At 57.8% G+C, this 82,683-nt stretch carries 84 protein-coding genes; 38 read left to right on the forward strand and 46 right to left on the reverse strand.

Annotation, left to right across the window (positions count from 1 at the left end):
- Nucleotides 1-100: 100 nt before the first annotated feature.
- The 5 genes from ACR0JG_RS17475 to ACR0JG_RS17495 form a co-directional block, all read right to left on the reverse strand.
- Nucleotides 101-289 (reverse strand): hypothetical protein, encoded by a 189-nt coding sequence (locus ACR0JG_RS17475; protein ID WP_170395750.1) that lies wholly within the window; start codon nt 287-289, stop codon nt 101-103.
- 90 nt (nt 290-379) lie between these two features.
- Nucleotides 380-1,351, reverse strand: a complete 972-nt coding sequence (locus ACR0JG_RS17480) for a sterol desaturase family protein (protein WP_170566270.1) — start codon at nt 1,349-1,351, stop codon at nt 380-382.
- On the reverse strand, nt 1,348-1,734 hold the full coding sequence (locus ACR0JG_RS17485) for a hypothetical protein (RefSeq protein WP_480571480.1): 387 nt from the start codon (nt 1,732-1,734) through the stop codon (nt 1,348-1,350). The genes ACR0JG_RS17480 and ACR0JG_RS17485 overlap by 4 nt, the downstream gene beginning before the upstream one ends.
- Nucleotides 1,735-1,793: 59 nt before the next feature.
- The gene (locus ACR0JG_RS17490) at nt 1,794-2,123 is read right to left on the reverse strand and encodes a hypothetical protein (RefSeq protein ID WP_170395756.1); all 330 of its coding nucleotides are present in this window, start codon (nt 2,121-2,123) and stop codon (nt 1,794-1,796) included.
- A 93-nt stretch (nt 2,124-2,216) separates the two neighbouring features.
- Nucleotides 2,217-2,783, reverse strand: a complete 567-nt coding sequence (locus ACR0JG_RS17495) for a TlpA disulfide reductase family protein (RefSeq protein WP_170395758.1) — start codon at nt 2,781-2,783, stop codon at nt 2,217-2,219.
- 21 nt (nt 2,784-2,804) lie between these two features.
- Between ACR0JG_RS17495 and argH the strand changes: the two genes are divergently transcribed.
- The 4 genes from argH to ACR0JG_RS17515 all read left to right on the forward strand — a co-directional run bounded on the left by argH (nt 2,805) and on the right by ACR0JG_RS17515 (nt 8,518).
- A complete protein-coding gene (gene argH / locus ACR0JG_RS17500) occupies nt 2,805-4,193 on the forward strand; it encodes an argininosuccinate lyase (protein ID WP_480571483.1) in 1,389 nt (462 codons plus the stop codon).
- The gene (locus ACR0JG_RS17505) at nt 4,193-4,375 is read left to right on the forward strand and encodes an argininosuccinate lyase (RefSeq protein WP_480571486.1); all 183 of its coding nucleotides are present in this window, start codon (nt 4,193-4,195) and stop codon (nt 4,373-4,375) included. The genes argH and ACR0JG_RS17505 overlap by 1 nt, the downstream gene beginning before the upstream one ends.
- Nucleotides 4,376-4,669: 294 nt before the next feature.
- A complete protein-coding gene (gene lysA, locus ACR0JG_RS17510) occupies nt 4,670-5,935 on the forward strand; it encodes a diaminopimelate decarboxylase (protein ID WP_480571489.1) in 1,266 nt (421 codons plus the stop codon).
- Between the two features lie 96 nt (nt 5,936-6,031).
- Nucleotides 6,032-8,518: a TIGR02302 family protein gene (locus tag ACR0JG_RS17515; RefSeq protein ID WP_480571589.1), complete on the forward strand. Its 2,487-nt coding sequence runs from the start codon at nt 6,032-6,034 to the stop codon at nt 8,516-8,518.
- Here the strand turns inward: ACR0JG_RS17515 and ACR0JG_RS17520 are convergent.
- Nucleotides 8,515-9,282, reverse strand: coding sequence for a zinc-ribbon domain-containing protein (locus tag ACR0JG_RS17520; RefSeq protein ID WP_480571492.1), 768 nt, complete (start codon nt 9,280-9,282; stop codon nt 8,515-8,517). The genes ACR0JG_RS17515 and ACR0JG_RS17520 overlap by 4 nt on opposite strands.
- Before the next feature lie 182 nt (nt 9,283-9,464).
- Between ACR0JG_RS17520 and ACR0JG_RS17525 the strand changes: the two genes are divergently transcribed.
- From ACR0JG_RS17525 to ACR0JG_RS17540, 4 genes are read left to right on the forward strand one after another with little or no spacing between them, the layout of a single operon-like run.
- Nucleotides 9,465-10,142 (forward strand): cell division ATP-binding protein FtsE, encoded by a 678-nt coding sequence (locus ACR0JG_RS17525; protein WP_170423929.1) that lies wholly within the window; start codon nt 9,465-9,467, stop codon nt 10,140-10,142.
- Nucleotides 10,139-11,038, forward strand: a complete 900-nt coding sequence (locus tag ACR0JG_RS17530; protein WP_480571495.1) for a cell division protein FtsX — start codon at nt 10,139-10,141, stop codon at nt 11,036-11,038. The genes ACR0JG_RS17525 and ACR0JG_RS17530 overlap by 4 nt, the downstream gene beginning before the upstream one ends.
- A complete protein-coding gene (locus ACR0JG_RS17535; protein ID WP_480571499.1) occupies nt 11,038-11,778 on the forward strand; it encodes a lysophospholipid acyltransferase family protein in 741 nt (246 codons plus the stop codon). Before ACR0JG_RS17530 ends, ACR0JG_RS17535 begins: the two co-directional genes overlap by 1 nt.
- Nucleotides 11,765-12,370 (forward strand): pyridoxamine 5'-phosphate oxidase family protein, encoded by a 606-nt coding sequence (locus ACR0JG_RS17540; protein WP_480571502.1) that lies wholly within the window; start codon nt 11,765-11,767, stop codon nt 12,368-12,370. Before ACR0JG_RS17535 ends, ACR0JG_RS17540 begins: the two co-directional genes overlap by 14 nt.
- A gap of 17 nt (nt 12,371-12,387) precedes the next feature.
- On the opposite strand, the gene ACR0JG_RS17545 is transcribed toward ACR0JG_RS17540, so the two are convergent.
- The 9 genes from ACR0JG_RS17545 to mdh all read right to left on the reverse strand — a co-directional run bounded on the left by ACR0JG_RS17545 (nt 12,388) and on the right by mdh (nt 23,025).
- Entirely contained in the window at nt 12,388-12,696 is a 309-nt protein-coding gene (locus ACR0JG_RS17545) for an EthD family reductase (RefSeq protein ID WP_170513910.1), read from the reverse strand.
- Nucleotides 12,697-12,817: 121 nt separating this feature from the next.
- On the reverse strand, nt 12,818-14,206 hold the full coding sequence (gene lpdA, locus ACR0JG_RS17550; RefSeq protein WP_170513084.1) for a dihydrolipoyl dehydrogenase: 1,389 nt from the start codon (nt 14,204-14,206) through the stop codon (nt 12,818-12,820).
- A gap of 71 nt (nt 14,207-14,277) precedes the next feature.
- Nucleotides 14,278-14,547, reverse strand: coding sequence for a hypothetical protein (locus ACR0JG_RS17555; RefSeq protein WP_170395780.1), 270 nt, complete (start codon nt 14,545-14,547; stop codon nt 14,278-14,280).
- 1 nt (nt 14,548) lies between these two features.
- Nucleotides 14,549-16,063 carry a 2-oxoglutarate dehydrogenase complex dihydrolipoyllysine-residue succinyltransferase gene (odhB, locus tag ACR0JG_RS17560; RefSeq protein ID WP_480571505.1) on the reverse strand — a complete coding sequence of 505 codons (1,515 nt, stop codon included), beginning with the start codon at nt 16,061-16,063 and terminating at the stop codon, nt 14,549-14,551.
- 3 nt (nt 16,064-16,066) lie between these two features.
- On the reverse strand, nt 16,067-19,024 hold the full coding sequence (locus tag ACR0JG_RS17565) for a 2-oxoglutarate dehydrogenase E1 component (protein ID WP_480571508.1): 2,958 nt from the start codon (nt 19,022-19,024) through the stop codon (nt 16,067-16,069).
- Nucleotides 19,021-19,560 carry a DUF805 domain-containing protein gene (locus ACR0JG_RS17570; RefSeq protein WP_480571511.1) on the reverse strand — a complete coding sequence of 180 codons (540 nt, stop codon included), beginning with the start codon at nt 19,558-19,560 and terminating at the stop codon, nt 19,021-19,023. The genes ACR0JG_RS17565 and ACR0JG_RS17570 overlap by 4 nt, the downstream gene beginning before the upstream one ends.
- 34 nt (nt 19,561-19,594) lie before the next feature.
- Nucleotides 19,595-20,476, reverse strand: a complete 882-nt coding sequence (gene sucD / locus ACR0JG_RS17575) for a succinate--CoA ligase subunit alpha (protein ID WP_170522246.1) — start codon at nt 20,474-20,476, stop codon at nt 19,595-19,597.
- A gap of 83 nt (nt 20,477-20,559) precedes the next feature.
- Nucleotides 20,560-21,753 (reverse strand): ADP-forming succinate--CoA ligase subunit beta, encoded by a 1,194-nt coding sequence (gene sucC / locus ACR0JG_RS17580; protein WP_170395786.1) that lies wholly within the window; start codon nt 21,751-21,753, stop codon nt 20,560-20,562.
- 309 nt (nt 21,754-22,062) lie between these two features.
- The gene (gene mdh, locus ACR0JG_RS17585; protein ID WP_170408340.1) at nt 22,063-23,025 is read right to left on the reverse strand and encodes a malate dehydrogenase; all 963 of its coding nucleotides are present in this window, start codon (nt 23,023-23,025) and stop codon (nt 22,063-22,065) included.
- A 161-nt stretch (nt 23,026-23,186) separates the two neighbouring features.
- On the opposite strand from mdh, the gene ACR0JG_RS17590 reads away from it, so the two are divergent.
- Nucleotides 23,187-23,942: a sulfite exporter TauE/SafE family protein gene (locus tag ACR0JG_RS17590; protein ID WP_170395788.1), complete on the forward strand. Its 756-nt coding sequence runs from the start codon at nt 23,187-23,189 to the stop codon at nt 23,940-23,942.
- On the opposite strand, the gene ACR0JG_RS17595 is transcribed toward ACR0JG_RS17590, so the two are convergent.
- Nucleotides 23,939-24,238: a hypothetical protein gene (locus ACR0JG_RS17595; protein ID WP_170408338.1), complete on the reverse strand. Its 300-nt coding sequence runs from the start codon at nt 24,236-24,238 to the stop codon at nt 23,939-23,941. The two genes, ACR0JG_RS17590 and ACR0JG_RS17595, sit on opposite strands and share 4 nt — an antisense overlap.
- A 175-nt stretch (nt 24,239-24,413) precedes the next feature.
- Between ACR0JG_RS17595 and ACR0JG_RS17600 the strand changes: the two genes are divergently transcribed.
- The 11 genes from ACR0JG_RS17600 to ACR0JG_RS17650 all read left to right on the forward strand — a co-directional run bounded on the left by ACR0JG_RS17600 (nt 24,414) and on the right by ACR0JG_RS17650 (nt 32,846).
- The gene (locus tag ACR0JG_RS17600) at nt 24,414-25,271 is read left to right on the forward strand and encodes an HpcH/HpaI aldolase/citrate lyase family protein (protein ID WP_480571514.1); all 858 of its coding nucleotides are present in this window, start codon (nt 24,414-24,416) and stop codon (nt 25,269-25,271) included.
- A 6-nt stretch (nt 25,272-25,277) separates the two neighbouring features.
- The gene (locus ACR0JG_RS17605) at nt 25,278-25,832 is read left to right on the forward strand and encodes an NnrU family protein (protein WP_170395794.1); all 555 of its coding nucleotides are present in this window, start codon (nt 25,278-25,280) and stop codon (nt 25,830-25,832) included.
- Nucleotides 25,833-25,844: 12 nt separating this feature from the next.
- Nucleotides 25,845-26,051: a DUF1737 domain-containing protein gene (locus ACR0JG_RS17610; RefSeq protein WP_170408336.1), complete on the forward strand. Its 207-nt coding sequence runs from the start codon at nt 25,845-25,847 to the stop codon at nt 26,049-26,051.
- Complete coding sequence (locus ACR0JG_RS17615) at nt 26,051-27,079, forward strand: MaoC family dehydratase (RefSeq protein ID WP_480571516.1); 1,029 nt, start codon at nt 26,051-26,053, stop codon at nt 27,077-27,079. Before ACR0JG_RS17610 ends, ACR0JG_RS17615 begins: the two co-directional genes overlap by 1 nt.
- A 66-nt stretch (nt 27,080-27,145) precedes the next feature.
- Nucleotides 27,146-27,817, forward strand: coding sequence for a DUF1194 domain-containing protein (locus tag ACR0JG_RS17620; protein WP_480571519.1), 672 nt, complete (start codon nt 27,146-27,148; stop codon nt 27,815-27,817).
- Between the two features lie 207 nt (nt 27,818-28,024).
- Nucleotides 28,025-28,408 carry a succinate dehydrogenase, cytochrome b556 subunit gene (sdhC, locus tag ACR0JG_RS17625; protein ID WP_170395798.1) on the forward strand — a complete coding sequence of 128 codons (384 nt, stop codon included), beginning with the start codon at nt 28,025-28,027 and terminating at the stop codon, nt 28,406-28,408.
- 13 nt (nt 28,409-28,421) lie between these two features.
- Nucleotides 28,422-28,805, forward strand: a complete 384-nt coding sequence (locus tag ACR0JG_RS17630) for a succinate dehydrogenase, hydrophobic membrane anchor protein (protein WP_223117545.1) — start codon at nt 28,422-28,424, stop codon at nt 28,803-28,805.
- A gap of 12 nt (nt 28,806-28,817) precedes the next feature.
- Nucleotides 28,818-30,626: a succinate dehydrogenase flavoprotein subunit gene (gene sdhA / locus ACR0JG_RS17635; RefSeq protein ID WP_170395802.1), complete on the forward strand. Its 1,809-nt coding sequence runs from the start codon at nt 28,818-28,820 to the stop codon at nt 30,624-30,626.
- Between the two features lie 12 nt (nt 30,627-30,638).
- Nucleotides 30,639-31,418 (forward strand): succinate dehydrogenase iron-sulfur subunit, encoded by a 780-nt coding sequence (locus ACR0JG_RS17640; RefSeq protein ID WP_170408332.1) that lies wholly within the window; start codon nt 30,639-30,641, stop codon nt 31,416-31,418.
- Between the two features lie 137 nt (nt 31,419-31,555).
- Complete coding sequence (locus ACR0JG_RS17645; RefSeq protein WP_170395806.1) at nt 31,556-31,696, forward strand: hypothetical protein; 141 nt, start codon at nt 31,556-31,558, stop codon at nt 31,694-31,696.
- 286 nt (nt 31,697-31,982) lie between these two features.
- Complete coding sequence (locus tag ACR0JG_RS17650) at nt 31,983-32,846, forward strand: urea carboxylase-associated family protein (RefSeq protein WP_480571522.1); 864 nt, start codon at nt 31,983-31,985, stop codon at nt 32,844-32,846.
- Between the two features lie 12 nt (nt 32,847-32,858).
- On the opposite strand, the gene deoD is transcribed toward ACR0JG_RS17650, so the two are convergent.
- The 3 genes from deoD to ACR0JG_RS17665 form a co-directional block, all read right to left on the reverse strand.
- Complete coding sequence (deoD, locus tag ACR0JG_RS17655; RefSeq protein WP_170395810.1) at nt 32,859-33,569, reverse strand: purine-nucleoside phosphorylase; 711 nt, start codon at nt 33,567-33,569, stop codon at nt 32,859-32,861.
- Nucleotides 33,570-33,587: 18 nt separating this feature from the next.
- Nucleotides 33,588-33,899 (reverse strand): H-NS histone family protein, encoded by a 312-nt coding sequence (locus ACR0JG_RS17660; protein ID WP_480571525.1) that lies wholly within the window; start codon nt 33,897-33,899, stop codon nt 33,588-33,590.
- 115 nt (nt 33,900-34,014) lie between these two features.
- Nucleotides 34,015-35,982 (reverse strand): protein meaA, encoded by a 1,968-nt coding sequence (locus ACR0JG_RS17665; RefSeq protein WP_170626168.1) that lies wholly within the window; start codon nt 35,980-35,982, stop codon nt 34,015-34,017.
- 145 nt (nt 35,983-36,127) lie between these two features.
- Between ACR0JG_RS17665 and ACR0JG_RS17670 the strand changes: the two genes are divergently transcribed.
- The 6 genes from ACR0JG_RS17670 (at nt 36,128) to ACR0JG_RS17695 (ending at nt 43,035) form a co-directional block, all read left to right on the forward strand.
- Nucleotides 36,128-37,510, forward strand: a complete 1,383-nt coding sequence (locus ACR0JG_RS17670; protein ID WP_170395815.1) for a 1-acyl-sn-glycerol-3-phosphate acyltransferase — start codon at nt 36,128-36,130, stop codon at nt 37,508-37,510.
- A gap of 111 nt (nt 37,511-37,621) precedes the next feature.
- Nucleotides 37,622-38,908 (forward strand): crotonyl-CoA carboxylase/reductase, encoded by a 1,287-nt coding sequence (gene ccrA, locus ACR0JG_RS17675; RefSeq protein WP_170395824.1) that lies wholly within the window; start codon nt 37,622-37,624, stop codon nt 38,906-38,908.
- A gap of 367 nt (nt 38,909-39,275) precedes the next feature.
- Nucleotides 39,276-39,995, forward strand: coding sequence for a helix-turn-helix transcriptional regulator (locus ACR0JG_RS17680; protein ID WP_170395826.1), 720 nt, complete (start codon nt 39,276-39,278; stop codon nt 39,993-39,995).
- A gap of 83 nt (nt 39,996-40,078) precedes the next feature.
- Nucleotides 40,079-40,717 (forward strand): acyl-homoserine-lactone synthase, encoded by a 639-nt coding sequence (locus tag ACR0JG_RS17685; protein WP_170423735.1) that lies wholly within the window; start codon nt 40,079-40,081, stop codon nt 40,715-40,717.
- 60 nt (nt 40,718-40,777) lie between these two features.
- Nucleotides 40,778-42,310: an AAA family ATPase gene (locus tag ACR0JG_RS17690; protein ID WP_170513040.1), complete on the forward strand. Its 1,533-nt coding sequence runs from the start codon at nt 40,778-40,780 to the stop codon at nt 42,308-42,310.
- Nucleotides 42,307-43,035: an SDR family oxidoreductase gene (locus tag ACR0JG_RS17695; protein ID WP_170566304.1), complete on the forward strand. Its 729-nt coding sequence runs from the start codon at nt 42,307-42,309 to the stop codon at nt 43,033-43,035. Before ACR0JG_RS17690 ends, ACR0JG_RS17695 begins: the two co-directional genes overlap by 4 nt.
- A 3-nt stretch (nt 43,036-43,038) precedes the next feature.
- On the opposite strand, the gene ACR0JG_RS17700 is transcribed toward ACR0JG_RS17695, so the two are convergent.
- From ACR0JG_RS17700 to ACR0JG_RS17760, 13 genes are all read right to left on the reverse strand, one after another.
- The gene (locus ACR0JG_RS17700) at nt 43,039-43,803 is read right to left on the reverse strand and encodes a TIGR02186 family protein (RefSeq protein WP_170395832.1); all 765 of its coding nucleotides are present in this window, start codon (nt 43,801-43,803) and stop codon (nt 43,039-43,041) included.
- A 1-nt stretch (nt 43,804) separates the two neighbouring features.
- The gene (locus ACR0JG_RS17705; RefSeq protein ID WP_170395834.1) at nt 43,805-44,725 is read right to left on the reverse strand and encodes a sulfite exporter TauE/SafE family protein; all 921 of its coding nucleotides are present in this window, start codon (nt 44,723-44,725) and stop codon (nt 43,805-43,807) included.
- Nucleotides 44,726-44,985: 260 nt separating this feature from the next.
- On the reverse strand, nt 44,986-45,996 hold the full coding sequence (locus tag ACR0JG_RS17710; RefSeq protein WP_170408321.1) for an ABC transporter permease: 1,011 nt from the start codon (nt 45,994-45,996) through the stop codon (nt 44,986-44,988).
- Nucleotides 45,996-47,090 carry an ABC transporter permease gene (locus ACR0JG_RS17715; protein ID WP_170636865.1) on the reverse strand — a complete coding sequence of 365 codons (1,095 nt, stop codon included), beginning with the start codon at nt 47,088-47,090 and terminating at the stop codon, nt 45,996-45,998. Before ACR0JG_RS17715 ends, ACR0JG_RS17710 begins: the two co-directional genes overlap by 1 nt.
- A 3-nt stretch (nt 47,091-47,093) precedes the next feature.
- Complete coding sequence (locus tag ACR0JG_RS17720) at nt 47,094-48,623, reverse strand: ABC transporter ATP-binding protein (RefSeq protein ID WP_480571529.1); 1,530 nt, start codon at nt 48,621-48,623, stop codon at nt 47,094-47,096.
- A gap of 81 nt (nt 48,624-48,704) precedes the next feature.
- Nucleotides 48,705-49,703: a BMP family lipoprotein gene (locus ACR0JG_RS17725; RefSeq protein WP_170395841.1), complete on the reverse strand. Its 999-nt coding sequence runs from the start codon at nt 49,701-49,703 to the stop codon at nt 48,705-48,707.
- Between the two features lie 135 nt (nt 49,704-49,838).
- A complete protein-coding gene (locus tag ACR0JG_RS17730; protein WP_480571532.1) occupies nt 49,839-50,255 on the reverse strand; it encodes a GNAT family N-acetyltransferase in 417 nt (138 codons plus the stop codon).
- Between the two features lie 11 nt (nt 50,256-50,266).
- A complete protein-coding gene (tsaB, locus tag ACR0JG_RS17735; protein WP_480571535.1) occupies nt 50,267-50,857 on the reverse strand; it encodes a tRNA (adenosine(37)-N6)-threonylcarbamoyltransferase complex dimerization subunit type 1 TsaB in 591 nt (196 codons plus the stop codon).
- A complete protein-coding gene (locus ACR0JG_RS17740) occupies nt 50,847-51,410 on the reverse strand; it encodes a NifU family protein (protein WP_170395847.1) in 564 nt (187 codons plus the stop codon). Before ACR0JG_RS17740 ends, tsaB begins: the two co-directional genes overlap by 11 nt.
- A gap of 69 nt (nt 51,411-51,479) precedes the next feature.
- Nucleotides 51,480-52,073, reverse strand: coding sequence for a 2-hydroxychromene-2-carboxylate isomerase (locus ACR0JG_RS17745; RefSeq protein WP_170423747.1), 594 nt, complete (start codon nt 52,071-52,073; stop codon nt 51,480-51,482).
- Between the two features lie 9 nt (nt 52,074-52,082).
- Complete coding sequence (locus ACR0JG_RS17750) at nt 52,083-52,538, reverse strand: universal stress protein (RefSeq protein ID WP_074736907.1); 456 nt, start codon at nt 52,536-52,538, stop codon at nt 52,083-52,085.
- 73 nt (nt 52,539-52,611) lie between these two features.
- On the reverse strand, nt 52,612-53,475 hold the full coding sequence (locus ACR0JG_RS17755) for a branched-chain amino acid aminotransferase (protein WP_480571538.1): 864 nt from the start codon (nt 53,473-53,475) through the stop codon (nt 52,612-52,614).
- A 59-nt stretch (nt 53,476-53,534) separates the two neighbouring features.
- On the reverse strand, nt 53,535-53,996 hold the full coding sequence (locus ACR0JG_RS17760) for an Lrp/AsnC family transcriptional regulator (RefSeq protein WP_170395853.1): 462 nt from the start codon (nt 53,994-53,996) through the stop codon (nt 53,535-53,537).
- A gap of 129 nt (nt 53,997-54,125) precedes the next feature.
- Here ACR0JG_RS17760 and ACR0JG_RS17765 point away from each other — a divergent pair, with 129 nt between their 5' ends.
- Complete coding sequence (locus ACR0JG_RS17765; protein ID WP_480571540.1) at nt 54,126-55,175, forward strand: Glu/Leu/Phe/Val family dehydrogenase; 1,050 nt, start codon at nt 54,126-54,128, stop codon at nt 55,173-55,175.
- Nucleotides 55,176-55,241: 66 nt separating this feature from the next.
- Here the strand turns inward: ACR0JG_RS17765 and trpS are convergent, their stop codons facing one another.
- The gene (trpS, locus tag ACR0JG_RS17770; RefSeq protein ID WP_170423755.1) at nt 55,242-56,270 is read right to left on the reverse strand and encodes a tryptophan--tRNA ligase; all 1,029 of its coding nucleotides are present in this window, start codon (nt 56,268-56,270) and stop codon (nt 55,242-55,244) included.
- An 86-nt stretch (nt 56,271-56,356) separates the two neighbouring features.
- Here trpS and ACR0JG_RS17775 point away from each other — a divergent pair, with 86 nt between their 5' ends.
- Complete coding sequence (locus ACR0JG_RS17775; RefSeq protein ID WP_170423757.1) at nt 56,357-57,043, forward strand: rhomboid family intramembrane serine protease; 687 nt, start codon at nt 56,357-56,359, stop codon at nt 57,041-57,043.
- Nucleotides 57,044-57,049: 6 nt separating this feature from the next.
- Here ACR0JG_RS17775 and murJ read toward each other — a convergent pair whose 3' ends face one another.
- The 3 genes from murJ to ACR0JG_RS17790 are packed head-to-tail and all read right to left on the reverse strand — an operon-like array spanning nt 57,050 to nt 62,539.
- Nucleotides 57,050-58,591: a murein biosynthesis integral membrane protein MurJ gene (gene murJ / locus ACR0JG_RS17780; RefSeq protein ID WP_480571543.1), complete on the reverse strand. Its 1,542-nt coding sequence runs from the start codon at nt 58,589-58,591 to the stop codon at nt 57,050-57,052.
- Entirely contained in the window at nt 58,588-61,407 is a 2,820-nt protein-coding gene (locus ACR0JG_RS17785) for a [protein-PII] uridylyltransferase (RefSeq protein ID WP_480571546.1), read from the reverse strand. Before ACR0JG_RS17785 ends, murJ begins: the two co-directional genes overlap by 4 nt.
- Nucleotides 61,367-62,539 (reverse strand): penicillin-binding protein activator, encoded by a 1,173-nt coding sequence (locus ACR0JG_RS17790; RefSeq protein ID WP_170395865.1) that lies wholly within the window; start codon nt 62,537-62,539, stop codon nt 61,367-61,369. The genes ACR0JG_RS17785 and ACR0JG_RS17790 overlap by 41 nt, the downstream gene beginning before the upstream one ends.
- Before the next feature lie 87 nt (nt 62,540-62,626).
- Here ACR0JG_RS17790 and rsmI point away from each other — a divergent pair, with 87 nt between their 5' ends.
- The 3 genes from rsmI (at nt 62,627) to gshB (ending at nt 64,851) form a co-directional block, all read left to right on the forward strand.
- Complete coding sequence (rsmI, locus tag ACR0JG_RS17795) at nt 62,627-63,484, forward strand: 16S rRNA (cytidine(1402)-2'-O)-methyltransferase (protein WP_480571549.1); 858 nt, start codon at nt 62,627-62,629, stop codon at nt 63,482-63,484.
- 1 nt (nt 63,485) lies between these two features.
- Nucleotides 63,486-63,857, forward strand: coding sequence for a YraN family protein (locus ACR0JG_RS17800; RefSeq protein ID WP_480571551.1), 372 nt, complete (start codon nt 63,486-63,488; stop codon nt 63,855-63,857).
- Nucleotides 63,858-63,918: 61 nt separating this feature from the next.
- Nucleotides 63,919-64,851 (forward strand): glutathione synthase, encoded by a 933-nt coding sequence (gene gshB, locus ACR0JG_RS17805; protein WP_480571554.1) that lies wholly within the window; start codon nt 63,919-63,921, stop codon nt 64,849-64,851.
- On the opposite strand, the gene ACR0JG_RS17810 is transcribed toward gshB, so the two are convergent.
- Genes ACR0JG_RS17810 through cobU form a run of 4 tightly spaced genes read right to left on the reverse strand, consistent with a single transcriptional unit; the run spans nt 64,848 to nt 68,449 of the window.
- Nucleotides 64,848-66,362, reverse strand: a complete 1,515-nt coding sequence (locus ACR0JG_RS17810) for a YifB family Mg chelatase-like AAA ATPase (protein WP_480571557.1) — start codon at nt 66,360-66,362, stop codon at nt 64,848-64,850. The genes gshB and ACR0JG_RS17810 overlap by 4 nt on opposite strands.
- 47 nt (nt 66,363-66,409) lie before the next feature.
- Nucleotides 66,410-67,294, reverse strand: coding sequence for a glutathione S-transferase N-terminal domain-containing protein (locus ACR0JG_RS17815; RefSeq protein WP_480571560.1), 885 nt, complete (start codon nt 67,292-67,294; stop codon nt 66,410-66,412).
- Between the two features lie 58 nt (nt 67,295-67,352).
- Entirely contained in the window at nt 67,353-67,931 is a 579-nt protein-coding gene (locus ACR0JG_RS17820) for a histidine phosphatase family protein (RefSeq protein WP_480571563.1), read from the reverse strand.
- Nucleotides 67,928-68,449 carry a bifunctional adenosylcobinamide kinase/adenosylcobinamide-phosphate guanylyltransferase gene (cobU, locus tag ACR0JG_RS17825; protein ID WP_170514161.1) on the reverse strand — a complete coding sequence of 174 codons (522 nt, stop codon included), beginning with the start codon at nt 68,447-68,449 and terminating at the stop codon, nt 67,928-67,930. Before cobU ends, ACR0JG_RS17820 begins: the two co-directional genes overlap by 4 nt.
- A gap of 103 nt (nt 68,450-68,552) precedes the next feature.
- On the opposite strand from cobU, the gene ACR0JG_RS17830 reads away from it, so the two are divergent.
- From ACR0JG_RS17830 to ACR0JG_RS17855, 6 genes are all read left to right on the forward strand, one after another.
- Nucleotides 68,553-69,431, forward strand: a complete 879-nt coding sequence (locus tag ACR0JG_RS17830) for an RNA polymerase factor sigma-32 (RefSeq protein WP_170566354.1) — start codon at nt 68,553-68,555, stop codon at nt 69,429-69,431.
- A complete protein-coding gene (locus tag ACR0JG_RS17835) occupies nt 69,428-70,249 on the forward strand; it encodes a ChaN family lipoprotein (RefSeq protein ID WP_170395880.1) in 822 nt (273 codons plus the stop codon). Before ACR0JG_RS17830 ends, ACR0JG_RS17835 begins: the two co-directional genes overlap by 4 nt.
- Nucleotides 70,250-70,312: 63 nt before the next feature.
- Nucleotides 70,313-71,509 (forward strand): bifunctional phosphopantothenoylcysteine decarboxylase/phosphopantothenate--cysteine ligase CoaBC, encoded by a 1,197-nt coding sequence (gene coaBC / locus ACR0JG_RS17840; protein ID WP_170395882.1) that lies wholly within the window; start codon nt 70,313-70,315, stop codon nt 71,507-71,509.
- Nucleotides 71,510-71,535: 26 nt separating this feature from the next.
- Nucleotides 71,536-71,991: a dUTP diphosphatase gene (dut, locus tag ACR0JG_RS17845; protein ID WP_170566362.1), complete on the forward strand. Its 456-nt coding sequence runs from the start codon at nt 71,536-71,538 to the stop codon at nt 71,989-71,991.
- Entirely contained in the window at nt 71,991-73,037 is a 1,047-nt protein-coding gene (locus ACR0JG_RS17850) for a HesA/MoeB/ThiF family protein (RefSeq protein WP_480571566.1), read from the forward strand. Before dut ends, ACR0JG_RS17850 begins: the two co-directional genes overlap by 1 nt.
- Before the next feature lie 75 nt (nt 73,038-73,112).
- Nucleotides 73,113-75,128 (forward strand): M3 family metallopeptidase, encoded by a 2,016-nt coding sequence (locus ACR0JG_RS17855; RefSeq protein ID WP_480571569.1) that lies wholly within the window; start codon nt 73,113-73,115, stop codon nt 75,126-75,128.
- Here ACR0JG_RS17855 and ACR0JG_RS17860 read toward each other — a convergent pair.
- The 6 genes from ACR0JG_RS17860 to ACR0JG_RS17885 are packed head-to-tail and all read right to left on the reverse strand — an operon-like array spanning nt 75,125 to nt 81,684.
- The gene (locus tag ACR0JG_RS17860) at nt 75,125-76,057 is read right to left on the reverse strand and encodes a 2-hydroxyacid dehydrogenase (RefSeq protein WP_480571572.1); all 933 of its coding nucleotides are present in this window, start codon (nt 76,055-76,057) and stop codon (nt 75,125-75,127) included. The genes ACR0JG_RS17855 and ACR0JG_RS17860 overlap by 4 nt on opposite strands.
- A 10-nt stretch (nt 76,058-76,067) precedes the next feature.
- Nucleotides 76,068-77,207, reverse strand: coding sequence for a rod shape-determining protein RodA (gene rodA / locus ACR0JG_RS17865; protein ID WP_170395892.1), 1,140 nt, complete (start codon nt 77,205-77,207; stop codon nt 76,068-76,070).
- On the reverse strand, nt 77,204-79,153 hold the full coding sequence (gene mrdA, locus ACR0JG_RS17870; protein WP_480571575.1) for a penicillin-binding protein 2: 1,950 nt from the start codon (nt 79,151-79,153) through the stop codon (nt 77,204-77,206). Before mrdA ends, rodA begins: the two co-directional genes overlap by 4 nt.
- Entirely contained in the window at nt 79,150-79,686 is a 537-nt protein-coding gene (locus ACR0JG_RS17875) for a rod shape-determining protein MreD (protein ID WP_480571578.1), read from the reverse strand. The genes mrdA and ACR0JG_RS17875 overlap by 4 nt, the downstream gene beginning before the upstream one ends.
- A complete protein-coding gene (gene mreC, locus ACR0JG_RS17880) occupies nt 79,679-80,581 on the reverse strand; it encodes a rod shape-determining protein MreC (RefSeq protein WP_170408296.1) in 903 nt (300 codons plus the stop codon). The genes ACR0JG_RS17875 and mreC overlap by 8 nt, the downstream gene beginning before the upstream one ends.
- A gap of 56 nt (nt 80,582-80,637) precedes the next feature.
- A complete protein-coding gene (locus ACR0JG_RS17885) occupies nt 80,638-81,684 on the reverse strand; it encodes a rod shape-determining protein (protein ID WP_039523195.1) in 1,047 nt (348 codons plus the stop codon).
- 154 nt (nt 81,685-81,838) lie between these two features.
- Here ACR0JG_RS17885 and ACR0JG_RS17890 point away from each other — a divergent pair, with 154 nt between their 5' ends.
- On the forward strand, nt 81,839-82,624 hold the full coding sequence (locus tag ACR0JG_RS17890; protein ID WP_480571581.1) for a 23S rRNA (adenine(2030)-N(6))-methyltransferase RlmJ: 786 nt from the start codon (nt 81,839-81,841) through the stop codon (nt 82,622-82,624).
- Nucleotides 82,625-82,683: the final 59 nt, after the last annotated feature.

The following is an 82,683-nucleotide window of genomic DNA, read 5'->3' on the forward strand; positions in this document are numbered from 1 at the left end:
TCCCCTGATCCCGATGATTTTGGCCGGGGCCAGTTTCAGGGAAGACAGGTAAAACCGGGGTTAACGCTCAAAATTTTATCGCAGGTGGTGGGGCGGAAGATCAGTGTGTTGATTGCCATGCATGACGCAGCGAAGCAGCTGCACCGATAAGCGCTCCTAAAAGTCCCAGCGCGGCCATGACAAATCCCAGCCCCAATAGCGCGGGCATTGCTCCGTTGAGTGCGGCTGTCATTGTGATGACGAGGCCCAGCAAACCTGTGATCGTAGAAATTCTCATCAGCTTTGACATGCGGACCTCCGGAAATGCACTCTTAAAACATCTCAGGGGATATGGAGCGCTTGTGCCAAATTTCAAGCAAAGAAAAGGTCTTTTTGAGACCTAGGCCCGCTTGGCTGTGGAAGCAGGTGATTTGGTGCCGAACTGCTCGAATCCCGGTGTGCCATGATCTTGCGGATGGCGGACAAGGTGCTTGGCCTTGATCTGTTGGGAATTGTCGCGGCTTCCATCGTGGCTATAGCCCGGAGGGGCAAAACAATAAGCCAGACGTTGGCGCAAGGACAGGCCCGGTTGGGTGGCGTCCCGCCAGATTCCAACCCATTCATGAAACGCCACGCGCAGCGGATTGAACGTGCCGATATTGTGGACAAGCCCATAGTCGACCTTGTCATCTTCTTGCTCGGGGACAAATGTGCCGAACATCTTGTCCCAGATGATAAAGACACCCGCATAGTTGCAATCAAGATATCGCGCATTTCGCCCATGATGGGCGCGGTGGTGACTGGGCGTATTCATGACGGCTTCGAACCAGCGCGGCATTTTGCCGATCGCTTCGGTATGGATCCAGAATTGGTAGATCAGGTTCAGACCTCCGACGAACAGCACCATCGCCGGGTGAAAGCCCAGCAGGATCAGCGGCGCACGTACCACCATCATGAAGGTGAATGTATAGGTCCAGGTCTGCCGCAGCGCCGTTGTCAGGTTGTAATGCTGTGAGCTGTGGTGGTTCACATGACTGGCCCAGACCCAGCGAATGCGGTGCCCAAAGCGGTGCACCCAGTAATACCGCAGATCGTCCAGTACAAAGCACAAGATGATGACCGGGATCGAGGTCCCTAGGTTGAGCGGTGTTATCTGCCACAGCCACATGAAAAACGCATATGCGATGAAGCCCAGCAAAAAGCCCGAGGCGATATTGCCTGCCCCCATGATCAGCGAGGTCAAGGCATCGCGGGTTTCGTACCTACCGCCCCGGCCTTTGATCGCGATCCAAAGGAATTCGGCCAGAATGGCCGCGATGAAGAAGGGCACGGCCCATTGCACCGCGTCGGGAAAGCTCACGTGATCGGTCATGCGGGATCCATCAGATTTTGCCAGTGCTGGCGTTCGGTCTCATCAAGGTGGACGATGACCCGAGGAGTGCTGAAATCGTGGAACAGGACTTCAAAGCCTTCGGGATGATCCAGCCAATCGAAATCCCGTAAATGGCGGGCCACGGTATCGGCACCAAAGGACCACAGCAGACCGGCTCCGGTTTCGGTTCGGATAAGGGCGGCGTGACCATCATGGGCAACGGTTACGTCAATGATGGAATCATCTGGAAAGTGACGCAGCCACTGTTCGTGCGCTGTCTCGGGCGTCAGCGCTTGCAAGCGTGACTTGCCCGTCAGATGCAGCAGCAATGCGACCCCGGCAATGCCGCCGACGACGAGGATCAATAGTATTTCCAGCGGCATTCCATCCTCCTGCAGATAACCTGCAAGCGGGCGATTTGTCTGTCAAAGGTGGCGTGGCGTCAGCCGCTTTCCAGGCTTTCCAGAATCTCATGCTGGACGATGCGCGCGACAAACGGCATTAACCCGTCAGGGCCAGAGGCCCGATCTTTGAGATGGATGCAGATATCGGGCCTTCGCGCGGCGATGATGCCAACCATTTCTCCGCGTATCTTGTCATCAAGACCCGCGCCCATGATCGCACAGGCGATGCGCGGTTCCGCGTCCAGCTGCCGCCGCACCTCATCCTGATCATGCGCGCCCAGCCACTGAATCGGCAGGTGATCCAGTTGTTGTGCCACGTTGCCGATTACATTCGGCAACCGCCCAATCAACAGAACTACCGGTTTCATCGGAGTCTCCCTATCTTCCGGCCGCAAACGAAAACCGGCCCGTTGGGGCCGGTCTCATTCTAACACAGATTTTCTGCAAGAGCGCGCGGGACCTCAGCTATTGCCTTCGACAAGCGCTGAAATTATCGCCTTGGCACTGTCCGAGTTCCATTCTGCATCACCGATCAGGCGTGCGATCTCATTGCCATCGGGGTCGATGATCACAGTGATCGGCAGGCCAATCACTCCCATTTCGCGTGCAACCGCCTGTTTCGGATCCTGATGACGCGGCAAGTTGTCGATGCCGTTTTCGTCAAAGAACTTCTTGATCCCGGCAGGTGTGTTGCGACCGGTCGCCAGGGTCAGAACCTCGAATTTGTCACCGCCAAACTCCTGTTGCAGTTCAGCGATCTGAGGCATTTCTTTGCGGCACGGCGCACACCATGTGGCCCAGAAGTTCAGTAGCACATACTTGCCTTTGTAGTCGGCCAGCGATCCGGTGCCGCCATCATCTTCTAGTTCAAAATCGACCACTTTGACCGGCTTGGGCTCACTATGCAGGATCAGCCGCTTCAGGCTGCCCTCACGCAATGGGCCAAGCGTTGCCGCATCTGTTGCCAAAGCGGCGTTTGCACCCAGCGCTAGGGCCATATAAAGGGGGATCAGACGTAACAGGCGCATATCAACTCCGGGTTTTCTTTCATGACCGATCAATCTTCGAACCAGATGTGGGGCGGCCGCTTTGCCGCTGGTCCAGACGCGATCATGGAGGCGATAAATGCCTCGATCGGGTTCGATCAGCGGATGGCAGCCCAGGACATCGCAGGCTCGCGCGCCCATGCCGCCATGCTGGCTGCCACAGGCGTTATTACTGATAGTGATGCGCACGCCATTCGGGAAGGCCTGCTCACCGTTTTGTCAGAAATTCAGAACGGAGAATTTCAGTTCTCGACTGCGCTGGAAGACATTCACATGAATGTCGAGGCGCGACTGAAAGAGGTGATCGGAGAACCCGCAGGCCGTCTGCACACGGGCCGGTCGCGAAACGACCAGGTGGCGACCGATTTCAAACTCTGGGTTCGCGACCAGCTAGATGCCGCAGAATCCGGTCTTCTGGCCCTGATCCGCGCGCTTTTGGCGCAGGCCGAGGCCGGGGCAGACTGGGTCATGCCCGGTTTCACCCACCTGCAAACCGCGCAGCCGGTAACCTGGGGTCACCACATGATGGCCTATGTCGAGATGTTTGGCCGCGATCTGTCCCGCGTGCGCGACGCCCGTGCCCGGATGAACGAATCCCCCTTGGGCGCAGCCGCGTTGGCGGGGACCTCTTTCCCAATCGACCGCCAGATGACAGCTGAGGCGCTGGGCTTCGACCGCCCCGCAGCCAATTCACTGGACGCTGTCAGCGACCGCGACTTCGCATTGGAGTTCCTGTCGACCGCCTCGATTTGCGCCATGCACTTGTCGCGCTTTGCCGAGGAACTGGTAATCTGGTCCTCGGCCCAATTCCGGTTTGTATCACTGTCTGATCGCTTCTCGACTGGTTCATCAATCATGCCGCAAAAGAAGAACCCCGATGCAGCTGAGCTCATCCGTGCCAAGGTTGGCCGCATATTTGGTGCGAATACTGGCCTGATGATGGTGATGAAGGGGCTGCCGCTGACCTATTCCAAGGACATGCAGGAAGACAAAGAACAGGTATTTGATGCGGCAGATAACTGGATGCTGGCACTTGCCGCGATGGAAGGCATGGTCAAGGACATGACCGCCAATCGCGAAAGCCTGGCTGCCGCTGCCGGGTCTGGCTTTTCAACTGCGACCGACCTGGCCGACTGGTTGGTCCGCGTGCTGGGACTGCCCTTCCGCGACGCGCACCATGTCACTGGATCGCTGGTGGCCATGGCTGAAAGCAAGGGCTGCGACCTGCCGGATCTGACGCTGGAGGAAATGCAATCGGTCCACGCGGACATCACCGATGACGTCTATTCTGTTCTTACCGTCGAAAATTCGGTAAACTCTCGCCAATCCTATGGCGGCACCGCACCGGATCAGGTGCGGACCCAGATCAAGCGATGGAAGGCGCTGGTGTAATGCATATACGACGGGTGGTGCTATTGATTGCGGTCGCAGCGGCCTTGGCCGGGTGTGGTGCCGATGGCGAACCCATACAGCCCACCATGAGCGCAAGCGTCGGCGTAGGCAGCAGCGGCACCTATGGCGGTGTTGGCGTTGGTCTCAGACGCGGTGGGCTGGGCGTTTATCTGGGGCTCTGAACTCCAAAATTGCAATTTACTGATCGCACACCCATCTGCATCTGACACGTCCTGAATGACAAAGAGAAAATGCATGAGACCTGTCGGCCTGATCCTCTGCCTCGCCGTACTTGCAGCTTGCGACCCGACAGGCGCACCCCGAACGGAACCAACGGCCGCACCCAGCGGGTCCGGGGTCTCGGTTTCAGGATATGCGAGGGTTGGCGCGTCAAAGACGTTCTGAACCGCGACGGTGACCACAACCCTACCGGAATCATTTGATCCACATACCTCTTTTGGTCTAAGCGCGCAGGCATGGATCATTTTCTCTACCGCGACGGCGCGCTTTTCGCCGAGGATGTGCCAATCTCCGAAATCGCAGCCGCGGTCGGAACCCCGTTCTATGTCTATTCGACGGCGACGCTGCAGCGGCATTTCAAGCTGTTCGATGACGCGCTTGAGGGCACTGATCACCTGGTCTGCTATGCGATGAAAGCGGCCAGCAATCAGGCGATCCTGAAGACGCTGGCGCAGGCAGGTGCGGGAATGGATGTGGTTTCGGGCGGGGAATATCTGCGCGCCAAAGCCGCGGGCGTGCCCGGAGACAAGATTGTCTTTTCGGGCGTCGGCAAGACAGCGGATGAGATTCGTACCGCTCTGACCGGTGGAATTCGTCAGTTCAACGTCGAATCCGAGCCCGAAATGCAGGTGATCAATGCGGTTGCACTGGAATTGGGCAAGGTTGCGCCGATCACTGTTCGGGTGAATCCGGACGTGGATGCAAAAACCCACGCCAAGATCGCCACCGGCAAGTCCGAGAACAAGTTCGGCATCCCAATCTCGCGTGCGTCCGAGGTTTATGCACTGGCCGCAAGCCTTCCGGGACTGGAGGTGATTGGGATCGACGTTCATATCGGCTCACAACTGACCGAGTTGGAACCGTTTGAGCTGGCTTATAACAAGGTTGCGGAACTGACAGAGCGCCTACGCGCAGAGGGGCATAACATCCGCCGCCTCGATCTGGGCGGTGGTTTGGGTATTCCTTATGCCCGTTCCAACGACGCGCCGCCGCTGCCGGTTGAATATGGTGCGATGGTCAAGAAAACACTGGGCCATCTGGGCTGCGAGATCGAGATTGAGCCCGGTCGGCTGATCGCTGGCAATGCGGGTCTGATGGTGTCCAAGGTCATCTATGTTAAATCCGGCGAAGACCGCGATTTCCTGATCCTCGATGGCGCAATGAACGACCTGATCCGCCCCGCGATGTATGAGGCGTATCATGATATAGTGGCGGTCGAAGAACCTGCCGCAGGGGTCGAACAGCGCCCTTATGACATCGTCGGCCCGGTCTGCGAATCTGGTGATACATTTGCCAAACGGCGCAACATGCCCCCTCTGAAATCGGGCGATCTTATCGCATTCCGCAGTGCAGGTGCCTATGGTGCAGTCATGTCTAGCGAATACAATACGCGGCCCCTGATCCCTGAGGTTCTGGTGAACGGGGATCAATTTGCCGTAATTCGTGAACGCCCAAGCTTTGACGAAATCATAAACCGCGATACCATACCTGAGTGGCTTTGACGCGATAGGCGCGTCGGGCCGATCAGGAGGCCCGCCTTGCGCGACAACCAGACCTTGCCAATTCCAAGACTGTCCCTGTGGCTGACGCACGGGGGTATGCTGGCTGAGCAGGTGATGCGCGCCTTCTGGCCGTTCTTTTCTATTCTTATGGCGCTGCTGGCCGCCCTGATGCTGGGTCTGCACGATCTTGTGCGCATTGAAGCCGTTTGGAATTCTGCAGCGGTCGGATTGATTGCTTTAATTGCGACAGCGGTTTTGGGAATCAGACGGTTCCACCTGCCAACCCGGGCCGAGGCGCTGGTTCGGCTGGATGAAACCCTGCCCGGACGCCCGATACAAGCACTGATGGACGATCAGGCAATCGGTGCGATGGATGCGGATTCGGTGGCACTGTGGCATGCGCACCAGACGCGCATGGCAGATCGTGCATCAAAGGCCGATCCGGTGAAACCCGACTTGCGGCTGGCGTCTCGCGATCCCTATGCGCTTCGCTATGCTGCCTTATTGGCACTCGTCGTTGCGGCTCTGTTCGGCTCGTTCTGGCGGATAGGCTCGGTCGCTGACATGACGCCGGGGACCGCTCAGGCGGGGCAGGGCCCGACTTGGGAGGGTTGGGTTGAACCGCCGCGCTACACCGGGCTGCCAACGCTCTACCTTGCCGATCAGACCGATCCGACGTTGACGGTGCCTAAAGGCAGCCGCATCACGCTACGATTCTATGGCGAGGTCGGCGCACACAGCCTGACAGAATCTTCGACACCTCTGGGCACCGAAGCCGCGACAGAACCGGAACAGGAATTTGTTGCCGAACGCTCGGGTCAGATGCGGATCGATGGCCCGGCCGGGCGCGATTGGGCGCTTGAGATCCTTCCAGACACTGCGCCCAGGATCGCGACGGCAGGAGTGGCGCAATCAGAGACTGGCGGACAGATGAAGCTGCCTTTCGCTGCTGCGGATGACTATGGAATCGTCTCCGGCACCGCCCGGATCGAATTGGACCTGCCTGCGGTCAACCGTCAATTCGGTCTTGCGACCGAGCCAGAACCGCGCGAGATCATTACGGTCGAGTTGCCAATGCCGATTACAGGCGATCGGACCGATTTCACCGAAGACTTGATCGAGGATTTCTCGCAGCACCCTTGGGCACATTTGCCAGTGAAAATAACCCTCATGGCTATCGACGCGGCAGATCAAGAGACGGTGGCGGAACCTTATCTGACAGAACTGCCGGCCCGTAGGTTCTTTGACCCATTGGCTGCTGCGGTGATCGAACAGCGGCGCGATCTGCTCTGGTCGCGCGAAAACGCGCTGCGTGTATCGCAATTGCTGCGCGCGGTTTCGCACCTACCCGAGGACCTGTTCCGCTCAGATACAGCGTATCTGCGTCTGCGTGTGATCCTGCGGCGGCTGGAGACCTTCGACAAATACGGCGCACTGAACGTCAAACAGCAGGAAGAAATTTCGCAAGCACTGTGGGATCTGGCGGTTCTGATCGAGGATGGCACGCTGGCCGACGCATTGGAACGGATGCGTCGTGCGCAGGAGCGTCTGACCGAAGCGATGCAGAACGGTGCCAGCGACGAAGAGATTGCCGAACTGATGCAGGAGCTGCGCGAAGCGACACAGGATTACATGCGGCAACTCCAGCGTCTGGCGCAGGAAAACGGTGAGACGCAGCAAGGACAGCAGGGCCAGAACGGCGAAACCCTGCAGATGTCGCAGGATGACCTGCAGCGAATGATGGACCGCATTCAGGAGCTCATGGAACAAGGCCGCATGGCCGAGGCGCAGCAGGCATTGGAAGAGTTCCAGCAAATGATGGAAAACATGCGCGTCACACAAGGGCAGGGCCAAGGTGGCCAGTCCGAAGGACAGCAGGCCATGGAAGGGCTGGCAGAAACCCTGCGCGAACAACAGGGCCTCAGCGATCAGGCATTCCGCGACCTGCAGGAACAGTTCAACCCCGGTGCGCAAGCGGGCGAAAGTCAGGGCAATGAGGGTCGCAACGGTGGTCTGGGACGCGGCCAGAGCCATGAAGGCCAGGGCGGCCAGGGCCAGGGGCAGGATGAGGCTGGTGAAGGCCAGCAAGGTCAGGGGTCACTGGCGGATCGGCAGCAGGCGCTGCGGGATGAGTTGAGTCGGCAACAACAAGGTCTGCCCGGCGGTGGTACACCCGAAGGCGACGCTGCGCGCGAAGCATTGGGCCGTGCGGGCCGGGCCATGGACGACGCCGAAGACGCCTTGCGCAGCGATGATCTGGCCGAGGCGATTGACCGTCAATCCGAGGCGATGGAAGCCTTGCGCGAAGGCATGCGTTCACTGGGCGAAGCCCTGGCGCAGAACCAGCAGAACCAGCCGGGTCAAGGGACCGAGGCCGGCGACATGCAGGCCAATAACCGCGATCCATTGGGTCGTACGCCAGGTTCCGCGGGATCAATCTCGACCGACGACAACCTGCTGCAAGGCGAAGATGTATATCGCCGTGCGCGCGAGTTGCTGGATGAAATCCGCCGTAGGACCGGTGAACAGGATCGGCCTCAGATCGAGTTGGAATACCTCAAGCGATTGCTCGAAAGGTTCTAGTTCTGCCCTGCGCCCCCGGTCTGTGTCTCAAGCCAAAGGCGCGCTTGATCGACCAGTGAGACATATGATTTCAGCATCGGATCAGCCTGAGGAACCGCCTCGCTGATCTGATTGGCGTTTCCATATATCAGAAACAGAATAACGCCGATGATAATGATCAAGGCAAAGCCACGCAGAAACCCACCGGATTTGCGGGCCGGAGCAACGGCTTCAGCTTCGTCCGATGTCAAGTCGCTGCGCAGACCCGAGTTGATCGCCTCAACATCCGGCAGTTCATCTTTCTGACCTGCGTCAGCGGCGGTTTCAGTGGCCGAGGGCCGTTTCGGTTTGACTTTGGGCTCCTCAGGCGGATCCAATGCCAGATCAGGTTGGCTTTCCAGATTGCTGCCTTCACGCTCGCGCAGCTCTGCCTCGCGTGCAGCCTCTTCCTTGAGGATGCTGGATACCGCTGGGTCTACGTTTCCAACACTCAATTCCTCGGGCGCATCGGGTTCTGGTATGTCTTCTGCCTTAACCTTTTCTGGCTCGGCCTTGGCCGTATCGGGTTCTGGCGCATCTTCTGACTTAACATCTTCCGGTTCGGCAAAGGCTGCCTGGATTGCAGTCGCAGATTTCGCTTCCGGCTCTGCTTTGCTGGCGACTGGATACTTTTCCTGAAACCAGGTCTCTTCGCAGGCCGAGCATTGAACTTCGCGCCCGTCCTCGGGGATCACTTCGTCCGGGACTTCGTACTGGGCGCTGCAATTCGGACACGTTAAACGCATTCTGCCTCCTGGCCTTCAAGGCTGGCCTGATAATAGTTTTTTCAGGGATGATATTCCGTTAAGACCCAACAGCAAAGCGTGTTTTCGGTTTCGCGGGCCAAGTGTCGCCAATTGGCCCCGCCCGAGGCATTGAATCCACCGCTGCGCTCGGGCAAGAGGTGAGCAGAACAAAGGGGGCAGGCGTGATCGAGCTGGAGAATATCAGCTATACCTACGGCGGTGGTGAGTTGCTGAGCGATGTTTCGCTGCAATTGCAGCCCGGATCGTTCCACTTTCTGACCGGGCCTTCGGGTGCGGGCAAGACCACATTGCTGAAACTCTGTTATGGCGCGTTGTTGCCAACCTCGGGCAGGTTGATGGCCTTTGGCGAGGATATCGCCCGCATGGACCGTGATCAGATGGCGCTGCTGCGCCGCCGAATTGGCGTGGTGCATCAGGATTGCCGATTTTTGGATCACATGACGCTGGCCGAGAATGTCGCGTTGCCGCTGATGGTCTCGGGGCGCTCTGAAAATGGGCAGCAGGACGATCTGACCGAACTGCTGGGCTGGGTCGGGCTTGGCAGCAGGCTTGAGGCGCACCCGCCTGAACTATCGGGGGGCGAACGCCAGCGTGCCGCATTGGCCCGCGCAGTCATCCTATCACCCGATGTGGTGCTTGCGGATGAGCCCACCGGCAATGTGGACTGGGAGATGTCGCAACGACTTCTGCGCCTGCTGGTTGAATTGAACAGGATGGGAAAAACCGTGCTGATCGCCACCCATGACCTAAGCCTGATCCGCGCCGCCAAAAGCCAGGTTCAGGCTCGCGTTCTACGCATCGCGCAGCGCCGGGTGCAGCTTGCGGGGGCGGATCTATGAGCAAGGGCACGATCCGCAACCTGCTGCGCCGCGACACCCGTGCCGACCGGGTGGTGCCACCCACGGGCTTTACCGCGCAATTGACCCTGTTCGTGTCTGGTGCGATGGCCTTTCTGGCGGTTTTTGCGCTGGCTCTTTCGTTAGCCTCGGGCCGTGTGGCGGATCGTTGGGCTTCCGAGTTGGCGGGGGCAGCGACCTTGCGGATCAATGCCCCTGCAGATCAACGTGCGGCGCAAACCGAGGCTGCTTTGAATGTCCTCCAGCAAACGCCGGGTGTGGCTTCGGCTCGCGCGTTGACGAGCGAAGAGCAGGCCATACTGCTGTCACCCTGGTTCGGACCGGACTTGCCTCTGGACACTTTACCAATCCCGCAGCTGATAGAGATTATCGAAGGTGAGCCGGGTCTTGATGCGGCTGGCCTGCGGCTGCGGCTAGGGGCTGAGGTGCCGGGCGCAGTGCTGGATGATCACACTCGCTGGCGCGAGCCATTGGTTGATGCGGCCAATTCACTGCGGCGTCTGGGCTGGATTTCGATCCTGCTGATCGGTGGCGCCACTGCCGCCATGATCACGCTTGCCGCCAACGCCTCGCTTGCCGCCAACGCGCAGATAATCGAGGTTCTGCGTCAGGTCGGCGCGCGGGACCGGTTCATCGCCGGAGCGTTCGTGCGCCGCTTTACGTTCCGGGCGCTGTTTGGGGCAGCGGTTGGCACTTTGCTGGGTATGACGGGTGTATTGTTGCTCCCCGAAGCCTCGGATGCGGGTGGTTTTCTCACTGGCCTTGGGTTTCAGGGTATCGGTTGGATCCTGCCCGTGCTGATCCCGGTATTGGGCGCGGCCGTTGCGTTTCTGGCCACATGGTCAGCCGCGCAGCGCAAGTTGAAGGAGCTTTCGTGATGTTCATGGCTATTCAATGGGTCCGGTCGCTGATCTTTATGATCACCATCTATGCCTGGATGCTGGTGCTGGGGCTTGTCTTTGCCCCCTATGCGCTGTTCGCCAAGCGTGGCGCATTGCGAGCATGCAAAACCTATGCGCGCACAACCAAGTGGTTGGCCCGCTGGATGGTCGGTATTCGCTGCGAAGTGCGCGGGGAAGTCCCACATGGCGAGGTTGTGATCGGCGCCAAGCACCAGTCGTTTCTGGACATCATTATAATCTTCGACGCCATCCCACACGGCAAATTCATCATGAAGCGAGAGCTTCTGTGGACGCCGGTCATTGGCATGTATGCGCGCCGTCTGGGATGTATCCCGGTCAATCGCGGAAAACGAGGGGCGGCGGTTGCCAAAATGGTCAAGGATGTTGCGCGCGAGTTCAGCGAACCCGGTCAGTTGGTGATCTACCCGCAAGGTACGCGCGTCGCGCCAGGGGTACACAAGCCTTACAAGGTTGGAACGGCGGTTCTGTATGAAGGGCTCGGGTTCCCGTGCGTACCCGTTGCCACAAATGCGGGCGTCTTCTGGCCCAGAACCGGTGTCATGCGCAAGCCCGGCACGGCGATTGTCGATTTCCTAAATCCAATCGAACCCGGCGTTGCGCGGAATGCCTTTCTGGAACGGCTGGAAAACGTGATTGAGACACGCTCGAACGAATTGATGAGAGAAGTGGGGTTTGATCCGGATGGAATTCGTTAAGGATATCACTGCCCTTGAGGCTCTGTATGGCACGCCCGGCGCAGCCTCCATACGCAAAGTGGCGCGGCGGCTAACACCGCTCTACCGCAAATGGATTATGGCCTCACGCTTGTGTATCCTCAGCACCGTCGGCTCCGAAGGTGTCGATGGCAGCCCGCGTGGAGATGAAGAGCCAGTTGTGTTGGAACTGGACCAAGGCACCCTGGCACTGCCGGATTGGCGGGGAAACAACCGCTTGGATTCCCTGCGAAATATCGTACTCGATCCACGCGTCTCATTGTTGTTCATGGTGCCCGGTTCGAACAATGTGGTTCGGGTAAATGGGAACGCTCAACTGACTGCTGATGAAGCCCTGCGCGCCCGGTTCGAAAAACACGGAAAACGCCCCGCAACCGTCATCGTAATCGAGATATCCGAGATTTACACACAATGCGCGCGCGCCCTGATCCGGGCCAGAACCTGGAGTGGCCACGATGAAAGCGAGGGCCTGCCGACGGCTGGCGAGATATTGTCGGAAATGACGTCAGGAGAGGAAGGCGGCGCGCAATATGATCAGGAATGGGGTGCCCGCGCCGCTAAAACCATGTGGTAGGCAAGGATGGCTCTGATTCAGCCGATCACCTCACCGATCAGCATCTGCGGTTTGACATTGGTGAAGTTTGGCAGATCGGCCAGGACAGGGCCTGCCTTTGACATAGCGTCGTTCATGGCGTCCTGATCTTCAAACATGATCGTTGCGATCGCGTAATGACCTGCTGGCGCTTCAGGGCCTCCCGCAATGCCTTTGGTTACGACCGTACGTTCGATATGTGACCCCATGTGCTCGCCGACAAGCGGAAGATGTGTGTCGACATAATAGTCGAAATCGAAATGTGTTTCTGTACCTATGGGATAGATCACCTGTAAACTGACGCTCATCTGACTTCCTTTCCAAAAGCAATGGAGTCAGTAAACCGCGTCTGATCACCTGCCGCAAATGGTTTTGAGCGACACGGGGTGCCGCTCAAGGAGACTAGGTAGAGGACCTGCTCAGGTTTGGTCAGCTATGAATTGGCCCGTCACCACAGGCGAGCGCCGCCTCGCGCACTGCTTCGGAATAGGTCGGGTGAGCGTGACAGGTCAGGGCCAGATCTTCGGCTGATGCGCCGAATTCCATGGCGACGCAAACCTCGTGGATCAGGTCTCCGGCCGCGGGGCCGATGATATGCGCGCCCAGAATGCGATCGGTTTCTTTGTCTGCCAGAATCTTGACGAACCCGTCGGCTGCGAAATTCGCCTTGGCCCGGCCATTGCCCATGAACATGAACTTGCCGACCTTGTAGGCGCGGCCCTGTTCTTTGAGTGTCGCTTCGGTCTCACCCACATTGGCCACCTCGGGCCAAGTGTAGATGACCCCAGGAATAACACCATAGTTCACATGACCATGCTTGCCTGCAACCTGCTCGGCTGCGGCCATGCCCTCGTCTTCAGCCTTGTGGGCCAGCATCGGGCCTTCGGTCACGTCGCCGATGGCGTAGATGCCCGGCACGTTGGTCTGCCAATCACTGCCGACCTTGATCTGGCCGCGCGGGGTCATCTCGACGCCTAAAGCATCCAGCCCCAGACCCTCCGAATAGGGCTTGCGCCCGGTGGCCACCAGCACGGTATCAGCATCGATGACGTGCTCGCTGTCATCCTTGAGCAGCTTGTACGTTACCTTGGCTTTGGTCTTGGTGGCTTCGGTCTTTTGCACCGCAGCGCCCATGACGAACTTCAAACCCTGTTTCTTCAGGATGCGCTGGAAAGTCTTCTGAACCTCGGGGTCCATACCCGGCGTGATTTCCTTGAGGAATTCGATCACCGTCACCTCTGCGCCCAAACGGCTGTAGACCGAGCCCAATTCAAGCCCGATCACACCGGCACCGATCACAATCATTTTCTTGGGAACTTTGCCCAGAGACAACGCGCCAGTCGAAGTCACCACGACCTTTTCGTCAACCTCGACGCCAGGCAGTGCCGATGGCTCAGAGCCCGAAGCGATAATGATGTTCTTGGTCTCATGGACCTCATCACCAACCTTGACCTTGCCCGCAGCAGGGATTGAGCCCCAGCCTTTCAGCCAATCGATCTTGTTCTTCTTGAACAGAAACTCGATGCCCTTGGTGTTGCCATCGATGACCTCGTCCTTGTAGGCCTGCATCTGCTTCCAATCGACCGAAGGTGACTTCCCCTTCAGTCCCATCTTTGCAAAGTTGTGTTCGGCCTCGTGCAACTGATGGCTGGCATGTAACAATGCTTTCGAGGGGATACAGCCCACGTTCAGGCAAGTCCCACCCAGCGTCTCGCGCCCCTCGACAACTGCGGTTTTAAGGCCCAGTTGGGCGCAACGGATGGCGCAGACATAGCCGCCTGGTCCGGCGCCGATTACGATGACGTCATAATTTGCCATTACATTCTCCTAAATCGACCGGCTGATCCGGCAGCGTCCCGATCCGGTATGGCGGGTCGGGTACCTATATTTCAAACGGGTTCCAGCAGCTTGATTGATATATGCGCAATGCCGCCGCGTTCATGGTGCATCGCCAGTTCTTCGGACCCAAAAAAGGCTTTGGCCTTATCCAGATTCATAACCTCGAACATCGCTATCGCATGATCCCGCTGATCTGGATCGCGCCAGACATGCAGGTCGCGGATACCCGCGGCCTTGCGCATCGGTTGATCCTCGCGGAACACTTTCAGCCAGGCATCGAAATCGGCCACATCGGCTTGCCACAGTACATGAGTCGCCATCTTACAGATCCATCAGCAGACGGCGCGGGTCTTCCAGCGCCTCTTTTACGCGGACAAGGAATGTCACAGCACCCTTGCCGTCCACAATACGGTGATCATAAGACAGCGCCAGATACATCATCGGGCGGATTTTGATCTCACCATTGATGACCATGGGACGATCCTGGATCTTGTGCATGCCCAGAATGCCCGATTGCGGCGGGTTCAGGATCGGTGAAGACATCAGCGAGCCGTAGACGCCTCCGTTCGAGATCGTGAACGTGCCGCCCTGCATTTCCGCCATCGAGAGTTTACCATCACGGGCGCGCTTGCCCTTTTCGGCGATGGCTTTCTCGATCGCTGCGAAAGACATGGAGTCCGCATCCCGGATGACTGGAACCACCAGCCCTTGCGGCGTACCTGCGGCCACACCCATATGCACGAAGTTCTTGTAGACGATGTCATTGCCGTCGATCTCGGCATTCACTTCGGGCACTTCTTTCAGCGCATGACAGCAGGCCTTGGTGAAAAAGGACATAAAGCCCAGACGTACGCCATGCTTCTTCTCGAACTGGTCCTTGTACTGGTTGCGCAAAGCCATCACCTCAGTCATGTCCACCTCGTTATAGGTGGTCAGGATCGCGGCGGTGTTCTGCGCGTCCTTCAGGCGCTTGGCGATGGTCTGGCGCAGACGGGTCATGCGCACGCGCTCTTCGCGGCTCGCATCCTCGGCAGCCACAGGCGCGCGCGGAGCTTGGGCAGCGGGGGCGGGCACAGCCGCCGCAGGCGCTGGGGCCGTAGCTACTGCAACTGCCTTTGCCACGTCTTCTTTCATGATACGACCATCGCGTCCGGTGCCAGTGACCTGATCCGCAGACAGACCGGCTTCGGCCATCGCTTTCTCAGCCGATGGAGCGTTGGACACGTCTTTACCTGTGCTGGCTGCAACCGGAGCGGCGACGGCTGCCACCGGAGCCGCTGCCGCACCTGCGGCTGCGCCCGAGATCACCGCCAATTTGGCAGAAGCATCGACCGTGCTGCCTTCAGGCGCAACGATTTCAGCCAGAACGCCTGCCGCCGGGGCAGGGACCTCGACCGAGACCTTGTCGGTTTCCAGTTCGCACAGCATTTCATCCTGTGCAACGCTGTCGCCGACTTGTTTGAACCATGTCGAGACTGTAGCCTCGGTGACGGATTCACCCAATGTCGGCACCATCACATCCACACTGCCGCCTGATGCTGCGGGTGCCGCTGCCGCCGGGGCCGGGGCCGCCGCTGCCGGAGCAGGCGCAGCTCCTTCGCCCGCCGCAATCGTGGCAAGCAGGGCATCGACGCCCACGGTCTCACCTTCGGCTGCAACGATCTCACCCATCACGCCAGCAGCGGGTGAGGGCACCTCGACCGTGACCTTGTCGGTCTCAAGTTCACATAGCATCTCATCTACGGCGACTGCATCGCCGGGTTTTTTGAACCAAGTCGCAACGGTGGCTTCGGTGACAGACTCGCCCAGCGTGGGAACACGAACTTCAATCGTCATCGTTTACTTTCCTTCAATGCTCAGCGCTTCGTTCACCAGCGCTTCTTGTTGGGCTTTGTGTTGGCTGGCCAGACCCGTCGCGGGCGAGGCCGAAGTTGCGCGACCGGCATAGACCGGACGAGTGTGTTTTGCGCCAATGCGGGTCAGAACCCATTCGATATTGGGCTCAATAAAGGTCCAAGCCCCCTGGTTCTTGGGTTCTTCCTGACACCAGACCATCTCGGCCCCCTTGAAGCGCTCAAGCTCGTTGATCAGCGAATGCGCAGGGAAAGGATAGTATTGCTCGATCCGCATTAAGTAGATGTCGTCGATGCCGCGCGCATCACGTTCCTCAAGCAGATCAAAATAGACCTTGCCCGAGCACATGACGACCCGCTTGATCTTGTCATCTGCCACCAGTTTAGTGTCCGAGTTGCCCTGTTGAGCATCATCCCACAGCACCCTATGGAAGCTCGAGCCTGTGGTGAATTCCTCGGCCTTGCTGACCGCCAGCTTATGGCGCAGCAGCGACTTCGGCGTCACCAGGATAAGCGGCTTGCGGAAGGTCCGGTGCAATTGACGGCGCAGGATGTGGAAATAGTTCGCAGGCGTTGTGCAGTTCGCCACGATCCAGTTGTCCTGACCGCACATCTGCAGGAACCGCTCAAGCCGTGCAGATGAGTGTTCTGGGCCTTGCCCTTCGAACCCATGCGGCAGCAGCGTGACCAGACCAGACATCCGCAGCCACTTCGATTCACCCGAACTGATGAACTGATCGAACATGATCTGTGCCCCGTTCGCGAAATCGCCAAACTGTGCCTCCCAGAGAACAAGCGCGTTGGGCTCGGCCAGTGAATAGCCATACTCGAACCCAAGCACCGCGTATTCGGACAGCATCGAGTCAATCACGTCGTAATGTGATTGGCCCTTGCGGATATTGTTCAGCGGGTAATACCGTTCCTCGGTTTCCTGATGGACAAATCCAGAATGGCGTTGGCTGAATGTGCCACGCGTCGCGTCCTGTCCGGCCAAACGTACAGGGTAGCCTTCGGTCAGCAGAGAGCCAAACGCCAGAGCCTCGCCCGTTGCCCAGTCAAAGCCGGTTCCGTTTTCGAACATCTGTTTTTTGTGGTCCAGCAACCGGCCCACGGTTTTGTGCATCGCAAAACCTTCAGGGGTGCTGGTCAGAGCGGTGCCGATCTCGGCCAGCGTCTCTGGTGTAATTGCGGTTTCACCGCGCATGTATTCGTCTTTATGCTTGTCCAGATGCGACCAGCGCCCATCCAGCCAGTCGGCTTTGTTTGGCTTGTAGTCTTTCCCAGCATCGAACTCTTCATTCAGATGTGCCTGAAAGGCCGCCTTCATGTCTTCAATCTCGCCTTCGGGGATAAGCCCGTCCCTGACAAGGCGCTCGGTATACAACGACAACGTGGTTTTATGCGTCTTGATCTTCTTGTACATGATCGGGTTGGTGAACATGGGTTCGTCACCCTCGTTATGACCAAACCGGCGGTAGCAGAAGATATCCAGCACCACGTCCTTGTGGAACTTCTGGCGGAACTCGGTCGCCACCTTGGCGGCATGCACCACCGCCTCGGGGTCGTCGCCATTCACGTGGAAGATCGGAGCCTCAACCATCAGCGCGATATCCGTGGGATAAGGGCTGGAACGGCTGAAATGCGGCGCGGTGGTAAAGCCGATCTGGTTGTTTACCACGATATGCATGGTGCCGCCGGTCTTGTGCCCCTTCAGGCCCGACAGGCCAAAGCCTTCGGCGACAACGCCCTGACCGGCAAAGGCCGCATCACCGTGCAGGAGGATGCCCATGACCTTGGTACGGTCCTCGTCGTTCAACTGGTCCTGCTTGGCGCGGACCTTGCCCAGAACGACAGGGTTTACCGCCTCAAGGTGTGAGGGGTTCGCCGTCAGCGACAGGTGCACGCTGTTGCCATCAAACTCGCGGTCGCTGGAGGCGCCGAGGTGATATTTCACGTCGCCTGACCCATCTACGTCCTCAGGCTTGAAGCTTCCGCCCTGAAACTCGTTAAAGATCGCGCGATAGGGCTTGCCCATTACGTTGGCCAGAATGTTCAACCGGCCCCGGTGGGGCATGCCGATCACGATATCGCTGAGGCCCAAGGCGCCGCCGCGCTTGATGATCTGTTCCATCGCAGGGATCAGCGCCTCGCCACCATCCAGACCAAACCGCTTGGTGCCCATGTATTTCACATGCAGGAATTTCTCGAACCCCTCGGCCTCGACCATCTTGTTTAAGATCGCCTTGCGGCCTTCCTTGGTGAAGGCGATTTCCTTACCGAACCCCTCGATGCGTTCTTTCAGCCACGCGGCCTCTTCCGGGTTCGAGATATGCATGTATTGCAGCGCGAAGGTGCCGCAATAGGTCCTCTTCACGATCTCGACGATTTGGCGCATGCTGGCCATCTGCAGGCCCAGCACGTTGTCAATAAAGATCGGTCGATCCATGTCAGCATCGGTGAACCCGTAAGTCTTCGGGTCCAGCTCGGGATGCGTACTGGCGGCGCGCATGCCCAGCGGGTCCAGATCAGCTGCCAGATGGCCCCGGATACGATAGGCCCTGATCAGCATCAGCGCCCGCAGGCTGTCCAGCACCGCGCGCTTGATCTGGTCATCGCTGACCTCGACCCCCTTGGCTTCGGCCTTGCCCTTGATCTTCTTGCCTGCCGCCTTGGCGTCGATCTCGGCCCACTCGCCAGTCAACGCACCGGTCAGATCATCCGCAGGCATCGGAGGCCAATCGCTGCGTGCCCACGAAGGCCCCTCGGCCTCGCGCTGCACATCCGGCGCGTCATCGCCCATGGCCTTGAAGAACTCGACCCAGGCTGCGTCGACCGCACCGGGGTTCTTGGTGTACTGGGCATAAAGCTGCTCCAGATATTCGGCATTATGCCCCTGCATGAAGCTTGAGGCATGAAAGGCGGTGTTGGGCGAGTGTTCGGTCATTGGGCTACCTCATATGGGTTGGGACCGTATTGGTTGGTGCCTGGTTCGCTGGGGCGGGTCAGCCACCACAGAACCAGGAGGGGCGACACAAACAGGACAAGAAGTGTCGGAATGACAATAAGAAGAGTTGCGCGGGTGAACAGGATATCCAACGTGCCGCCATGGAACTGGCTGGCAAGGCCGATGCCAAAGATCAGAACCGCCAGCGCACCGAGGATCAGCAGGATTGGCAGCAGAGCATAAAGCCCGCTGCGCCCCGTATCATGCATCCGCCGCCACGCGACGGCCAGATGCGGGAAAAAGACGATCAGGCTGACGATGCTTTGGACCGGGCCTGTTGAGGTGGCCGTGACGGATTTGGATGTTTCGGTTTCAGTCACTGCGACCTGAGTGAAGAACTGCAAGTCGATGATCCCGGCAATGATGCTCCAGATCACGATGAACAGGAAAAAAAACCAGTATTCGGGCCGCGAGGCACGGCCCGAAAAGGTGAAAAACTTGGAGAAACAGGTTTTAATGGCTTCGCCGAAAGTCATGTTTACCGCTCCTCCCAAAGCAGTCAAATTCTGGTCAACCGATGGCTTCCAGCACAGCCTCACCCAGCTGCGCCGGGCTTTCGGCCACGACGATACCGGCCGAGCGCATGGCTTCGATCTTGTCCTCGGCGCCGCCTTTGCCACCGGCGACAATTGCGCCCGCGTGGCCCATGCGGCGGCCCGGAGGGGCTGTGCGGCCCGCGATAAACCCTGCCGTGGGCTTCTTGCGGCCTTTCTTGGCCTCATCCGCCAGGAACTGTGCAGCTTCTTCCTCGGCCGAGCCACCGATTTCACCGATCATGATGATCGACTCGGTTTCGTCATCCGCCAGGAACCATTCCAGCACGTCGATATGCTCGGTCCCTTTGATCGGGTCGCCGCCGATGCCGACGCAGGTGGACTGGCCCAGACCTACATCGGTGGTCTGCTTGACGGCCTCATAGGTCAGGGTGCCCGAACGCGACACAACGCCGACCGAGCCGCGCTTGTGGATGTGGCCTGGCATGATGCCGATCTTGCAGGCGTCGGGCGTGATGACACCGGGGCAGTTCGGGCCGATCAGGCGCGAGTTCGACCCTTCCAGCGCACGCTTCACCTTCATCATGTCCAGAACGGGGATGCCTTCAGTGATGCAGACGATCACTTCCATCTCGGCATCAATCGCCTCGAGGATCGAATCCGCTGCAAACGGCGGCGGCACGTAGATCACGCTGGCATTGGCTTCGGTCACATGCTTGGCCTCGTGGACCGAGTTGAACACTGGTAGACCCAAGTGCTCCATCCCGCCTTTGCCGGGTGTCACGCCGCCGACCATCTTGGTGCCATAAGCGATGGCCTGTTCGCTGTGGAATGTGCCCTGCGAGCCGGTAAAGCCCTGACAGATCACTTTGGTATTTTCGTCGATGAGGACTGCCATCTGGCGTTCTCCTTTATACGGCAGGCTTCTGCCCGCCAAAATCTTGGGAAAGGCGGGCTGACGCCCAGCCTACGGGATGACATTCAGCCTTTGACGGCCTTCACGATCTTCTCGGCACCGTCTTTCAGGTTGTCCGCCGCGATCACATCGAGGCCCGAGGTGTTGATGATCTCTTTGCCTTTCTCGACATTCGTGCCTTCCAGACGCACGACCAGCGGGACCTGCAGGCCCACCTCTTTCACCGCGGCAACGACGCCCTCGGCAATCACATCACAGCGCATGATGCCGCCGAAGATGTTGACCAGAATGCCTTTGACGTTCGGATCCGAGGTGATGATCTTGAACGCCTCGGTCACTTTCTCTTTGGTCGCGCCACCGCCCACATCCAGGAAGTTGGCAGGCTCGGCACCGTAAAGCTTGATGATGTCCATCGTGGCCATCGCCAGACCGGCACCGTTGACCATGCAGCCGATCTCACCGTCCAGCGCGATGTAGTTCAGGTCGTATTTGGACGCTTCCAGTTCCTTGGGGTCTTCCTCGGTCGTGTCGCGCAACTCGGCAATATCCGGGTGGCGGTATACCGCGTTACCATCAAAGCCGACTTTTGCGTCCAGTACTTTCAGGTCGCCCTTGTCCGAGACGATCAGCGGGTTGATCTCCAGCATCTCCATGTCCTTCTCGACGAAGGCATTGTAGAGCTGGTTCATCAGCTTGACGCATTGTTTGACCTGCGCGCCTTCCAGTCCCAACGAGAACGCGATGCGGCGGCCGTGATAGGGCTGATAACCAGTGGCGGGATCAACCGAGAAGGACAGGATTTTCTCAGGCGTCGCAGCGGCCACCTCTTCGATGTCCATGCCGCCTTCGGTCGAGCATACGAATGAGATACGGCTGGTCTGGCGGTCCACCAGCAGGGCCAGGTAAAGTTCACGTTCGATGCCCGAACCGGCTTCGATGTAGATGCGGTTCACCTGCTTGCCTGCGGGGCCGGTCTGATGGGTGACCAGCGTGCGGCCCAGCATCTTCTTGGCTTCTTCGGCGGCTTCTTCCACCGATTTGGTCAGACGGACACCGCCTTTTTCACCGGCGTCGGCCTCTTTAAAGGAACCCTTGCCGCGACCACCCGCGTGGATTTGCGCCTTGACGACCCAAAGCGGCCCGTCCAATTCACCGGCTGCGGTTTTGGCTTCCTCGGCGCGCAGAACTGCGCGACCATCGGAGACCGGAGCGCCATAGCTGCGAAGAAGCGCTTTGGCTTGATATTCGTGAATGTTCATCGAAATTGTCCCGTCTGACTACGATTACACCGTTATAGGGGTGTCTAAGCGCCAAAATTAAAGAGTTTTTTGACCGGTCACGGGAAATTGTCGAAGATTTTCAGTATTTGTGATCACAGGTTTTTGGGGTGTGATCACAAAAATTGCGGGGCGTGGGAATTGATTCGATGATCCGGGATCATGCCCACAAAACACATTCATAGATGAGTTTTGCGACGTTTGCGCGAACATCTTTTAGCCAGCTTGGCACCGTGTAAAAGAAAACCGGCCCGTGAAGAGGGCCGGTTCATTGGTTCTAGGGTTCGTGACTTAGGCCAGCGAGCTGTCGATACCCTTGCATGCTTCGATCAGGCCCTTAACGGCATTGACCGAATTGTCGAAACCGGCCTGTTCTTCTTCGTTCAGCTTGATGTCGACGACGCGCTCGATACCACCTGCACCGATTACGGTAGGCACGCCGACATACATGCCGTCGACACCCAGTTCGCCGTTGCAATAGGCAGCACAGGGCAGAACGCGTTTCTGGTCTTTCAGGTAGGCTTCGGCCATTTCGATCGCCGAAGTCGCCGGTGCATAGAAAGCCGAGCCGGTCTTCAGCAGACCAACGATTTCTGCGCCGCCGTCACGGGTGCGCTGAACGATGGCGTCCAGTTTTTCCCGCGTGGTCCAGCCCATCTCAACCAGATCGGGCAACGGGATACCGGCAACGGTCGAGTAGCGTACCGAAGGCACCATCGTGTCGCCATGGCCGCCCAGAACAAAGGCGGTGACGTCGCGCATGGACACATTGAACTCTTCCGACAAGAAGTGTGCGAAACGGCCCGAGTCCAGAACGCCCGCCATGCCGCAGACTTTGTTGTGCGGCAGGCCCGAGAATTCACGCAGCGCCCAAACCATCGCGTCCAGCGGGTTGGTGATGCAGATGACGAACGCATCCGGAGCGTTTGCGGCGATGCCTTCACCGACCGATTTCATGACCTTCAGGTTGATGCCCAGCAAGTCGTCGCGGCTCATGCCCGGCTTGCGCGGCACGCCAGCGGTGACGATGCAGACGTCGGCACCGGCGATGTCCTCATAGGACTGGGTGCCCTTCAGTTTGGCGTCGAAGCCTTCCGAGGGGCCGGATTCGGCGATGTCCAGCGCCTTTCCTTCCGGGGTGCCTTCGGCGATGTCGAACAGCACGACGTCACCAAGTTCTTTCATTGCAGCGAGGTGGGCGAGCGTGCCGCCGATCTGACCTGCGCCGATCAGCGCGATCTTGGGTCTGGCCATTTGGAATATCTCCGGTCGGTTTTGAAATCGCGGTTGTGCTAGTCGCAAAAGCGGCGTCACGCAAGCCTTCTGCGGCGCGGCATGCCACCGCATACCGTTTGCACACACCTCGCCGATTGCGCTAAACCGCCTGTGAATCATGCATATTTCCGGGGTGCCTGATGTTCGAGATGAACCTGATGTTTTTTGCAGTGGCGATCCCGGCGGTGATCTTCGCGGGCATCTCGAAAGGTGGGTTCGGCTCGGGAGTGGCGTTTGCATCTTCGTCGATTCTGGCTCTGATACTGACGCCAGGACAGGCGCTAGCGCTAATGCTGCCGATACTGATGGTGATCGATCTGGCGACGTTAAAGCCGTATTGGAAACGCTGGAGCTGGCCGGATTCGCGCCTTCTGATGTTGGGCGCAGTACCCGGTATCGCGCTGGGCGCGTGGCTTTATCGTGCGACGGATGACGATCTGCTACGTCTGTTGATTGGCGGAATATCGGTCGGTTTCGTGATCTGGCACGTTGCCCAGACCAGAGGCTGGGTGCGGGGCTTTGCCAACCGGTTGCCTCCATCGGCGGGCCTGTTTGCCGGGCTGATCGCTGGATTCACCAGCTTTGTCAGCCATGCGGGCGGCCCACCCGCCGCCGTGTACCTGCTGTCACAACGCCTGACGAAAACCGAATTTCAAGCCTCGACCGTGCTGGTCTTCTGGGTGATCAACGCCGTCAAATTCGTGCCCTTCGCCTATCTGGGCCTCTTCACCTGGCACACAGCCTTGGCAGACCTCTTGCTGACCCCGTTTGCGATCCTCGGGGCCTGGCTGGGCGTCCGGGCGCATTTCATGCTCTCCGAACGATTGTTTTTCAACATTGCCTACGTCTTGCTGACCCTGACGGGAAGCAAACTTATTTGGGATGCGCTGGTTTAGGCGTTGGGCGGCAATGCTTCGGCCAGTGTTTCATAAGACTGGCCTGAGGCGATCAGGCAGGTCACACCTTCCGGCAAGGTCACAACAATGGTCCAGCTGCCGGTTTGGTCCGAGGCAAAAACCTCCATCACCGCTCCCCGACGCGCAATACCGATGCCTCGTCGGGTTTCGCCATATGACTTTGTCAATCGCTTGATCACGTCTTCGCGTGGCGCACAATTCTGTGCGCTGACTTGTTGCGCTGCCAGTACCATGATGCCCAAGCCAATCGTCATTTTCAGCATAATCGTTTTCATTGGTCACCCCTTTCAAGCTCTTCCTCAAAGCAGCGTGCCGTAGGCAAAAGGACATCGCGTTAAGGCAACGCACGTTGCGCAGCGCAGGAAATGCTGCGCTGCGGCGATTTTGTTCTTGAACTTTCCGTCAAAAAATGCCCCATTCCGCGCAACATTATTTCAATGGGAGAGTCCAGTGGACCCGCGCCAACGCCCCTATCGCTCGGTACTATACATCCCCGGCTCGCGTGAACGCGCGCTTGATAAGGCCCGCACATTGCCGGTGGACGCCATCATCTTTGACCTTGAAGACGCGGTTGCGGCTGATGAGAAAGAGAACGCGCGCGAGACCCTCAAGGCGGCTTTGGCCGCCGGAGGCTATGGTGCTCGGGTCAAGATTGTGCGGATCAACGGGCTTGATACCGAATGGGGGCGCGCGGATGCCGAAGCCGTGCGCGAGATGGATGTAGATGCCGTTCTGTTGCCAAAGGTGAGTTCTGCTGCGGATGTGGATGCGCTGACCTCAATCACCGGAGACCTGCCGATCTGGGCGATGATGGAGACGCCGCGCGGGATGCTGAACGCAGCCGAAATTGCCGCACATCCGCTGATGGCAGGCTTTGTCATGGGGACCAACGATCTTGCGAAAGAGCTGCAGACGCGCTTCCGCCCCGACCGTTTGCCGATGATGACCTCGCTTGGCCTGTGCCTGCTGGCGGCCAAGGCCGAGGGGCTGATCATCGTCGATGGCGTCTACAATGCTTTCAAGGACACCGACGGTCTGGCCGCCGAGTGTGCCCAGGGCCGCGACATGGGCTTTGATGGCAAAACCCTGATCCACCCGGCCCAGGTCGACATCGCAAACTCCGCCTTTGCCCCTTCCGAAGTTGAGATTGATCTGGCTCGCCGTCAGATTGCCGCTTTCGAGGAAACCGAGTCTCAGGGGCAGGGGGTCGCCGTTGTCGATGGCAAGATTGTTGAAAACCTACACGTTGTAACTGCCCGCGAAACTCTGGCAAAAGCAGAGGCGATAGTAGCTTTGCAAGCGGGGTAAGCCAGTATGGGCTTTGTTCTTCTGATCCTTGGTGTGGCACTTTGGTGGGCCGCACATCTTTTTAAGCGCGCGATGCCGGAACGACGTGCCGCCATGGGCGACGCGGGCAAGGGCGTCGTGGCGCTCGCCTTGGTGGCCTCGGTATTGTTGATGATCTTCGGTTATCGCATGACCGATTTCATTTATGTCTGGGCGCCGCCAACCTTTCTGATTCACGTCAACAACCTGCTGGTGTTGATCGCGTTCTATCTGGCCAGCCCTGCGGGAACCAAAGGTCGCCTGTTGAACAAGGTCCGTCACCCCATGCTGGGTGGCTTTAAACTCTGGGCATTTGCGCACCTGTTGGTGAACGGTGATCTGGCCTCGATCATCCTGTTTGGTGGCTTGCTGGCCTGGGCAATTGTCGAAGTGATCGTGATCAACAAATCCGAACCAGACTGGGCACCGGGCGAACCCGGCACATACGGCAAAGATGCCATGTTCTTTGTGGGCTCCATCGTGCTGCTGGGCGTTGTGGGCTATATTCACGGGCTGGTTGGTCCGTCTCCGTTTGGTGGATAAGGGGCCTAATCAATGGCGAAACTTTATCGTTTGTTGACCGAGGAAGACACATCAGCCTTCTGCCACAAGGTCTCGGACGCGTTGGCAAAGGGATGGGAGCTTTATGGCGACCCGTCTTATGCCTTTGACGCCGCAAATAACGTGATGCGTTGCGCGCAGGCTGTGACCAAAGAGGTCGCCGCTGATTACACCCCCGACATGAAACTGGGACAGCAATAATGGCAAAAACCAATCCGGGTAACTTTTTCGAGGATTATTCAGTCGGGCAGATCCTGCATCACGCCGTGCCGCGCACGGTGACAGATGGCGAGCGCGCGCTTTATCACGCGCTCTATCCCGCGCGACACGCACTCTATTCCTCGGATGAGTTCGCCCGGAATTGTGGCCTGCCGCAAAGTCCGATTGACGATCTGGCGGCCTTCCATGTGGTGTTCGGTAAAACGGTTCCCGATATCTCGCTGAATGCGGTGGCTAATCTGGGTTATGCCGAAGGGCGCTGGCTGCAACCGGTCTACCCCGGTGATACGCTGCGCGCTGAATCTGAGGTGATCGGCCTCAAGCAGAACTCGAACGGCAAAACCGGTGTCGTCTGGGTCCGCACCCGCGGGCTGAACCAACGCGACGAAGTGGTGATCGAGTATGTTCGCTGGGTCATGGTGCGCAAATCAAACCTCGATGCGCCTGCATCAGAGACGGTGGTGCCCAATCTGAAAAAGGCGCTTGATGTCAGCGATCTGGTGGTACCACAGGGGCTCGATTTCTCGAAATACAATTTTGTACAATCCGGCGAAAACCACCGCTGGGATGCGTACAACACGGAAGAAACGATTGATCACGTCGATGGCGTGACCGTCGAAGAGGCCGAGCACATGCTGGCCACCCGCCTGTGGCAGAACACCGCCAAAGTGCATTTCGACCTCACCTTCCGACCAGAGGGGCGGTTGATCTATGGCGGCCACGTTATCTCGATGGCGCGTGCCTTGTCGTTTAATGGCCTGGCGAATGCGCAGATGATCGTTGGCCTGAACGGCGGTGCCCACGCCAACCCTTGTTTCTCGGGCGATACGATCAAAGCCTGGTCCGAAGTTTTGGACAAGGCCGAGACCGGAACTCCCGGAATCGGTGCCATCCGCTTGCGCTTGGTTGCGACCAAAGGTGGCGAGCCTTTCACTTTGCGCAATGATGAGGGTAAGTACCTGTCTAACGTTCTGTTAGATTTGGATTATTGGGCTCTTATGCCAATGTAGCCAATGCCTTCTGGCGGCTGACATTCATGTGATCACGGTCCGCGAAATCCATGCTACGCTTGGCGCATGATGATGTTTCGTGCGCTCGCCGCCAGCCTGTATCTGGCATCTCAGGCCTATGCTTGTGATTTGGCTCTGGCCTTGGCCGTAGACGTTTCAGGCTCGGTTGATTCCGAGGAATATCGTATCCAAATGGACGGTCTTGCCGCAGGTCTGCGGGACCCTATCGTATCCGAGGCCTTGGTGCGCGGACAGGCTCGGCTGATGCTTGTGCAATGGACAGGCAGTTCTCGCCAGAGGATCACGATCCCCTGGACCCGGATCGATAGTTTTAGCACCCTGGACAGTTTTGCTGATCTGGTCGCAGCTGACCCTCGTGTCTGGCGTAACTTCTCAACTGCGATAGGTGAGGCGCTCGATATGACCGTTGCCAGCTTTGACGACGTGCCCGAATGCGAAAGGCATCTTATTGATCTTTCGGGCGACGGAATTTCGAATGAAGGAATCGAGCCATCGACAATCCACGCCAAACTGCGGGATCGCGGCATCACCGTGAACGCGATCGCGATTGAAGAAAGTGAACCCGATCTGACAGCCTATTTCTTCGAGAACGTCATCGTTGGCGAGGGGGCCTTTGTCGTCTCTGCAGCAGGCTTCGCGGATTATCCCGAACGTATTCGCAAGAAGCTTTTACGCGAAGTGACACAGCAGACTGCAGGGCTGACGCCGCTCCAATAATAGATTCGTGATCACTTTGCTTTTTCATTGAAAACGCTAACATTGGCGGTATCGAATGTGATTTGTGATCACGAGAATATTTTGTGTGATCACAAACACGGCTTATCAGCGATTTTGCGTTAAATTTACTGGAATTTGCACCTGCAGCGCGTGACAGAGTCGTAAAAAACAGTAAAACGTTCGGTAGCCAACCGAAAAGGAGCCAACATGGCCGATGTAAATCGAGGCAACCGCCCGCTTTCTCCACATTTGACGATCTATCGTCCACAGATGACGTCCATATCTTCGATTATGGTGCGCATCACGGGTCTTGCGTCTTTTGGCTTGGCTTTGTTGGTCGTCTGGTGGTTACTTGCTGCGGCCACATCGGAAAGCGCCTTTGAGCTGATCAATGGATTGATGACCAGTTTCCTGGGTGATCTGATCATGTTCGGCGCGGCTTGGGCCATTTTCTATCACATGCTGGGCCGTTTGCGGCACGTCATCTGGGATCTGGGATATTGCGTGAATGTTGAAGTGTCCGAGAAGATGGGCATTGGCATGTTCGTGCTGGCAACTGTTCTGGCTCTGATCACAGCCGTAGCGCTTTAAGGGGAGGTTCGCGATGCAGTTTCTCACAGACCGTAAACGCGCGCAGGGCATGGGGGCCGGACGTGCAGGTACACATCACCACTGGCAAATGATGCTCAGTTCGGCGGCATTGGTCATCCTTGTTCCGCTGTTTGTATTTACTTTCGGGCACGCCCTAGGCGGAACCTACGAAGAGGCTCTGACCTATTACAGCCGCCCGTTCCCGGCGATTATCATGGGTCTGACACTGGTTGTTGTCGTCCCGCATTTGTTGCGCGAAGCCCAGGAAGCGATTGAGGACTACGTGCATGGCGTCGCGGAAAAGCTGGCGCTGATGGCAGCGCAGGCCTTTGCATACACACTGATTGCTGCGGGTCTCTTTGCGCTCGCGCGTCTGGCTCTCGGATATGCGCAGTAAGGAACAAGAACAATGACAGCAGCATATGAATACGAAACCCACGAATATGACGTGGTGGTTGTCGGTGCCGGTGGCGCGGGTCTGCGTGCAACATTGGGCATGGCCGAGCAGGGTTTGCGCACCGCTTGCGTGACGAAGGTATTCCCGACCCGTTCACACACAGTGGCCGCCCAAGGCGGCATTGCGGCGTCCTTGTCGAATATGGGGCCAGACCATTGGCAGTGGCACATGTATGACACCGTAAAGGGCTCGGACTGGCTGGGTGACACCGATGCGATGGAATACCTCGCGCGTGAAGCACCCAAAGCCGTATATGAGCTAGAACACTACGGAGTGCCATTCAGCCGGACCGAAGAAGGCAAGATCTATCAGCGCCCATTTGGTGGCCACACCACCGAATTTGGCGAAGGCCCCGCTGTGCAGCGGACCTGTGCCGCCGCCGACCGGACCGGTCATGCGATCCTGCACACACTGTATGGTCAGTCGCTGAAGAACAACGCCGAGTTCTACATCGAGTATTTCGCCATTGATCTGATAATGTCTGAGGACGGACAGTGTCAGGGTGTCGTGTGCTGGAAGTTGGACGACGGCACAATGCACGTCTTTAACGCCAAGATGGTTGTTCTGGCGACCGGCGGCTATGGCCGCGCCTATTTCAGTGCAACCTCGGCACATACCTGCACCGGCGACGGTGGCGGTATGGTGGCCCGCGCGGGTCTTGCGCTGCAGGATATGGAATTTGTTCAGTTCCACCCAACCGGCATCTACGGATCGGGCTGCCTGATCACCGAAGGTGCACGTGGTGAAGGCGGATACCTGACCAACTCGGAGGGCGAGCGGTTCATGGAGCGCTACGCGCCTCAGTACAAAGACCTCGCGCCGCGCGACTACGTTAGCCGTTCAATGACCATGGAAATTCGCGAAGGGCGCGGACATGGTGACAACGGCGACCACATCCACCTGAACCTCAGCCATTTGCCAGCCGAAGCTTTGGCGGAACGCCTACCGGGCATTTCAGAATCTGCGCGCGTTTTTGCAGGGGTTGATGTTACCAAAGAACCGATCCCGGTTCTGCCGACCGTGCACTATAACATGGGCGGTATCCCGACGAACTATTGGGGTGAAGTTCTGAACCCGACAGCCGACAACCCGACCGCCGTGGTCCCTGGCCTGATGGCTGTGGGCGAGGCCGGGTGTGCCTCGGTTCACGGGGCAAACCGTCTTGGTTCAAACTCGCTGATCGACCTCGTGGTGTTTGGCCGCGCAGCGGCGATCCGGGCGGGCAAAGTTGTGGATGCCGACGCATCGAACCCGGTTCTGAACCAGGCCTCTGTCGATAAGGCGTTTGACAGATTCGATGCGGCGCGCAACGCCAGCGGCGCAATTCCAACCGCAGATCTGCGGCTTGAGATGCAGCGCACCATGCAAGAGGACGCGGCGGTTTTCCGCACCTCGAAGACCATGGCTGAGGGCGTCGAGAAGATGACCGCGATCGCTGCCAAGATGGATGATCTGAAGGTTTCTGACAGATCGTTGGTCTGGAACAGCGATCTGATGGAGACGCTCGAGCTTACCAACCTGATGCCAAGCGCGCTCGCCACCATCGTTGGTGCCGAAGCGCGTAAGGAATCCCGCGGTGCACACGCCCATGAAGATTTCACCGAGCGTGACGATGAGAACTGGCGCGTCCACACGGTCAGCCGTGTCGATGGCAACAAAGTAGAGCTTAGCTACCGTCCGGTTATCGTTGATCCGCTGACGACCGAAGACGAGGGAGGCATCAGCATGAAAAGAATCGCGCCCAAGGCGCGGACGTTCTAAGGAGAGGAACCCATGGTACAACTGACCCTCCCCAAGAATTCCCGGATTACCACCGGTAAAACCTGGCCCAAGCCCGACGGCGCGACCAATGTGCGCAAATTCCAGATCTATCGCTGGAACCCGGATGATGGCCAGAACCCGCGCGTCGATACTTATTTCGTCGATATGGATACTTGCGGCCCGATGGTTCTGGACGCTCTGATCAAGATCAAGAATGAGATCGATCCGACTCTGACCTTCCGCCGTTCGTGCCGCGAAGGCATCTGCGGGTCCTGCGCGATGAACATCGACGGGATTAACACGCTGGCCTGTATCTATGGGATGGATGAGATCAAGGGCGACGTGAAGATCTACCCGCTGCCCCATATGCCGGTGGTCAAGGACCTGATCCCTGATCTGACTCATTTCTACGCCCAACACGCCTCGATCATGCCGTGGTTGGAGACTAAGACCAATCGACCGGCAAAAGAGTGGAAGCAATCCATCGAAGACCGCAAGAAATTGGATGGTCTCTATGAATGTGTGATGTGTGCCAGTTGCTCGACCTCGTGCCCCAGCTACTGGTGGAACGGCGACCGTTATCTCGGCCCTGCCGCGCTGCTACATGCTTACCGCTGGATCATCGACAGTCGGGATGAGGCCACCGGTGAGCGCTTGGACGAGCTGGAAGATCCGTTCAAGCTGTATCGCTGCCACACCATCATGAACTGCGCCAAGACCTGTCCCAAGGGTCTGAATCCTGCCAAAGCGATTGCAGAAATCAAGAAGATGATGGTGGACCGCGCGGTCTGATCACGCACCAAAACAAAGCACTTGCCGGGTTGCGGCAAGTGCATGCCGCCTCTGCAAAACTATGCGATGCGCTTGTGCGAGCGCGGATTTAAAGTCCGCGCAGGGAGGAGTGATGAGTTCGAAAAAAGGTCACTCCGATGAACATGCAAAACCAAAAACACGACGCGGCCAAAGCGTTGGAATTTCTGGAGCAAGCTTGGGCCTATTATACGCCCGAGCCCAAAGTTCCGGCCAAAGACGAAACACCAGAATTGTTTGAATATGCGAACGCGGCTTAACCGTGTCGCGCGGGCTTGAAAATTACGACACAATAGGCAATGCAGAGCTATGCCCGTTCTATTGCTTCTGCTCGCCGCTGGCGTTTTTGCCTATTTTTTCTGGCGGTCCCGCACGTCGTCTCTGACGCGCGACTGCAGGTGGCGGCAACATCGAAGCGAGGGCCAGTGGCGCTGTGCTTACTGTGGCGCGGTGTCAAAATCTGATGTTGAGCCCACACAGTGTCTGAAGGGACAATAGCTGCTGTTGGGGGTTTCCCACCGGGCCGAACTGCGCCACTCTCGGCCCATGTCAGAATCTCGGAATACTCCCCGCCCACCCATGGATGCAGATGCGCGCCGCGCGATTGCGCCCGTTATTTGCTACCCGAATGAAGGGCTACCAAAACCCGATCTAGGGCTCTATCAAACTGCGCGTGATACAGCGCACAAAACGGGTGAGGTGTTGGTGCCACCGCGAGATGCGCGATGCTTTGAGGTGCCTGCAGGGCATTTCTTTAGGATCACTTCTGTTGAAGGATCGCAAGTTGGCGATCTAAACCTGTGGAACCTCAACGACCTTTCCGAGCGGTTCTATTCCGGCAAGACGCGCGCGTTGCATGGCACACATATCACCGTGGGTGAGCGCATGTGGTCGAGCTTTCCACATATGCGACCGATGGCGACAATCATTGCAGATACGCTGGGGTGGTACGGAATCGATGATTTCGGCGGGTCGGTGCACGATGTGATCGGGACCCGATGTGATCCCTATACCGGTAATCTGCTAGCTGGATCCCAGTACCATCACTGTTGCCATTCGAATCTGACACGCGCGCTGGCGGATCATTTGGGCGTCTCTTTGGCCGAAGCCGAGCCTGCGGTACATGATGTATTGAACGTGTTCATGTGCACCGGTTTCACGCGTGATACCGGGCAGTATTTCATGAAAGCCTCACCTGTCCGTCCGGGAGACTATCTTGAGTTTTTCGCCGAGATTGACCTGCTGGGAAATCTAAGCGCGTGCCCGGGCGGTGATTGCTCGTCCGAGCATTCATCGGATACAGCATCGTGTTATCCCCTGCTGGTAGAAACCTTTGCCCCGGCTGAAGGTGCGCTTGAGGGATGGCGCAGCCCCGCGCGCAACGGATATGACCGCACGCACGGGCGCTAGATATCGCGCAATTCAGCTGTCCGGGAACGCCGCCTGCAGCGCGATTTCGACCATGTCGCCAAAACTGCTTTCTCGGTCCGAGGAGGGCAGGGCTTCGCCGGTCAACAGGTGGTCCGAGACTGTCAGTACCGCCAATGCGCGGCATTTGTGACGCGCGGCAAGGATGTAAAGCTCTGCCGCTTCCATCTCGACACCCAAAATACCGTGCCGAACCATTTGTTCGTTCAGGTCCGGGCGTTCGTCATAAAAGACATCGGATGAATAGATGCCGCCAACATGGGTTGGCGTACCTTTGGCTTGTGCAGCCAATGCTGCAGACTGCAAAAGACCCCAATCCGCGCAAGGGGCGAAGTTCATTTCTCTCATGATCCCGCGCGAAGGGGTGCTGAGTGTGGTCGACGTCATCGCCAGAATAACATCACGCACATTCACACTGTCTTGCATCCCGCCACATGACCCGATCCGGATCAGAGTTTTGGCGCCGTAGTCACGGATCAATTCGTTCACGTAGATCGACAGAGACGGCATCCCCATGCCACTACCCTGAATGGTAACACGATTTCCTTTCCAGGTGCCGGTGAACCCCAGCATGCCACGCACTTCGTTTACCAGCTTCACGTCTTCAAGAAACGTTTCGGCCGCCCATTTTGCGCGATACGGGTCGCCGGGCAAAAGAACGGTTTCGGCAATCTCGCCTTTTTGGGCTCCAATATGGATAGTCATTTTGCCACTTGCCCCCGATCAGATTTCCAGATCAGTAATATCGGTACCGGCTTTTATGGCGTCATGAACCCACTGCGGTTTACGGCCCCGCCCGGTCCAGGTTTGCGACGGATTGTTCGGATTTTGATATTTCGCTTTAGATGACTTTACCGATTTAGCGCCGTCTCCTGACAATTCAGACAACGAAAACCCATATTCCGCCGCCGCCTTTTCGGCGGCTTTCAACGCTTCTTTTCGCTCACGCATTTCGGCGGTTTTTAGCGCCTTTTCGACCCGATTGCGCAATTCGAGCAGTTCTTTGCGCGACATTTTTTCAAGATCGATTGCCATAATCTTCTCCATTTCGGCTATTCCCCTACTTATTGCAGGGGAAATTGAATAAACCCGAACCTATCTATTCCCATTTTACCGGAAATAGAAATGGAGATTTCTGTAATATGCTTTTCTATTCAGCCGCAATTTCCGTTGGGTCAACCAATGTGACGATATCGCCCATGATTGCATTCAATTCGAAATTTTTCGGCGTATAGATTTTCGATACACCCATGGAACGCAATTGATCCGCGTCCTCATCGGGGATGATCCCACCTACAATGACGGGAATATCGCTTAGCCCTGCTGCTTTCAGCCGCGTCATCACGTCCTTCACCAAAGGCAGGTGGCTGCCAGAGAGGATCGATAGACCAATCACATGCGCTTTGTCTTCTTGTGCCGCAGTTACGATTTCTTCGGGCGTAAGACGAATACCTTCGTAACTGATGTCCATGCCACAGTCGCGTGCGCGGAAGGCGATCTGTTCGGCTCCGTTCGAGTGTCCGTCCAGACCAGGTTTACCAACAAGAAACTTCAGCCTGCGCCCCAGACGGTCGCTTACCGCATCTACGGCTGCGCGCAAGTCTTCCAGACCTTCGGTTTTGTTCGAAACAGATCCCGAGACGCCGGTTGGTCCACGATATGTACCGTAGGCCTTGCGCATTTCCTCGGCCCATTCGCCGGTTGTGACACCGGCCTTGGCCGCAGCGATTGAAGGTGCCATCACGTTGGCACCGGATCGCGCTGCTTCGCGCAATGCTTGCAGCGCCGCGGCCACTGCTGCGTCATCCCGATCCGCACGCCAGTCGTTCAAGCGTCCGATTTGTTCCTGTTCAACCGCCGGGTCGACGACCATGATGCCGCCATCCTCGGTCTGCAAAGGTGAGGCTTCGCCCTCGGTCCATTTGTTTACGCCAACGACAACGGTTTCATTGCGTTCAATACGGTTCAAGCGCTCGGCATTAGACTCGACCAGTCGCGATTTCATGTATTCGATCGAGGCTACCGCGCCGCCCATCGATTCGAGATTAGCCAATTCAGCTCGTGCGCCATTTTTGAGTTCTTCGACTTTGGCGTCGACAACCGGATTGCCGTCGAACAAATCGCCATATTCCAGCAGATCGGTTTCATAGGCGAGGATTTGTTGCATCCGCATCGACCATTGCTGATCCCAGGGACGAGGCAGGCCGAGCGCTTCGTTCCATGCAGGCAACTGCACCGCACGTGCGCGGGCACGTTTAGACAGCGTCACCGCAAGCATTTCAATCAGTATGCGATAAACGTTGTTTTCCGGCTGCTGTTCGGTCAGCCCCAGCGAGTTTACCTGAACGCCATAACGGAATCGGCGGAACTTGGGGTCTTCAATGCCATAGCGCTGCTGCAGAATTTCGTCCCAAAGATCCACAAAGGCGCGCATTTTGCACATTTCGGTGACAAACCGGATGCCCGCATTCACAAAAAACGAAATCCGCCCGCAGAGTGCCGGGAAGTCTTCAGCCGGAACGCGCGGGCGAAGTTCGTCCAGTACTGCAATGGCAGTCGCCAGAGCATAGGCCAGCTCTTGCTCGGGCGTCGCGCCTGCCTCTTGCAGGTGGTACGAACACACATTCATCGGGTTCCATTTGGGCACGTTATCGTAGCAATATTCGGCCACGTCCGCGATCATCTTCAGCGATGGCTTGGGTGGGCACACATAAGTGCCGCGGCTCAGGTATTCCTTGATCAGGTCGTTCTGGACGGTCCCCTGCAATTTCGAGACATCCGCGCCCTGTTCCTCGGCAACTGCGATATATAGCGCCAAAAGCCAAGGAGCAGTCGCATTGATCGTCATCGAGGTATTCATCTGTTCCAGCGGAATTTGATCGAACAGAACCCGCATGTCCCCCAGATGGCAGATCGGAACCCCAACTTTTCCAACTTCGCCGCGCGCCAAAGTGTGATCGCTGTCATACCCTGTTTGGGTTGGCAGATCGAAGGCCACGGACAGGCCGGTCTGACCTTTGGCTAGGTTCGCACGATAAAGCGCATTTGACGCTTTGGCCGTTGAGTGACCGGCATATGTACGGATGAGCCAGGGGCGATCTTTCTGCAACTGCGTCATGGGTCGTGCCTCGCGGATCGGTGGGTAACAAAATTACGTTCTATGGTGGTAAATAGTAATTTTCAGTACATGTCAATTCGCTGCGTTGCGGCATCGACGGTTTCTGCAGATTGTGGGTGGTCGCGTTTGATGGCACTGTGCCCGAATGATGCAGACTGTGGAAATCCCGCTTTGGCTGTTTGTGCTGATCGTGCTGTTTGCCGCGGTCACATTTGCCTCGCATTTTTTGTTTCCGTCGGTGCGCTGGTTTTTCCGCCGCCGCCTTGAGCGCGCCGTCGCACGGTTGAACAAGCGACTGCAGCGTCCGATCCAACCGTTCAAGTTGGCGGGGCGGCATGACATGATTCAACGGCTTATCTATGACCCGCAAGTAAGCCGGGCGGTGCAGCAGCATGCCAAAGAAGAAGGTGTGCCTGACGCTGTTGCCTCAGAATTGGCACGGCGTTATGCGCGCGAGATTGCGCCCTCATTCTCGACAGTGGCGTATTTCAGCATCGCGATCCGTTTTGCCCGCATGCTGAGCAACGCCTTTTACAAGGTGCAGTTGGGTTACGAGGACAAAGCCGCGCTGGACAGTATCGATCCCGATGCGACGGTCGTTTATGTCATGAACCACCGCAGCAATATGGATTACGTGCTGGTCACCTATCTGGCGGCAGATCATTCGACCTTATCCTATGCTGTGGGCGAGTGGGCCCGTGTCTGGCCTCTAAGTCGATTGATTCGCGCGATGGGGGCCTATTTCATTCGCCGCAAGTCGGGTAGCGATCTATATCGACAGGTCCTTGCAAGCTATGTAAGGCACGCGACCGAAGCGGGCGTGACGCAGGCCATGTTCCCTGAGGGCGGGCTGAGTCTGACTGGCAAACTGGGGCGCCCCAAGCTGGGATTGTTGAAGTATATCCTTGACGGAGTCGAACCGCAGGGGCGGGATGTGGTGTTTGTTCCGGTTGCTTTGAACTATGATCGGGTGCTTGAAGATACCGTATTAACAGCGGCAGCGAAGGATAGTGAACGCCGCTTCCGCGCGCGGATCGGGGTTATCACCCGCTGGTCGCTCAAGCAGATTTGGCGCAAGCTCGTCGGGCGCTACAAGAGATTCGGGATTGCCTCGGTGCGGTATGCGACACCGATTTCCCTGAAGGAATTTCGAGTCGCGCACGAACGGGACCTAACAACCGATCTGGCCCGCGAGTTGATGCGCAGGATCGGCGCCGCAATTCCCTTTGTTCCAGTGCCTGCTGCGTGTCGGCTGGTTCAGGAAGAAGGTGAGATGTCAGAGCAGGAGTTGAAGGCGCGTTTGCTGACGTTGGGCGGCGACGCGGTTGCCCAGGATGATGGAGAGGCTGTTGACGATGCCATCAATCAGTTGGTCGAGCGACGGATTCTGCGTCGCGAGGCTGGAGTGTTGCGCCCATCAGGCGAGCGATCAGAGCTGCTTGCTTATTACGCGGCAGCATCAGAACCCGTTGTTCGGGCTGAGAATGATGCAAGTGCAGAAAGTATTTCTGCAACTGCTGGGTCATAAAATTACAAAATAGATACCAAAAACGGTTGCAATATTACTCAGGGGCTAATATTTCGTCTTTGGAAAGCCGCGATTCTGCGGCGCGGCAACAGTTGGAAAAAGGAGGCCAGCATGGCTTTGGATGTCGACAGCGGTATCGCGTCGTATGAGGCGCCGGAAAAGGACCTCTACGAGATGGGTGAAATCCCCCCGATGGGGTATGTTCCCAAGCAAATGTATGCCTGGGCCATCCGGAAAGAGCGCCACGGTGAGCCAGACACAGCGATGCAGTTGGAAGTCGTTGATGTCCCGAAGCTGGACAGCCACGAAGTGCTGGTTCTCGTTATGGCGGCGGGTGTGAACTACAACGGCGTCTGGGCATCGCTTGGCAAGCCGATCAGCCCGTTTGATGGCCACGGCCAACCCTTTCACATCGCAGGTTCAGATGCGTCGGGCATCGTCTGGGCGGTTGGTGACAAAGTGAAGCGCTGGAAAGTCGGCGATGAAGTCGTGATTCACTGCAACCAGGACGATGGCGATGACGAACACTGCAATGGTGGTGATCCGATGTATTCGCCCAGCCAGCGCATCTGGGGATATGAGACACCTGATGGCTCGTTCGCGCAGTTTACAAATGTTCAGGCACAGCAGCTGATGCCGCGTCCCAAGCACCTGACCTGGGAAGAAAGCGCCTGCTACACGCTGACCTTGGCAACAGCCTATCGGATGCTTTTTGGGCACGAACCGCACGATCTAAAGCCGGGCCAGAACGTCCTGGTTTGGGGCGCATCGGGCGGTCTGGGCTCTTACGCGATACAGTTGATCAACACTGCGGGTGCCAATGCGATCGGCGTGATATCGGATGAAAGCAAGCGTGAGTTTGTGATGGACCTTGGCGCCAAAGGCGTCATCAACCGCAAGGATTTCAACTGCTGGGGCCAGCTGCCCACGGTGAATACTCCGGAATATGCTGAATGGTTCAAAGAAGCCCGCAAGTTTGGCAAGGCCATCTGGGATATTACCGGCAAAGGTGTGAACGTCGACATGGTGTTCGAGCACCCCGGCGAAAGCACGTTCCCGGTGTCCACTTTTGTCGTGAAAAAGGGAGGTATGGTTGTGATCTGCGCCGGGACCACTGGCTACAACCTGACCTTCGACGTGCGTTACATGTGGATGCACCAGAAACGCTTGCAGGGCTCGCATTTTGCGCATCTCAAACAGGCGTCGGCTGCAAACCAGCTAATGGTCGAGCGCCGCTTGGATCCGTGCATGTCCGAAGTGTTCACTTGGCAGGATCTGCCTGAGGCGCACATGAAGATGATGCGCAACGAACACAAGCCGGGCAACATGTCGGTGCTGGTTCAGGCTCCGCATACAGGCATGCGCACCCTTGAAGAAGTATTGGCTGCCCGCGACTAACGGTCTCAGGCAAACAGCAGCTGCAACACCCGCAGGGCGCAAACACGCCTTGCGGGTGTTCATCGTTTCTATCGATGATTATGCATTTTCAATGCTTTAAGAAATCGCACCCCGCTATTTCTGGGGAGTAGAAAGCAGCGAGTAGGCCGAATTAGTCTGCACATGTTATGGTTGTGTTAACCCTTCGTTAACTATTTCGGGGACACCCTGATGGCGCAAAATGAGTGGATTTTGGACGTTCTGTCGGACCTCAACGCCTTTGCTGTGGCGAATGGGTTGAGCGCGCTGGCCGAGCAGCTTGACGACACAAGACTGATCGCCGCGGCCGAGATTGCGTCCTCAAAGGATGAGGCTTGCGCGCCCGCGAATGGGAAGAAAATTCGATTTGAGCCAGATCCTAGGGGATTTGGAAAGCACCAGCACGCTTGACGAGCTGACCAGCGTAGCAGTCCAGTTGCGGGACAAGCTGCAAATTGACCACATGACATATCATTGGGTTGATGGGGCCGGGGATCAATACGGGTTCACGACTTATTCGGATGCCTGGGATGAACGGTATCGAGACAGGAATTATCATCGTATTGATCCGGTTATTCTGGGTTGTTTTCAGCGATTTCACGCTGTGGACTGGAAACAGTTGAATTGGTCGGGCAAAGCAGTAAAGGCCTTCCTGCAGGACGCGCAGGAACATGGCGTCGGCAATCAGGGCTATTCGATCCCGCTGCGGGGGCCAGGCGGGCAATTCGCGCTGTTTACGGTCAACAACAGCTGCGATGACATCGCATGGCAGGCATTTGTCGAAACGTATGGCCGCGATCTCATATTGGTGGCGCATTTCCTCAATCGAAAAGCGCTGGAATTTGCAAAAGAACGGCAGCCGGACAACATGCGGGGGCTCTCGCCCCGCGAAATCGATGCAATGACATTGCTGGCGCTGGGGTATAGCAGAGCGCAGGTGGCGCACTCGCTTTCCATTTCTGAGCATACGCTCAGGGCCTATATCGAAAGCGCACGCTCAAAACTCGGTGCGCAAAATACGACTCATGCAATCGCCACTGCACTCAGTAGAGGATTAATAGTCGTTTAACGACCGTACGGTGGTCTCACCTTAAATTAACCACGTGTTCGTACCCCCTTTGTTCCAACTATGGACGATAAGGGGAACACGTCATGTTGCGTTATTTGTATGCCGATGAGCTGCATAACTTTCCGGAATTGGCCAGGGGGATGTTCAGGGATCGCGCGGATCAGTTCAAAACCCGCCTTGGCTGGGATGTTAAGGTTAATGAAAAGGGGGAAGAGCGGGATCAGTACGATGACCTGAACCCGCTCTATGTGATTTGGGAAGAGGCAGATGGCAGCCATGGCGGGTCCATGCGGATCCTACCGACGACCGGTCCGGTCATGGTGAACGACATATTCGGACATCTCACCGGGGGCAGTCCGATCCGAAGCCCACTAATCTGGGAGGTCACTCGCTTTTGCCTCTCGCGCAACGCCAGCGCTCATACCGCCGGGGCCATCATGCTGAGCGGCGGTGAGGTGATGGAAGGGTTTGGCCTGACCCACATAGCGGGCGTTTTTGATGCCCGCATGATCCGGATCTACCGTATGATCGGATCGTCTCCGGTGGTTTTGGGCACCGAAGGGAAAGGGCGCGATCAGATCTCGGTCGGCCTGTGGCCTTATTCAGCGGATGATTGCAACCGTGTAGCAGCCCGCGCAGGCATCCCGCGAGAGTTGTCGCGCCTGTGGTTCAAGACAGCATTTGGCCATGGCGCACAGCACCGGTTCGCTTTGTCGGCATAAGCATACGGAAAAACCAATCGGCATCTGGCAGCGCGCGGCGCGTCCCTGTAGGGTCGCGCCATGTCCTTGCCCCAAGTCACATTTTCCGAAGATCAGGCTGCCGCTTTTGACAACATTGCCGAGATGTTGCGAGGTGCCGGAGTAGACCTTGAAGACGACGCTCTGCTGAAACTGCCCGGCAGCGGAAAGTCTGGTGTTATGGCCGTTATTGGCAAGGCTGGATCGGGCAAAACCCTGTTGCTGGCAGAGCTTTACAAAGCTTTGGCCGAGACGGGGGTCAACCTGATCTCGGGCGATTTCGAAAGCCGCAAATCCCGCGACAAGCGCAGCCTTGCGATCCTCGCGCCGACGAACAAGGCCGCCAGCGTATTGCGGCTGCGTGGGGTGCCCGCGACGACGATCCATCGCATCCTTTATACGCCTGTTTACGACCCTGAATACGAGCGGATCGCCGAATGGCTCGCGGGCAATGACGAACGGCCCGAGATCGAAGGGCTGACAGACGAAGCGCTGGACCGCGCAGCCGCGTTCTATGCCAACAACAAATCCATCCCTGGTGCGCTGGCCGCTGCTGGGTTGCGCGGTTCGGATTTCATCACCGGCTGGAAACGTCGGGAAGAGCCGCTGGATATCGGTTTTGTGGACGAAGCCTCGATGCTAGACGACCGACAATTCGAGGATCTAAAGGAAATCTTCCCAACATTGTTGCTATTTGGTGATCCGGCGCAGTTGGCGCCGGTCAATCAATCTGGCTCGATGGTGTTCGACGGGTTGCCAGAGCCGCGCAAACAAATCCTGCATCGAGTGCATCGGCAAACTGCGGATAACCCAATCCTGGACCTCGCCCATGCTCTGTCCGATCCGGCCATGGGGTTTGAGGATTTCGAACGTCTGATCGAGGACACTGCCCGAAAGGATGACCGCGTTGTCTGGGGACAGCGGGTAGAAGTTGATCTGATGGCGCGCAGCCCGGTTCTTGTCTGGCGCAATGCGACCCGAATCCGGCTGATTCAGGCGTTCCGCACCGTACATGGCGCGCCGGAAACTGAACTACTGGAAGGGGAACCGTTGATTTGTGACGGCATTGAGCTGCCGTTGAAGCACCGCAAAAAGCGGTTGGACCTTGAGGCGCGCGGGCTGATTAAAGGCGCGCAGGTCATCTATCTTGGCCCTGGTCGCAAGCCGGGTTTTTCGCGGTTGCATGTGATGGGGGCCGAAGACCCTCAGGTCTCGGCGGCGTCGATCGTGCAGATTGAAAAGCCCGATGAGGAGGAGCCGTTCATTCCCTATGCTGCCCGTATGGGGGCAACGTTCCTGCATGGTGCCGCTGTGACGATCCATAAGGCGCAAGGGTCGCAATGGGACACGGTTCAGGTCTTTGCGCCAGACATCTACGCAGCCGCCCGCATGGGCCGTACTGAGGCCGGGCAACCGTTGTGGAAGCGCTTAGCTTATGTCGCCATAACCCGCGCACAGGAGAGGCTAATTTGGGTAGTGCGGAACCGCTTGTCGAAACCGACCCACCCATTGCGTGTGGATGACCTGCGTGCGGTTGCGGCACCATCCCTGACATTGGAGGCGGAAGAGACATGAAGACGATCATAGTGACCGGTGCAAGCTCGGGCATAGGCCGCGCCACCGCCGAGCTGTTTCTGTCAGAAGGATGGACTGTCGGGCTTCTGGCCCGCAGCGCTGACAAACTTCTTGCTATGGCACAGCATAACGCCTCGGCGATCCCGCTGGTTGCCGATGTGACTGACCCGGATGCCGTTGCAAACGCCTTTACTGCATTCACCCGACAGACCGGGCGACTGGACGTGCTGTTCAACAATGCCGGGATTTTTGCCCCTGGTGGCACCATCGACGAGATCGCGCTTGAGGATTGGTACGGCTCGGTCAATGTGAACCTGAACGGCATGTTCCTGTGTGCACGGGCTGCATTTGCTGCGATGCGGGCTCAGGCGCCGCAGGGGGGGCGTATCATAAACAACGGTTCAATCGCTGCTCATGTGCCGCGCCCGAACTCGGTGCATTATTCTGCGACGAAACACGCGATTACCGGTCTGACGCGCAGCCTTTCTCTGGACGGGCGGAGTTTTGGAATTGCCTGTGGTCAGATCGACATCGGAAATGCGCGCACCCCGATGGTGCAGGGGCTGGTCGATGAAGCGCTTGCTGAAGGCCGCGACCCTGATCCCACCATGGATGTCGGGGATGCCGCCCGCTCGGTACTGCATATGGCCGAACTGCCGCTTGAGGCGAATGTGCAGTTCATGACCGTTATGGCCACGACCATGCCCTATATCGGTCGCGGGTGACGATCAGTTCTCGCGCAGTAGGCGGAAGGCTGTCGAAGCGCCCCAACCGGCGGCAATCGCGATGGCCAGTGACATGAGCCCGTACCAAATGGGTTGTTCACGCGACATCGCGTACAAGAATCGCTCAAGCCCGACTTTGCGTACTCCGATCGAGGTTTCAAAGGTCGAGACCACCTTTCCGTCTCGTGTCAGGAAGATACGGGCGCTGTAGTCGCCTTCGGTCAGGTCCGACGGCATGTCGATTGATGTGCGGAACAACGTCTGTTCGTCCACAGCCACTGTGTTTTCCCGGATCGAGTACAGCCCTTCATCTTCGCGGATGCGGATGACCGCCTCGGAAAAATCCTGTGCGCCCTGAATGCTCATGTCCGCACCGACCGACCGGATGGCACGCTCGATCGAAACCTTATAGCGTAGGTCTTCGGTCTGGGTCAGAACCTCGGAAAACGGGGCGCTGGTGGCAACGGCGTAGAAGCTTGGAGCCAGATCAACAACAAGGCTATCGGTGTTCACCCAGATACCGAACCGTTTCTCTTTGCGGCGTACGGTGACAGGTTCGGATGGGCCGACCACCGATACGATGACCTCAAGCGGTGGACCGTCCGGGATTGGGGCTTCGCGCTTTACCGCGCCGAAAACCAGTATTTCGGACCCGTCAAAATTGGCGGTAATCGAGACGCGATCCTGACTTAGGCCCAGAACAACCTGTTCTTCGGCTGCGTAGGCTGGCAGACAGATCAGACAAAGAAGAGCAATCAGACGCAGCATCTTAGTGCCCTCCCGCATCGCCAAGCGAATACAACTCGGCGGGTTGAAGCAGAAGATCAAGCGCCAGCTTGCCGCAGACGACAAGTACCAGAGCCGCCAACAAAACGCGCAGTTGTTCAGCCGGCATTCGGGCACCGATGACTGTTCCGATTTGGGCACCAACTACCCCACCGACGAGCAGAAGAACCGCCAACACGACATCAACGGTATAGTTGGTAGTGGCGTGCAGCATAGTGGTAAAGGCGGTTACAAAGATGATCTGAAACAGCGAAGTTCCGACAACAACCTTGGTCGGCATACCCAATAGATAGATCATCGCGGGCACCATGATAAACCCGCCGCCGACACCCATGATAGCAGACAGGACACCGACAAACAGGCCTACGACAAGCGGTGGAATGACCGAGATGTACAGGCCCGACGTCCGAAACCGCATCTTGAACGGCATGGCGTGCACCCAACCGCGCTGGCGTCGTTTCGGAGGCGGCGTGCCGCCTTTCCGCGTTTTTCTAATCGCGTTCAGGCTTTCGACAAACATCAGACTGCCGATGATGCCCAGAAATACGACATAGCAAAGTTTGACCAGCAGATCGACCTGTCCGAGGCTCTTGAGATAGTTGAAGACAACAACACCCAACGCAGCGCCTGTCAGCCCTCCGACCAAAAGGACTGTACCCATTTTAAGGTCCACGGTTCGGCGCCTGAAATGCGCCAGCACCCCAGAAAATGATGAAGCAACAATCTGGTTTGCCTCGGTTGCAACCGCCACTGCAGGCGGAATGCCGATGAAGAACAGCAGTGGAGTCATCAAAAACCCACCGCCAACGCCAAACATTCCAGACAGAATGCCCACCATTCCACCCAGTCCAAACAGTAGAAACGCGTTTACGGATACTTCGGCAATCGGGAGGTAAATCTGCATGGCTTCTTCTAGACAGGAGAGGCCGTACCACGCGGTGTGGCAAAGCCATTGGTAACATAAATCTCAACAGACGAAGCGCGCGTGCCAGGTGGGGCCATCTAGTTGTTTCCGTGGCTCAACCTGAAAATAGTCGATAGCATGGCTGCGGAACTGATGCGGGACACGTCCATACCCCCTTAGAGCGGTTGCGGCATACAAAATCAACTCTGTATGCCGCTTTGCAGCAAACAGGACTGAGGGGCAGTCCTAAACTGGCTCTATCAGCGTTCCTTTACATATGGTTCGCCGCCTGCGCGTGGCGGTATGGCCTTGCCGACGAACCCGGCAAGAATCACCACGGTCAGGATATAGGGCAGGGCGTCCATGACCTGCACCGGGATCACGACCCCGCCCAGATCGATGTTCTGGAACCGCAAGGCAATGGCCTGCAACAGCCCGAACAACAGGCAAGCCCACATCGCGTGCCACGGACGCCATTTTGCAAAGATCAGAGCAGCCAGTGCGATAAATCCGCGCCCGGCGGTCATCTCTTTCACAAAGCCTGCTTGCAGCGCGGTGGCCAGGTAGGCACCTGCGATGCCGCAAAGTACGCCGCAAATAGCAACCGCTGCGTAGCGGAGACCTACAACCGAAACTCCAGCAGTATCCACCGCCGCAGGATTCTCTCCGACCGCGCGCAGACGCAGCCCGAACCGGGTGCGGAACAGAATCCACCAAGTCAGTGGCACCATAAGGAAAGCCACATACACCAGAATGGAATGGCCAGACAGAAGCTCGGAATAGGCCATATGCAGGGGATTGGTTTCAGACATCAGCTCGGAAACCGGACGGCCTGTCAGTTCGGCGTCAGCCGGACCGATCGCATAAGGGAATTCTGCGGATTCAAACCGCCCTTCACCGAACAATGATGGCGTACGACCACCCTGCTTGAACCAGCTTTGGGCGACAAGAACGGTCATACCTGAGGCAAGAAAGTTGATCGCAACCCCCGAGATCAGCTGATTGCCCCGGAACGTGATCGACGCAAACCCGTGTAGCGCCGAAAGGACCAGAGATGCCGCGATCCCGGCCAGCAATCCCAGCCACACCGAACCGGTTACGGCGGCGACGGCAGCCGAGAAGAATGCTGACATCAGCATCTTGCCTTCAAGGCCGATGTCGAATATGCCCGCGCGCTCGGAGTATAGTCCGGCCAGGCAGGCAAGCAGCAAAGGCGTAGCCAGTCGGATGGTCGAATCCAGAACCTGGATGAGTGTCAGGAAGAAATCCATCAGGCCGACCCCTTCCGAAGCGCCATGAACAGCTTTTCAAGCGGCATGCGCACCATGTTGTCCAGTGCTCCGGTAAACAGAATGACCAGCGCTTGGATGACCACGATCAGTTCGCGCGGAATCGATGTCCAAAGCGCCAGTTCGGCCCCGCCCTGATACAAAAAACCAAACAGAATAGCGGCTAGAAATACCCCGAATGGATGCGACCGACCCATCAGTGCCACGGCAATTCCAATGAAACCCGCGCCTTCGGTTGCGTTCAGCACCAACCGCTCGGCTTCGCCCATCACGTTGTTGACTGCCATCAGGCCCGCCAGAGCGCCCGAGATCAGCATGGCAATAATCGTGATGCGTACAGGCGAGATACCGGCGTAGACGGCACCGGTTTCCGAATGGCCGTAGGCGCGGATTTCATAGCCCAGCCGAGTTCGCCAGATCAGCGCCCAGACAACAAAACACGCAAGGATTGCGACGAAGAACGAGATGTTGGCAGGCGCACCTCGGAAAACGATGTTTTCGGCGCTCGAGAAAATCGACTGGAAAGTCGGGAGATGCACTGCCTCGGGGAAACGAGCCGTTGCTGGATCTTGCGACCCTTGAGGGCGCATGACGTTGACCAGCATGTAATTCAGGAAAGCGGCAGCGATGAAATTGAACATGATCGTGGTGATCACGATATGGCTGCCCCGCTTCGCCTGCAGATACGCCGGGATCGCGGCCCAGGCTGCACCGAAGATCATCGAAGCAGCACAGGCGGCCAGCAAAGCTATTGTCCAATGCGGCCAAGGAACCGATAGGCAGACGATGGCAACTCCCAGTCCGCCCAGCATGGCCTGACCCTCGCCGCCGATGTTGAACAAGCGCGCGTGAAAGGCAACTGCAACCGCGAGTCCGGTGAAGATGAAGTTCGTTGCGTAATAAAGTGTATAGCCCCAGCCGTAGGTTGACCCTAGGGCCCCAGTGACCATCAGATTTACCGCCTCAAGCGGATCTTCCCCGATGGCCAGGATCACGATTGCCGAAAGGATTGTGGCCAGAAGCAGACTGATTAGCGGGATCAGTACCACATCGGCCCATTTGGGCATTTTTTCCATGGTTCAGGCGGCCTCTCCTGCAACACCGGCCATCAGCAGGCCCAGTTCTTTTTCATCCGTCTCGGCGGGCAGACGCTCGCCCATGATATGTCCGTCAAACATAACCGCGATCCGGTCCGAGAGTGAGAAGATCTCTTCCAGCTCGACCGAGACCAGCAAGATTGCTTTGCCCTGATCCCTCAAGGCGACGATCTGTTTGTGAATGAACTCGATGGCACCGATATCCACGCCGCGTGTGGGCTGGCCCACCAGCAGCAGATCGGGATTGCGCTCGATTTCTCGTGCAACGACGATTTTCTGTTGATTGCCGCCCGAGAAGCTTTTTGCCGTCAGCCAGCCATTGGGCGGGCGCACATCGAACTTCTCGATCTTGGCTTCGGTGTCAGCGCGCAGGGCAGCGTTGTCCATGAACAGCCCGCGTTTGTAAGCAGGGTCGCGGTGGTAGCCGAACGCCACGTTCTCCCACGCGTGAAAATCCATGATCAGACCTTCGCGCTGCCGATCCTCGGGGACATGAGCGATATGTCGGGCGCGCCGCGCTTGCCCGCCCGATCCGGGGCCGTGCAACGCCAGAGGTTCGCCGTTCAGTTTGATCGAGCCTACCCCGGGTCGCATACCACCCAAAACTTCAAGCAGCTCGGACTGCCCGTTGCCAGCAACGCCCGCGATGCCAACGATCTCACCCGCGCGAACGGTTAGGTCGATGCCTTTGACACGCTCGACACCGGCCGAATCGGTGACACTGAGGTTTTCGATTTCCAGAACCGGTTTGCCCGGCTGTGCAGGCACCTTATCAACCTGTAGCAAGACCTTGCGGCCAACCATCAATTCGGCCAGTGCCTGCGGATTGGTGTCAGCTGTTTTGACGGTGGCGGTCATCTCACCACGGCGCATAACCGAAACCGTATCAGTGTTCTCCATGATTTCGCGCAGTTTGTGCGTGATCACGATGATTGTTTTACCCTCGGACCGCAGCCGGTCGAGAATGCGAAACAGCTGGTCCGCCTCGGCAGGGGTAAGAACGCCCGTGGGTTCGTCCAGAATCAGAATTTCGGCCTTGCGGTAGAGCGCCTTGAGAATCTCAACCCGCTGCTGCATGCCCACACCGATCTCATCGATGCGTTTGTCAGGGTCGACGAACAGTTCGTATTCTTCCTCTAGATCTTTCAGCTCTTTCCGGGCTTTCGCCAGCGACGGAGCCAACAGCCCACCGTCTTCCGCACCCAGAACGATGTTTTCCAGAACGGTGAAATTCTCGACCAGTTTGAAATGCTGAAACACCATCCCGATGCCCGAGGCGATCGCCGCCTGACTGTCAGGGATGTCGGTCTTGGTGCCGTTGATCCAGATTTCGCCTTTGTCGGCTTTGTAAAATCCGTAGAGGATGCTCATCAGCGTGGATTTGCCCGCTCCGTTTTCACCGATGATCCCGTGGATCGCTCCGCGGGCGACGCTGATGGAAATATCTTTATTAGCCTGAACCGGCCCAAAGGCTTTGGAAATCCCTTTGAGTTCAATGGCGGGGACGGTCATATCTTGTCCTTGGGTTGCCGAAAGGGCCGCATGCGGCAGAGTGGTGCAGGGCGGAGGCCATGGCCCCCGCCCCCAGTTACATCAGAACTGCAGTGCAGGGCAGCTGTCGTTCTCGTAGTAGCTGACAACGCTTACGTTGCCATCGATGATGTCGCGACGGGCACTTTCAATGGCCGAGCTCATTTCTTCGCTCACCAGTTCCGCGTTGTTTTCATCCATCGCAACGCCAACGCCATCTTGTGCAAGACCCATGGTGTAAACACCGGTCTGGACGTCTTCGCCAGCTTTCATGGCGTCATATACAGCAACGTCCACACGCTTGAGCATCGAGGTCAGGACCTTGCCCGGGTGCAGGTGGTTCTGGTTGCTATCGACACCGATTGACAGGATGCCTTCGTCGGCTGCGGTTTGCAGAACGCCAACACCGGTACCGCCCGCAGCGGCGTAAATCACGTCAGCACCCTGGCTGATCTGTGCTTTGGTCAACTCCGAGCCCTTCACCGGGTCGTTCCATGCGGCAGGGGTGGTGCCTGTCATATTGGCAACAACGTTGATGTCCGGGTTTACGGACTTCGCGCCTTGTGCATAACCACAACCAAAGTGACGGATCAGAGGGATATCCATACCACCGATAAAGCCCACTGTGCCGGATTGGGACGCCATCGCCGCCATCATGCCGACCAGGTATGATCCTTCATGTTCGGCAAATCCGATCTGGCGAATGTTCGGGGCTTCCAGCCAGGTCACGTCGACCGCAACGAATTTTGTATCCGGATAGTCACCTGCCACTGCAGCCAATGGATCGGCCATGGCGAAGCCCATTGTGATAATCGGGTTTGCGCCTGCTTCGGCAAAGCGGCGAAGCGCCTGTTCGCGTTGCGCTTCCGATTGAAGCTCGATCTCGCGATAGCTTTTGCCGGTCTGTTCCGCCCAACGCTGAGCGCCATTATGCGCGGCTTCGTTGAACGATTTGTCGAACTTGCCACCCAGATCAAAGATAAGGGCCGGTTCTGCCATAGCAGCACCTGCTGTTAGTGCAACCGCAGCGGCTGCGCCCATCAAGGATTTCATAAATGTCATTTGTTACTCCCGTTGGCTATTATCGGTCCGGGGCTTAATCCCCCGGTACCCACTCAGAGCGAGCATACCTGTTGTGATGGCGGGAATTGAAGCTGTTTGCAACAGCTTCGGTCAACACATTTTTGACCATATGGTCTAAAAAAGCGAATATTTTTCGTTCAAGGGGCGTTCCATGACGATCGCATCGGCGTTTGGGCCACTTTTGCGATGATAATAGGCTGCGCGATTGCCGCATGGCGTGTATCCGCAGGTTTGGTACAGAGAGATCGCCGAATGGTTATCTGAGGCAACGTCCAGAAATGCGCGGATTGCACCGAGTTCTCGTGCCTTGGCGTGCCAGTCTGCCATGATGCGCCGCGCCAGCCCGCGTCTTTGATAGTCTGGACGTGTCGCGATCGTGAGCAGCTCGGCCTCTTCGCCGATCACTTGAATGAGAGCGAAAGACCGTTTGTCACCAACTACATGGGTAAAGCGATTGGCGATCAGATTGCTGAATTCTTCAGCGCTCCACGGGCGTGACTGTGTGAAGGCTGCGGCGTGGGTTTCTGCCATGTCCTGTGGTTTCATTCGTCCAAAAGCACCGGTGGTACATCGCTGGAGGGGGCCGCATCTGCAGGGCGGACATAAAGCGGAGCGGGTGGTGCTTGAACTGTCGTCCAACGACCAGCGGCCACCTGGGCGATCGCACGGGCCTGCTGTTCTGGGTCATCGCAGAAATACAAGGGACCAATATCGTCAGCGGCATGACGTAAGGTCAGGTAAGGCGCGCGCCCCTTAGGCTGCACATAAACCTGATCGCGCGGTGCAGCTATCGCCGGGAGATGCCCGTCGGGCGCAATTTCCGCAACTGCATCAAACCCCGACACCCCAACCGCCGGCACACCAAGCCCAAGCGCCAACCCGCGCGCTGCGGATACCGAGATTCGGATGCCGGTGAAATTCCCGGGGCCGATTCCGACGGCGATCGCATCAAGGTGCCGCCATGTGCAATTGTTCCGGGTCAGGATTTCTTCAAGCAAGGGCATCAACCGTTCCGCCTGCCCACGAGTCATCGCCTCGGCGTGCGATGCGATAATCTTGCCCTCTCGCAGCAAAGCGGCCGCGCAATGCGCGGCCGATGTATCGAATGCCAAAATCGTCGGTTCAGACGGCAACAGGGCGAACCTCGGTCACTTCGGGGATGTAGTGACGCAACAGGTTCTCGATCCCCATTTTCAGCGTTAGGGTCGAGGAAGGACAGCCCGCGCAGGCTCCCTGCATGTGCAGATAAACAACGCCGCGGTCGAAGCCGTGGAAGGTGATGTCACCGCCGTCCTGAGCCACAGCAGGACGCACGCGGCTATCCAGCAGATCTTTGATCTGGTTGACAATCTCTGCATCTTCGCCGGTGTGTTCAGCGTGGCCCGAGGCGGTCTCTGCGCCTGCGCCCATAACCGGTTGGCCGGACTGGTAATGCTCCATCACAGCGCCGAGAATTGCGGGCTTGATGTGATCCCACTGCACGTCATCAGATTTGGTTACCGTGACAAAATCGTTGCCGAAGAACACGCCTGTTACGCCGTTTACACCGAATATGCGTTTGGCGAGCGGAGATTTTTCTGCAGCGTCGGCGCTTGGAAAATCAGCGGTGCCTGCTTCCAGAACCGTCTGGCCGGGTAGGAATTTTAGTGTGGCCGGGTTGGGTGTGGATTCGGTTTGAATGAACATGGCGCGGCTCCGTCTAAGATGCATCTGATATGCGCGTCCGTGCGGGGGAAGTCAAGATTTGGAACCGTTCTAAATTGCGGCGGCGTAAGAAATCGCATCATCCAGACGATCATCACCCCAGAACAGCTCGTCCCCAATAACGAAACTCGGCGCACCAAAGATGTGTTTAGCCTTGGCCTGAGTAACTTGCTCGAACAAGGCAGCCTTGATCGCGGGGTCGCTTATCCGATCCATCAGATCAGTCGAAACGCCAGATTTGGTAAGGCACTCAACCAGAACCGCCGGATTCGATATATCACGACCGGAACCAAACTGCGCAGAATAGACAGTGCGTACAAAGGCTGCCCGTTGATCAGCTGGTTCGATCGCCAGCGCTAGCCTTGCTGCTTTCAAGCTGTTTTGCGGAAATGGCTCAGGCCGCCGAAAAGGTAAATCGCGCGCGGCGCAAAGCCGTTCCATGTCTCGCCACATGTACCGACCTTTTGCCGGGTAGAGGTTGAACGGCGAGTTGTTCCATCCCTGTTCAGCAAAGATCGGCCCCAGAAGGAATGGGTGCCATTCTACGGCAACTCCATATTCCGAAGCCGCCTGCTGAATACGCATCGCGCTGAGATAAGAATAGGTCGATGCGAAGTCGAACCAGAACTGCAGCTTCGCGGACATAAATTCACCTCAGGTGATGGCTTCCAGCTTCTCTTTGCTCAGATCGCCGGGCACGATAGTAATAGGAATGGGCAAGCTTCCAGAGTTCCGGGTCAGTTGTGTCACCAACGGTCCGGGGCCTTTTTTGTCAGTACCTGCACCCAGAACCAATACCCCGATCTCGGGATCGGATTGGACATGTTCAATGATTTCGGCCACCGGATCGCCTTCACGGATTGCCAATTCGGGCTCGACACCCTGTTTGTCGCGCATCCATTTGGCGAACACCTCGAAATGGGCGTGAATACGTTCACGCGCTTCTTCGCGCATCACCTCGGCAACACCGATCCAGTGGTTGAATTCGTCCGGTGGAATTACCGAAAGAACCGTAACCCCGCCGCCAGTATGTGCCGCACGCATAGCGGCAAAGCGCATGGCGTTCAGGCATTCACGGCTGTCGTCCAGAACGACTAGGAACTTGCGCATATTTGTCCTCGTTTGTTTTCGGGATCATGCCCCACAGGGTAAGCAGTGGCAACTGAAACAGAAAAGGAGCAGATCAGCAATTGCTTGCAGCCCAATCCCAGTACATCTCGCGTGTGCGACGGGCGATTGGGCCCACCTGATACTGGGTGTCATCCAGCGCGGTGATTGGCGTCACTTTGCTCATGTTACCGCTCATGAACACTTCGTCCGCGTCGTGAAAGTCATCGAAACTCAGCACGGTTTCATGCACGGTTACCCCATCGGCGCGCAGGTTTTTAATATGCCGCGCGCGTGTAATCCCGGCCAAGAATGTCCCATTGGGGATTGGAGTAAAAACCTCACCATCGCGCGCCATGAAGATATTTGCGGTCGCAGTCTCGGCCACATGCCCCATCGCGTCGGCCACAAGGGCGTTTGAAAAGCCCTTGCTGCGTGCCTCCTGCAACATCCGGGCATTGTTCGGATACAGGCACCCTGCCTTTGCGTTGACCACAGCGGATTCCAGAACAGGGCGGCGGAACCGAGTGGTTGTCAGCGTCGCTGAGGCGGTTTCGGGTGCCATTGGGATTTCTTCAAGACAGATGGCAAAGCCAGTGCTGTTTTCCTGAGGGACGATGGCGGTGTGATCCCCGTCGATGCCCCAATACATGGGGCGAATGTATACAGCGGTGTCGGGTGCGTAACTTTGCAACCCTTCGTGAACCAGATCGACCATCTGTTCGGTCGTCACAGATGGTGTGAGCATCAGCGCCTCGGCCGATCGGTTTACGCGGGCGCAATGGGCATCAAGATCCGGGGTCATTCCATCGAAGAAGCGGGCTCCGTCGAATACGGACGAGCCAAGCCATGCGCCATGATCGGCTGCCCGCATGATCGGGGCGTCCCCGTCGTGCCATTGCCCATCGAAATAGGTACGGATGTTTTTGCCGACTGCCATTACGCCCTCCCTCAAGCTTCGGGGAAACCTAGGTTGGGGCTGACGCAAGGTCCAGCAGATTATCCGTGGTGCTGAGGCAGCGCTTCGCGTTTGACCATGGTGCGCAAAGCGAAGTTTGATCGTAGGTTTCGAATGCCCGAAATTTTCATAAGCCGGTTCTCCAGAAATGCATCAAACGCATTGAGGTCTTTGGCAACCACGCGCAGCAGAATGTCGCGTGATCCGGTCATGAGGTAGCAATCCATCACCTCATCACAGCGGCGAATGGCCTTTTCGAAGGAATCGATGGCGTTGCGATCCTGTTTCTCCAACTCGACAGACACAAAGATTGTGACGCCGAATCCAAGCCGCTCGGGGTCGACCTGTGCGGCGTAGCCGGTGATAATCCCGTCCCGCTGCAGCCGATCCAAACGCCGTGCGCAGGGTGTCGGGGACAGCCCGACATGCTCCGCCAAATCGATGACAGTCATACGGCCATCGTTTTGAAGGGCGCGGATTATCTTGGAATCGATATCATCCATGGCGAAAAACTCCACAAAAGTTTTCAATTATAGATTTTAGCACCAAAAATTTCCCTGATATAGTGACAAAAGGGTGAAAATCACTCGACGATAGGTGGCAAACTCTCGGAAGCATTCCGGAGGAGAAGAATGGACATCACCATCGTAGACGCGCCAGAGCACGAGCGCGTGGTCGAATTCAAAGATAACTCGCTTGGTCTATTGGGATACATCGCGATCCACTCAACGCAACGTGGCCCCGCTGCGGGCGGTGTGCGCATGCGCCCTTATGGCCACCCAGCCGAGGCCCTGGACGATGCTTTGCGACTGGCAAGGGGCATGACGTTCAAGAACGCCGCGGCAGATCTGCCGCTCGGGGGAGGCAAGGCTGTCATCATCGGGGATCCTCATGAGGATAAATCACCTGAACTTTTGCAGGCCTTTGGGCGCGTGATTCAAGGTTTGAACGGTCTGTACTGGACGGCAGAAGATATGGGTATGACGCCTGCAGATATGGCGCATATCGGATCTGAAACCGAATTTGTGGCTGGGCTGGCGGAAGGTGAGTTCGCCAGCGGTGATCCGTCTCCGATAACGGCGCGCGGGATATTCAATGCTATCCGGGTGACAGCGCAGCACCGGTTTGGATTTTCTGGCCTGAAAGGCCTGACTGTATCGGTTCAGGGGCTTGGCCATGTAGGCGAGCATTTGTGCCAGTTGTTGCACGATTCTGGTGCGCAGTTAATCGTAACTGACATCGACACCCGGCAAGCGGCCCGCGTGGCCGAACGGTTTGCGGCACGGGTCGTTGCACCCGATGCGATCTACGGCGTTGAAGCGGATATCTTTGCGCCTTGTGCGATCGGCGGCATCCTGAACGAAACGAGTATTCCATTACTGAAAGTCGGCGCTGTGGCCGGAGGGGCAAATAATCAGTTGTCCAGCGATCGGGACGCGCAGTTGCTCCACCAGCGTGGCATTCTTTACGCCCCTGACTTCGTCGCCAATGGCGGTGGTATCGTGAATGTGGCGACGGAAATCCTCCGTGTCGCAGAGCGTGAAGCTTGGGTCGCCGGTAGGTTGCAGGCGCTGGAGCAGACGATGGATCGCATCCTGACACGGGCCAAAGCCGAAGCGGTCAGCCCGCACGAAGTTGCGGAATCCATCGTGCACGAGATGCTGAGCCTGCAGGCGGCATAAGAGCCGACGGAACGAAAAACGCCGCCCGAGAAAGGGCGGCGTTTTTTTTGGATTGCGATCGCGTGGTCAGGACTTGCCCGCGCCGACCATCCCTACAATCTCGTAGGTCTGCTGCAGAATCGGGGCCGCGATTGCACGTGCCCGTTCAGCACCTCGGGCGAGAATCTGATCAATCTCGGCCTCTTCGCCCATCAGGCGCGCCATTTCGGTTGAAATGGGTGAGAGTTTCGAGACCGCAAGTTCTGCCAACATTGGCTTGAACTCACCGAATTGCTTCCCGCCAACTTCAGCCAGCACTTGTGCGGCCGTCTGGTCGCTAAGCGCGGCATAGATATTCACCAGATTGCGCGCCTCAGGACGGTCTTCAAGGCCATCGACCTCCGATGGCAAAGCGTCCGGGTCGGTCTTGGCTTTACGGATCTTCTTGGCGATGGCGTCGGCATCATCGGTCATGTTGATCCGCGTCATATCAGACGGGTCTGACGACGACATCTTCCGGGACCCGTCACGCAGGTTCATCACACGGGGCGCAGGCCCACCGATGACCGGTTCGGTTACCGGAAAGAAATCGACGCCATAGTCATGGTTGAACTTGATTGCGATGTCGCGCGTCAGTTCCAGATGTTGCTTCTGGTCTTCTCCAACAGGCACATGGGTCGCGTGATAGACCAGAATGTCTGCCGCCATCAGGGCAGGATAGGCGAACAGACCCAGCGAAGCATTCTGCGCATTCTTACCGGCCTTGTCCTTGAATTGCGTCATCCGCTGCATCCAGCCGATCCGGGCGATACAGTTGAAAATCCAGGCCAACTGAGTGTGTTCCGGCACTTGGCTCTGGTTGAACAAGATAGATTTCTCAGGGTCGAGGCCAGCAGCAATGAACCCTGCGCACACTTCGCGGGTTTTTTCACGCAAGCGATCGGGATCTTGCCAGACGGTAATCGCGTGGAGGTCGACCATGCAGTAGACGGTCTCGTATTCCGGCCCCTGCATATCCACGAAACGTTTAAGTGCACCCAGGTAATTACCCAAGTGCAGGTTTCCTGAAGGCTGGATGCCGGAAAACACGCGCGGCGTGAATTGGGTCTCGGTCATCGAAGGAAACTCCTGTCTGGAAAAATCAGCCCCCGTCGCTTACCCATGAGGCCAAGGGACGTCAACAGCCGCGAAAGGCCAGCCCAATGAGCAGTGAGCATTATACACCGCCCGTGAACCCTCTGCCGCCGGTCGTGGTGGCGCTGGTTCTGTTCATCATCGGGATTGAACTGATCTTCTTGCTTGGCAGCAGGGGCTTGGTCGGAGGGCCGACTGCTGTTGGTTGGCGCTTGGATGCGTTGCAGCAATATACGTTTTCGCCCGATATATTCGATTGGATGGTCCAGAACGGGCGCTGGCCGTTCGAACATGTGATCCGCTTTGTCACCTATCCCTTTGTTCAGGCCAATTTCACGCAAGCAGTGTTTGTCTGCGTGTTTGTGCTGGCGATGGGTAAGATGGTTGCCGAGGTCTTTGGCAGTGTCGCCATGCTGATCATATTCGTCTTGTCCGGTGTCGGCGGAGCGTTGGCCTATGCGGTGCTGTTGAACCCGCCATATCCACTGGTTGGCGGGTTTCCTCCGGTTTATGGGCTAATCGGTGCGTTCACTTGGCTGCTATGGCGCAAGCTTTCTCTGGTGGGTGAAAACCAATCGCGCGCATTCAGCCTGATCGCGGTTCTTATGGGCATTCAGTTGCTGTTCGGTCTGATCTTCGGTGGGACCTCGGATTGGGTCGCCGATCTGGGCGGTTTTGCCACCGGGTTTGGTTTGTCTTTCTTTCTGGCTCCGGGTGGATGGGCGCGTATCCTTAGCAAAACCCGGCGGGATTGATGCGCCTTAGCTACGGCGCAGCGCTGTTCGGAATTCCGAAATCCTGAAGGCCCCCAAGAGGTGCCCCAATAGGAAGTAGGCCACCACCGCAGTTACAATGAGCACGATCAGCGCAAGGTAACGCCAGCCTGGTACGCCGAACGTCGAGCCGAAGAGGTTAATGGCCGTAAACAACACCACCCCCATGCCAGCCGATGCCGCCACGACCCGCCAGATCCGCTGTTTGAACCGGTCATCAAATCGGGCTTCGTCGCCCATTCTGCGCGCGCCGATTGCAAGCAGCGCAACCATGGCCCAGCCAGCAGTCGACGCTGCGATTGCGGGCGCAATCCACCCGAAAATGGGATAAAGCCCAAAGGCAAGCCCGGCATTCACCACCATCGCAACCACAGCGTATCGAAACGGTGATTTGGTATCCTCGCGGGCGAAGAACAACGGTTGCAGCAGCTTCTGCAGCATGAATGCGGGCAGCCCGATACCATAGATGGCCACGGCCAAGGCGGTCGCCGCTGTATCTTCGGCGCTGAACTGGCCACGTTGGAACAGGACCGAGACCAACGGGCCGGGGATGATCATAAAGGCGACTGTCGAAGGCAAGGTCAGCAGCAGAGTAAACTCTCCGGCTCTTGAAAAGGCGTTGCGTGCTCCATCTTTGTCGTCTGCGCGCAGGCGGCGCGACAGGTCGGGTAACAGCACGATGCCGACGGCAATGCCAACCACTCCGAGCGGCAGTTGATACAAACGATCTGCGGCAAACAACCAACTGACTGCCTTTTCGGTTTTTGATGCCACAAGCTGTCCGACTACAAGATTGACTTGCGTTACGCCCATGGCCAACGCCGCAGGAACCGCGATCCGCACCATGCGGCGCATTTCCGGGCTGAGCTTTGGCCAACCGGGCCGAATGCGAATTCCCGCGCGTTCAGTCGCAATCCAGACAAGCGCCAATTGCGCGATGCCTGCGACTGGGATGACCGCGATGAGCCAGCGTATGATTTCTCCACCAGATATCGCGCCAAAGATTAACGCGGAGCAGGCGAATATGTTCAGCAGCACAGGAGCGGCGGCTGCAGCGGCGAAGCGCCCGGTAGCGTTCAATACTCCGGAAAACAGCGCAGCGAGGGACATAAACAGGATGTAGGGGAACACGACGTAACCATAATCCACCGCCAGATCGAAGCGTTCATCACCATAGAATCCTTCGGCGGTTATCCAAACCAACGCGGGCATGAAGACCATCGCCAGACCGACTAGCGCCAACACCGCCACCGCCAACAGGTTAAACGCATCCTGTGCGAAACCTTCGGCGTCTTCACCGCCTTCAAGGCGTTTTGAAAACATTGGAACAAAGGCTGCGTTGAATGCGCCCTCGGCAAAGAAGCGGCGGAACATATTGGGTAGTCGGAAGGCTGCGACGAAAGCGTCCATCACCGGTCCGGGGCCGATATAAGCGGTCAGCAGGATTTCCCGCAAAAAGCCCAGAATGCGGCTTGCCAAGGTCCAGAACCCAACGGTGAAAAAGCCCGAAATCAGGCGGATCGGCTTCATGATGCGGCCCGCTCGGCACCTTCGGTGATGGCCGCGCGCAGCTTGGCTTCCAACCCGCGTTGCTTGGCCTCAGAGTGGTATTTCAGGCCGAACATATCCTTGACATAGAACGTGTCGACCACCTGTTCGCCATAGGTGGCGATCACTGCGTTCGCGATATAGACATTGGCGGCTGCCATCGTGCGCGTCAAATCATATAGCAGTCCGGGCCGGTCGCGGGTGTCGACTTCGATGATCGTGTAAATCTCTGAACCTTCGTTGTCGAAGGTGATATGGGTCGGGACGTTGAAGGCGCGTTCGCGCTTCTTGATCTTGTCGCGGGATTTCAATGCGTCCCGTGCGACAACCTCACCCCTGAGTGTCTTGTGAATCATCTGGGTCAGCCGAGGCAGGCGCGTGGCCTCGAAGGGATGGCCCTCGGCGTCCTGAACCCAGAACGCATCAGTTACATATCCGTCTTTCGTCGTATAGCTGCGGGCATCAACCACATTGGCTCCGACAAGGGCAAGTGCCCCTGCAATGCGAGAAAAAATACCCGGATGATCACCCATGGCAAAACACGCGCGGGTGGCGTCGCGATCCTCATCCGGATGCAGACGGATTTCTACGGCACCTGGATCGCCGCTGTCCTCCAGCGATTTCAACATTTCCGCGAATTCGACATGTGTCGAAAGGTTCAGTCCCTGCCAATACGGATCATAATGCCGCCCGGTTTCGGTTTTCAGATCAGATTTGGACCAGTTTTCCAATTCGGCCCGCAACCGCTTTTTCGCCCCATCTCCACGATTGGCTCGGTTAAGCGCCTCCATCCCGGATTCCAGTGCGTGTTTGGTGTCAGCATGCAACGCGCGCAGCAATGTAGCCTTCCAGTTGTTCCAGGTCGTTGGTCCGACACCGCGGATGTCACAGACTGTCAGCACCGTCAGCAAGTCCAGCCGTTTGACGGTTGCAACAGCTTTCGCGAAATCGCGGATTGTGCGCGGGTCTGAGATGTCGCGTTTTTGCGCCATATCGGACATCAGCAAGTGATAGCGTACAAGCCATTCGACGGTTTCCGAATCCGCCTTGCTCAGCCCTAATCGTGGCGCCACTTTGCGCGCGATTTGCGCGCCCAGAATCGAATGATCTTCGGGGCGTCCTTTGCCGATGTCGTGCAGCAACAGAGCCACGTATAGAACCTTTCGGCTAACACCACCCTCCAGGATGGATGACGCCAAGGGCAGTTCCTCGATTAACTCTCCTCGCTCGATCTGCGCCAAATTGACGATGCACTGGATCGTATGCTCGTCCACCGTATAGCTGTGATACATATTGAACTGCATCATCGCCACGATGTGCTCAAACTCGGGCAAAAAGGCTGACAGAACCCCCAACTCGTTCATGCGTCGCAGGGCACGTTCGGGGTTGCCGTGTTTCAGCATCAGATCAAGAAAGATGCGCCGCGCCTCTTTGTCGTTGCGCATCTCATCGTCGATCAGGTTCAGGTTGGCCGTTACCAACCGCATTGCGTCGGGATGGATCAGCATACCCGTGCGCAAACCCTCTTCGAACAACCGTAACAGGTTGACCTTGTCTGACAGGAACGTGTCAGGGTCCGCGATATCCAGACGGCCATGGACCACGCGGTAACCGGCCTTGACGCGGGGGCGACGGCGGAAAATACGTTCCAGCAAGGCCGCGCCCTTCATGTGCGAGGCTTCCAGTTTGGTCAGGAAAATCCGTGTCAATTCGCCCACACGGGTGGCTTCGCGGAAATAGCGTTGCATGAACACCTCGACGGCGCGCCGACCGGCGCGGTCTTGATATCCCATACGATCGGCCACCTCGACCTGCAGATCGAAGGTCAGTTGTTCCGTCGCGCGGCCTGTCACCAGATGCAAATGAGACCTGACGGCCCAGAGGAATTCTTCGGCTTGCGCGAACTCGTCAAACTCTTCGGGCGTAAAGAGGCCCATAGGGACCAGTTCGGCCACATCCGTTACGCCATAGATATATTTTGCGATCCAGTAGAGCGATTGCAGGTCGCGTAAGCCGCCCTTGCCCTCTTTGACATTGGGTTCGACCATATAGCGTTCACCCTGCTTCAGGTGCCGCTCATCGCGCTCCTTCAGCTTGGCTTCGATAAATTCCCGCTCGGTGCCTTTGAAAAGATCGGTCTTCAGGCGCGCTTCAAGTTCTTGCGCAAGGGGCTGATCCCCGACGAGATACCGTTGTTCCAGCATGGCGGTACGGATGGTGAAATCATCGGCCCCCAGACGCAGGCAATCTTTGATCGTGCGTGAAGAGTGACCGACCTTCAGCCGCAGATCCCAGAGAATATAGAGCATGGATTCGATCACGCTCTCGGCCCAGGCGGTGATTTTGTACGGCGTCAGAAAAAGCAGATCTACATCGGATGACGGGGCCATCTCACCCCGGCCATAACCTCCCACTGCCAGCACAGCGATTTTCTCGCCTTGCGTGGGATTTGCCAGCGGATGCAGATGCTCGCTGGCAATGCGCATTGCTGTGCCGACCATCTGGTCCGTCAGATAGGTATAGGAATGCGTCAGCGTCAGTGCATCAAATGGGCGCTCGGCAAAGGCGTCCGCAATCGCCTTGCGGCCTGTCTTTTGCGCCTCTCGCAGTATGCGCACCGTCTCGGCGCGCAAGGCTGCGTTGTCCGAACTGTTTTCAACAGCGGCGGACAGGTTGGCATTGACCTCGGCGTTGTTAAAAATCTCGTCAGCCGCGCAGATCAGATTGACATCTGGCGCAGAGCCCTGCGCCGGTCGATTAGAATCCGGCGCCAGAGAAGCTTTGTGGGGCAGGGTCAATCACAACCACCTGTTTGTTCTGGATCGTGGCAACAGCCAGACCGCGTTCGTTCGTACCGTTCGGCCGAAGGCGGAAAATACCGCCGACACCCTGAAAACCGGCGTTCTGGGTTAATGCTGCACCTGTCAACGCGTTCGATTTGCCCTGGCTGACCAAGGCTCCGATCGCAGCGATTCCGTCATAGGCAAGCCCGCTGATCGGGTGTGGTGCCTCACCGTAGGTGTTGTTGTAACGCTGGCGATAAGCCTGTGCCTTTGCCGGATCGGGAAGTGCGAACCAGCCACCTTGTACGCCAGGCAATTCCAGCGTTTGGGCTGGAATGTCCCAACGTGTCAGGCCGATATACTGAGTTGTCGCAGGCGACACACCAGCCTCGGGCAACAACTGGCTGTAAAGCGGCAGCGCGCCTGCGGTTGTCGCGGTCAGGAAAATCGAATCTGCGCCGGTCGAATCGACCGTTGCTTTGATCGCCGAAACAGAATCGATCACGCCCTGCTGTGACCGGTCATATCCAACTGTGCCCGCATTGTTGACGCGGCTGTTGCTGAGCGCGGCAGCGATGGCAGACTGGCCTAGCTGGCCCGCTGAGTCATTGCTGTGCACGATGACAGTACTGTTTTTACCCTGCTGTCCGGCGTAGTTCACCAGCCTGTTGGCCGTGTTCTGGAAAGTGGGGCCAAGCACATAGACATTGCCGCCCGCAATGCTGGTGTTGTTCGAGAAGGACAGCACGTTCACATTGTTGTTTAGCACCGCAAGTCCTGCCGCGTTTGCGGCTTGTGCGTACACTGGCCCAAGAATGATCTTGGCCCCGTCCGCTACAGCTTGCTGTGCAACCGCCGAGGCCGTTCCGGCATTGCCGGCCGTGTCGTAGACGCGCAGATCAATCTTGACGTTCGGCAAATCCGCGATGGCCAGCCGTGCCGCGTTCTCAAGGCTTCGTGCAAGGGCCGCATCGCCAGACTGAGGTGATCCGCTTGGGACCAACAGGGCCACCGGAACCGGGTCAGAGGTGTCGATCGAGGGGCCTCCGCTGATGCCGCCGACTTCACAGGCGGCCAGAAAAGCGGCCGTGGCCAGTACAATGGCGGATTTCGCCAGTTTGCGTGCGGGCTTGCAAACGGTAAACATCTAAAAGAAAACTCCCTGATCCGGCGTCTGAGGGCACCTTGGTCTATTGAACCGCGATAATAAACGTCACGCTGTGAGGGTCCAGCTTTGAATTTCCAAAAGATCAGATTGGCCGCTGGGCTGTACTTTATTGCCACCCCAATCGGGACGGCACGCGATATTACGCTCAGGGCGCTCGATGTTCTGGCCTCGGCAGACATGATTGCTGCCGAAGATACACGCAGCTTGCGACGTTTGATGGAAATCCATGGCGTGCCGCTCGAAGGGCGCCGTATATTGGCCTATCACGATCACAGCGGCGCGGGCGCGCGGGGCAAAATACTTGAGGCGCTGGAACAAGGGCAATCGGTGGCTTACGCGTCCGAGGCGGGAATGCCGCTGATCGCCGATCCCGGCTATGATTTGGGCCGTCAGGCGGCTGAGGCTGGGCACAACGTGACATGTGCTCCGGGACCGTCTGCTGTTTTGACGGCGCTGACATTGGCGGGGCTTCCCACGGATGCATTTTTCTTTGCCGGGTTCTTGCCCAATGCCTCTGGCGCACGGCGTTCACGAATCGAATCCCTGCGCAGCGTCCCCGGAACGCTTGTCTTCTATGAATCGCCGAAGCGCGTGGCTGCCTGCCTCTCTGATCTCGCGGATATTTTGGGTGGAGACCGACAGGCGGCCCTGTGCCGTGAACTCACCAAAAAGTTCGAAGAAACGCGTCGTGGCACGCTCGCTGATCTGGCAGCAGAGTACGAGGGCTTATCGGTTAAGGGCGAGGTGGTTCTGCTTGTGGATCGCGCCCATTCGCAATCTGTTAAGGACTCTGATGTAGAAGAGGCATTGATAAAAGCTTTGCAAACGCATTCGGTGCGGGATGCGGCAGATTTGGTGTCAGAGATGTTCAGCCTGCCGCGCCGTCCGATCTATCAGATGGCTCTGAAGCTGGGAAAGGGATGATATGGCACAGAGATCCGTTCGGGGTTCTGTATCTTATCACGCTGGACAATCCGCCGAACTTTGCGTGGCCGCCGAATACGTGCGACGGGGTTATTCAATCGCAAGACGCAGGTGGTGCGGTGCTGGCGGTGAAATAGATCTGATCGCGCGCAACGCAGATGGGTTGGTCTTCATTGAGGTTAAGAAAAGCCGTAGTTTTGACCGTGCAGCCGCTCGGATTAGTCGCCGACAGATGGATCGAATTTGCGCATCCGCTGCCCAGTTTCTTGAACAGGAGCCTGCTGGTCAGCTGACGAATACTCGGTTTGATGCGGCACTGGTTGATGACATTGGAACTGTTCAAATCATCGAAAACGCCTTTGGTTTGGACTGACCCCCATTGAACCCGTCAAGCCTCTGCGCCATGTATCGAGCGTGGAATTGAGGGATACACCATGAAGATCGCCTTTCAGATGGACCCAATCGGGGCCGTGGATATCAACGCCGACAGCTCTTTCCGTCTGGCAGAAGAGGCTCAGGTGCGCGGCCACCAGCTGTTTTTTTATGGCCCGGATCAACTGGCTTACCAGGAAGGCAAGATCACGGCGCGCGGCCATGACATGACGGTGCAACGAGTCGCTGGCAACCCGGCAGTGTTGGGCCCTGAGCGTGAAGTGGGCCTTGCTGAATTTGATGTCGTCTGGCTGCGCCAAGACCCCCCGTTTGATATGCACTACATCACCTCGACCCATTTGCTTGACCGGCTAAAAGGGCAGGCCCTGGTGGTTAACGATCCGTTTTGGGTGCGAAACTATCCCGAAAAGCTGCTGGTTCTGGATTTCCCTGAACTGACTCCGCCCACCACGATTGCGCGGGATTTGCGAACCATCAAGGCGTTCAAGGAAAAGCATGGCGATATCATCCTCAAGCCGCTTTACGGCAACGGAGGTGCTGGCGTATTCCGTCTTGATGCGAATGACCGCAACCTGACGTCGCTGCATGAGCTGTTCACCGGCTTTTCTCGTGAGCCTCTGATCGCGCAGAAATTCCTGCCCGATGTGCGCAATGGCGACAAGCGGGTCATACTTGTCGATGGTGAGCCGGTGGGCGCCATCAACCGGGTTCCAGCTGAGGGCGAGACCCGCTCGAACATGCATGTGGGCGGGCGCCCCGAGAAAATCGGCCTGTCCGAGCGAGATATGGAAATCTGCGCTGCAATTGGACCGTTATTGAAGGAACGTGGTCAGATCTTTGTGGGGATCGATGTAATTGGCGACTACCTGACCGAGATCAACGTGACCTCACCCACTGGTATTCAGGAGCTTGAGCGGTTCAATGGCGTGAACATCGCCGAGAAAATCTGGCAAGCGATTGAGGCGAAACTTTAAGCTCCTGCTTTGGCGCTGATGCGAAAGCTCAGCGCCTCGGCGACATGGGGGCGGCGCACATCCGGCTCACCTTCGAGGTCGGCAATGGTGCGGGCCACGCGTAGAATGCGGTGAAAGGCGCGGGCCGACAGGCCAAAGCGTTCCGCGGCTTTCAGCAATAGTTCTTTGCCCTGAGCATCAGGGGCGGCGATTTCTTCCAGCACATTGCCTTCGACATCTGCGTTTTGACGGGTATTTGGCGTGTCGCGAAAGCGATCCGCTTGTATGGCGCGCGCCGCTTCAACCCGCTCTGCGACGGTCGCAGAGCTGTCGCCGGTAGGCGGCAGGTCGAGATCGGTAAATCCGACCGAAGGGACTTCGATGCGCAAATCGAACCGGTCCATCAACGGCCCTGAGATACGCCCCAAGTAATCCTCACCACAGACCGGCGCGCGTGAACAGGCGCGGGACGGGTCCGTCAGGTATCCGCATTTGCACGGGTTCGCGGCGGCTACCAGCATAAAGCGGCATGGGTATTTCACATGGGCGTTGGCGCGGGCGACCATTACCTCGCCGGTTTCAATAGGTTGGCGCAGGGTTTCCAAAACTGTGCGCGGAAATTCGGGAAACTCGTCCATGAACAGGACGCCGTTATGCGCCAGTGATATCTCACCGGGTTTCGCACCTTTGCCACCGCCCACGATCGCCGCCATCGAAGCGGTATGGTGCGGCTCGCGAAACGGTCTGGCGCGGCTGATGCCCCCTTCGTCCAGTAAGCCGCAAAGCGACTGGATCATCGATGTCTCTAAAGCTTCGACCGGGCTCAGAGGCGGCAAAATACCCGGCAGACGCGCCGCCAGCATGGATTTGCCGGAACCCGGTGTCCCGATCATGATCAAATGATGCCGCCCGGCTGCGGCGATTTCCAAGGCGCGTTTGGCGCGCTCTTGCCCCTTCACGTCCCGCAGGTCCCGTGCGTTGGGTGATAGTTTCACTTCGCCCGGTGTCGCAGCGGGCAGCGCAGACTGACCGGTAAAGTGCCTTACTACATCCCCAAGCGAGCCCGCTCCGATTACCTGCGTGGCATCCACCCACGCGGCTTCGGCGCTCGAGGCGCTGGGACAAAGCAAGCTGCGATCATCGGCGGCTGCTGTCATTGCGGCGGGCAGCGCGCCGACGACGGGTACCAGAGAACCATCCAAAGACAACTCGCCCAACGCGACAGCGCCCTCGGCAGCATCCGCTGGAATGATTTCCAACGCAGTCAACAAAGCGACGGCGATAGGCAGGTCGAAATGGCTGCCCTCTTTGGGCAGATCGGCAGGCGAAAGGTTAATCGTGATCCGTTTCGACGGCAGCGCGATCGCCATCGAACTTAGCGCGCTGCGCACCCGGTCCCGTGCTTCGGAGACTGCCTTGTCCGGCAATCCCACGATGGAAAAGGCCGGAAGGCCGGGTGAGACGGCGCATTGCACCTCGACCGGGCGGGCATCGACCCCTTGAAAGGCAACGGTGTGGGCGCGGGCGACCATGGCAATCCTGTTCTTGGTTAACAGGACGTTACTGCCATGGCTGCAGTTTAAGAATCGTTAACGTCAGCAACCATCGCCGTAAATTTCGGCCACGCCTCAGGGTCGGCAATGGTCTTGTCTCGGCAAAACGGATTACAAAAGCCCCAAATCTTGCCATCGAGTTCCAGATAGTCTTGTACAGGCTTGCCGGAATAGGGGCAGGCTGTGTTGACCGAGGGGCCGTTGCTGACCGCCAATGCCCCTGAATCCCCGCCAATTGGCCAGCTGTGTGCGGGAAGGTCTTGCGTATACGGGAAGGGCTCATACGCGACCGTCATGCCCATGGCGCGCCATTGCCGAACTGCGATATCAGAGAGCAGGTGCATGCAGTATGCACGATTGACCTCGGACACGGGCAGGCCATAGCCGACAATCCGCGCAGCGACCGGCGTGTAGAAAACATCAGCCAGAGAATAGGCACCAAACAGCGGGCCCGACGCGCCGCCAGAGACCTTCCGTGCATGGGCCCAGAGGGTTTCGATCCGCTGCAAATCAGTCATCGTTTCAGGTGAAGGTTTGAACCCTTCCCAGCAATGTTTCAACTGCATGGGGCATTGCCCCCGCAGCGCTGTGAAACCGGCTACCATTTCAGCGCAAAGCCACCGTGCTGTGGCGCGCGCTGCGGGGTCTGACGGCCAAAGCCCTGCTTCGGGGTGGCGTTCGGCCAATGTCTCTGCCATCGCGAGGCTTTCGCCGACCACGGTTCCATCTGGAAGACGCAGCGCAGGAACAAGGCGCGCCGGGGCCAGCGGTTCCATATCCGCCGCCATGGTGCCGGAATAAAGGCCAATCGTGTGGGTGCGGTATGGCAGGCTGAATTTCTCAAGCATCAGCCATCCGCGCATGGACCAGCTGGAAAACAACCGGTCACCGATAAAGAGCTCATATGTCATGCGGCAACGATGTCGGACAGAGACGCGTCGGTAAATCAGAGATTTGTGCGCACACCTATCACGGTCGGTGATTGATCCGACCCACGGTCCAGACATCGTTGTGGTGCGTGATCTCGGTCACGGACAGGTTGTCGATGCGGTGACCAAATGCGTGTTGGGCGTCCATGTCCAGAGCGCGTTGGACCTGAGTCAGGATAACTCCGAAATGGGCGACCAGGACCAGGTCACATCCGGTATGGGCCGCGATCAGGGTGTCGACGACCCTATCGACACGCGCGCGGACCTCATTCCAGCTTTCCCCGTTTGGAGGCCTGACCTCGCCCGGATTATCCCAGTAGGCAAAGCAAAGCTCGGGATCTTCCGCCTCGATCTCGGCGAAGGGGCGCATCTCCCAGTTGCCGAAATTGATTTCGCGCAGATCGCGGTTGTGCGGAAGGCGGAGTCGCGTGCCTTGAATGGCGCTGGCCGTATCGCTGGCGCGTGACAAGTCTGATGAGATTACGACGGCATTGGAAGGCAGATGCGCATCAAGCCGTGCAATCGCGGCCTCATCACTCAAGTCGGCAGGAAGGTCGGACCAGCCTACCATAGTTTTAGCATGGGTGGGGCCGTGCCGTACCAAATGCAGGCGCGTCATAGGGGTTGCCCTTTGAGAACCAGCGGCAGCCCGGCCGTAACCTGCACCACCCGATCTGCCTGCGCAGCCAGAGCGATGTTCAGCCGTCCCTGCGCCTCGCGGAATCGACGGGACAAGGCGTTGTCGGGGACGATCCCGTGGCCGACTTCGTTTGATACCACGACGATCTGGGCGGCACAGGTCTTCATCGCCTCAAGCAGTCCGGCCTGTGCTTCCTCTAGGTTATTCTCTGCCAGCAGGTGATTTGTCAGCCACATGGTTGCACAATCGATCAGGCAAATCTGATCATTTGTCAGCTTGGCGAGTTCCGGCAATAGATCAAATGGCGCTTCGATCGTCGTCCACCCGCTGCCGCGTTGTGCAATATGTTGCCTGATTTTTAGGCGCATCTCGTCATCAAACACTTGTGATGTCGCAAGGTAAACGCGACTTTTCCCAGTTGAAACAGCAAGTTGCTCCGCAAAAGCAGATTTTCCGGATGCAGCGCCGCCTAGGATAAAGGTTAAATCGGCATGCACTTTTATTACCTTTCTGGTGATCCACCCGGTTTTGTCCTGCGTATCGACCACAAGTCGGCAAGGCAAGCCCGGCCCATCGCCTGTGATAAAAGGGGAGAATTGCATGGCACTCGACAACGCACATGATTTTTCGATGTCCCGTAAGGCAATGAAGGCCGAGTTGCTGGATGCCGAGACAGAACTGAAACTGGCCTATGCCTGGCGCGATGAACGCGATGAACAGGCGCTGCATCGCCTCATTACGGCTTACATGCGGCTGGCGATATCAATGGCGGCGAAATTCAAACGCTACGGCGCGCCGATGAATGATCTGATTCAGGAGGCGGGACTGGGCTTGATGAAAGCCGCCGACAAGTTCGATCCGGATCGGGGGGTGCGGTTTTCAACGTATGCAGTGTGGTGGATCAAGGCCAGCATTCAGGATTACGTGATGCGCAATTGGTCGATGGTGCGCACTGGTTCGACCTCTTCCCAGAAATCGCTGTTCTTCAACATGCGTCGGGTACAGGCGCGTCTGGAGCGCGAAGCCGCGACTGAGGGGCTGGAGCTGGATCGCCATCAGTTGCATCAGAAGATTGCCGCCGAAATCGGAGTCCCGCTGCGTGATGTCGAGATGATGGAAGGCCGTCTGGCAGGGTCCGATTTCTCGCTGAATGCGGTGCAGTCTGCAGATGAGGACGGGCGCGAGTGGATTGATGCGCTGGAAGATGACAGCGAACAAGCCGCCGAGGTAGTAGAGAACAGCCACGACAACCAGCAACTGCGCGAATGGCTGGTGGCGGCGATGCAAGCTTTGAACGATCGCGAGCGGTTTATCGTTCGCGAAAGAAAACTGCGTGAGCCTGCCCGGACGCTGGAAAGTCTTGGGAAAGAGCTTGGCCTGTCGAAAGAGCGTGTGCGCCAGCTCGAGGCGGCAGCATTCACAAAGATGCGCAAGAACCTTGAAGCGCAATCGCGCGAGGTGCAACACTTCTTCGCATGAAACCTCTTGCGATTCTTACAGCTTTTGTGTTGCTCGCCACTTTGCCTCAAACGGTTCGAGCTGCTGAATTTATCCCTCAGGACGTGTTGGCCGACATGCGGGCCGCGGATGTCGTCATTCTGGGTGAGATACATGACAACCCTCAGCATCATCTGGTCCAAGCCGAAGCAGTTGAGGCAATCACGCCCACGGCGGTTGTCTGGGAGATGGTGACCGAAGAAGGTGCTCAGCGGTTGGCTCAAAAAGCGGCAACCAATCCCGAGGAGCTGTCCCGAATTCTGCGCTGGGCAGAATCCGGCTGGCCGCCTCTCAGAATGTACTACCCCATTTTTCAGGCCGCGGATGTGCCGGTGTATGGCGCGATGGTTCCGCGTGAAGCGGCCCGCGCTGCTATGGAACGCGGGGCGGCCACAGCGTTGGGGGCTGATGCGGCCAGATATGGATTGACTGTACCTCTGTCGGATGAAGATCAAGCCGCACGCGAGGCTGATCAACTGGCGGCACATTGCGACGCATTGCCCGCTGAAGTTCTACCGCAGATGGTAGCCATTCAACGTCTGAGGGACGCTGTGTTGACCCGAGCCATTCTGCGCGCCACCGACGAAACTGGTGGGCCTGTCGCGGTTATCACTGGCAATGGCCATGCCCGTAAGGATCGCGGAATTCCGACTTTTCTGTCGCGACTGCGCCCCGGTTTGAAGGTCTTTGTACTTGGACAATCCGAAGATGGGGTCGTGAGCGGGGATTTTGATGCTGTTATCGATAGCCCCACAGTCGAGCGAGAAGACCCCTGCAAAGCCTTTGAGGTGCAGAATTAACTGCTGGAACTGCCCGCCAGCGTTGCCTAATGTCAGGGCCGACCGGGACGGGAAGGGCGAGCCATGCTGTCATCGAAACGTATTCTGCTGATTATCGGCGGTGGGATTGCGGCCTACAAGTCGCTGGACCTGATCCGGCGGTTGCGGGAACGTGGTGCGGCGGTCACGCCGGTTTTGACGCGTGCTGCCGAAGAATTCGTAACTCCGTTATCCGTGTCTGCCCTCGCCGGTGAAAAGGTCTATCGAGATATCTTTGATCTGACCGATGAAGCTGAGATGGGTCATATTCAGCTTTCCCGTTCGGCTGATCTGATCGTGGTTGCTCCGGCAACGGCCGATCTGATGGGTAAGATGGCAGGCGGGTTAGCTAATGATCTGGCCTCGACCCTTTTGATGGCGACCGATACGCCGGTTCTGTGTGCGCCTGCGATGAATGTCCGCATGTGGGAGCATCCCGCAACCCGGCGTAACCATGCGCAACTGGAAGCAGACGGCGTGCGTTTTGTCGGCCCCAACGAAGGCGATATGGCTTGCGGTGAATACGGTCCGGGCCGCATGTCGGAGCCACTTGAAATTGTCGCTGCGATCGAGGCGCAGTTCGGGGATGGGCCTTTGGCTGGCAAACGTATTCTGGTGACCTCGGGCCCGACACATGAACCAATTGATCCGGTACGTTACATCGCCAACCGATCGTCGGGCGCGCAGGGGACAGCTGTCGCACGCGCGCTATCTGCGCTGGGGGCCGATGTTACATTTATCACGGGTCCGGCTGACGTGCCTCCTCCAGACGGCGTGAAGGTCGTGCGTGTAGAGACCGCGCTGCAAATGTCGGATGCGGTCGACGCAGCGCTTCCGGTGGATGCGGGGGTATTTGCAGCTGCAGTGGCCGATTGGCGGGTATCCAGTGCCTCGGACCAGAAGCTGAAGAAAAGCCGCGACGGGGTGCCCGCGCTAGAGTTTGCCGAGAATCCCGACATTTTGAAGCGCATCGCGCGAATGGGAAGTGGCAGGCCCGTTTTGGTAGTGGGTTTTGCCGCCGAAACAGACAACGTGATCGAACATGCTACGGCCAAACGTGCCCGCAAGGGATGTGACTGGATCGTTGCGAATGATGTCAGCCCCGCGACAGGTATCATGGGCGGTTCTGAGAATGCGGTGATCCTGATCTCAGAGCAAGGTGCCGAAGAATGGCCGCGTATGGGCAAGGATGATGTGGCAAAGCGGCTGGCAGCCAAGATCGCCGGCGCGTTGACCAGATAGCAGCCATAAAGACAAGAGGTACAGGTATGGTGGCAATTCGCGTGATCCGAGAGGAGGGGGCTGACCCGTTGGTGCCCTTGCCTTCATACGAAACCGCGGGTGCTGCCGGAGCGGATGTGCGCGCCAATCTGCCGGATGGTACGTCTATTATTCTGGAACCGGGCCGTCGTGCGCTGATACCGACAGGCCTTAGGATCGAAATTCCGCAGGGGTTCGAGGTTCAGGTGCGTCCACGATCGGGCCTTGCCTTGAAACACGGGATCACCTTGCCCAACACTCCGGGTACAATCGACAGCGACTATCGCGGGCCATTGGGCGTGATCGTGATGAACGCGGGTCAGGACCCCTTCGAGATTGCGCATGGCGAACGTATCGCGCAACTGATCGTTGCACCGGTGGTGCAGGCCATGTTCCAGGACGTTGAGGCTCTGACCGAGACTGATCGCGGCGCGGGCGGGTTCGGTTCAACCGGGCGGGGCTGATGCTGCTGGTTCTGATCCTTGCTGCCGGGCTTTGGGGTGTTGGCTATATTGCCGGGGTGTCGCGCAGCGCGCGGCTGGTTTCTGTTGGCGCGCTCTTGACAGGCGTGATTATTGCTCAACTTCTGCTGCCTGAGGGAAACCCGTTGCGTCAGGCGACCGGTGGGTCGGCAGCGATGTGGCTGATCCTCGCTGGAGCGGCTGTGCTGGTGCTGCTTTATGGGCGGGGTTTGAAGGCGTTGCGAAATCGCGCCGCGTCCGGCCAGACGTCGGAGCCCGCCAAGCCATCCGAACAGTTCAGCGAGACCGAGCTTGAACGCTATGCCCGCCACATCGTTCTGCGTGAACTGGGCGGTCCCGGCCAAAAGCGAATGAAACAGGCGCGCGTGCTGGTAATCGGTGCGGGGGGGCTCGGCGCGCCCGCCCTGCAATATTTGGCTGCCGCCGGAGTGGGAACAATCGGCGTGATCGACGATGACGTGGTCGAGAACGCCAACCTACAGCGGCAGGTGATCCACCGCGATGCTGATATCGGTATGCCCAAGGTGTTTTCAGCCCAGCAGTCTATGTTGGCGCAGAATCCCAATGTGATTGTCTTGCCTTATCATCGCCGTCTGACCGAAGAGATTGCAACAGATCTGTTCGCTGATTTCGATTTGATCCTTGATGGCACTGACAATTTCGATACCCGCTACCTGGCCAACCGAACGGCCGTTGCGTTGGGCAAACCGCTGATCTCGGGGGCGCTTTCGCAATGGGAAGGGCAGCTGAGTGTGTTCGATCCCGCCACAACCGGCCCGTGCTATCAGTGCATTTTTCCCGAAGCGCCTGCCGCCGGCCTTGCACCTTCTTGCGCCGAAGCTGGAGTAATCGGCCCACTGCCGGGTGTGGTCGGCTCGATGATGGCGGTTGAGGCGATCAAGGTGATCACCGGCGCCGGGCAGGCATTGCGAGGTGAGATGTTGATCTACGATGCGCTATACGGCGAAAGCCGCAAGATCACCCTGGCGCGTCGCACCGATTGCCCGATCTGCGGGGCATCTCATTAAGGTGGGCTCAAATTTTCGGGTAGCTCTGGATCATTTCGACGGACGGTCTTAGCTATGAGGTCAAAGGAGACCTCAATGACCAATCCGATCCTTTCTGACTGGAACACGCCTTTCGAAATCGCACCGTTTGACACAATCTCGGATGATGATTTTTCCCCCGCGCTGAAACAGGCGATGCACGCACATGATGCCGAGATTGAGGCGATAGCAGCGAGCCCGGACACGCCCACATTCGCCAATACGATCGAAGCGCTGGAGGCTGCAGGCGAGCAGATGGATAAGGTTCTGTCGGTCTTTTTCACCGTTGCAGGTGCGGACAGCAACCCCAAGCGTGAAGAACTGCAACGCGAATTTTCGCCCAAGCTGGCGGCACACTACTCGCGCATCTCATCAAACAAAGCACTGTTTAAGCGAGTGGCGGATTTATGGGGCCGGCGCGATAATCTGGACCTGACCGATGAACAGGCGCGCGTTTTGATGCTGTCTCATCGCGGGTTCGTGCGGGCGGGGGCGGCGTTGACCGGCGCCGACGATGCGAGAATGCAAGAGATCAAGGCCCGTTTGGCGTCTCTGGGCACGTCCTTCACGCAGAACTTGCTGGCGGATGAACGCGACTGGTTCATGGATTTGACCGAAGAAGACCTGCAAGGCTTGCCGGATTTTGTTATCGATGCAGCGCGCGCAGCGGGTCAGGAAAAGGGGGCGGATGGCCCGGTGGTGACCCTCTCTCGGTCGATTATCGTGCCCTTTCTGCAATTCTCGCCCCGCCGGGATTTGCGTGCAAAGGCTTATCGCGCGTGGACTGCACGGGGGGCAAATGGAGGTGAGACCGACAACCGCGAGATTGCGGCAGACATCCTGCGCCTGCGCGAAGAACGTGCCAAGCTGCTGGGGTATGCCAGCTTCGCCGCCTACAAGCTTGAGACCGAGATGGCCCGCGCACCAGATCGCGTGCGAGAGCTGCTGCTGGATGTGTGGGAGCCCGCCAAATCCCGCGCCGACGCAGATGCCGAGGTGCTGACGGCAATGATGCAAGAGGATGGCGTAAATGGCCCGCTGGAGGCGTGGGATTGGCGCTACTATGCCGAGAAACGCCGCAAGGCCGAACATGATCTCGATGAAGCGGCGCTGAAGCCGTACCTGCAACTGGACCGAATGATCGAGGCGTCTTTCGCCTGCGCCACACGGCTGTTCGGGCTGGAGTTCGCGCCGCTTGATGTGCCGCTCTATCATCCCGATTGCCGTGCGTGGGAGGTGACCCGTGACGGGCAGCATATTGCGGTGTTCATCGGTGACTACTTTGCACGCGGATCGAAACGGTCGGGTGCATGGTGCAGCGCAATGCGCGGGCAGGCGAAATACCCGAAAGAACAGGCTCCGGTCGTGATCAACGTCTGTAACTTTGCCAAAGGTGAACCGGCGCTTTTGTCCTATGATGACGCCCGAACGTTGTTTCACGAGTTCGGCCATGCCCTGCACCAGATGCTGTCCAATGTGACCTATGAGAGCATCTCGGGCACCTCGGTGGCGCGTGATTTCGTTGAACTGCCCAGCCAGCTTTACGAACACTGGCTGGAAGTGCCTGATGTACTGGCCGAGTTCGCGACCCACGCCGAAACCGGCGCACCGATGCCGCAGGAGATGTTGCAGAAGGTGCTACAGGCCGCCAATTTCGATCAGGGGTTCCAGACGGTGGAATATGTCGCCTCGGCCCTGGTCGATCTGGCGTTTCATGAGGGGGCTGCCCCCGCTGATCCGATGGAGAAACAGGCCGAAGTGCTGGCCGAAATCGGCATGCCTCGGGCCATTGGAATGCGCCACGCCACCCCGCATTTCGCCCATGTCTTTGCGGGCGACGGTTATAGCTCGGGCTATTACAGTTATATGTGGTCCGAAGTCATGGATGCCGACGCCTTTGCTGCCTTCGAAGAAGCAGACGGCGCGTTTGATCCCGAACGCGCCAAGGCACTGGAGGAACACATCCTGTCAACTGGCGGATCCCGCGAGGCGGAAGAGCTGTATCTGGCCTTCCGTGGACGTCTGCCTGGCGTCGAAGCCTTGCTCAAAGGCCGCGGGCTGATCGCGGCCTAGTACCCAAGCTTTCGGTCAACGAGGTGGAGAAAGGGTTCACCCGCTTCACCTCGGCGAATGTTCTCGCAGATCACCTGAGCTGCGGTAACAGGTCTGGTTTCCGAGGCTATATGTGGCGTCACCGTCACACTGGGATGTGCCCAATAGGGATGCTCGGTCGGCAGGGGTTCGGTGCGGAAGACATCCAGCGTGGCGTGCGCGACCTGCCCTGAATTCAGCGCGGCCAGCAGGGCCTCATCATCGATAAGCGGCCCGCGACCCGGATTGATGATCTTGGCCCCTTCCGGCAACAGCGCCAATGTTTCGGCGTTGAGCGTGTTTTCGGTCGCCGGAGTATCTGGCAGCAGCAAAACCACTATCTCGGCCTGGGACAGTGCATCGCGCAGCCCGTTCTTACCATGCAGACAGGTCACGCCGGGAATAGTCTTGGCGGTACGGCTCCAACCGATGACATGGAAATTCAACGCTGCCAACGCGTGGGCCGATGCTTCACCCAATGCGCCCAAACCCAAGATGCAGACGGTGCGTTGCTGGGCCAGTGGTGGCGCATCAGGTGTCCAGACCCCATCCTGTAGCGTAATGTGTTGGTCCATCCCAAGGTGATAGCGCAGCACATGGCCCACCACCCATTCCGTCATGCCTTGCGTAAACCCCCCGTCAACCATACGCGCCAGCGGAACGGTCAAGGTTTCATTGCCCGAGATTTTCTCAACCCCAGCCCAGAGGCTCAGCACCGCCTTGAGCCGTGTGAAGGGCGTGAAATCCTGTACCCCTCCGTTCGGGGCGTAAACGATGTAGTCGACCTGATCTGCAGGGATGTCCGTGGCCAGATGAAAATCTAGCCCTGCGTCCGACAAGTATTGATGCATCAGAGCTTCATACTCGGGCCACAACTCAGGGCGCGCGGAAAACAGGACATTCACGGGCATGGGAAACCTTTCAGCGGGGACGATGTATATGGGCGCTTTGAACGATGCCAAAGGCGGCCATCAGGACCAGCATGGCCGAGCCGCCATAACTGACCATCGGCAGCGGTACTCCGACCACTGGGGCCAGCCCCATCACCATCGACATATTGACGGCAAAGAACAGGAAGAAATTCAGCGCGATCCCAAGTGTCACCAGAGACGAGAAACGATCCTTGGTCGACAGCGCCGTGACCATACAGAAGATCAGGATCAAACCGTAAAGGATCAACAGTGTGATGCCGCCGACAAAGCCGAACTCTTCGGCCAAGGTGGTGAAGATGAAATCGGTGTGTTTTTCGGGCAGGAAGTTAAGACGTGATTGCGTTCCCTGCATGAAACCGCGCCCATTCCAGCCCCCCGAACCCAGAGCGATCTTGGATTGCGTGATGTGATATCCCGCTCCCAACGGATCGGTTGAAGGATCCAGAAACGTATCGATGCGTCGGAACTGGTAATCTTTGAGCAACTGCCATTCAGTCCCTCGGCTGTTGAACACCGCAGCGATCAGGCCGACCCCCGCTGCAATCACGGCAGCGAAATAGGCCCAATGCACCCCGGCAAGGAACATCAGACCACCACCAGCAGCCAATAACAGGATCGATGTGCCTAAGTCGGGCTGGCGCAGCACCATGAATGTCGGGATCAGGATCAGAATGACCGGGATAATCACCCAGAGCGGGCGCGAGGTTTTGTGCGCCGGAAGCCAGTCGTAATAAGCGGCCAGCACCATCACCAACGCCACTTTCATTACTTCTGAGGGTTGCAGCCGCATGAAGCCCAGATCAATCCAGCGCTGCGCCCCCATGCCGATCGTTCCAAACAGTTCGACCACGATCAGTAGACCGATCGCGCCCAGATAGGCCACAACCGACATGTTCCGCCAGAACCAGATAGGCACAAGCGCGATGATAAACATGGCTGCCAAGCCCAGACCGAACCGTTCCATTTGCGGTTCCGCCCACGGCATCCAGGATCCACCCGCGACCGAGTAGAGCATCAGGAACCCCGCGCTTGCCACGCTGATCAGCAACAGGGTGAGCGGCCAGTTCATATAAAGGAACTTGCGAAACCCCGACGGCGTGGATTTGACGGCATATTCAAGATAGCTCATGCGCGGTCCTTCTCGTCAGGACGCGCTTTGGGGCGACGGTCACCCTCCAGCCGTTTCTGTTGTTCTTTGATGCGCTCTCGGTCTCCGGCCGGATACGCCTCGAGCGGTGGCGTGCCATCGTAGAGTGCCTGCAGCATGATATCGCGCGCCACTGGGGCCGCGGCTTTGGAGCCGCCGCCGCCGTGTTCCACCACCACAGCCACAGCGTATTTCGGATTGTCATAGGGGGCGAAGCTGACGAACAGGGCATGGTCTCGACGCTCCCATGGCAGGTCTTCGTTTCGGATCACACCTGCGGCGCGTTCTGCCTTGGTAATATTGCGCACCTGACTGGTGCCGGTTTTGCCTGCCATGCGGAACTCATCGGCGATGATGCGACTGCGATACGCGGTGCCACGCCTGTTATTCGAGACTGTGAACATGGCTTTGCGCACTTGCTCAAGGTTGTTGCGGTTCACCTGCAGCGGTTCACCCGCGCCCGAGGGCTGCTCAACCCCATTGATTGATCGAACAAGGCGTGGTTGCACGGCGCGACCTGTCGCCAAACGCGCGGTCATCACGGCCAATTGAAGCGGTGAGGCAAGCATGAACCCCTGACCGATCGACGCGTTTGCGGTGTCGCCTACCAGCCAGTCCTGTCCGTGAACCCGCTGCTTCCATTCCTGATTGGGGGCAAGCCCGGCGGCAACGGCAGACATCGGAATGTCATGTTTGATACCCAGTCCGAAGGTGCGTGCCATCTCGGAAATCCTGTCGATCCCGACACGTATTGCTACGTCGTAATAGTAGACGTCGCAACTGCGCTTCAGCGAGGTTTCAAGGTCAACCGTCCCGTGCCCGCCGCGTTTCCAGCAGTGAAAGCGGCGGCTGCCCACTTTCATGTGACCCGGACAGTACACCGTGCTGGAAGGGCTGATCACCCCGGCTTCGAGCGCAGCCATGGCGGTGATCATTTTGAAAGTCGATCCAGGAGGGTAGGTGCCCTGTACTGTCTTATTGGCAAGCGGGCGATACTTGTCCTGCGTCAGCATCTGGTAGTCCGCCACCGAGATCCCACGCACGAACAGGTTCGGATCGAAGCTGGGGGCCGAGCTGATGGCGCGGATGTCGCCGGTTTCGCAATCGATCACGACCGCAGCGGCGCTTTCCCCAGCCAATCGCGCCTGCGCGTATTGCTGCAGATTGGCGTCGACTGACAATTGCAAATCTGCCCCGGCTTCGCCGACCTGGCGGTCCAGCTCGCGCATCACCCGGCCTGTGGCGTTGACCTCAACCCGCTTGGCCCCGGCCTTGCCGCGCAAGGTGATCTCTTGCTTGGCTTCCAGCCCGACCTTGCCGATCTGGAACCGTGGGATGCGCAGTACCGGCTCGGGGTCTTCAATCTGGCTCAGATCATAGTCGCTGACCGGGCCGACATAGCCGACCACATGGGCGAAATCTTCATAGCGCGGATACTGGCGTGTCATGCCGACCTCGGGCGTGACACCAGGCAGTGCGGGGGCATTGACCGCGACTTTCGAGATATCCTCCCACGTTACTTGATCGGCCAGCGTGACCGGCAGAAACGGGGCCGATCGGCGCATTTCGGTTTTGGCACGTTCGATCTCATCCTCGGTCAATGGGATCAGTTCCGAAAGCTTGGCGATAACCTTGTCGATATCGCCTGCATCCTCGCGCACGATGACGATGCGATAGGACTGAGAGTTTAATCCTATGATCTGCCCGTTCCGGTCATATATCCGGCCCCGGGTTGGTGGGATCAGACGTATGTTGATCCGGTTTTCTTCGGCCAGCAGACGGTATTCATCCGCTTGATCCACCTGCATGAACCGCATTCGGGCGGCCAGCCCTCCGACGAATGCAGCCTGTAACCCACCAAGTATCACCGCGCGGCGCGGCAGACGTTTGTAAGCCAGACCCTGAGGCTTTGGTTTGCGCTGCTTCATGACCGCACCCGTGGCATCGTGCTGTCGGCAACAGATTTGCGCCTTACGCCAAACACAGTTTGGCTCAACAAAACCATCACAGGATAGATTGCGATTGTCAGAATAACTTGCACCACTACCGGTCCCAGAGTTGCCTGTTGCACCGAGAGGATAGCAAGAATGAGTCGATTGAGCACAAACACAACCGTGATCACGGCCCCGACGGTTGCCCATTCGCCCACAAACCCGCTGTCTTTCATGCCAGCTGCAGTGGAATGAAGATAGGCTGCACCCAGAACCACTAACGCAGCAAGCAACCCCGGTGGGCGTTGCAACAGCAAATCGGCCATGAACATGACCATGGCAATGATCAGGATCGGAATATATTCCGGCCGCCGCAGCACCCATGCGTAGGTAAGAGCGATCAGTATGTCAGGAAAGGGCAGGCGATCAGGTTTTGTATCCAGCGGCAACAGGTGCAGAAACACCACAAATACCGCCAGCGCGACATAGAGACCGCGCTTGGCCCACAGATCTGAGACCGACCTATCCATCATTGACCTCGGATGGAGTCAAGGATGCTTCGGGTTGACGGGGCCCGACGATATCACCGGATTCCGTGATCGGTGGGGCCGACTGATAGCGTAGTACGCGCAGAAACTCGAGCCGCTCGAAATCCGCCGATAGCCGCACGCGCAGCCTGCCGCCGGGATCAACCGTAATTTGACCGATCAGCAAGCCACCGGGGAACACACCGCCATCGCCCGACGTGACAACCCGGTCACCAGGGCGCACGAGTTCCCGGTTTTCCAGAAACTCCACCGCAGGGGCTGAAGTATTGTCTCCTGCGATCAGCGCTGTCTGCCCCGAAGGTTGGATTGTCGCCGGGATCGCGCTTGAGGCATCGGTCATCAGAATTACGCGGGCGGTATCGGGGCCCACGCCCGAAATACGTCCGACCACGCCGATCCCATCCATCGTGGCCCAGCCATCCACTATCCCGTCACGCTCGCCTACGTTCAACAGCACAGATTGCCTGAAGGGTGAGCCGCTATCGGCCATCACAACTCCTGTGACATAGGTCAGGCGCGGATCGAGCCGTACGTTGTTGAGATCCAGCAGGCGGGCGTTTTCCTGTTCCAGCTGCAGCGCGGCCTCTTTCCAGGCGCGCATCAGGCGCAGCTCGCTGCGCAATTCCTGGTTCTGCTCGCTGAGCCGCTGATAGCTTTGGAAATCACGAGACAGGTTCACCAGCGCAGTGACCGGAACCATCGCCCACTCCATCGAGGGGACAACCGTGTCCACCACCTGCGCGCGGAACCGTTCGACGCGCGGGCTGTCAATGCGCCAGACGAGGAAAATACCAAGCAGGCACAGAACAACGATCCCCAGAAGCAATCGGCGCAGGGGTGTCGTGTATTCATCGCGCTGTGATCGGTCCTTTGCCACAGGTTACCTTCCCGTGCTGCTCGTGCCCGAGTTTTCACCCCTTCAGGGTGCGCGCCTTAGCTTTCGTAGTCAATCGCGTGGCGCAGTTGTTTTTCGTATTCCAGCGCCTTGCCGGTGCCCAAAGCCACACAATTCAGGCTTTCATCGGCGATCGACACGGCCAGACCGGTCTGTTCGCGCAGAGCAAGGTCAAGATCGCCCAGCAAAGCTCCGCCTCCGGTCAGCATAACACCCCGGTCCACGATATCAGCCGCCAGATCGGGCGGCGTGGTTTCCAGAGCTGTCATTACCGCCTCGCAAATTTGCTGCACGGGTTCAGACAGCGCTTCGGCCACCTGAGCCTGACTGATCTCGATTTCCTTCGGTACACCATTTAACAAGTCGCGCCCGCGAATATGCATCGACTGGCCACGCCCATCGTCTGGCATCCGTGCGGTACCGATGGTGGTCTTGATCCGTTCCGCAGTTGATTCACCCACCAGCAGGTTCTGTTGACGCCGCAGATACGATATGATCGCCTCATCCATCCGGTCGCCACCAACGCGAACCGAGCGGGCATAGACGATATCGCCCAGCGACAGAACCGCGACCTCGGTGGTGCCGCCGCCGATATCGACAACCATGTTGCCGGTCGGATCGGTTATCGGCATCCCCGCGCCAATCGCAGCCGCAATTGGTTCGGCAATCAGGCCCGCGCGGCGCGCGCCTGCGGACAGAACCGACTGGCGGATTGCGCGTTTTTCAACCGGGGTTGCGCCATGAGGGACGCAAACGATGATCTTGGGTTTCGAGAATGTCGAGCGTTTATGGACCTTGCGGATGAAATGCTTGATCATCTCTTCGGCGGTGTCGAAGTCCGCGATGACACCCTCGCGCATCGGACGGATGGCTTCAATGGAGCCCGGGGTCCGGCCCAACATCAGCTTGGCGTCCTCGCCAACAGCAAGGACTTTCTTGACCCCATCCTTGACGTGGTAGGCAACGACCGAGGGCTCAGACAGGATCACTCCGCGCCCTTTGACATAAACCAGCGTGTTCGCTGTTCCAAGGTCGATAGCCATGTCCGCTGTGAACAGGCCGCCCAGATTGCCAAAGATGCCCATATTTCCCTGATCCCGTTTGTCAGAATTTCCACTGCCCGCGACTCGACGGTTCCGGGACGGATGCCTTATAGGGTGCCAACTCGCCCGGTTAAAGGGCTGATTCCGCGACAGTCAGCACCTTTCCGCCTTATTGATGGGGACTTTAGAAGGCATAATGCTCTCATATCAACACATTTACCACGCTGGAAATCTGGCTGATGTGCAAAAGCACGCTTTATTGGCGTGGACGCTGCGTTATTTGACCCAAAAGGACAAACCCCTCAGCTATATCGAAACGCACTCCGGGCGTGGACTATATCACCTTGACGCGGCTGAGGCGGTTCGAACGGGTGAAGCTGTCGCCGGGATCGGGCGCGTCAGGCGCGAAGGTTGGTTTGATTCCGATCATCCAATGGCGCGGGTGCTGGATACCATACAGGCCAGTCACGGCGTGCAAGCGTATCCCGGTTCACCTCTGATTGCGGCCAACCTGCTGCGAAAACAGGATAGCCTGCATTTCGCCGAGCTGCATCCGCAGGAACATACGGCACTTTCACTGGCGCTGTCTCCTTTCGGGGCGAAGGTTTATCGGCAGGATGGGTTTGAGTTGGCCCAATCGTTGCTGCCTCCGACCCCGAGGCGGGGCATGATGCTGATCGATCCCAGTTATGAAGTGAAAGCCGAGTATGACCGTTTGCCTGGGGTGATCGCGAAGCTGCACCGCAAATGGAATGTGGGTGTGATCGCACTTTGGTATCCAATCCTGACGGATGCACGTCACAAGGCTATGATTTCGTCTCTGAAATCCGCTGGATATCCCAAAACGATTTGCCATGAGGTCACGTTCCCTCCGTCGCGGGAAGGTCATCGCATGGTCGGATCAGGTATGTTCATGTTGAATGCACCCTTCGGGATCGAAGACGAAACGCGCCGCTTGTCGGAGCTGTTCGCTCAGCTTTGATAAGCAAGAATTACACAGGGAAAGCTCCCGTCCTGTTTGCCCGCATCAAAGATGCCGTC

This window comes from Ruegeria sp. AD5 (assembly GCF_056542345.1).

Bases quoted from the DNA above. Each gene is read 5' to 3' on its own strand.
- ACR0JG_RS17475 (WP_170395750.1), bottom strand. From the start codon at position 289: ATGTCAAAGCTGATGAGAATTTCTACGATCACAGGTTTGCTGGGCCTC.
- ACR0JG_RS17480 (WP_170566270.1), bottom strand. From the start codon at position 1,351: ATGACCGATCACGTGAGCTTTCCCGACGCGGTGCAATGGGCCGTGCCC.
- ACR0JG_RS17485 (WP_480571480.1), bottom strand. From the start codon at position 1,734: ATGCCGCTGGAAATACTATTGATCCTCGTCGTCGGCGGCATTGCCGGG.
- ACR0JG_RS17490 (WP_170395756.1), bottom strand. From the start codon at position 2,123: ATGAAACCGGTAGTTCTGTTGATTGGGCGGTTGCCGAATGTAATCGGC.
- ACR0JG_RS17495 (WP_170395758.1), bottom strand. From the start codon at position 2,783: ATGCGCCTGTTACGTCTGATCCCCCTTTATATGGCCCTAGCGCTGGGT.
- argH (WP_480571483.1), top strand. From the start codon at position 2,805: ATGACCGATCAATCTTCGAACCAGATGTGGGGCGGCCGCTTTGCCGCT.
- ACR0JG_RS17505 (WP_480571486.1), top strand. From the start codon at position 4,193: ATGCATATACGACGGGTGGTGCTATTGATTGCGGTCGCAGCGGCCTTG.
- lysA (WP_480571489.1), top strand. From the start codon at position 4,670: ATGGATCATTTTCTCTACCGCGACGGCGCGCTTTTCGCCGAGGATGTG.
- ACR0JG_RS17515 (WP_480571589.1), top strand. From the start codon at position 6,032: ATGCTGGCTGAGCAGGTGATGCGCGCCTTCTGGCCGTTCTTTTCTATT.
- ACR0JG_RS17520 (WP_480571492.1), bottom strand. From the start codon at position 9,282: ATGCGTTTAACGTGTCCGAATTGCAGCGCCCAGTACGAAGTCCCGGAC.
- ACR0JG_RS17530 (WP_480571495.1), top strand. From the start codon at position 10,139: ATGAGCAAGGGCACGATCCGCAACCTGCTGCGCCGCGACACCCGTGCC.
- ACR0JG_RS17535 (WP_480571499.1), top strand. From the start codon at position 11,038: ATGTTCATGGCTATTCAATGGGTCCGGTCGCTGATCTTTATGATCACC.
- ACR0JG_RS17540 (WP_480571502.1), top strand. From the start codon at position 11,765: ATGGAATTCGTTAAGGATATCACTGCCCTTGAGGCTCTGTATGGCACG.
- ACR0JG_RS17545 (WP_170513910.1), bottom strand. From the start codon at position 12,696: ATGAGCGTCAGTTTACAGGTGATCTATCCCATAGGTACAGAAACACAT.
- lpdA (WP_170513084.1), bottom strand. From the start codon at position 14,206: ATGGCAAATTATGACGTCATCGTAATCGGCGCCGGACCAGGCGGCTAT.
- ACR0JG_RS17555 (WP_170395780.1), bottom strand. From the start codon at position 14,547: ATGGCGACTCATGTACTGTGGCAAGCCGATGTGGCCGATTTCGATGCC.
- odhB (WP_480571505.1), bottom strand. From the start codon at position 16,063: ATGACGATTGAAGTTCGTGTTCCCACGCTGGGCGAGTCTGTCACCGAA.
- ACR0JG_RS17565 (WP_480571508.1), bottom strand. From the start codon at position 19,024: ATGACCGAACACTCGCCCAACACCGCCTTTCATGCCTCAAGCTTCATG.
- ACR0JG_RS17570 (WP_480571511.1), bottom strand. From the start codon at position 19,560: ATGACTTTCGGCGAAGCCATTAAAACCTGTTTCTCCAAGTTTTTCACC.
- sucD (WP_170522246.1), bottom strand. From the start codon at position 20,476: ATGGCAGTCCTCATCGACGAAAATACCAAAGTGATCTGTCAGGGCTTT.
- sucC (WP_170395786.1), bottom strand. From the start codon at position 21,753: ATGAACATTCACGAATATCAAGCCAAAGCGCTTCTTCGCAGCTATGGC.
- mdh (WP_170408340.1), bottom strand. From the start codon at position 23,025: ATGGCCAGACCCAAGATCGCGCTGATCGGCGCAGGTCAGATCGGCGGC.
- ACR0JG_RS17590 (WP_170395788.1), top strand. From the start codon at position 23,187: ATGTTCGAGATGAACCTGATGTTTTTTGCAGTGGCGATCCCGGCGGTG.
- ACR0JG_RS17595 (WP_170408338.1), bottom strand. From the start codon at position 24,238: ATGAAAACGATTATGCTGAAAATGACGATTGGCTTGGGCATCATGGTA.
- ACR0JG_RS17605 (WP_170395794.1), top strand. From the start codon at position 25,278: ATGGGCTTTGTTCTTCTGATCCTTGGTGTGGCACTTTGGTGGGCCGCA.
- ACR0JG_RS17610 (WP_170408336.1), top strand. From the start codon at position 25,845: ATGGCGAAACTTTATCGTTTGTTGACCGAGGAAGACACATCAGCCTTC.
- ACR0JG_RS17615 (WP_480571516.1), top strand. From the start codon at position 26,051: ATGGCAAAAACCAATCCGGGTAACTTTTTCGAGGATTATTCAGTCGGG.
- ACR0JG_RS17620 (WP_480571519.1), top strand. From the start codon at position 27,146: ATGATGATGTTTCGTGCGCTCGCCGCCAGCCTGTATCTGGCATCTCAG.
- sdhC (WP_170395798.1), top strand. From the start codon at position 28,025: ATGGCCGATGTAAATCGAGGCAACCGCCCGCTTTCTCCACATTTGACG.
- ACR0JG_RS17630 (WP_223117545.1), top strand. From the start codon at position 28,422: ATGCAGTTTCTCACAGACCGTAAACGCGCGCAGGGCATGGGGGCCGGA.
- sdhA (WP_170395802.1), top strand. From the start codon at position 28,818: ATGACAGCAGCATATGAATACGAAACCCACGAATATGACGTGGTGGTT.
- ACR0JG_RS17640 (WP_170408332.1), top strand. From the start codon at position 30,639: ATGGTACAACTGACCCTCCCCAAGAATTCCCGGATTACCACCGGTAAA.
- ACR0JG_RS17645 (WP_170395806.1), top strand. From the start codon at position 31,556: ATGAACATGCAAAACCAAAAACACGACGCGGCCAAAGCGTTGGAATTT.
- ACR0JG_RS17650 (WP_480571522.1), top strand. From the start codon at position 31,983: ATGTCAGAATCTCGGAATACTCCCCGCCCACCCATGGATGCAGATGCG.
- deoD (WP_170395810.1), bottom strand. From the start codon at position 33,569: ATGACTATCCATATTGGAGCCCAAAAAGGCGAGATTGCCGAAACCGTT.
- ACR0JG_RS17660 (WP_480571525.1), bottom strand. From the start codon at position 33,899: ATGGCAATCGATCTTGAAAAAATGTCGCGCAAAGAACTGCTCGAATTG.
- ACR0JG_RS17665 (WP_170626168.1), bottom strand. From the start codon at position 35,982: ATGACGCAGTTGCAGAAAGATCGCCCCTGGCTCATCCGTACATATGCC.
- ACR0JG_RS17670 (WP_170395815.1), top strand. From the start codon at position 36,128: ATGATGCAGACTGTGGAAATCCCGCTTTGGCTGTTTGTGCTGATCGTG.
- ccrA (WP_170395824.1), top strand. From the start codon at position 37,622: ATGGCTTTGGATGTCGACAGCGGTATCGCGTCGTATGAGGCGCCGGAA.
- ACR0JG_RS17680 (WP_170395826.1), top strand. From the start codon at position 39,276: ATGGGAAGAAAATTCGATTTGAGCCAGATCCTAGGGGATTTGGAAAGC.
- ACR0JG_RS17685 (WP_170423735.1), top strand. From the start codon at position 40,079: ATGTTGCGTTATTTGTATGCCGATGAGCTGCATAACTTTCCGGAATTG.
- ACR0JG_RS17690 (WP_170513040.1), top strand. From the start codon at position 40,778: ATGTCCTTGCCCCAAGTCACATTTTCCGAAGATCAGGCTGCCGCTTTT.
- ACR0JG_RS17695 (WP_170566304.1), top strand. From the start codon at position 42,307: ATGAAGACGATCATAGTGACCGGTGCAAGCTCGGGCATAGGCCGCGCC.
- ACR0JG_RS17700 (WP_170395832.1), bottom strand. From the start codon at position 43,803: ATGCTGCGTCTGATTGCTCTTCTTTGTCTGATCTGTCTGCCAGCCTAC.
- ACR0JG_RS17705 (WP_170395834.1), bottom strand. From the start codon at position 44,725: ATGCAGATTTACCTCCCGATTGCCGAAGTATCCGTAAACGCGTTTCTA.
- ACR0JG_RS17710 (WP_170408321.1), bottom strand. From the start codon at position 45,996: ATGGATTTCTTCCTGACACTCATCCAGGTTCTGGATTCGACCATCCGA.
- ACR0JG_RS17715 (WP_170636865.1), bottom strand. From the start codon at position 47,090: ATGGAAAAAATGCCCAAATGGGCCGATGTGGTACTGATCCCGCTAATC.
- ACR0JG_RS17720 (WP_480571529.1), bottom strand. From the start codon at position 48,623: ATGACCGTCCCCGCCATTGAACTCAAAGGGATTTCCAAAGCCTTTGGG.
- ACR0JG_RS17725 (WP_170395841.1), bottom strand. From the start codon at position 49,703: ATGACATTTATGAAATCCTTGATGGGCGCAGCCGCTGCGGTTGCACTA.
- ACR0JG_RS17730 (WP_480571532.1), bottom strand. From the start codon at position 50,255: ATGGCAGAAACCCACGCCGCAGCCTTCACACAGTCACGCCCGTGGAGC.
- ACR0JG_RS17740 (WP_170395847.1), bottom strand. From the start codon at position 51,410: ATGTTCATTCAAACCGAATCCACACCCAACCCGGCCACACTAAAATTC.
- ACR0JG_RS17745 (WP_170423747.1), bottom strand. From the start codon at position 52,073: ATGTCCGCGAAGCTGCAGTTCTGGTTCGACTTCGCATCGACCTATTCT.
- ACR0JG_RS17750 (WP_074736907.1), bottom strand. From the start codon at position 52,538: ATGCGCAAGTTCCTAGTCGTTCTGGACGACAGCCGTGAATGCCTGAAC.
- ACR0JG_RS17755 (WP_480571538.1), bottom strand. From the start codon at position 53,475: ATGGCAGTCGGCAAAAACATCCGTACCTATTTCGATGGGCAATGGCAC.
- ACR0JG_RS17760 (WP_170395853.1), bottom strand. From the start codon at position 53,996: ATGGATGATATCGATTCCAAGATAATCCGCGCCCTTCAAAACGATGGC.
- ACR0JG_RS17765 (WP_480571540.1), top strand. From the start codon at position 54,126: ATGGACATCACCATCGTAGACGCGCCAGAGCACGAGCGCGTGGTCGAA.
- trpS (WP_170423755.1), bottom strand. From the start codon at position 56,270: ATGACCGAGACCCAATTCACGCCGCGCGTGTTTTCCGGCATCCAGCCT.
- ACR0JG_RS17775 (WP_170423757.1), top strand. From the start codon at position 56,357: ATGAGCAGTGAGCATTATACACCGCCCGTGAACCCTCTGCCGCCGGTC.
- murJ (WP_480571543.1), bottom strand. From the start codon at position 58,591: ATGAAGCCGATCCGCCTGATTTCGGGCTTTTTCACCGTTGGGTTCTGG.
- ACR0JG_RS17790 (WP_170395865.1), bottom strand. From the start codon at position 62,539: ATGTTTACCGTTTGCAAGCCCGCACGCAAACTGGCGAAATCCGCCATT.
- ACR0JG_RS17800 (WP_480571551.1), top strand. From the start codon at position 63,486: ATGGCACAGAGATCCGTTCGGGGTTCTGTATCTTATCACGCTGGACAA.
- gshB (WP_480571554.1), top strand. From the start codon at position 63,919: ATGAAGATCGCCTTTCAGATGGACCCAATCGGGGCCGTGGATATCAAC.
- ACR0JG_RS17810 (WP_480571557.1), bottom strand. From the start codon at position 66,362: ATGGTCGCCCGCGCCCACACCGTTGCCTTTCAAGGGGTCGATGCCCGC.
- ACR0JG_RS17815 (WP_480571560.1), bottom strand. From the start codon at position 67,294: ATGACATATGAGCTCTTTATCGGTGACCGGTTGTTTTCCAGCTGGTCC.
- ACR0JG_RS17820 (WP_480571563.1), bottom strand. From the start codon at position 67,931: ATGACGCGCCTGCATTTGGTACGGCACGGCCCCACCCATGCTAAAACT.
- ACR0JG_RS17830 (WP_170566354.1), top strand. From the start codon at position 68,553: ATGGCACTCGACAACGCACATGATTTTTCGATGTCCCGTAAGGCAATG.
- ACR0JG_RS17835 (WP_170395880.1), top strand. From the start codon at position 69,428: ATGAAACCTCTTGCGATTCTTACAGCTTTTGTGTTGCTCGCCACTTTG.
- coaBC (WP_170395882.1), top strand. From the start codon at position 70,313: ATGCTGTCATCGAAACGTATTCTGCTGATTATCGGCGGTGGGATTGCG.
- dut (WP_170566362.1), top strand. From the start codon at position 71,536: ATGGTGGCAATTCGCGTGATCCGAGAGGAGGGGGCTGACCCGTTGGTG.
- ACR0JG_RS17850 (WP_480571566.1), top strand. From the start codon at position 71,991: ATGCTGCTGGTTCTGATCCTTGCTGCCGGGCTTTGGGGTGTTGGCTAT.
- ACR0JG_RS17855 (WP_480571569.1), top strand. From the start codon at position 73,113: ATGACCAATCCGATCCTTTCTGACTGGAACACGCCTTTCGAAATCGCA.
- ACR0JG_RS17860 (WP_480571572.1), bottom strand. From the start codon at position 76,057: ATGCCCGTGAATGTCCTGTTTTCCGCGCGCCCTGAGTTGTGGCCCGAG.
- rodA (WP_170395892.1), bottom strand. From the start codon at position 77,207: ATGAGCTATCTTGAATATGCCGTCAAATCCACGCCGTCGGGGTTTCGC.
- mrdA (WP_480571575.1), bottom strand. From the start codon at position 79,153: ATGAAGCAGCGCAAACCAAAGCCTCAGGGTCTGGCTTACAAACGTCTG.
- ACR0JG_RS17875 (WP_480571578.1), bottom strand. From the start codon at position 79,686: ATGGATAGGTCGGTCTCAGATCTGTGGGCCAAGCGCGGTCTCTATGTC.
- ACR0JG_RS17885 (WP_039523195.1), bottom strand. From the start codon at position 81,684: ATGGGCATCTTTGGCAATCTGGGCGGCCTGTTCACAGCGGACATGGCT.
- ACR0JG_RS17890 (WP_480571581.1), top strand. From the start codon at position 81,839: ATGCTCTCATATCAACACATTTACCACGCTGGAAATCTGGCTGATGTG.